The sequence below is a fragment of the Halobacteriovorax sp. HFRX-2_2 genome, from assembly GCF_043196705.1.
In the GTDB taxonomy this organism is placed as follows: Bacteria; Bdellovibrionota; Bacteriovoracia; order Bacteriovoracales; family Bacteriovoracaceae; genus Halobacteriovorax_A.
Genome location: NZ_JBEBMT010000001.1, coordinates 224125 through 339467, shown reverse-complemented (window position 1 = coordinate 339467; position 115343 = coordinate 224125). Strand labels below are relative to the sequence as shown.

Annotated in this window: 114 protein-coding genes and 1 riboswitch (1 of these 115 running past the window's edge); of the genes, 41 read left to right on the top strand and 73 right to left on the bottom strand. The window is 37.9% G+C overall.

Translation table 11 applies throughout. The features are described 5' to 3' along the window. The 4 genes in view from ABMA79_RS01590 to ABMA79_RS01575 are tightly spaced (at most 51 nt apart) and all read right to left on the bottom strand, a layout consistent with a single transcriptional unit that may run on beyond the window. Positions 1 to 314: the 5' end (the start) of a pyridoxal phosphate-dependent aminotransferase gene (locus tag ABMA79_RS01590; RefSeq protein WP_393089679.1), read on the bottom strand. Its footprint begins 913 nt before the window's first position; 314 of the gene's 1227 nt are visible here — the first part of the coding sequence; its start codon is at positions 312 to 314; the stop codon falls past the left edge of the window. Next, the gene (gene coaD / locus ABMA79_RS01585) at positions 314 to 793 is read right to left on the bottom strand and encodes a pantetheine-phosphate adenylyltransferase (RefSeq protein WP_103216480.1); all 480 of its coding nucleotides are present in this window, start codon (positions 791 to 793) and stop codon (positions 314 to 316) included. Before coaD ends, ABMA79_RS01590 begins: the two co-directional genes overlap by 1 nt. Before the next feature lie 51 nt (positions 794 to 844). Next, a complete protein-coding gene (locus ABMA79_RS01580) occupies positions 845 to 1426 on the bottom strand; it encodes an RsmD family RNA methyltransferase (protein ID WP_392911326.1) in 582 nt (193 codons plus the stop codon). 28 nt (positions 1427 to 1454) lie between these two features. Continuing rightward, positions 1455 to 2345 (bottom strand): hypothetical protein, encoded by an 891-nt coding sequence (locus ABMA79_RS01575; protein ID WP_393089676.1) that lies wholly within the window; start codon positions 2343 to 2345, stop codon positions 1455 to 1457. A gap of 266 nt (positions 2346 to 2611) precedes the next feature. Between ABMA79_RS01575 and ABMA79_RS01570 the strand changes: the two genes are divergently transcribed. Together ABMA79_RS01570 and ABMA79_RS01565 are read left to right on the top strand one after the other, a co-directional pair. Further along, positions 2612 to 5440, top strand: coding sequence for a hypothetical protein (locus ABMA79_RS01570; RefSeq protein WP_393089673.1), 2829 nt, complete (start codon positions 2612 to 2614; stop codon positions 5438 to 5440). Between the two features lie 15 nt (positions 5441 to 5455). Further along, entirely contained in the window at positions 5456 to 7084 is a 1629-nt protein-coding gene (locus ABMA79_RS01565) for a ChaN family lipoprotein (protein WP_393089670.1), read from the top strand. Here the strand turns inward: ABMA79_RS01565 and ABMA79_RS01560 are convergent, their stop codons facing one another. Next, positions 7085 to 8536 carry a hypothetical protein gene (locus tag ABMA79_RS01560; RefSeq protein WP_392857006.1) on the bottom strand — a complete coding sequence of 484 codons (1452 nt, stop codon included), beginning with the start codon at positions 8534 to 8536 and terminating at the stop codon, positions 7085 to 7087. Positions 8537 to 8715: 179 nt separating this feature from the next. Here ABMA79_RS01560 and ABMA79_RS01555 point away from each other — a divergent pair, with 179 nt between their 5' ends. Beyond that, positions 8716 to 9513: a hypothetical protein gene (locus tag ABMA79_RS01555; protein ID WP_393089668.1), complete on the top strand. Its 798-nt coding sequence runs from the start codon at positions 8716 to 8718 to the stop codon at positions 9511 to 9513. On the opposite strand, the gene ABMA79_RS01550 is transcribed toward ABMA79_RS01555, so the two are convergent. Beyond that, entirely contained in the window at positions 9493 to 9891 is a 399-nt protein-coding gene (locus tag ABMA79_RS01550) for a hypothetical protein (RefSeq protein WP_393089665.1), read from the bottom strand. The two genes, ABMA79_RS01555 and ABMA79_RS01550, sit on opposite strands and share 21 nt — an antisense overlap. Continuing rightward, the gene (locus ABMA79_RS01545; protein ID WP_393089662.1) at positions 9872 to 10294 is read right to left on the bottom strand and encodes a hypothetical protein; all 423 of its coding nucleotides are present in this window, start codon (positions 10292 to 10294) and stop codon (positions 9872 to 9874) included. The genes ABMA79_RS01550 and ABMA79_RS01545 overlap by 20 nt, the downstream gene beginning before the upstream one ends. Positions 10295 to 10415: 121 nt before the next feature. Here ABMA79_RS01545 and ABMA79_RS01540 point away from each other — a divergent pair, with 121 nt between their 5' ends. Next, positions 10416 to 11237: a hypothetical protein gene (locus ABMA79_RS01540; RefSeq protein WP_393089660.1), complete on the top strand. Its 822-nt coding sequence runs from the start codon at positions 10416 to 10418 to the stop codon at positions 11235 to 11237. On the opposite strand, the gene ABMA79_RS01535 is transcribed toward ABMA79_RS01540, so the two are convergent. From ABMA79_RS01535 to clpS, 7 genes are all read right to left on the bottom strand, one after another. After that, positions 11238 to 12188, bottom strand: a complete 951-nt coding sequence (locus tag ABMA79_RS01535) for a hypothetical protein (protein ID WP_393056490.1) — start codon at positions 12186 to 12188, stop codon at positions 11238 to 11240. A 16-nt stretch (positions 12189 to 12204) separates the two neighbouring features. Further along, positions 12205 to 13248 (bottom strand): aminopeptidase, encoded by a 1044-nt coding sequence (locus tag ABMA79_RS01530; protein WP_393089657.1) that lies wholly within the window; start codon positions 13246 to 13248, stop codon positions 12205 to 12207. Then, positions 13236 to 13862: a hypothetical protein gene (locus ABMA79_RS01525; protein ID WP_392857018.1), complete on the bottom strand. Its 627-nt coding sequence runs from the start codon at positions 13860 to 13862 to the stop codon at positions 13236 to 13238. The genes ABMA79_RS01530 and ABMA79_RS01525 overlap by 13 nt, the downstream gene beginning before the upstream one ends. A 94-nt stretch (positions 13863 to 13956) precedes the next feature. Then, positions 13957 to 15432: a tRNA (N6-isopentenyl adenosine(37)-C2)-methylthiotransferase MiaB gene (gene miaB / locus ABMA79_RS01520; protein ID WP_392857021.1), complete on the bottom strand. Its 1476-nt coding sequence runs from the start codon at positions 15430 to 15432 to the stop codon at positions 13957 to 13959. A gap of 293 nt (positions 15433 to 15725) precedes the next feature. Continuing rightward, a complete protein-coding gene (locus ABMA79_RS01515; protein WP_393090832.1) occupies positions 15726 to 16289 on the bottom strand; it encodes a hypothetical protein in 564 nt (187 codons plus the stop codon). Between the two features lie 334 nt (positions 16290 to 16623). Next, a complete protein-coding gene (gene clpA / locus ABMA79_RS01510) occupies positions 16624 to 18957 on the bottom strand; it encodes an ATP-dependent Clp protease ATP-binding subunit ClpA (RefSeq protein WP_392857022.1) in 2334 nt (777 codons plus the stop codon). 18 nt (positions 18958 to 18975) lie between these two features. Next, complete coding sequence (gene clpS, locus ABMA79_RS01505) at positions 18976 to 19332, bottom strand: ATP-dependent Clp protease adapter ClpS (protein WP_392857024.1); 357 nt, start codon at positions 19330 to 19332, stop codon at positions 18976 to 18978. Between the two features lie 108 nt (positions 19333 to 19440). Here clpS and ABMA79_RS01500 point away from each other — a divergent pair, with 108 nt between their 5' ends. The 6 genes from ABMA79_RS01500 to ABMA79_RS01475 all read left to right on the top strand — a co-directional run bounded on the left by ABMA79_RS01500 (position 19441) and on the right by ABMA79_RS01475 (position 24128). Continuing rightward, positions 19441 to 19956, top strand: coding sequence for a TerB family tellurite resistance protein (locus tag ABMA79_RS01500; RefSeq protein WP_392857026.1), 516 nt, complete (start codon positions 19441 to 19443; stop codon positions 19954 to 19956). Positions 19957 to 20007: 51 nt separating this feature from the next. Then, positions 20008 to 20763, top strand: a complete 756-nt coding sequence (locus tag ABMA79_RS01495) for an SH3 domain-containing protein (RefSeq protein ID WP_393089655.1) — start codon at positions 20008 to 20010, stop codon at positions 20761 to 20763. Positions 20764 to 20866: 103 nt separating this feature from the next. After that, positions 20867 to 21385, top strand: a complete 519-nt coding sequence (locus ABMA79_RS01490) for an FxsA family protein (protein ID WP_392857028.1) — start codon at positions 20867 to 20869, stop codon at positions 21383 to 21385. A 9-nt stretch (positions 21386 to 21394) separates the two neighbouring features. Next, on the top strand, positions 21395 to 22615 hold the full coding sequence (ilvA, locus tag ABMA79_RS01485; RefSeq protein ID WP_393089652.1) for a threonine ammonia-lyase: 1221 nt from the start codon (positions 21395 to 21397) through the stop codon (positions 22613 to 22615). Between the two features lie 9 nt (positions 22616 to 22624). Continuing rightward, a complete protein-coding gene (locus ABMA79_RS01480) occupies positions 22625 to 23608 on the top strand; it encodes a succinylglutamate desuccinylase (RefSeq protein ID WP_393089650.1) in 984 nt (327 codons plus the stop codon). Between the two features lie 16 nt (positions 23609 to 23624). Continuing rightward, complete coding sequence (locus ABMA79_RS01475) at positions 23625 to 24128, top strand: NADPH-dependent FMN reductase (RefSeq protein ID WP_392857035.1); 504 nt, start codon at positions 23625 to 23627, stop codon at positions 24126 to 24128. Between the two features lie 37 nt (positions 24129 to 24165). Here the strand turns inward: ABMA79_RS01475 and ABMA79_RS01470 are convergent, their stop codons facing one another. Continuing rightward, positions 24166 to 24636, bottom strand: coding sequence for a hypothetical protein (locus tag ABMA79_RS01470; protein WP_393089648.1), 471 nt, complete (start codon positions 24634 to 24636; stop codon positions 24166 to 24168). Further along, complete coding sequence (locus tag ABMA79_RS01465) at positions 24629 to 25918, bottom strand: hypothetical protein (RefSeq protein WP_393089645.1); 1290 nt, start codon at positions 25916 to 25918, stop codon at positions 24629 to 24631. Before ABMA79_RS01465 ends, ABMA79_RS01470 begins: the two co-directional genes overlap by 8 nt. Positions 25919 to 26108: 190 nt before the next feature. Here ABMA79_RS01465 and ABMA79_RS01460 point away from each other — a divergent pair, with 190 nt between their 5' ends. Beyond that, positions 26109 to 26990, top strand: coding sequence for a trypsin-like serine peptidase (locus tag ABMA79_RS01460; protein ID WP_393056506.1), 882 nt, complete (start codon positions 26109 to 26111; stop codon positions 26988 to 26990). 5 nt (positions 26991 to 26995) lie between these two features. Here ABMA79_RS01460 and ABMA79_RS01455 read toward each other — a convergent pair whose 3' ends face one another. Next, positions 26996 to 27469 carry a CarD family transcriptional regulator gene (locus ABMA79_RS01455; protein WP_392857043.1) on the bottom strand — a complete coding sequence of 158 codons (474 nt, stop codon included), beginning with the start codon at positions 27467 to 27469 and terminating at the stop codon, positions 26996 to 26998. A 163-nt stretch (positions 27470 to 27632) separates the two neighbouring features. Between ABMA79_RS01455 and ABMA79_RS01450 the strand changes: the two genes are divergently transcribed. Beyond that, positions 27633 to 29636 (top strand): urocanate hydratase, encoded by a 2004-nt coding sequence (locus ABMA79_RS01450; RefSeq protein ID WP_393089642.1) that lies wholly within the window; start codon positions 27633 to 27635, stop codon positions 29634 to 29636. Between the two features lie 32 nt (positions 29637 to 29668). Here the strand turns inward: ABMA79_RS01450 and ABMA79_RS01445 are convergent, their stop codons facing one another. Further along, positions 29669 to 29923, bottom strand: a complete 255-nt coding sequence (locus ABMA79_RS01445) for a hypothetical protein (RefSeq protein ID WP_392857047.1) — start codon at positions 29921 to 29923, stop codon at positions 29669 to 29671. A gap of 254 nt (positions 29924 to 30177) precedes the next feature. Between ABMA79_RS01445 and ABMA79_RS01440 the strand changes: the two genes are divergently transcribed. Further along, positions 30178 to 31134, top strand: a complete 957-nt coding sequence (locus tag ABMA79_RS01440) for a DMT family transporter (RefSeq protein ID WP_393089639.1) — start codon at positions 30178 to 30180, stop codon at positions 31132 to 31134. Between the two features lie 13 nt (positions 31135 to 31147). Here the strand turns inward: ABMA79_RS01440 and ABMA79_RS01435 are convergent, their stop codons facing one another. Then, positions 31148 to 31402 (bottom strand): hypothetical protein, encoded by a 255-nt coding sequence (locus ABMA79_RS01435; RefSeq protein WP_393089636.1) that lies wholly within the window; start codon positions 31400 to 31402, stop codon positions 31148 to 31150. Positions 31403 to 31639: 237 nt separating this feature from the next. Further along, positions 31640 to 32119: a peptide-methionine (S)-S-oxide reductase MsrA gene (msrA, locus tag ABMA79_RS01430; RefSeq protein ID WP_393089633.1), complete on the bottom strand. Its 480-nt coding sequence runs from the start codon at positions 32117 to 32119 to the stop codon at positions 31640 to 31642. Between the two features lie 37 nt (positions 32120 to 32156). Here msrA and ABMA79_RS01425 point away from each other — a divergent pair, with 37 nt between their 5' ends. The 4 genes from ABMA79_RS01425 to ABMA79_RS01410 are packed head-to-tail and all read left to right on the top strand — an operon-like array spanning position 32157 to position 35277. After that, a complete protein-coding gene (locus ABMA79_RS01425; protein ID WP_393089630.1) occupies positions 32157 to 32678 on the top strand; it encodes a TrmH family RNA methyltransferase in 522 nt (173 codons plus the stop codon). A 7-nt stretch (positions 32679 to 32685) separates the two neighbouring features. After that, entirely contained in the window at positions 32686 to 33678 is a 993-nt protein-coding gene (locus ABMA79_RS01420; RefSeq protein WP_393089627.1) for an ATP-binding cassette domain-containing protein, read from the top strand. Continuing rightward, positions 33671 to 34468 carry an ABC transporter permease gene (locus ABMA79_RS01415; protein ID WP_392857063.1) on the top strand — a complete coding sequence of 266 codons (798 nt, stop codon included), beginning with the start codon at positions 33671 to 33673 and terminating at the stop codon, positions 34466 to 34468. The genes ABMA79_RS01420 and ABMA79_RS01415 overlap by 8 nt, the downstream gene beginning before the upstream one ends. Then, positions 34468 to 35277 (top strand): ABC transporter permease, encoded by an 810-nt coding sequence (locus tag ABMA79_RS01410; protein WP_393089624.1) that lies wholly within the window; start codon positions 34468 to 34470, stop codon positions 35275 to 35277. Before ABMA79_RS01415 ends, ABMA79_RS01410 begins: the two co-directional genes overlap by 1 nt. An 18-nt stretch (positions 35278 to 35295) precedes the next feature. Here ABMA79_RS01410 and ABMA79_RS01405 read toward each other — a convergent pair whose 3' ends face one another. The 3 genes from ABMA79_RS01405 to ABMA79_RS01395 form a co-directional block, all read right to left on the bottom strand. Continuing rightward, entirely contained in the window at positions 35296 to 36885 is a 1590-nt protein-coding gene (locus ABMA79_RS01405; protein ID WP_393089621.1) for a methyl-accepting chemotaxis protein, read from the bottom strand. 167 nt (positions 36886 to 37052) lie between these two features. Continuing rightward, positions 37053 to 37430, bottom strand: coding sequence for a Kazal-type serine protease inhibitor (locus ABMA79_RS01400; RefSeq protein ID WP_392857068.1), 378 nt, complete (start codon positions 37428 to 37430; stop codon positions 37053 to 37055). A 6-nt stretch (positions 37431 to 37436) separates the two neighbouring features. Further along, positions 37437 to 38309 (bottom strand): RsmB/NOP family class I SAM-dependent RNA methyltransferase, encoded by an 873-nt coding sequence (locus ABMA79_RS01395; protein WP_393089618.1) that lies wholly within the window; start codon positions 38307 to 38309, stop codon positions 37437 to 37439. Positions 38310 to 38361: 52 nt separating this feature from the next. Between ABMA79_RS01395 and ABMA79_RS01390 the strand changes: the two genes are divergently transcribed. Both ABMA79_RS01390 and rlmN (ABMA79_RS01385) read left to right on the top strand, forming a co-directional pair. Beyond that, a complete protein-coding gene (locus tag ABMA79_RS01390) occupies positions 38362 to 38721 on the top strand; it encodes a hypothetical protein (RefSeq protein WP_392857072.1) in 360 nt (119 codons plus the stop codon). Continuing rightward, the gene (gene rlmN, locus ABMA79_RS01385; RefSeq protein WP_393090823.1) at positions 38721 to 39758 is read left to right on the top strand and encodes a 23S rRNA (adenine(2503)-C(2))-methyltransferase RlmN; all 1038 of its coding nucleotides are present in this window, start codon (positions 38721 to 38723) and stop codon (positions 39756 to 39758) included. The genes ABMA79_RS01390 and rlmN (ABMA79_RS01385) overlap by 1 nt, the downstream gene beginning before the upstream one ends. On the opposite strand, the gene ABMA79_RS01380 is transcribed toward rlmN (ABMA79_RS01385), so the two are convergent. Next, positions 39753 to 40130 carry a thiol-disulfide oxidoreductase DCC family protein gene (locus tag ABMA79_RS01380; protein WP_393062056.1) on the bottom strand — a complete coding sequence of 126 codons (378 nt, stop codon included), beginning with the start codon at positions 40128 to 40130 and terminating at the stop codon, positions 39753 to 39755. The genes rlmN (ABMA79_RS01385) and ABMA79_RS01380 overlap by 6 nt on opposite strands. Before the next feature lie 122 nt (positions 40131 to 40252). On the opposite strand from ABMA79_RS01380, the gene ABMA79_RS01375 reads away from it, so the two are divergent. Beyond that, positions 40253 to 41506 (top strand): hypothetical protein, encoded by a 1254-nt coding sequence (locus ABMA79_RS01375; RefSeq protein ID WP_393089616.1) that lies wholly within the window; start codon positions 40253 to 40255, stop codon positions 41504 to 41506. Positions 41507 to 41555: 49 nt separating this feature from the next. Here ABMA79_RS01375 and ABMA79_RS01370 read toward each other — a convergent pair whose 3' ends face one another. Next, positions 41556 to 42329: a dienelactone hydrolase family protein gene (locus ABMA79_RS01370; protein WP_393089614.1), complete on the bottom strand. Its 774-nt coding sequence runs from the start codon at positions 42327 to 42329 to the stop codon at positions 41556 to 41558. A gap of 51 nt (positions 42330 to 42380) precedes the next feature. Between ABMA79_RS01370 and rlmN (ABMA79_RS01365) the strand changes: the two genes are divergently transcribed. Further along, complete coding sequence (gene rlmN, locus ABMA79_RS01365; protein WP_392911245.1) at positions 42381 to 43427, top strand: 23S rRNA (adenine(2503)-C(2))-methyltransferase RlmN; 1047 nt, start codon at positions 42381 to 42383, stop codon at positions 43425 to 43427. Here rlmN (ABMA79_RS01365) and ABMA79_RS01360 read toward each other — a convergent pair. The 8 genes from ABMA79_RS01360 to ABMA79_RS01325 form a co-directional block, all read right to left on the bottom strand. Beyond that, positions 43405 to 44805, bottom strand: coding sequence for an efflux transporter outer membrane subunit (locus ABMA79_RS01360; RefSeq protein ID WP_393089611.1), 1401 nt, complete (start codon positions 44803 to 44805; stop codon positions 43405 to 43407). The genes rlmN (ABMA79_RS01365) and ABMA79_RS01360 overlap by 23 nt on opposite strands. Further along, positions 44798 to 47953: an efflux RND transporter permease subunit gene (locus ABMA79_RS01355; protein ID WP_393089609.1), complete on the bottom strand. Its 3156-nt coding sequence runs from the start codon at positions 47951 to 47953 to the stop codon at positions 44798 to 44800. The genes ABMA79_RS01360 and ABMA79_RS01355 overlap by 8 nt, the downstream gene beginning before the upstream one ends. A 10-nt stretch (positions 47954 to 47963) precedes the next feature. After that, positions 47964 to 49025, bottom strand: coding sequence for an efflux RND transporter periplasmic adaptor subunit (locus ABMA79_RS01350; RefSeq protein ID WP_393089606.1), 1062 nt, complete (start codon positions 49023 to 49025; stop codon positions 47964 to 47966). A 154-nt stretch (positions 49026 to 49179) separates the two neighbouring features. Next, positions 49180 to 50022, bottom strand: coding sequence for a LysR family transcriptional regulator (locus ABMA79_RS01345; protein WP_392857088.1), 843 nt, complete (start codon positions 50020 to 50022; stop codon positions 49180 to 49182). A gap of 7 nt (positions 50023 to 50029) precedes the next feature. Then, complete coding sequence (locus tag ABMA79_RS01340) at positions 50030 to 51064, bottom strand: ATP-grasp domain-containing protein (RefSeq protein WP_393089603.1); 1035 nt, start codon at positions 51062 to 51064, stop codon at positions 50030 to 50032. Next, positions 51061 to 52068, bottom strand: a complete 1008-nt coding sequence (locus tag ABMA79_RS01335) for a putative zinc-binding metallopeptidase (protein WP_393089601.1) — start codon at positions 52066 to 52068, stop codon at positions 51061 to 51063. The genes ABMA79_RS01340 and ABMA79_RS01335 overlap by 4 nt, the downstream gene beginning before the upstream one ends. Positions 52069 to 52153: 85 nt before the next feature. Further along, the gene (locus tag ABMA79_RS01330; protein WP_392857095.1) at positions 52154 to 52465 is read right to left on the bottom strand and encodes a winged helix-turn-helix domain-containing protein; all 312 of its coding nucleotides are present in this window, start codon (positions 52463 to 52465) and stop codon (positions 52154 to 52156) included. A 149-nt stretch (positions 52466 to 52614) separates the two neighbouring features. Then, positions 52615 to 52941 carry a winged helix-turn-helix domain-containing protein gene (locus ABMA79_RS01325; protein WP_393089598.1) on the bottom strand — a complete coding sequence of 109 codons (327 nt, stop codon included), beginning with the start codon at positions 52939 to 52941 and terminating at the stop codon, positions 52615 to 52617. Positions 52942 to 53073: 132 nt separating this feature from the next. On the opposite strand from ABMA79_RS01325, the gene ABMA79_RS01320 reads away from it, so the two are divergent. The 3 genes from ABMA79_RS01320 to ABMA79_RS01310 all read left to right on the top strand — a co-directional run bounded on the left by ABMA79_RS01320 (position 53074) and on the right by ABMA79_RS01310 (position 56194). Continuing rightward, positions 53074 to 53658, top strand: a complete 585-nt coding sequence (locus ABMA79_RS01320) for a hypothetical protein (protein ID WP_393089596.1) — start codon at positions 53074 to 53076, stop codon at positions 53656 to 53658. Between the two features lie 102 nt (positions 53659 to 53760). Then, a complete protein-coding gene (locus ABMA79_RS01315; protein WP_393089593.1) occupies positions 53761 to 54267 on the top strand; it encodes a hypothetical protein in 507 nt (168 codons plus the stop codon). A 25-nt stretch (positions 54268 to 54292) separates the two neighbouring features. Beyond that, positions 54293 to 54428: riboswitch (cobalamin riboswitch) on the top strand. Further along, positions 54419 to 56194 (top strand): TonB-dependent receptor plug domain-containing protein, encoded by a 1776-nt coding sequence (locus tag ABMA79_RS01310; protein ID WP_393089591.1) that lies wholly within the window; start codon positions 54419 to 54421, stop codon positions 56192 to 56194. Its footprint overlaps the riboswitch before it by 10 nt. Here the strand turns inward: ABMA79_RS01310 and ABMA79_RS01305 are convergent. Both ABMA79_RS01305 and ABMA79_RS01300 read right to left on the bottom strand, forming a co-directional pair. After that, on the bottom strand, positions 56176 to 57330 hold the full coding sequence (locus ABMA79_RS01305; protein WP_393089588.1) for an MFS transporter: 1155 nt from the start codon (positions 57328 to 57330) through the stop codon (positions 56176 to 56178). The two genes, ABMA79_RS01310 and ABMA79_RS01305, sit on opposite strands and share 19 nt — an antisense overlap. Positions 57331 to 57352: 22 nt before the next feature. Further along, positions 57353 to 59506, bottom strand: a complete 2154-nt coding sequence (locus tag ABMA79_RS01300; RefSeq protein WP_393089586.1) for a UvrD-helicase domain-containing protein — start codon at positions 59504 to 59506, stop codon at positions 57353 to 57355. Between the two features lie 83 nt (positions 59507 to 59589). On the opposite strand from ABMA79_RS01300, the gene ABMA79_RS01295 reads away from it, so the two are divergent. Both ABMA79_RS01295 and ABMA79_RS01290 read left to right on the top strand, forming a co-directional pair. Continuing rightward, a complete protein-coding gene (locus ABMA79_RS01295; protein ID WP_392857108.1) occupies positions 59590 to 60060 on the top strand; it encodes a peptidylprolyl isomerase in 471 nt (156 codons plus the stop codon). An 85-nt stretch (positions 60061 to 60145) separates the two neighbouring features. Next, positions 60146 to 61246 carry a porin gene (locus ABMA79_RS01290; RefSeq protein ID WP_393089584.1) on the top strand — a complete coding sequence of 367 codons (1101 nt, stop codon included), beginning with the start codon at positions 60146 to 60148 and terminating at the stop codon, positions 61244 to 61246. Here ABMA79_RS01290 and ABMA79_RS01285 read toward each other — a convergent pair. Both ABMA79_RS01285 and ABMA79_RS01280 read right to left on the bottom strand, forming a co-directional pair. Beyond that, positions 61243 to 62385: a cation:proton antiporter gene (locus ABMA79_RS01285; protein WP_392857120.1), complete on the bottom strand. Its 1143-nt coding sequence runs from the start codon at positions 62383 to 62385 to the stop codon at positions 61243 to 61245. The genes ABMA79_RS01290 and ABMA79_RS01285 overlap by 4 nt on opposite strands. After that, complete coding sequence (locus ABMA79_RS01280; protein WP_393056538.1) at positions 62385 to 64001, bottom strand: ABC-F family ATP-binding cassette domain-containing protein; 1617 nt, start codon at positions 63999 to 64001, stop codon at positions 62385 to 62387. Before ABMA79_RS01280 ends, ABMA79_RS01285 begins: the two co-directional genes overlap by 1 nt. 163 nt (positions 64002 to 64164) lie before the next feature. On the opposite strand from ABMA79_RS01280, the gene ABMA79_RS01275 reads away from it, so the two are divergent. After that, positions 64165 to 64992, top strand: a complete 828-nt coding sequence (locus ABMA79_RS01275; protein ID WP_393089581.1) for a mechanosensitive ion channel domain-containing protein — start codon at positions 64165 to 64167, stop codon at positions 64990 to 64992. 80 nt (positions 64993 to 65072) lie between these two features. Further along, positions 65073 to 65630, top strand: coding sequence for a hypothetical protein (locus ABMA79_RS01270; RefSeq protein WP_393089579.1), 558 nt, complete (start codon positions 65073 to 65075; stop codon positions 65628 to 65630). Positions 65631 to 65665: 35 nt separating this feature from the next. On the opposite strand, the gene ABMA79_RS01265 is transcribed toward ABMA79_RS01270, so the two are convergent. The 5 genes from ABMA79_RS01265 to ABMA79_RS01245 form a co-directional block, all read right to left on the bottom strand. Continuing rightward, positions 65666 to 66466: a DUF2608 domain-containing protein gene (locus ABMA79_RS01265; RefSeq protein ID WP_392857126.1), complete on the bottom strand. Its 801-nt coding sequence runs from the start codon at positions 66464 to 66466 to the stop codon at positions 65666 to 65668. Between the two features lie 115 nt (positions 66467 to 66581). Further along, positions 66582 to 66947 carry a ribosome hibernation-promoting factor, HPF/YfiA family gene (gene hpf / locus ABMA79_RS01260; RefSeq protein ID WP_021266419.1) on the bottom strand — a complete coding sequence of 122 codons (366 nt, stop codon included), beginning with the start codon at positions 66945 to 66947 and terminating at the stop codon, positions 66582 to 66584. 69 nt (positions 66948 to 67016) lie between these two features. Further along, positions 67017 to 68468, bottom strand: coding sequence for an RNA polymerase factor sigma-54 (rpoN, locus tag ABMA79_RS01255; protein WP_393089576.1), 1452 nt, complete (start codon positions 68466 to 68468; stop codon positions 67017 to 67019). Positions 68469 to 68519: 51 nt separating this feature from the next. Continuing rightward, positions 68520 to 69254, bottom strand: coding sequence for an LPS export ABC transporter ATP-binding protein (gene lptB, locus ABMA79_RS01250; RefSeq protein WP_392857130.1), 735 nt, complete (start codon positions 69252 to 69254; stop codon positions 68520 to 68522). Positions 69255 to 69261: 7 nt separating this feature from the next. Continuing rightward, positions 69262 to 70248, bottom strand: a complete 987-nt coding sequence (locus ABMA79_RS01245; protein WP_392857132.1) for an LptA/OstA family protein — start codon at positions 70246 to 70248, stop codon at positions 69262 to 69264. A gap of 115 nt (positions 70249 to 70363) precedes the next feature. On the opposite strand from ABMA79_RS01245, the gene mutS reads away from it, so the two are divergent. Both mutS and ABMA79_RS01235 read left to right on the top strand, forming a co-directional pair. Next, positions 70364 to 73057, top strand: a complete 2694-nt coding sequence (mutS, locus tag ABMA79_RS01240) for a DNA mismatch repair protein MutS (protein WP_393089573.1) — start codon at positions 70364 to 70366, stop codon at positions 73055 to 73057. Positions 73058 to 73128: 71 nt separating this feature from the next. Beyond that, positions 73129 to 73722 (top strand): RDD family protein, encoded by a 594-nt coding sequence (locus tag ABMA79_RS01235; protein ID WP_392857135.1) that lies wholly within the window; start codon positions 73129 to 73131, stop codon positions 73720 to 73722. Positions 73723 to 73740: 18 nt separating this feature from the next. Here ABMA79_RS01235 and ABMA79_RS01230 read toward each other — a convergent pair whose 3' ends face one another. The 4 genes from ABMA79_RS01230 to aspS form a co-directional block, all read right to left on the bottom strand. Beyond that, complete coding sequence (locus tag ABMA79_RS01230) at positions 73741 to 74115, bottom strand: hypothetical protein (RefSeq protein WP_393089570.1); 375 nt, start codon at positions 74113 to 74115, stop codon at positions 73741 to 73743. Positions 74116 to 74160: 45 nt separating this feature from the next. After that, the gene (locus tag ABMA79_RS01225; RefSeq protein ID WP_393089567.1) at positions 74161 to 75651 is read right to left on the bottom strand and encodes a hypothetical protein; all 1491 of its coding nucleotides are present in this window, start codon (positions 75649 to 75651) and stop codon (positions 74161 to 74163) included. Positions 75652 to 75729: 78 nt separating this feature from the next. Further along, the gene (locus ABMA79_RS01220; protein WP_393089564.1) at positions 75730 to 77190 is read right to left on the bottom strand and encodes an SLC13 family permease; all 1461 of its coding nucleotides are present in this window, start codon (positions 77188 to 77190) and stop codon (positions 75730 to 75732) included. 50 nt (positions 77191 to 77240) lie between these two features. Continuing rightward, complete coding sequence (gene aspS / locus ABMA79_RS01215) at positions 77241 to 79031, bottom strand: aspartate--tRNA ligase (protein WP_393089561.1); 1791 nt, start codon at positions 79029 to 79031, stop codon at positions 77241 to 77243. A gap of 30 nt (positions 79032 to 79061) precedes the next feature. Here aspS and ABMA79_RS01210 point away from each other — a divergent pair, with 30 nt between their 5' ends. Continuing rightward, complete coding sequence (locus ABMA79_RS01210; protein WP_393089557.1) at positions 79062 to 79586, top strand: DUF192 domain-containing protein; 525 nt, start codon at positions 79062 to 79064, stop codon at positions 79584 to 79586. Here the strand turns inward: ABMA79_RS01210 and ABMA79_RS01205 are convergent. From ABMA79_RS01205 to ABMA79_RS01185, 5 genes are all read right to left on the bottom strand, one after another. Beyond that, entirely contained in the window at positions 79531 to 80400 is an 870-nt protein-coding gene (locus ABMA79_RS01205; protein ID WP_393089554.1) for a septum formation initiator family protein, read from the bottom strand. The genes ABMA79_RS01210 and ABMA79_RS01205 overlap by 56 nt on opposite strands. Before the next feature lie 155 nt (positions 80401 to 80555). After that, positions 80556 to 81392: a hypothetical protein gene (locus ABMA79_RS01200; RefSeq protein WP_393089551.1), complete on the bottom strand. Its 837-nt coding sequence runs from the start codon at positions 81390 to 81392 to the stop codon at positions 80556 to 80558. Positions 81393 to 81474: 82 nt separating this feature from the next. Next, a complete protein-coding gene (locus ABMA79_RS01195) occupies positions 81475 to 81699 on the bottom strand; it encodes a YggT family protein (RefSeq protein WP_392857147.1) in 225 nt (74 codons plus the stop codon). 81 nt (positions 81700 to 81780) lie between these two features. Continuing rightward, complete coding sequence (locus ABMA79_RS01190) at positions 81781 to 82077, bottom strand: hypothetical protein (RefSeq protein ID WP_393089549.1); 297 nt, start codon at positions 82075 to 82077, stop codon at positions 81781 to 81783. Then, positions 82074 to 84413: a DNA polymerase II gene (locus ABMA79_RS01185; protein ID WP_393089547.1), complete on the bottom strand. Its 2340-nt coding sequence runs from the start codon at positions 84411 to 84413 to the stop codon at positions 82074 to 82076. The genes ABMA79_RS01190 and ABMA79_RS01185 overlap by 4 nt, the downstream gene beginning before the upstream one ends. Positions 84414 to 84515: 102 nt before the next feature. On the opposite strand from ABMA79_RS01185, the gene ABMA79_RS01180 reads away from it, so the two are divergent. The 6 genes from ABMA79_RS01180 to pheA all read left to right on the top strand — a co-directional run bounded on the left by ABMA79_RS01180 (position 84516) and on the right by pheA (position 89554). After that, positions 84516 to 85004: a hypothetical protein gene (locus ABMA79_RS01180; RefSeq protein WP_392857152.1), complete on the top strand. Its 489-nt coding sequence runs from the start codon at positions 84516 to 84518 to the stop codon at positions 85002 to 85004. Between the two features lie 76 nt (positions 85005 to 85080). Further along, positions 85081 to 85518 carry a 6-carboxytetrahydropterin synthase gene (locus ABMA79_RS01175; protein WP_392857154.1) on the top strand — a complete coding sequence of 146 codons (438 nt, stop codon included), beginning with the start codon at positions 85081 to 85083 and terminating at the stop codon, positions 85516 to 85518. Between the two features lie 206 nt (positions 85519 to 85724). After that, positions 85725 to 86816, top strand: a complete 1092-nt coding sequence (locus ABMA79_RS01170) for a chorismate mutase (RefSeq protein WP_393061585.1) — start codon at positions 85725 to 85727, stop codon at positions 86814 to 86816. Between the two features lie 19 nt (positions 86817 to 86835). Further along, positions 86836 to 87993, top strand: coding sequence for a pyridoxal phosphate-dependent aminotransferase (locus ABMA79_RS01165; protein ID WP_392857158.1), 1158 nt, complete (start codon positions 86836 to 86838; stop codon positions 87991 to 87993). Next, the gene (locus ABMA79_RS01160) at positions 87993 to 88724 is read left to right on the top strand and encodes a prephenate dehydrogenase/arogenate dehydrogenase family protein (protein WP_393089545.1); all 732 of its coding nucleotides are present in this window, start codon (positions 87993 to 87995) and stop codon (positions 88722 to 88724) included. Before ABMA79_RS01165 ends, ABMA79_RS01160 begins: the two co-directional genes overlap by 1 nt. Before the next feature lie 8 nt (positions 88725 to 88732). Further along, a complete protein-coding gene (pheA, locus tag ABMA79_RS01155; protein WP_392857161.1) occupies positions 88733 to 89554 on the top strand; it encodes a prephenate dehydratase in 822 nt (273 codons plus the stop codon). A 54-nt stretch (positions 89555 to 89608) separates the two neighbouring features. Here pheA and ABMA79_RS01150 read toward each other — a convergent pair whose 3' ends face one another. From ABMA79_RS01150 to ABMA79_RS01135, 4 genes are read right to left on the bottom strand one after another with little or no spacing between them, the layout of a single operon-like run. Next, positions 89609 to 90382 (bottom strand): PP2C family protein-serine/threonine phosphatase, encoded by a 774-nt coding sequence (locus tag ABMA79_RS01150; protein ID WP_392857163.1) that lies wholly within the window; start codon positions 90380 to 90382, stop codon positions 89609 to 89611. Next, entirely contained in the window at positions 90372 to 91118 is a 747-nt protein-coding gene (locus tag ABMA79_RS01145; RefSeq protein ID WP_021266293.1) for a protein kinase, read from the bottom strand. The genes ABMA79_RS01150 and ABMA79_RS01145 overlap by 11 nt, the downstream gene beginning before the upstream one ends. Next, positions 91111 to 91722, bottom strand: a complete 612-nt coding sequence (locus ABMA79_RS01140) for a septation protein IspZ (RefSeq protein WP_392857166.1) — start codon at positions 91720 to 91722, stop codon at positions 91111 to 91113. Before ABMA79_RS01140 ends, ABMA79_RS01145 begins: the two co-directional genes overlap by 8 nt. 11 nt (positions 91723 to 91733) lie before the next feature. Then, complete coding sequence (locus tag ABMA79_RS01135) at positions 91734 to 92519, bottom strand: WYL domain-containing protein (protein ID WP_392857169.1); 786 nt, start codon at positions 92517 to 92519, stop codon at positions 91734 to 91736. A 90-nt stretch (positions 92520 to 92609) separates the two neighbouring features. Between ABMA79_RS01135 and ABMA79_RS01130 the strand changes: the two genes are divergently transcribed. Continuing rightward, positions 92610 to 93107 (top strand): hypothetical protein, encoded by a 498-nt coding sequence (locus ABMA79_RS01130; protein ID WP_392857171.1) that lies wholly within the window; start codon positions 92610 to 92612, stop codon positions 93105 to 93107. Here the strand turns inward: ABMA79_RS01130 and ABMA79_RS01125 are convergent. The 13 genes from ABMA79_RS01125 to ABMA79_RS01065 form a co-directional block, all read right to left on the bottom strand. Further along, complete coding sequence (locus ABMA79_RS01125) at positions 93057 to 93971, bottom strand: pseudouridine synthase (protein ID WP_393089543.1); 915 nt, start codon at positions 93969 to 93971, stop codon at positions 93057 to 93059. The two genes, ABMA79_RS01130 and ABMA79_RS01125, sit on opposite strands and share 51 nt — an antisense overlap. Beyond that, positions 93946 to 94791 carry a flagellar motor protein MotB gene (locus tag ABMA79_RS01120; protein WP_392857174.1) on the bottom strand — a complete coding sequence of 282 codons (846 nt, stop codon included), beginning with the start codon at positions 94789 to 94791 and terminating at the stop codon, positions 93946 to 93948. The genes ABMA79_RS01125 and ABMA79_RS01120 overlap by 26 nt, the downstream gene beginning before the upstream one ends. A gap of 70 nt (positions 94792 to 94861) precedes the next feature. Continuing rightward, the gene (locus ABMA79_RS01115) at positions 94862 to 95629 is read right to left on the bottom strand and encodes a motility protein A (protein WP_103216391.1); all 768 of its coding nucleotides are present in this window, start codon (positions 95627 to 95629) and stop codon (positions 94862 to 94864) included. A 235-nt stretch (positions 95630 to 95864) separates the two neighbouring features. Then, complete coding sequence (locus ABMA79_RS01110; RefSeq protein WP_392857177.1) at positions 95865 to 96098, bottom strand: hypothetical protein; 234 nt, start codon at positions 96096 to 96098, stop codon at positions 95865 to 95867. A 132-nt stretch (positions 96099 to 96230) separates the two neighbouring features. Beyond that, the gene (locus ABMA79_RS01105) at positions 96231 to 97391 is read right to left on the bottom strand and encodes a chorismate-binding protein (protein ID WP_393089540.1); all 1161 of its coding nucleotides are present in this window, start codon (positions 97389 to 97391) and stop codon (positions 96231 to 96233) included. Then, complete coding sequence (gene dnaB, locus ABMA79_RS01100) at positions 97366 to 98727, bottom strand: replicative DNA helicase (protein WP_392857180.1); 1362 nt, start codon at positions 98725 to 98727, stop codon at positions 97366 to 97368. The genes ABMA79_RS01105 and dnaB overlap by 26 nt, the downstream gene beginning before the upstream one ends. Before the next feature lie 72 nt (positions 98728 to 98799). After that, positions 98800 to 99414 (bottom strand): 50S ribosomal protein L9, encoded by a 615-nt coding sequence (gene rplI / locus ABMA79_RS01095; RefSeq protein ID WP_021265893.1) that lies wholly within the window; start codon positions 99412 to 99414, stop codon positions 98800 to 98802. 1 nt (position 99415) lies between these two features. Continuing rightward, positions 99416 to 100426, bottom strand: coding sequence for a DUF2232 domain-containing protein (locus tag ABMA79_RS01090; RefSeq protein ID WP_393089538.1), 1011 nt, complete (start codon positions 100424 to 100426; stop codon positions 99416 to 99418). Positions 100427 to 100467: 41 nt separating this feature from the next. Then, complete coding sequence (gene rpsR, locus ABMA79_RS01085; RefSeq protein ID WP_021265803.1) at positions 100468 to 101085, bottom strand: 30S ribosomal protein S18; 618 nt, start codon at positions 101083 to 101085, stop codon at positions 100468 to 100470. A 321-nt stretch (positions 101086 to 101406) separates the two neighbouring features. Then, complete coding sequence (locus ABMA79_RS01080) at positions 101407 to 102018, bottom strand: LON peptidase substrate-binding domain-containing protein (RefSeq protein WP_393089536.1); 612 nt, start codon at positions 102016 to 102018, stop codon at positions 101407 to 101409. Positions 102019 to 102067: 49 nt separating this feature from the next. Further along, complete coding sequence (locus ABMA79_RS01075; protein ID WP_392857187.1) at positions 102068 to 103639, bottom strand: ribonuclease E/G; 1572 nt, start codon at positions 103637 to 103639, stop codon at positions 102068 to 102070. Positions 103640 to 103821: 182 nt separating this feature from the next. Continuing rightward, on the bottom strand, positions 103822 to 105036 hold the full coding sequence (locus ABMA79_RS01070; RefSeq protein ID WP_392857188.1) for a NupC/NupG family nucleoside CNT transporter: 1215 nt from the start codon (positions 105034 to 105036) through the stop codon (positions 103822 to 103824). 86 nt (positions 105037 to 105122) lie between these two features. Further along, entirely contained in the window at positions 105123 to 105518 is a 396-nt protein-coding gene (locus tag ABMA79_RS01065; RefSeq protein ID WP_392857190.1) for a hypothetical protein, read from the bottom strand. A gap of 161 nt (positions 105519 to 105679) precedes the next feature. Here ABMA79_RS01065 and ABMA79_RS01060 point away from each other — a divergent pair, with 161 nt between their 5' ends. From ABMA79_RS01060 to ABMA79_RS01050, 3 genes are all read left to right on the top strand, one after another. After that, the gene (locus ABMA79_RS01060) at positions 105680 to 106999 is read left to right on the top strand and encodes a thymidine phosphorylase (RefSeq protein WP_392912260.1); all 1320 of its coding nucleotides are present in this window, start codon (positions 105680 to 105682) and stop codon (positions 106997 to 106999) included. An 8-nt stretch (positions 107000 to 107007) separates the two neighbouring features. Beyond that, on the top strand, positions 107008 to 107832 hold the full coding sequence (locus ABMA79_RS01055) for a purine-nucleoside phosphorylase (RefSeq protein ID WP_392857194.1): 825 nt from the start codon (positions 107008 to 107010) through the stop codon (positions 107830 to 107832). Between the two features lie 97 nt (positions 107833 to 107929). Continuing rightward, complete coding sequence (locus tag ABMA79_RS01050) at positions 107930 to 109258, top strand: PolC-type DNA polymerase III (protein ID WP_393089534.1); 1329 nt, start codon at positions 107930 to 107932, stop codon at positions 109256 to 109258. Here the strand turns inward: ABMA79_RS01050 and ABMA79_RS01045 are convergent, their stop codons facing one another. From ABMA79_RS01045 to ABMA79_RS01025, 5 genes are all read right to left on the bottom strand, one after another. After that, on the bottom strand, positions 109259 to 110695 hold the full coding sequence (locus ABMA79_RS01045) for a histidine kinase dimerization/phospho-acceptor domain-containing protein (protein ID WP_393089532.1): 1437 nt from the start codon (positions 110693 to 110695) through the stop codon (positions 109259 to 109261). Continuing rightward, positions 110692 to 111993 carry an exodeoxyribonuclease VII large subunit gene (gene xseA / locus ABMA79_RS01040; RefSeq protein ID WP_393089529.1) on the bottom strand — a complete coding sequence of 434 codons (1302 nt, stop codon included), beginning with the start codon at positions 111991 to 111993 and terminating at the stop codon, positions 110692 to 110694. The genes ABMA79_RS01045 and xseA overlap by 4 nt, the downstream gene beginning before the upstream one ends. A gap of 75 nt (positions 111994 to 112068) precedes the next feature. Then, positions 112069 to 113406 carry a S41 family peptidase gene (locus ABMA79_RS01035; RefSeq protein ID WP_392857207.1) on the bottom strand — a complete coding sequence of 446 codons (1338 nt, stop codon included), beginning with the start codon at positions 113404 to 113406 and terminating at the stop codon, positions 112069 to 112071. Between the two features lie 14 nt (positions 113407 to 113420). Further along, positions 113421 to 114476 (bottom strand): murein hydrolase activator EnvC family protein, encoded by a 1056-nt coding sequence (locus ABMA79_RS01030; protein ID WP_393089526.1) that lies wholly within the window; start codon positions 114474 to 114476, stop codon positions 113421 to 113423. Further along, on the bottom strand, positions 114461 to 115258 hold the full coding sequence (locus ABMA79_RS01025) for a hypothetical protein (RefSeq protein WP_393089523.1): 798 nt from the start codon (positions 115256 to 115258) through the stop codon (positions 114461 to 114463). Before ABMA79_RS01025 ends, ABMA79_RS01030 begins: the two co-directional genes overlap by 16 nt. Positions 115259 to 115343 lie beyond the last annotated feature (85 nt).

Here is a 115343-nt window from a genome sequence, read left to right as displayed (position 1 = left end):
TTTCCACCATTACCAACGACTGCTTTAAAACTATGATCAAACTCATCAAAACTAATTCCACGAGAAGTTTCAACGTAATCAATGATTTTTTCTAATAACTCGCTATCACCTGCGACTGGGCTGTACTGAAAGCTTTTAAGAAAGTCTAACTCTCCCCTAATTGACTCCACTAGCTCTCTTGGCGGGCGATAAGGAAGCTGACCTGCTGTTAGGTTGTAAACTTTCTTCCCTTCTTGTGCCATGGCAACGGCCTTGGCATTAAGTTTCAAAGTAATACTTTCATTAATTTCTTGAGAACGTTTAGAAACATTCATTAGATCTTCCCTTTTTTAGCAATCCAGTTATAAATTGTGTCTGGAACGAATTCCTTGATAACTTTTCCGTGTTTGTGAATCTCTTTTACTAGTGAGCTTGAAACATAGTAATTGTCTCTTTCTGTAATAAAGAAAACAGTTTCGATTTCTGGGTATAGTCTCTTATTCATCGAGGCCATTTGAAACTCGGCCTCAAAGTCACCAGTTGGTCTTAATCCTCTAATAATCGAGCCAATATCATTTGCTTTGGCATAATCGACGATTAGACCTTCCCACTTATCTGCTTTAATACGAGGCTCGTCTTTAAATGTTTCATTCAACATTTCAACACGTTCCTCAGCAGTGAAAAGAGGTTTCTTATTGCGATTGTGGGCAACAAGAATAATGACTTCATCAAAGACAGTTAATGACCTCATTAAAATATCTTTGTGACCATTTGTGAAAGGATCAAACGTTCCTGGATAAATTGCTCTTTTCATTGAGTACCTAATTCCTCTTATAAATTTAAATCAATTTTATACGACACCGGATTACAATGCAATTCTTGCAATATAACTCGTGCCTTGCTTGTAGACTTTTGAGAATGTAAGAGAATGTTTTTTTAAATCAGCTTCAAGAATTCCCTTTTGGCGATCAGACTCGATCCAAACCTCTCCAGAAAATGAAGATTCTTTAAGTAATTTGAGACATTCTAAGTAGACATCTTTTAATTCGTATGGCGGATCGATAAAAATATAGCTTTCATCGAATTCATCTGAAGTTGACTCTAAGTAAGACAAACTTGTTTTTAAGTATGCTTGTGCCTTTTGCTTAATTATCGACAACTCAACGGTATCTACTTTCTTTGAAATTTGTGCCTTATTCTTTTTTAAGACATTAAGAACTTTTGGATGGTCATCAACTAAGACGACTTTCTTTGCACCTCTTGATAAGGCCTCAAACCCCATTGCTCCACTCCCCGCAAAAAGATCCACAAAGAGACAATTTGTTAAGTCTTGATGAGCATCAAAGAATTTACGACGAAGCATTACACTCGTTGGACGAGTAATTGATTCAGGGGGAACAAAAAGGGCATGCCCTCTAGCATGCCCACCAAGTATATTTATGGCCATTTAAAACCTTTTAATTTTTATAACAATGTTAAGCGACTTTCTTCGCTTCATCGGCCGACGGAAGTGGAATATTAAAATTCGCTCCACCTTCGATACAGGCCTTAAAGCCTTCTTCAGTGATTGAGACGTCTACACCATTCATTGTTAGTGTAAAGCGGCCATCAACCACACTTAATGTTGCTTGTGATCCAGCGATCGTCAAGTTTACATTAAAATTCATATTACCAGCTGCACTAAAAGCAACTTCCCCACTGTCAGCACTTGTTGGTGCAACATGAGTAAAAGTTGGCGCAGGAGTTTCTTTAGGCGCTTGATTTATCACAAGTACGTTTTCATTGTCTTCATCTTTTATCATTGTTGTTTCAGGAGTTTCCTCCATCTCAAGAGTCGTCTCAGGCGATGCTGCGTCAATTTCTTCAAGATCCTTCATAATGGCATCCATTTCCTCTTCATCAAAGCCTTCCGAGAAAGCTTCTTCAAGAGTTGGAGCTGAATCCCCAGCAACAACTTCTTCGATATCTTCTTGAGCAACGATTTGCGCTGGCCCTTCATCTTCAGCAACAGGGTCAGCCTCTGCAACCATCTCATCTAAAGGATTAACCTCTACAACCATCTCGTCTAACGGATTTGCCTCGGCCACCATCTCATCTAAAGGATTTGTTTCAGCTACCATAGCATCAAGAGGGTTTACTTCTGCAGCAATTTCTTCAACTGGTGCCGCTTCTTCGACAGCTTCCATCACAGGTGTTTCCGCTACCGGTGCTTCTTCTTCAGTTTCAGCAACTGGCGCTTGGCCAAGCTCTCCCGATAATTCTTTATCGAGGCTTGCGAATTCTGCCATGATGTCATCTAATTCATTTTCAGAAAATCCAGTTTCTACACTTTTTGCTGCCGCATCTTGTGGTTTATTTCCAACCATATAAACTCCGTCTATTGATCCAATATCACTTGTGCTTTTCGACACAGATGACAGAAACTTTAAGAAATAAACAACTCATAAAAATCAAGTACTTAGATAGCCTAAGTCGAGAATTTCTATTTTTAAGCATGACAATATGAATGCCCATCGTTATATTTTACTACCAATTTAAAGACGCAACACACGACTTTCCTTACATAGTTTAGATTGTTAACCATCTTAAAGTTTTGAGGATTGTCTGATTATTATATGGAACAACAGGCGAAGTGAAAGATTCATCGTTTTCAGCTAAGAACTGGCTGATTAACAATATTCCTGAACCTAGTGCCGAGGCAGAAAGCCTTGAGGTACAAGCGCGTGCAGCATCTGCAGGCGGACCTACTCCTGTTCCATCAATCCAAAGCGGAGAATTCCTTGTTAGTGATCACATCATTCCTAAATGGCGTGGTGAAAGTTTATTAACTAAGGGAAGTATGAAGTTCAAAAAGATCGTATTTGAACTTTTTACTGAAGCAAAGACACAGGTTAAGTCTTTCAAGAACCGCAACCGCAGTCTTAAGCAATCACTTTTTCAAGAATTTATTGAATATACGACTCACAACGGGATTCACCCTGAGGGAGTTAGCGACTTTAATCAATTTTGGGCACAACTTGATGACAAGAACGGCCCAAGTTACGAGTGCATCCAGGACTTTTTAAAAGTTTACTGCCTTCGTTCTATTAGCGTCTATATCTTAAAGGTTCGCTTTCTAACTCAGTTGAGCTCTTTCTACTCAAAGACTCTTACTAAGAATGAGATTTTAAATCCAAACTCAACACTAAGTAAGATCTTTAAAGTATCAAGCTCTCGTGAATTATCGAGCCGTGCTCTTGGAACTAATGAATACAGCTGGTTTAGGCCAAATGAGAATTTTGGTGACAGTATTCTAGAGCTTAGCTCTATCCTTAAAGACCTTAACCCAATTGAGTTCTTTAAAGTTTTAAATCATGAAATTCCAAACGAGCTATCAGTTGTTCTATTTCACAATGAAACTGATAAGTACTCTCATGCTTTCAGTAATCGTAACTCTGGTTTAATGATTAATAATCTCTTAATTAATTTTCCAAAGTGGATTGAAAATCATGGTGGATACTTCAACTTTAATGCACAACCACAGTGTTTAAGTACTCTGTTTACAGGAAACTTCCTTAATTCTCTGACAATCTCTCACTGGATTGCTCAGGAGAATAACTCGACGGAGGCCTGGCAAGAAATTATCTGTCCAGAGTTTAGAGGCGATAACTATGTTAACGGGCAATACTTAAAGATATTCCAAGAAATTCAGTTCATGACTTTCTTAGTTTACCTTGCTCCAAGACAGAATAAAGATCCAATTTCTTTAATCGTTTCGCTTTTTAAACAGAAGTCGAATAAATCGAGAATCACAGCAAGTGGACAATTTGCACTACTAGATGCAACAGAGGTTCAACAAAGTATCTACGATAGAATACTTGTTAACTTAGTTAATATCCCTAAGAAGAACCCACACCACTACCTCATTACAAATATTATGCAAAATGGGGAGCATCTTTCTAATAGTGGTTATATGTACGTCTTCTCTAACCAGAAGCTCTTCGTTCCTTCTCATGCAGCAAAGAACGAAGCACTATTTAAGCAGTACAAGCTACTAATGCGTTTTAACCTAGAAGGTCTTAAAGGTAAGGGTGAAATCCCTCGCTACTTCTATATCTTCTCAAAGCGCGTTGTTGAAAATAAATTAGATATCTTTGGTAATCCTGATGTAAACTCGACTCTTCTTAAAGAGTCATGCCTATCTGTGAATATGAATGGTGACCTAACTCACTTCTCTAAATTTGATTTCTTCGTTGAAGAAATTGATAAATTATTTGCAAATAAGAAGGCCATTGATGCTCCACTTTTCTCAAATGAGACAAAGTGTGGACTATCATTTGAATTCCACCAGGATGCTATCCTAAATGGAAAGCTTCTAAGTAATAATAGCGAAAGTGATAAGATCACTCACCCACAATACTTTAAGAACCTAACAAAGAGCTGTATTCCTTTTGATCAGTTTTTCAGTGTAGAGTCCCTTTCAAATTATCGTGAAGATGAGAATTATGATCTCTTAGGTTTCAACTTAAACCCACAAGAGCGCTACCCATATCTTCTAATCGTCGATTTCACGAATGAGAATGATATCAAACTTGAGCTAACGACAATTGATTCACTGAAGGCGAAGATTGAGGAGTATGGTAATGCTTACTTCCAATACTTTGGACTTCTTCCTAAGATCTCAAACCTAAATATCAATTTATTTAGAGAGTTCTTTAAGACAACAATTGGTAAACAAATTACTCAACTTACTTTTAATGGTGGACTGAAGAAAACTAAGGCAAAGCTAAATGCCATGTTGATTCCAAAATTCCTAGAGAAGACGGAATTCTTACCAAACCACCATATCGAGTCTCTTCAAGATATCACTCTTTCAAAAGAAGATATTCTAAAGACTGACTTCTCAGTATATACACAGAGGCTTGCATCTAAGGTCGATACAATCAACCTACTTGCTAAGCGCTGGCCATGGCACACAAGCTGTATCCTTTCTCACCTGAAAATCCTTATTGGTAATTACCGTGACCAGGTAAATAGTGGAAAGGTTCAGATGAAGTACGATTACTCTTCTAGTGCCCTTATTGGAAAGATTGTCGCTCTACCTAAGACACCAATCTATCCAAATAATCAGGATATTTATCTTGAAACTCTAATTAGTGAAAGAAGTGATATTCACCTTCCACTAACAAGTGCAATTTTTGAAAAATCTGAACACACTACAAAGCTTAGACTAATCTCTAATGATACTGAAGTTCTGAACCTACACGGTGAACTTCAACTTCTACAATTTATCCAGTTTATTCTTTCAAGTGCTGTTGGAACTCCAATTTCAACAATTATTCAATCACTTGAAGTACCTGCTGCAAAAGAATTAAACTCACTTCTTGCTGAGCAAGATCAAGTTGCTCAAAACGTAAATGAGACTTTTGCTCTTATTAATAACACCCTAAACAATATCATTATTGGTCAAATAAATAATTAGTGATATCATAGACTTATGCAATTGAAAGTCGATGAGACTCACAGGAGTATCTACCGCTATTTTAAAAATAAGGCCAACTCTCTTGAAGGAGAGCCCACGCCTCTACTAAAGAAATACCGACAAGATCAACAGCGCTATGCTCGCCGCGAGTTTCAAAAATCAAGCGTGAGTCAATTATATGATTCAATTGATACCTCAGATATCATCTATCTTGGAGACTTTCATACTTTTGATCAAAGCACGAGAAATCTCGAGCGCATCATTCGCATCCTAGCAAAGAGTGATTATCAATTTGCCATTGGTGTGGAGTTCATTCATATCAATCATCAATTCTATATTGATTCTTACCTTAAAGGGGCAATCACCGAGCTTGAGTTCCTGGAGTCTATTAACTACAAAAACTCTTGGCGCTTTCCTTGGACCTTCTACAAGATCTTCTTCGACCTTGCTAAGGAACACAATATTTCAATTCTTGCTCTTAATACTAAAGGCAATCTTGAAACCAGAGATAAGAAGGCCGCAAAGAAAATTGCAACTTATCACAAGGAAAACCCAGAACATAAGCTACTCATTCTCTTTGGTGAGCTTCACATCGTTCCCAATAAGTTGCCGCAAAAAGTTTTTGACCTGGCCAATAAAGATGTCGTTCAAACGATAATTCATCAAAACACAGATGAAGTTTATTGGAAGCTTGTTGAAACGAATAAGCTTAGATCTGACCAAATTGTTAAGTATAATATGCGAGAATTCGTTCTTGTAAACTCTCCACCGTGGCTTAAGTATGAATCCCAAATTTATTGGTATGAGCACTTGGCCGATGATCCTGAGTTTGATATTCACGAGTATATTATTGAAACAGGAACACTTAAGTTCTCAGATAATATCTTTGATAACTTTGCTTACTTTTGCCACGAGATCAATAACACCCTTAATCTTGATATTCCAATTGGCGAGATAGAAGACTTTAGAATCTTTGATCAACAAAGCATAAAGAGAGTTAAGAACACAATTGGTAAGCTTAAGTCAAAGAAGGCCATTGGCTTTTATAATAAGCTACTTGAACATGGTAAGACGTTTAAGCTTCCATGTAAGAAGGCCTACTACTGCTCAAGTTATTCCATAAATCGAATCTCTTACTTAGCAGGAATTCATATTCACCAATCAAAGCTAAAAATTCCAGAAAAGGAAATTGTGGGCTTCTTTAACAAAAGAGATCGAACAAATTTATTCGTCTACCTTGTCCATAATTATATTAGCGCGTATTTTTGCTCAAAACTCTTTAATCCGTATCGAAAGTGCAATATGTATAAGGACTTTCAATACATGGCCCGCCACAATAAACAAGTTAAGAAGACTGACAAGATGGTCTTTAAGGCATGTTTAAAACTTTGTAATAAAAGGGTCAATGTGAATGAAGAGCTTAAGGGACTAAACCTCTACCAGCTTCACAAGGCCTCCCGAAAAGTATCCCACATGCTGGCCGACATTATCTTCGACTATTATTTTGCAGCCAATAGAGTTGAGTATAAAGATGTATACAGGCTTGTAGCATCCGATGATTACTCAAACGAAAACTATCAAGGCCTGTTAAATGAAATTGGAAATTTAGTAGAAATTAAAAAACTTAAAAAACGCGAATTCTAATTACATTAGTCTTTGCATAATCTCGCGCTTAGTACCCTTTTCAATACGAGTAACTTTCTTAGAAGTATCTTCCTTGGCTTCTTCAGTCACCTTTTCAACACTTTCTACTTCAACAGCAGGAGCGGCAACAACAACATCTTTTGTCTTAAAGATTAACTTGTACTTACGCCCAACTGGTTGTAGATCGTCGTTATAAAGATTTGCAAGCTCTAGACGTCCTGAAATATCTTTAAGTAGTTCTCTTACAATTTGTACCGATGTTTCAAGCTCAGTTGAGTTTTTACTCTCTCCGTATGATGAGATACTTAGGTAGTAAATTGCTCCAAGAGTCTTACCTTGAACTTCAATTGTTCTCTTATCTTCATCAGCATTGATTGAGTTCTTAGCTGCATCTAAAAGAATATTATATTGAATCTGCTCAATTGTTTCTCTCTCACCAATGATTTCTTTTTCATTAGTATCAATTTTAAATTCGATTCCCTGCTCTTTGTACTGATCTTGTACTTTACAAGCGATGAAACGATTTACCGATGAGATTTCACAACTTTGCACCATTGGTACATTTGTTTCATTCTCACCACTTTCATTTGATTCACTCATTGACCAAATTTGATCTGCAACTTGCTTTGCATCTTGATCATCGTCAGAAAGAACCATCCCAAAAGTTTTATTTTCGTTAGAAGAGATCGTTGCCTTTCTCTTCTCTCTTTTGAAATTTTGTTTTTGTGCAGAATAAAGCTTCGAGCAATGCTTCATCTCATTAAGTTCTAGTGCATTAATAATAACACTTTCAATCTCGTCAAAATTATCTTCTTGATTAAGCATAAGTAAACTTAAAGCTTCATCTTCAAGTTCCTTTCTTCTTTGCATAACAATTTTCTTAAAGATTAATTCCCATGCAAAAGTAAATAGGAAAACTCCTGCTACAAGAGCAAGTGAGATTTTAATATTTGAAAGTGAATTAGAAATTGTTTCAAAGTGATTCTCAATAAGAATTGAGCCCGCATCAGCTGCATCTTCAAATTGAGAGAATTTTTCATCAACATTACTAGAGAAATTCTTATCAGTAACAGAGAATCCCTTCCCTGTACTTCTTAAGCTCTCATGAAACCAGTGTACGTTTGAGCTAACTGTATTAAATTTTTTAACGATAGCTGATGAGAATTTTCCATACTCAGTCATTAGGTCTGAAACTTGTGCGAAACATTCTCCAGTTTGCGCCGTAAAGTTGCTATCAAGATATGTTGAATTCATATCCCCTGCTACTGCGGCCGTGTAGGTCTGCTGAACTCTCGTGCTACAAATTTGAATTCCATTTTGAATTGTTGAAACCAGTTTATAACTATTTGATACACCACTTAGCATATAAGCAATGACTAAAATTGAGACAGAAGATAGACCTAATATTCCTAATCTCACCTTTGAAAATTTGTATTGAACTGGTTTACTCATCCATAAGTCCTTAAAATTACGTAATTCATTTACTATTGCGCCACCTAGCACACTTTAATTCTACCTATTCATTGCGCTAGAATAAAGAGTAGACAAATTTTACCAGTTTAAAGGAGATTCCTTTGTCCCTAACCAAGTAAAATGGTACAATTTTTATAGGATAATCCGGCCGGAGAAAAATGATCAACTATATAACAATCCTATTTTCCCTCGTTTTGCATGCTTTAGTACTAAGTCTAGTATTCGATGCTGGCGAGTCTAAAAAACTGGCCCAAGAAGAAGCAATAAAGCTTAAATTTAAACAAGTTGAAGTTAGAAAGATTGGGCTTGATAAGGCCCAGGATAATCAAAACCTATTTGGTCAACTGGCCTATGGTAAACCAACATATAGTGAAAAAGAAATTAAGCGCGTTGATCAAGAAGTTAAAAGTCGCTCTTCTGCCCTATCAAAGAAAGAAGAACAAAGAATTATCAAAGTGGCCAAGAAGGAATCTGTACAAAAGAATCAGATTCTTCAAAAGAGAATTTCCAAGGAAAGCTTTAAGGACGCAAATTGGACTAACGAGTTATCTCATGTTCAAGAGGCCACTGTTAGCTTCCTTCCTCCTAAGGGGATTAGCCCCGATAAGCTAAATGAATTTGAAAAAGTATTCTATGCTTTCTATAAGCGTGTGGCCGTTCAATATATCAACTCCGTTCAAATCTCAGTGAGAAACCGAGTAACTGAAAGGCCATATGTTCAAGAAAGTCTGCGTTCTGCTTCAGCTCAAGAGTTAAAGGCCGTTGTTCGCTACGACGAAAAAGGAAATGCGGAAATTGTTAAGATTCTAAAATCGTCTGAAGATGATGATATTCATAAGATCTTTGAAACAGCTCTCGGGAAGATGAATAAGATCCCTAATATTGTCAAAGACCTAAAAGACGAAGATGGCAAGTACTATGCGATCTTCACTCTCTCAGTAAATACACGCCGCTAAGATTAGCGCGGCCACAATGATCAATTGTAATTTTCGTGGAATTCCAAAAGTAATAAAGACAAAGAAATCCTTAAAGGCCAGGTTGTACTGACGCTTTCTTATAATAGGACTCCCCTTTATCTGATCTTCTTCTTGCTCTGGGATTAACTCATCAAGCTCACGCAAAAGAATCTCTTCGACTTCGGTGTTGGCCTGATACGAATTAAAGTCATTTATGAGCTGCTGCTTTTTAAGCTCATATTCCAGTAGTTTTTGGCGACAATCTAGGCATTGAGAAATATGTTGTTCATTTTTAACAAAGTCACGACTTTCTAAATAGGTCATCTGCTTTGAAAAAAAACATTTATTCAGATTACTATTAATTAATTGTTCTTCCATCGAAGCTCTCATTTAGATTAATACTCTTATGCGGTAGTTGATCAATATATGATAGGACTTGCTGTTGTGAAATCTTTAGACTCTCTGAGATATGATCAACTGACTCACCCTTAAATTCAAAAAGGTAAATACACGCCCTTTGCTCAACAGTATTTAAGCTACTACTTCTATTGCTTAGGATTTGTTCACTTCTTTGTTTGGCCAGGGATACTAATTTTAATAAGAATTGGCGCTCGAAGTATTCATTATCAATCTTATAGAGAGTCTGACTATCTTGGGCAACGAAGCCTGTTGCCACATCAATAATAAGTTGCATCGCCTGCAACTGATCCTGAATCAAGTAATTGGCAACTTGATAAAATTCATCCACTAATTTTCGAATAAGTTCTTTTTTAACTATCACAAGATAATTTTAGCAAGCTTTGGAAAAAATGCTACTGAGATTTTAAACACTTAAGTGAAGATTAAAGTATATTCAATAGATTACCGATAAAATAGTGAGGAAATGTAAGAACGAGGATTACATGAGAAAAATTTTATTATTGGGAACTTTAGTACTCATGACATTAACGAGCTGTACTCAGCCGACTAATTCTAGAGCGAATTACAATAGCTCTAATGGGAATGGTTGGGACAACAACGGTAACACAGGAACAGGCAATGGTGGCTGGGACTGGGGTGACGGAAGTGGTGACAGCGGTGATGATAGCGATAATGAGCAAACTGATCCAGGTGATGGCTACGGTGATGGTAACGAAGAGGGTGATGCCGATGGTGGCCAAACTCAAAACTTCTATACTGTCGGAAGCATTATCCTACACGGAAATTCACGTGCCTCTTCAGGCTCCAATGTAAGATGGTCCTCAACATCTCTAGGAACAGGTCAGGCAATGCTCTATACTGACTCTCGTTTTAATATTCGCGTTCGTCCAAGAACAGCTCCTTCTCAAGGAACTTATGACGACAACGGCGTTAAATGTCATTACAATCCACAACAGTATAAGAAACTACAAATTAAGCTTTGTATTCGAGCGGAAGGACAAGCTTGTAACTTAACAAGAACTGTAACTTTTGGTGATATTGCAAACGGAGAAGTTTCAAAAGTTAAGGAATTTTCTGGCTCAACACTACCGTCAACATATGGGCCAATGATTGTTGATATTCTTGATGTTCAATGGGATTGGTCATGCCAATACTACCTTAATCAAGGCTATAGCCAAAGTGATGCCGTGACAAATGGCTACTGTCCTATGGCCGCAGTTTGGCCTAACGACTGTGTTGCCTTTGACATTCAGTTTTCAACTGACTCGACAAAGGACTTCCCTGCTTCGGCCCCAAGAATGTAATTACTTAAATAATTCGAGTGCGAGGTTTCTTTTCATAGCAGAAGAAACCTCCACCATGAGTCCTGGACACGTCACATTTACTTCAGAAATTCTTCCACCCAAAATATCAAAAGCAATTAAATCAACCCCATCCGCCATTAGCTTTTCGCAGATATGCTGACATTCTGCTTTTACCTGAGCATCTAATTCTACTGCCGAATACTTTGCACCTTGAGCAATATTGGCAAGGAACTCTCCTTCTTTAGGAACCTTAAGAATTGTTCCCAACTCCTTGGCGCGGTAGAAGATCGTACGAATTTCACCTTCAACAACTGAGTTATCAAATTCCTGTACAACAACAGGTCCTTTAAACTCATCGCATTTGGCCTTAAAATGCCCCTCAAATTCGTTCAAGCTCACTTTTTGAACACCAATGCCCTGATAAAGATCTAAAGGCTTTAAAATCAATTCTTGAACGCCACGGGCCTCAAGGATAGAAATAAATTTCTTTGCACCCGATAAAGAAGTTCCAACATAACTGTCGAGACTTAACTCTCTTGTGTAGGCCGCAAGCTTTTCATTGTGCTTCATAATCCCCAGTGGATTATTTAAAACTTGAACACCATACATATCAGTAAGGAAGTTAAGCATCCAAAGATAGCGCTGGTAGCGAGAGTCATATGGCGGGTCGATTCTCATGTGAATCGCCGTATTTGAATCAATCGAAACAACTTCTGGAGAATCCTCTACTTTGAAGTCCTCAACATAGAAGCTTTCATTAATCTTTCCACTAATTCGGTAACAGTCAAACTGAATACCGTTAGCATTTTGAACAAAGAAGTCCTTTTCAAAAAGAACGTAAACATCCTCACCTCTTTCTTGCATTGTTAAGGCAATTAAGATTGTCGAATCTTTCTTTGTGACAAGTTTTTCAATTGGATCGATAAAGAATAAGTGTTTCTTGTTTTTCATAACAAGAAAGATATCACTAATTTAGCGATTTGGAATTAAAAAGATAGTCCTCAAAACTCCCTTCGATATCTTCGTTGAGGTACTTTTCATAACGCTGTTCTATATTGGCAAAAAGAGCTTTAAGATCACCACGAAATTGTTTTGCGTACTCAGAGATATGAGATTGGCTTTTCTCGTAAGTCATAAACGCAGCTAAAGATGCCGTGTTCCACTCCATTTTTGATGGCCAACAATTTGTCACCTCAAGTTTAGAACAAAGTTTGGCAAGCTCCTCGGGCATCGTCTTAGAGAGATACTCTTTCTTGGCACTCACCCAATCATCTTGCTTAAGAATATCCTTAAGCTTTTGAGCATGATCTGTGACGGCCTTTTTAAGCTTAGAATTTAGCTCTAGATTTTTGAAGTAGCCATCCAACTCTTTATCATCCTTGTAATATTCGATGAGCATTTGTTCGCCAAAGTAGTTGGCAAGATTTTCATTGAGGTCAACCTCACTCTTAGCAAAGAAGATAGTGTGAAATAGTTCATGAAAGACAGTTTCAGTTAAACTATATTTTCCGTATTCAAAGAAAGAAGAAAGAATGGGGTCATCAAAATTTCCCAGCGTCGAGTAAGCGAGAACATCTCTTGTATAGGTCTCATACCCTTCTCTTTCAAGCTCCTTAGCAAATTCTGTTGCAGACTCTTCTTTAAAAAAACCAAGGTAAGGAAAACAGCCATAGAATGTGAAACACTCTTTACGGGCCTTAATTTCATTTGGTCTTGAAGCAATAACGAGATAAGTAACGGCACGAGACTTCAAGAGAGTCGTCTTTGAATAAATATCTGTCGATGGCCTTTGCCAATAATTATAGAAGTAAGTCTTATAAGTTTCGATTTGTTTAATTTTCGTCTTATACTCTTCACTGACTTTTGGGTCCTCTAAAACTTCATGATTCATTCTAGCGCTCCAAAGAATATCCACTTGGCCAATACCTTGTTCTGTTAGATAGCTAATCTTGGCACATGATAGACAACTTAATAAAAGAGAGAATTGAAAGATTCTTTTTAGAATAACCATGAGATCCCAGCGCTGTAACTTAGCTGATCCCTCGCCTCTTCAAATTTGAATGCGCGAAAGACCGTTCTTACTGAGCCCTTAATTGAGAAAGTTCTCGTTAGCATCATTTTCAGTGCAAAGGCACCAAACATGGCATCGTAACTCGACTTCTCTTTTCCGGACTTAATGAGATATTCGGTTGAAGTATCCAAGTCCTTAACTAAAGTTGTTGAATAAAGAGTATATTGTTGTCTACTCCATCCCAATGAGATGAGCGGTTGAAGAAATGATTTACGGCCAGAAAGCGCCTGTCTAATACCAATCCCAAAGCTTTGGGTTTTAATATTAGTATATTCATTTTCAATTACTAGGCCTGTCGAAAGATCAGAGTTGTCATACTTTCCAATAATTTCATTTTCAGATTGAGAAATATTAAACTCGATACCTGTTTTGGAAAGAAAGTAGAATGTAACTGATCCAGCATATGTTCTCTTTGTTTCATACGACTGGCGATCAAGCCCAAAGATATTCTTATTGTAATTAAAATCCAGATCCAGTTCTGTAAGGGCCATTGAATTCAACGATAAAAAGCCTAAGAACATAATTTTACAAAGTAAGGGTAAGCGTAATTTCATAATATCCTCAAAATATACTCAAGGATATTTTACAACTTACGAACTCATCAATGCCTATTTAGGCAAAGAACTCCATTTTACTTTGTCATTACAACTACTTATTTAAGCGGCGTCCATGATCTTGAAGTAGTTCACCCTGACAAGAAAGAGCAGTTGTCGAAATACACTTAACGTCAACCCAATGCCATTTAAGATTAAGATCTTCGTTTTCTGCTGGTCCCTTAAAGTGAATAAGGCGATTACAATTTGTTCTCCCCTTCCACTTCGTTTCACCTTTCATTGTGTTCGAACCTTCGACTAGCACGCGGTACTCATTGCCAACCATCTTAGCGCGAATCTTTTCTTGGATTGCAAGTTGAAAGGCCTGTACTTCATGAAGACGTGACTTTCTAATTTCCTGAGTTAGGAAATCTTCCATTTTTGCGGCACGAGTTTTACTTCTTTGTGAGTAAACATATGAATAAATGAAATCAAATTGAGCTTTTTCAAGTAGATCAAGTGTTTCTTTGTGTTCTTCGTCAGTCTCATTAACGAAACCACAGATAATATCAGTTGAAAGAACGATATCAGGTCTGGCAGCACGAAGTTTTTCTAGGAGTCCTAGATAGTGTTCTTTCGTGTACTCACGATTCATTCTTTGAAGAACTGTATTTGAACCAGATTGAACTGGTAGGTGTAAGTGTTTTGATAATTTTTTCGCTGCTCCGTGAGCTGCAATTAGGTCGTCCGACACATCATACGGATGTGAAGTTGTATATCTTAGAATTTCTAGGCCGTTAATTTGGTCAAGATCCATGATTAGATCACTTAATCTTTCTCCATTTTCTTTCCCAAATGAGTTTACGTTTTGGCCAAGTAGCATAACTTCTTGAACACCTTGGTATTCAACTAGTCTTCTTACATCCTCAACAATCTCGGCCTGTTTTCTTGAACGTTCACGGCCACGAGTGTAAGGAACGATACAGTAAGTACAATATTTATCACAACCTTTGATAATATTAACGAATGCCTGAGGTGTTCCGTGATTGATTTTTGTTTCAATCGAAAAATTACTTGAGCGATCCCAAGTATTAACAGAGAATTTATCATCCCCTGCATATGTGCGGTAAACCATATCGTTTATTGTATCAATTGTATCTGGTCCGAAGGCAAAGTTTAGATGCTTGAATTTTTTAACAAGATCCTTTCCTTCTGTTTGGGCCACACATCCGCCGACACCGATGACAAGATCATCACCTTTTTCTTGCTTTAAGTGCTTTAACTCACCTAATTGTGAATAAAATTTATTATTGGCAAGTTCCCTAACAGCACATGTATTGAAAAGAACAAGACTGGCCTCTTCCAAATCTTCAGTATGAGAGAAATTCAAATTCTTTAGGTGTGAAAGAATTCGTTCAGTATCATGATAATTCATCTGACAACCGTAAGTTTTCATCCAAACTTTTCTTGGTGGAAATGTCACATCACCTAGTTGAACGATGCGATCACCAGACTTTTCATCAATAAATGATGAAGCTACGTGATTTTGCTTACTTACACCTAGACCTGTTGGAGAAATATCTGTTGTCATGAACTTTTCCTTCTAACGCCTTTCTTTTCATTTCCCCTGACCAACCTACGGGCAGAATTAAGAGATGAAAATCTAATAAGTAACTGAAATGACGAGAAAACCAAGGAGATAACTACAGTTTAAAGCACTGTAACGTGTTGAAATCATTGAATTATTCTTATCGTATCAGCTATAAAATCTGGCGATAATATGGTCTTTTTTTAGATGTTTTTGGGTGGAATGTAAATAGATTTGAAAATAAGAAGGCCCGCTAATAGCGGGCCGACTCATTATTGAATTAAGAATTGTGCTTCTTATTTCTTTTTAGCAACTTTTTTCGTAGCTTTTTTAGCTGTTTTCTTAGCTGCTACTTTTTTTGTAGCTTTTTTTGCTACTTTCTTAGTTGCTTTCTTTGCAGTTGCTTTCTTAGCTACTTTTTTAGTAGCTTTCTTTGCAACTTTTTTCTTAGTAGCTTTCTTAGCTACTTTTTTTGTAGCTTTTTTAGCAACTTTTTTCTTTGTTGCTTTCTTTGCTACTTTCTTAGTTGCTTTTTTTGCTACTTTTTTCTTTGTAGCTTTCTTTGCAACTTTTTTCTTTGTTGCTTTCTTTGCTACTTTTTTCTTAGTTGCCTTCTTTGCAACTTTCTTAGTTGCTTTCTTTGCTACTTTTTTCTTTGTAGCTTTCTTTGCAACTTTCTTAGTAGCTTTTTTAGCTACTTTTTTCTTTGTAGCTTTTTTTGCAGTTTTCTTTGCTGCTTTCTTAGCTACTTTTTTTGTAGCTTTTTTAGCTACTTTTTTCTTAGTTGTCTTTTTAGTAGTTTTCTTAACTGCCATTGACATCCTCCTGGTTTTTTCAATACTTATGTTTATGGTAAACATAATTTTATTTGTGTGCAAATAAAAAATTACTTTTTGATAAGCATAAGCATCTTTTTTATTTCCCTATGTTCCTTTTTAACTTCGGATTAATTTTGAAATTACTTTACATTATTTTTAAAGAAAACCTCGAAACGAGCCGACAGCAAGGCTTCTCCATAAAACATAAAACTTTCTAATCTTCCTGATAGACGTTAGTTTCGGACTTACTCTTATAAAAAAATTAAGCGAAATTTTTTTTCATTTTTTTTCAAAAGAATAAGCAAAAACTGCCCTTTCAGGGCAGTTTCAGCATTTAAAAAATGTAAGTTTGATTGTAATTTGTCTTAGAAAAATTTTAAAAATTCAATTTTAGATCATCGTTTTCAACGACAACTTCTATTTTTCCACCGTGAGTTAAACTTCCAAATAGAACTTCAGTAGAAATTGGCTTCTTAAGCTTCTGATCGATGATTCGAGCGATTGGTCTTGCTCCCATTTTTTCATCAAATCCATTTTCGGCAAGCCAAATTTTAGCTTCTTCACTTAAAACGATCTCAATATTTTTAGCAGCTAACTTAATTTCAAGTTGTGAAACGAATTTTTCAACAATTTTAACAATGTACTCAGTAGAAAGTTTCTCAAAGTGTACAATTCCATCTAAACGGTTACGGAATTCAGGGCTAAAAAAGTTCTTAATGGTCTGATCTCTCTTACCAGTATTCTTTGAAGATGACTTTGCAAGGCCAATAGATCCACTATCCATTTCCTTAGCTCCAGCGTTCGTCGTCATGATTATCACTGTGTTTGTGAAGTCTGTTGTTCTTCCTTGAGAGTCTGTTAGAGACCCATGATCCATCACCTGGAGAAGAATATTATAGATATCCACATGTGCTTTCTCGATTTCATCAAGAAGTAGAACAGAATGTGGGTTTTTCTTAACAGCATCTGTTAATAAACCACCTTGGTCATGGCCAACATAACCAGGAGGCGAACCAATTAGCTTACTGACTGAATGTTTTTCCATGTATTCAGACATATCAAAGCGCTCAAGGTGACAACCTAGTTGGATGGAAAGTTGTTTAGCTAATTCTGTCTTCCCTACTCCGGTTGGGCCTGCAAATAGGAAGCTTGCAATAGGTTTTCCTTCATCGCCAAGGCCAGATTTTGACATATAAATGGCCTGAGACACTTCATCTACAGCGTGGTCTTGTCCAAAAATGAGCATTTTAAGATTTTTATTTAGATCCTTAAGCTTATCTTTTTCAGTCGTCTCAACTGTAATCTTTGGAATATTGGCCATTTTGGCCACAACATCTTCAATATCTTTCTTTGTAATCGAAGATTTCTTCTTACTTTCAGGTCGAATTTGATTTAAAGCACCTGCTTCATCAATGGCATCAATTGATTTGTCTGGATTTTTACGATCCATTAGGTAGCGAGATGTTAGAGCAACGGCTTCCTTGATGACATTGTCAGAGATCTTAACACCATGGTAAGACTCAAACTTAGGTCGAAGTCCTTTTAAGATGGCAATTGTATCTTCATTTGAAGGTTCATCCACATCAATTTTTTGGAATCGACGGTTAAATGCCGGATCTTTTTCAATAAACTTTCTATGTTCAGCATATGTTGTTGAACCAATGATACGAACAACTCCACGGCTTAGCGCAGGCTTTAATAAGTTAGAGGCATCCATACTTCCACCAGAAGTTGCCCCCGCCCCCATTACGGTATGCATTTCATCGATAAATAGAATGGCCTTCTTACCATCTTTATCGAGCTTTTCCAGATCTTTAATGACTCCCTTAACTCTTTGCTCGAAGTCACCTCTAAACTTTGCTCCTGCAACAAGAGCGGCCATATCAAGATTGAAAATCGTCGTACCTTTTAAGATGTCAGGTACTTTTTCTTCAACAATACGCTGTGCTAGTCCTTCGACGATCGCAGTCTTTCCAACTCCGGCTTCTCCAACAAGGAGAGGGTTATTCTTACGACGACGACAAAGAATTTGAACAATACGTAGCGCCTCTTCTTCTCGGCCAACAAGAGGATCAATACGATTCTCCCTGGCCAGTTCATTTAAGTTCACAGTGAACTTAGCTAAGAATGAATCTCCCTTCTTTGAACGAGACTGAGGTTCTTCACCTTCCACATATTCAATGCGAGGAACTTCCTCTTCATCTTCGGGGCCAAGTCCATGAGAGATGGCCTTAACAATATCGAATCTTTCGATCCCTTGCTTTTGCAGAGAATAAAGAGCAAAGCTTTCTTTCTCTTGAAATAGAGAAACGAGTAGGTTGATCCCTAGAATCTGACTTTTTCCACTTGATTGCACATGAATCGCGGCCCTTTGAATGACTCTTTGTAGAGACATCGAAATTTCAGGCTGGTAAACAATCCCATTTTCTCGTGCCAATTCCCTTAACTCATCGTTAACGAATTGTTGTTTAGAAAGAGACTCGATTTGGTCATCTGATAGAATGCTAAAGTTAGATTCATCGTGGATAAACTCGTTAAGCTCACTTTCGATTTCTTCAAGATCACCACCACAATATTCAATTATCTCTCTTACATTTTCATCTGCAAGTAGAGACAAAAGGACATTTTCAAGAGTCAGATATTCGTGCTTCAAAGTATTTGCTCTTTGAATTGACTCATTAATGATGGTTTCTAATTTTTTTGACATCATTTTATAATTCTCCTGTGCCTATTCAGGCTCAACAGTACAAAGTAGTGGGTGCCCTTCTTTCTTTGCTTCAGACATAACCTTATTCATCTTTGTTTCTGCAACTTCATATGAATAGGTTCCACATACCCCTCGTCCATTATTGTGGACATCGAGCATAATCTTCATGGCCTCTTCTTGACCTCTATTAAAGATATGCATCAACACCCAAATGACAAACTCCATTGTCGTATAGTCATCATTGTGTAGGATGACATGATATTTAGAAGGCTTCTTAACCCTTACTTTATCTTCTAGTGCTACATCACCATCCTCTTCTGTACTAAAGATGGTATTCATTTTTCTAATGTCAATATCGCCAACTTCAAACTTATCCAATTTACTTCCTCGACTTTGCTAAATTTTTTTTCTTTTTTTCCATTATCGCCCATCTGTGTTACTCTTTTCAAGGTATATACGACTGAAAATCTCTAAAAAAGGTCCATAATGAACTTCTTCGAATTTTTCAAATCACTGAAGGCCGATCATCAATCAAATTCAATAAATCAGATACACGCATACTTAAATAAGAAATTTCCAAATATGAACGATGAAAGAAAAGTAATCATCTCATGTATCTGTGGACTCCTTGCCCGTATCGCCTACTCGGACTTTCACGTCAGTCAAAATGAAAAATCAAAGATGCAAAAGATTATCACAGGTATGACACAATTAAATGCCGAGGAAGCCGAGTTAATAACTGAATACTCTATCGAGAAAATGAAAGAGCTTTCTGGACTTGATACCAGAAGTTACTGCAAGCCACTTGTTGAGATCATGTCACAACACGAGCGCTATCAAGTTTTAAAGGCGCTCTTTGCAATTGCCGCTGCCGACGGCGAAGTCGACAATGTTGAATCCAATGAGATTAGCTACATTGCCAATGCTCTTGTACTTGAGAAGAAGTACTTCTTGAGTGCACAAGCAGATGTGAAAGAGTATTTAAAAACTTTTCAAGTCTAAAACTATTTTCTACACTCTTTAAGTAATTAAAATTTATGACAAGGAAGTTTAATGAAAGAGAGTGTTGATTCTAACAAAAATCTAGAGAACTCATTAAAGAAAGCCGCGCAATTTATGAATGACGATTTTCAAGGTAATTTTAACTTTTCAAACCTACTTGAAAAGAATGAGAAAAAGATCTCAAAAAGCCCTATATCAAATCTCCTTCAATCAACAACTCAAACAGTAGTCCCTTCAGAAGATGTTGAGACACATGTGGCCAATATAGAACGAGAAGAGAAGAAGGATAATCTCTATAAGAAGATCGAAGATCTTGAAAGAAGATTTGAAACTAAAGAAGTTAATGAGAAATTTGAAAGACTCGAATCACTTCTACAATCAATAATCATTAATCAAAAGAATGTTCGAGAGCAGATCGAACTTAAGTCTGCCCCAGAATCTTCTCCATCACTTAAAGAGTCAAAAGACCAAAAGCCTCTTTATATTGCTGCCTCTATTATTGCACTTTCACTTATAGCAAGTGCGATGATTTTCAAGTCTGAACCAAAGACTCAGGTTGTAACGAAAGAAATCGTTAAGCCTGCTGTCGTAGCAGTCCAAAAATCATTTCACACACCAGTTAAGTACCTTAACTTAAGAGCGATCCCAAGTACAAAGGGTGAAAAACTTGAAGTTGTCGCACCAAATACTCGTGTTGAAATCTTAAAAACAGATGGTGACTGGGTTCAAATTAAGTATAAGAATTATCTAAAAGGATCAACTCACGAAGGTTGGGTTTACGATTCTAAGAACTTAAAATCTATTTAATATCAATAACATACAATGGGAATTTCGACTCTTCGAAATTCCCTACCTTGACATCACTAAATCTCATCCCATCTTATAGGTACACAAAAATAAATGAGGTACCATGTTTCCAATATTAGTTATGTTATTCACAGTTATTCCTGCAATTGAGATCTACCTACTCTTTTCAATTGGTGGCCAAATCGGTGGAGGAAATACTTTTCTACTCGTTCTAATTACTGGTGTAATCGGAGCGGCCCTAGCAAAATCGCAAGGAGCAGCACTACTGGCTAAGATTCAAGGAGAACTTGCCCAAGGACGTGTTCCGGCCAATAGTTTTATCCATGGACTTCTTGTCTTTGGTGGAGGTCTTCTCCTCTTAACTCCAGGCTTTCTGACAGATGTCCTGGGACTATCAATGGTTCTTCCACTAACTCGTCACATCTGGCTTATTTATATGAAGAAATTCTTTATGAGCTCAATTGAAAGTGGCAATATGCAATTTTATTCATTTAAAAATGGTGGTGGGTTTTCTTCTTATTCAGGAAATGCCTATAATTCTCAGGCCCGTCACGAAGGCACTCAAAATGGCCCGATCCAAGTGGATGAGAACACATTTGAAGTTGATTACGAAAAGAAGTAAGATCTCATTATGACAACAACGAACGTAACGCTAAGTGATATTCAAGATGCAAGGCTTGCTATTGAAAATCGTATTATTAAAACACCATTAACTTACTCGACAACATTGAGTGAGAAGTTTGACTGCCAAGTTTACTTAAAACTTGAAAATTTACAGTTAACGGGAGCCTATAAAATAAGAGGGGCCCTTAATCGTCTTTCTAAACTAACAAAAGAAGAAAAAGATAAGGGTGTTATTGCATCCTCAGCTGGAAATCATGCTCAAGGTGTTGCTCTTGCAGCAAAACAACTTGGAATTCAGGCAACAATTGTTATGCCTGAATCAACTCCCCTAGCAAAAATTCAAGGAACAAAGAAATTTGGTGCAGAAGTTATCCTTCACGGAAACTTCTATGATGATGCCTACCAAAAGGCCCTTGAGATTCAAAGAGAGTCGGGACAAGTTTTTATTCATCCTTTTAACGATAAAGATATTATTGCTGGCCAAGGAACAATTGGTTTAGAAATTATAGATGAGCTACCTGATGTCGATCTTGTTGCTATTCCTATTGGAGGTGGTGGCCTCATCTCAGGTATTTCAACGGCCATCAAAGAAAGCGGAAGCAGAGCGAAGATCGTTGGAGTCGAAGCAGTCGAAATGCCTGCAATGAAGACATCCATCGAGCAAGATAGAATTGTTACCGTGGATAAGAAAAAGACAATTGCTGACGGTATTGCTGTCACAACAGTTCTTGAAAATACATTTAATACTGTAAAAAAATATGTGGATGAGATTGTAACAGTTAAAGAAACTGAAATCTCACACGCTATAGTGACTCTACTTGAGTATGAGAAGGTCCTTTGTGAAGGTGCTGGAGCAACTTCTGTTGCTGCCCTCTTATATGATCAGTTCAAGGATATAAAAGGAAAGACTGTTGTCCTAGTTGTCAGCGGTGGAAATATTGACTTAAATATCCTCGATCGTATTATCGAAAGAGGTCTCATTACTTCTGGGCGCTCTTGCTCAATTATTGTTAATGTTCCTGATACACCTGGAACAATTGCAAGAATTTCAAATATCATCGGCTCTAAACAGGCCAATATTTTAGAGATTCACCACAACAGGGCCTTCACAACAAGTGTCCTCGGTGAAACAGAAGTTGAATTCTCTCTTGAAACAAGAGGCCATCTTCATATTAAAGAAATTGTTGATGAGCTCAATTCAATGGGCCTTAGTGCCAAAAGAGTCTAGGATTTTCTAATGAGTGAATTAAACTTCCTAAAGACAACAAGAAGTAACGAAGTTGGCCTAGCGCCAAGCAGTTTTGACGGTGAGAATTGTCACTTTCAAATTCATGATACAGGTATTATTGAAGTCACGCCAAAATCCGTGACAACAGATGATATCTACATTATCTCTTGTGGAATTCACGGCAATGAAACTGCACCTATAGAATTTACAAATGAGACACTCGAGAAGATTTATCGTGATGAACTTATCATTAACTCTCCTACTCTCTTTATCTTTGGTAATCCAAAGGCCATGAATATTGGCAAACGTTTTAGTGAATACAATTTAAATCGTTGCTTTAATGGGGCCTATAAAGATTTAGCTGAGAACTATGAAGTAAAAAGAGCAAGTGTACTTGAAAAACAATGCTATGACTTTGTTGCTAAGTACGATGGGAAACAACTCTTCCACTTTGACCTTCATTGTGCCTTAAAGAAAAGTGAAATGGAGCGCTTTGCACTTGTACCAAAGTCAGATGATCGACAACGAGATCATCACTTTAACTTGGCACTCGCAAATATGGGCGTTCAAGCTTCTTTATTTTCTCATAAAGAATCAACAGTATTTAGTTCATTTAGTTTTGAAAAGCTAAATGCCTATAGTGCCACCGTTGAACTTGGCAAGGTCTATCCCTTTGGTGAAAACCCACAAGGAAAATTCAAAGCAGCACAAGAGACAATAGAAACCCTTTTAAGCTCTAAACAATTAAAGAAAGAGGACCTTCCAAAAGCATTTACAATCTATGCTTCAATCAATAAAGAATATGATGACTTTAGTTTTACTTTTGAAGAGGAAGAAAGCGCAAACTTTACTCTCTTTAAAAAAGGTGATCATATTTTTACGCAAAATAACGAAAAGTACCTCGCTCCGGAAGATAACTTACGTATGATTTTTCCAAACTCTAAAGTTATTTTAGGGCAAAGAGCATTACTACTTATTAAAGAATTAGAATAACAAATCAGGAGAGAAAATGAGTGATTTTTTAATCGTTACTTCAAGTGACGGAATGAATCTAAAGATGGCAGACAAGATTCTTGAACTAGCACAAGAAACTGGTAAGTCTTTTGAAATCGTAAAACTTAGTGATTATAAGCTTCCACTATATACAGCTGAAGAAGAAAAGAATGGAATTCCAGAAGATGGAGTTAAACTAACTGAGAAGTTTATCGCGGCCAAAGGTTTTGTTTTCTTAACACCAGAATACAATGGCTCTGTTACACCATCATTTATCAATGCTATTGCATGGGTATCTCGTTCAGGTGGAGAATCTTGGCGTGAAGCATTTGTTGATAAGCCAGCTGTTCTAGGAACACACTCTGGTGGTGGCGGACAATACGTTATCCAAGCAATGCAAAATCAACTTTCTTTCATTGGACTTCATATTGTTGGCCGTAAACTTCTAACGAATTACAGCAAGCAATTAAATGAAGATGGTGCAAGAGGTGCGCTAGCTAGTTTAGTAAAACTTGCATAAGTTTCAGATAAAGAAAAAGCTCCGAAAGGAGCTTTTTTTATTTCTTACACGTCTTTAATAAGACTAATTTCTTTGGCGGCTCAATAACAGAAGCACAGCCATCCCCTTGCTGGGCCCTTTTTGAGACATTGATATAGAAGCGAAGGCTATCTTTTACAACACTCTTCTTTCCTTTTAAATCTTCTACATTTACTGTGTACTTTGCTTCGTATGTATGGACATCTTTATCAATAAGCTTCACTTCTGAAATCTTAATCGATTTCTCTGAAGCTGCAATATATTGCAACGACTTTGGAGCATCATAATCAGGATCTTTATTGAAACGATAATACTTTTGATATTTTTCTTTTAAGCATTCATCCTTTGCACCGCTAATGAGTCTAATGCCACTCATTTCAATTTCGGCCAATTGAGCAGCTACTTTTTTAACATCTTTATTGAAAGGACAAATTTCTTTAGCGTAGCTAAATTGAGAAAATATAATAGTAGCAATTAATAGTTTATACATTCTTTGCTCCTCTTACTTCTTCTTGAAGACATTGATTGATACAACTCTCGCCCTTAAGCTTTGCTGGCTCTTCATACCAACACTTAGAGTTTGAAGAATCATGTCTTAAAATACTGAATCGTCCCGACATCATTTCACTTGAATGCTCTTGCTTAGCAATGATTGCTTTACACGAAGCAACTGCTTTTGCTCTTAAAGTAGAAAACATCGTTGAACGATTCTTTGCGTGAGTTTTTGCATCAACTCTGGCAGGGCCATAATTCTTAAGAGCACCACTATGAATATAAGTAAAATTAAAATCACTAATTGTAATATCATCACAACGGCCAAGTTCAGAAAATCTTCTAATCGCTAGAGGATCTTCTCCAATAGTATCAACCATCACAACATGGCTTCCTTTTACATTAATGATATCACCTGAATGAAGTGAATAAGGTAAATTAAACTTCACTGGCTTAATACATGAGTTCTTACTTTTTACAGTATCGTGAAGCGAAGTCGTCGTTAGTGAACGATAGTCTCGATCATTAGTTGTAAATTTTAATCCCTCTGCTGCATAGGCGGCAGAAATAAACTCAGAACAATCAATACCCGCTGCTCTTGCACCTTCTTTTGAAACACCTTGCCCACGAGTAAATAGATTGATCTCCTTACTACGAAGTCCTTTACGTGAGCCATAACCATAAACAGGTGGAACCTTGGTTGCATCCATACATCCCTCACCAGGATAATCAGGATCTTGATCAAGCTTTCGTAAAACCTCATGAGATCTCACCATTGCAACACGATCATGCACAACTCTTTGCTTAAAGTCTGTACCATTACTGAATGTTGCTTCTTGAGTTGAGACTCCACTTAAACTTGGAGTATCTGAATTAATGATTGTATTAATTGGCCGACACGACTGATAAATCGTGGCCAAAACCTTACGAGCACCAAAAGAGCCAGTACCTACATTTTTAACAAATGACCATTCACGCTCTTGATCGGTCATCGCACACTGTGTCCCCATCGCCGCGACATTACCATTTATATAATCTGTAATATCGTATGATGTTGGGAAGTTTGAATAGTTGTCAGTTAGGTCACGCAGGTCTTCATTGACACCTTGGCCCTCTTCTTCACGCACAACATCATCAACCACATCGAGAATATCGCTTTCACGTGAAACTCTCTTTGCTTGACTCTGGGCCTTTCCACTTAAAAAGTCGCCACTGGTTAGCTGACAAGACGTATTTAACGCGGCCAAGAATATAAAAGTTAAAATTGTATTTTTCTTCATAAGTCTCTCATCTTAAGGACTTATCGGATTTGGCCACAGATAACTTTAGATGTGATTATCAACACTTATAACTCAACGTAAATATTTTACATAGGATGTAAGGATTTGTAATTTTTTATTGAAGGCCCTTTTCTGTACTTTTCAACGCCTCATTGTTTTAATGCGCCACTCACAAAATAAGGATAAATAAATGAACTTTTCTCTTGCCCTGCTAGCTGTTGTTTTTACTGTTAACCTTTCATCGATGGCCATTGATAAAGTTGTTTATGGTGAAGATAATCGTCTGGACCAATTCGAAGTAACTGATCAAAATAAATTAGATGCACAAAGATCTACTTTAGCAATGATCCCAAAATCAAAACTTAAAAAGAACACTAAAAATACTTACCTTGCAGCAGATTCAAAAATTGAATTATGTCAGGGAGAGAGATTTAATAAGCAAGTTGATGTTGCTGACTGTTCAGGATTTCTAGTTGAAAAAGATAATAGACAATATGTTATAACGGCTGGTCACTGTATGACTTCAAAGTCTGACTGTTACGATAACTACTGGGTATTTGACTACGCTAAGAAGTCACCAAAGGATGATGCTAGAACAATTCATGAAAAGAATGTTTATAGCTGTCGTCGAATTGTTGCTCAACGTCTAGAGCGTGTAAAGCCAGACGGTGAAGACTTTGCAATCATCGAACTTAATCGTGAAGTAACTGATCGCAAGCCACTTGAGTATCGTAAAGAAGGTGATGTTCATGGTGGAGATATTAAAAAAGGTGAAAAGATCTTTGTTATCGGACACCCATCAGGGCTTCCATCGAAAGTAGCAACAGATGCATATGTACGTAAAAAAGACTGGAACAGCTTTTCAACAAATCTAGATACTTTCTCAGGAAACTCTGGTTCAGCTGTTTTCAACGAAGAAACAGGACTAGTTGAAGGTATCCTTGTTCGTGGTGACCAAGACTACAGATACAATCCAAGAAAAGATTGCTACGAAGCAAATCACTGTAACATGAATGGTTGCGGTGGCGAAGATGTGTTTAGAATTACAAGAATTCTATTCCTTAAAGACTAAAAAATCTAAAAACTAAACTTACCATCCAAGCAAGAGTTCACACGTTCTTTTGCTTGGTTGATATCTTCATTAAAGACTGCACCAACTTCCACAGATAAATTTTCTAATAGCATTTCTAAGTACTTTGACTCGGCCGAACCTTTGTCCGTAATTTGAAGTAACTGCTGAATATTATCAACGAACGTATCGATATCTTGTTTTTGAATATTTGATTTAAAGAAATTAATACGATCTTTTTTAGAATCGAATTGCCTAATCTCACTATTTTGAGAAAGTTTATCAAGAGTTTCTTCTAATTCAGTAGGACTACTTAAAGGTCTAAACGCGTCTTCCTTCACTGTTGGAATCATCGTTGTTGAGCGTCCTTGGGAAGATTCAATAATGTAGAACTCCGCTCCACTCATATCTTTTATTTCAGTAATTACGCCAACTCCAAAGTTAATCGATACTACCTCTTGTCCTATTTCTAATTTTGGCATAAATCCCCTTTCGTTAGATAAGTATTATAACACAAGTGAATTAGAATTTCTCGAAGGCAATCTATTCGTTAATAGGTAGCGTCAATTGACGCTCAATCCTTTTTACTTCATCCCAAAAGTGATATATGTCTTCTAATATACTTTATTTTAAGGGGATTTAAGAATGAGTACGGATAGTTTTAAAGAAGCTATATTAGAGGGTATTCCTAAGACTTTACCAAATTATAAGAAATATGAAGAGGATATTAACCACGCTCCAAAACGTAAACAAATTCTATCTCAAGAAGAAGAAAAGCTAGCACTAAGAAATGCACTTCGCTACTTCCCAAGTGAACAGCATGCTGAATTACTTGCGGAATTTAAAGAGGAATTAGAAAAGTACGGACGCATCTATATGTACCGCTACCGCCCTGATTATAAAATTCATGCTCGCTCAATTGAAGAGTATCCACATAAGTCCAAGCAAGCTGCTGCAATCATGCTCATGCTTTCAAATAACCTAGACTACGCTGTTGCACAACACCCTCATGAGTTAATTACTTATGGTGGAAATGGTGCCGTTTTTCAAAACTGGGCACAATACCTTTTAACAATGCAATACCTTGCGACGATGACTGATGAGCAAACACTAGTTCTCTACTCTGGTCACCCTGCGGGATTATTTCCATCTCATAAAGATGCCCCAAGAGTTGTTGTCACAAATGGAATGATGATTCCAAATTATTCGAAACCAGATGACTGGGAAAAATTCAATGCCCTTGGAGTGACTCAATACGGACAAATGACTGCAGGTTCATTTATGTATATTGGGCCACAAGGAATTGTTCACGGAACAACAATTACAGTTCTAAATGCTCTAAGAAAAATTTCAACAGAAGCGGTTACGGAAACTGCTGGAAAAGTTTTTGTGACAGCTGGACTTGGTGGAATGTCTGGAGCACAACCAAAGGCCGCAGTTATTGCAGGTTGTATTGGTGTTGTTGCAGAAGTAAATCCAAAAGCTGTTAAGACTAGACATGAGCAAGGATGGGTTGATGAAGTTTTCACTGACCTTGATGAGCTGATGGCAAGAATTAAGAAAGCACAAGATAATAAAGAAGCTGTTTCACTTGCCTACCAAGGAAATATAATTAACCTTTGGGAAAAGATCGCTGAAAGCGATATTTATATTGATATTGGTTCTGACCAAACATCTCTTCACAACCCATGGGCCGGAGGCTACTACCCTGCGGGCCTATCATTTGAAGAATCAAATGAGATGATGGCAAATAACCCAGAACAATTTAAAGTTGAAGTTCAAAAGAGTTTAGTAAGACACGTGAATGCGGTTAATAAACTTGCCGACAAAGGGATGTACTTCTTTGATTATGGAAATGCGTTCTTATTAGAAGCATCTCGCGCTGGTGCCGATATCATGAAGGAAGGATCGACTGAAGACTTCAAGTATCCTTCATATGTTCAAGATATTATGGGCCCAATGTGCTTTGATTATGGATTTGGACCTTTTAGATGGGTTTGTACTTCAAGCACACAAGAGGATCTTGATCTAACTGACAAACTAGCAACTGAAGTTTTAGAGAAGCTAATGCAAGAGTCTCCAAGTGAGATCACGCAGCAAATGCAAGATAATATCACTTGGATTAAGGGTGCTAAAGAAAATGATCTCGTCGTTGGATCAAAGGCCCGCATCCTTTATGCAGATAGTGATGGAAGAATTGAAATCGCTCTCGCATTTAACAAGGCCCTTCGCGAAGGAAAGCTTAAAGCACCAGTTGTTCTAGGACGTGACCACCACGATGTATCAGGAACAGACTCTCCATTTAGAGAGACTTCAAATATTTATGACGGCTCACGCTTTACTGCAGATATGGCCGTCCAAAACTTTGTTGGCGACTCATTTAGAGGAGCAACTTGGATTTCACTTCACAACGGCGGTGGTGTCGGATGGGGTGAAGTTATGAACGGTGGTTTCGGAATGGTTCTCGATGGAAGTGAAGACTGTGATCGTCGTATCAAGTCGATGCTTTTTTGGGATGTAAATAATGGAATTAATCGTCGAAGTTGGGCCCGTAATGAAGGTGCAACTTTTGCAATTAAGAGAGCGATGGAAAAAGAGCCTCTTTTAAAAGTAACGCTTCCAAATTTAGTTGATGACTCTTTACTATAAGAAAAAAAAGCTCCCACTATGGGAGCTTTATTTTATGCCGCAGCTTTGTAATTTAAACTAAAGGGGTAGTAAATTTCCTGGGCATCTTTATTAATAATATCCTCGACCAAGGATATAAATTCAAATTCGTCTAGGCCATTTAATGAAGCCGCTGTCCAAATTGGCGTTAGTTTTTCAGAAAAAAGGTCTGAATTAAAATCTCCGTCAGTTGTTGTTTCTAAGTAAATTCCCTGAACCTCATTTCTTGTTTCATTTAAAAAAGTTTGTTTAAAATTATCTTTTTGCATTCGAACGTCCCCCGTAAAATAAGTACGTGTACTTTATTTCTACTCATTCATTTTGCAGCAATTTTGAAATTTTAAGAATTAATTCATGCAATTCAATAAATTCAATGACTTGTTTTTATTCATCTGAATAAAAATACATGAGGATATGGTTATTTTTTGTCAGCTTTCCTTGGCAATAAATAAAAACTAATGAACTTGTCCATTTGTCTAAACTCTTCGTTGTTTTCTTTTTAAAAGCGAATTATATTGTCGCCATGAAAGGTATCATCTTATTAAGTATTGCTTGTGCAATCTGGGGGCTCGGCTTTGCCGGAACTCGATTTACACTTACAGACTATTCTCCAGTGTGGTCAAACTCGCTACGCTATATCTTCGCTGGTTCATTCGCTTTTCTAATTCTTTTTTTTAGAAATGACTTTAAGAAACTTGCCGGAAAAAAGAATGAAGTTCTAGGTGGGCTAATTTGCTCAGCACTTCTAATGATGGCCCTGCAGCTTCAAACTGTCGGTATCGCCATGACAACAATGGCCAAGGCCGGCTTCTTCACTGTCTTCTACGCTATTATTACTCCAATAATCTCTGTGATATTTCTAGGACAAAGAGTTCGCAAAACATTCTGGTTTCTGCTTTCAACATCAATGCTTGGAATCATGATGATGAATGGGATGGATTTCAGTAATTTTAATATGGGAGATATCTTTGTTATTGCTTCAGCAGTCTTCTTCTCTCTCCATATCATTGCAACTGATCGTTATGCCAATGATGTCGAAGCCGTTCGCTTTAACTTTCTCCAATGTATTTTTATGGGAATCATGGGACTAGTTTTTGCACTACTCTATGAAGGGCCAACGAGCTTAGCGGTTCTCTATACGAACTCACCCCTAAACTTCCCTTCTCCACTGTGGGGATTTTTAATACTATCAATTTTCTCATCACTAATTGCCTTCTCTCTTCAGATTACGGCACAAAGAAGTATTCCGGCCCATATTGTAGGACTAGTCTTCTTAAGTGAATCAATCTTTGCTGCATTATTTGGCTATATCTTATTTGGAGAGACGCTAGACCCGACAGCAATTGCTGGTTCAGTCGTCATTGTTATTTCAGTAGCACTTGTTCCAAGATTTACTAATATCAAAAAAGATGAAAGCGAAGATGGTGAATTAATAGAAAATACCGGGGCATCGTCTGTTGTCAACGATACCCGAGCATAATTTATAAACAGCGCTAGGCCGCTAGTGGTATATCGTTTGTGAATGGAAAGATAACATTATCGATTTGAGTTGGGATAACTTCTTCAACAATAGTTGCGAACTCATCTTCGGTAAGGCCATTGATTTGAGCTTCTGACCAAATGATTGGTAATTTCTCATTAAAGACACTGCAGTCAAACTCACCTTTAATTTTTGATTGAGAAACGATTGATTTAATCTCATCTCTTGCATGGGCAATAAAAGTCTCTCTAAAGTTCTCAATATTCATTTATGTTCTCCTCGTCATTTAACCAATTGGCAACCCTCTGGAACCGCTTTGGCTATTTAGCTATTATGCTAAGGTTTTGTTCAAATCTGACGAGAAAATTAATTTAATCTAATTACAAATAGTTAAACTGTGAACAATGAGATAAGTCATAGCTATTTTATTGATTAGAGTAATTTCAAAGTGCCATCTTCCTATGTCACTCTCAATAAAAACATGGAGTTATAAATTCATGTGAATTTATAGCGAGCAACTCGTAAGTCCCTTCTTTTTCAAGTACTTCTGATGATACTCTTCGGCCTTGATGTAATTATTCAACAATTCGAGTTTAGTCACGATAGGATTTTTAAAGCAACCACTTTCTTCAAGCTCTTCTATGGCCTTTGCTCCAGCTTCCTTTTGCACTTCGTTACTATAGAAGATCACACTTCTGTATTGAGAACCGACATCAACTCCCTGACGATTAAGGGTAGTCGGATTGTGGTTATTAAAGAAGATATCCAATAGGTTTTCAAATTTAATTATTGATGGGTCGTAAGTAATTTTAACTACTTCAGCGTGACCAGTCGTATCAGTACAGACCTCTTCGTAAGTCGTATGATCACTATTTCCACCAGCATAGCCAACCTCGGTTTCAACAACTCCCGCAAGCTTTCTAAAGGTTTCTTCAACACCCCAAAAACACCCTGCTCCAAATACTGCGACTTCAATATTGTTCATTGCAAACCTCCGATTTATTTCGTAATTTAACCGACATATGAGCAAGAAAACAAGAAAATTCTTAGAAAAGAAATTTGAAAAAGAGCTAGAAATAGCTAAAGAAAAAGCCGTTCATGGGCAACATGAAATCATCATTATTTTAGATCATCTTAAGGGTGGCTTTAATATTGGGAAGATCTTGAGGTCATGTGAAATCTACAGTGTTCACGAAGTCCATATTGTTGGGACGAAGTTCTTTGATGTCACAATTGCAAAAGGAGCTCTTAAAAGAGTTAAGACTTTCTTCTACGATAATATCGAAGAGTCGATTGAGCGAATAAGTGAACTTGGCTACACTCCCCTAACTCTGGACTCTAATGCACAAACTTATCTGAATAAGAGTGAGCTTCCTAAGAAGTCGGCCTTTATTTTTGGCCATGAAGAATTTGGTCCCCTTAAAGAAATGCCAGGGATCGAAAGACTTAAGATTAAGCAATACGGAATGACAGAATCGTTAAACGTTTCTATTGCGGCAAGTATTGTCATGTACGAGTACACTAACCAACACGCTAGCGAGTAAGATCAAAATGATTGAAACAAATAACCTCACAAAGAAATTTACAAGTTATAAGAAAGAAGAAGGATTCAAAGGAAGTATCAAGTCTTTCTTTAATCGCAATCCCATTACGAAGTATGCCGTAAACGACTTTAGCTTTAAGGTCGAAAAAGGTGAAATCAAAGGTTTACTAGGTCCAAACGGAGCAGGAAAAACGACACTCATGAAGATGCTGACAGGAATTATTGTTCCTTCAAGTGGAGAGGTCACAATTGCAGGATACAAGCCTTGGCAACGTGACAAAGAGTTTAGAAAGAAGATCGCTCTTGTTATGGGACAAAAGTCACAGCTGTGGTGGGACATCCCAGCAATGGACTCATTTCAGCTACTCCAAAAATATTATGAAATTCCAGATGACCAATTCAAGAAGAAACTTGGTTATATGGGAGAGCTTCTCGATGTCACAGAGCTATTTCATATCCATGTTAGAAAACTTTCTCTTGGTGAAAGAATGAAGCTAGAACTTATGGCCTCACTCTTACACGAACCAGAAGTTCTCTTCTTAGATGAGCCTACAATCGGACTTGATCTAGTGGCACAAGAGAATATGAGAAACTTCCTAAAAGAGTATCACGCTAAAAATGACCTCTCGATCATCCTTACATCTCACTATATGGCCGACGTTCAGGCCCTTTGTAAGGACCTTGTTCTAGTTTCAAAAGGACAAAAAGCATATGATGGGCCACTTCAAAATCTCGAGAAAATCCTTGGAGATAAGAAGTCAGTCTACTTCAGTTTTGATAAAGCAATTGATACCAAAGAAGATTTTTGGTCAAAACTTGATTGTGATTTTCTAGATAATGGATCAAGTGTTGAGCTAAGAGTTGATAAAGAAGAACTCTCTGAAATCTCTGCGGCCATCTTGTCAAAGTACCCAGTTATTGATTTTCATACAGAAAAACTTCCAATAGAGAAAGTGATGAAGAAGATTATGGAGAACCCGGAGATTCTAAGTAATGTCTAATCTTATCAAATGGTGGCAAACCATTAAGATCTCCATTGTAAAGTACACGGCCTACCGTTTAAACTTCTTCCTTCAAATTATTGGACCAGCGCTAGTCTTTCTTTTTATTAAGTACAACTTGTGGACGGCCATTTTTGAAAGTACAGGAAGTGGTACAATTAAAGGCTATACACTTAAGGCGATGCTTACATACCATGTTTGGGCCTTTGTCGTGTCACAACTTGCCCAAGGTCACACTGCACTTAACTTGGCCCTTGATATTAGGATGGGAAGAATTTCAACTTATCTCATCTATCCGTTTAACTTTTGGGAATTTCACACGGCCTCATTTATTGGCTTCCAAGTTATTCAACTCTTTGTAACAGGCTTTGCGATATTCTTTTTTTCAGTAATTGGTATTTTACCAAGTGTCGACTTCCCTACGTTACTAAACGGTGTTGGTGTTTGTCTCTTTGTTAGCCTCTTCTGGTTTTCTCTACAATACTTAACGGGTGTTATGGCCTTTTGGTTAGAAGAGACTTGGATCTTACGAGTAATGCTTCAGATGATTACAGTATTTCTTTCGGGTGCAATTATTCCCCTAGAACTATATCCGGACTTCTTTAGGGAAATCCTAATGTATACACCATTTCCTTATTTAACTTACTATCCAATTAAAGTCTTTATGGGAGAGGCCGTAAGTTATGCAACATTCTTTAGTGTCTTATCTCCATGGCTAATTCTTGTTAGTCTCATTAGCGCACTAACGTGGAAACGTGGGATAAAACTTTATACAGCGGCGGGGATGTAATGAGATTTGGTTCTTTTAGTTCAGAAGTTAAACACTACCTATCAGTATATAAGAAATTTATTTCAACAAGTACGGCCGTGGCCATGAGCTTTCGCACAAGTTTTGTCCTCATGGTTATGATGGATCTAATGTTCTTTGGTTCAGCTTACTTTACTGTTGATTTTATCTTTGATCACGTGGATATGGTTATGGGCTGGAATCGAAACCAATTCATGCTATTTCTATCTTATGTCTTACTTGTTGATGGTTTTCACATGATCATCTTAAGTCAAAATTTTTGGCGCTTCAGTGATGATCTCAAGTCTGGGCAATTAGACTACACAATTCTAAGGCCTCTTAGCTCAATCTTTAGTGTCTTCTTTCGCAATATTAGACCATCATCAATTCCAACACTAATTCCAGCAATAGCGGTATTTAGTTACTACGCAAATCTTAATGGATTTAACATATTACAATGGGCCCTCATTCCTCTGCTTCTAACACTTTCACTAGCACTACTTGCTGTCGTGGAGTTTGTTATTAGCTGTGCTATGTTTTGGTTAGTTGAAGGTGTCGGGATTAACTTCTTTAGAATGCAGATGCAGCAACTTTCGCGCTGGCCTGATCTTATTTATGGGGCAGCGACAAAGAGAGTGTTTTCGACGCTCGTTCCAATACTACTAGTAGGTTCGGCACCGATTCATTTCTTATTAGATATGAACAAGTGGCACTACCTTCTTCTCATGGTAGTTGCCACTGGTGTATTCTGGGTTATTTTATTAAAACTTTGGGAGCGAGGACTACAAGTCTATGACTCGGCGTCTTCGTAGCCTCTTCGTAGCCTCAACTTAAGCTGCTTGTTTTCTTTCTTCTTCACCTAAGAAAACAAGCTCGATCTCACCAATTGAGCGATTGACGAAGCTAACTTCATTCAATAATTGATCTGCAATATTTGATGCTCCCTTGGCAATTCCTGTATTGGACTTTGAAGATACATCAATGCTTGAAATTGAGCCTTGAAGTTCGGTAATCCCCTTTGATTGCTCAAAAGTTGCAGATGAAATTTCAGTAATTGAGTTAGTCACATTCTCCACACTAACAACGATCTCTTCAAGTATTTGCCCACATTCATTTGCCACTTCAGATCCAGATGTCACACTATCTCTAACCTTTTGAACGAGGTCTGATAGCTTCATATTTGACTCTTCTACAATTGAGTTAACCTCATTAACACTTGTACTAACCATATCTGAAATTTCGACAGAAGCATTACCACTCATCTGTGCTAGTTTTCCAACTTCTTCGGCAACAACAGCAAAGCCCTTACCTGCTTCACCGGCCCTTGCTGCCTCAACTGATGCATTAAATGAAAGCAGCTTTGTTTGGAAAACAATATCGTTAATAACTTGAGTCCTCTCCTCAATACGATTGATTAGCTCTACGATGTGAAGCATCTTCTTGTTATTATCAGAGAACTCCCCCACCATAACATCAATATCGCTGTCGATTCCATTCATTGAATGAATCATTTTCTTTACAATCTTCTTCCCAACGGCGGCCTTACCTAAACTCTCTTGCGCAAGGTTATTAGATTTTTGTGCATTATCAGCTGTCATTCTTACCATTGAACTAATTTCTTCAAGTGAACTTGATGACTCTTGCAGTGATGAATCTTGTCTCTCACTTGAAAGAGAGAGTTCGTTAGAAGTCGAAGCAATACTTTTTGCACTCTTCGTTAGTGAACGAGATGTATTAGTAAGAGCAGAAACTGTAGCTTTAATTTTTTGTGAAATATTTGATGCGTACGCCACTCCAATAGAGAAGCCTAGGATAATTCCTATAAATGAAACAACCACGAGAGTAATTTGTAAACTACGTGCTGTTGCACTAACGACTGATGCCGAAGAAATAACTTCTTTTGATAAGCGAGTATTGTATTTATCTAAAACTCTTTGGTAATTTTCAGCGGCCTCTGGACAATGAACCAAGAAAATTTCTAGGAGTTCAGCTCTCGCTGTAGGATTATTAATTTTTGCAAGTTCAAGTGCTCTAGCACCAACTTTTTTAAAGTCACTCCACTGTACTTGAAGCTCATTAAATATTTTTTGTTCTTCAGCATCAGTGATTATATTACGTAACTTATTTGCAGCTAACTCATAATTATCAATCATCTTTATCGTATTAGAAATCGCATTATTTCGATTCTTACTATCTAAGTCCTCAAGCCCTAGGGTTCTCACTTGAATTCGCGTTTTCTGATAGCTAACATCCATCTCGCTAAGTAGAGAACTACGTGGGATAATATTTTCGCTAAAGAAATTTGATTGCTCGCTTAAGTCACTTACACCAAAGTAAGAAACAGTACTGATAACAATACTGACGACCGACAAAAAGAAACATAATAAAATCAATTTAACTTTAAAATTCTTATTTTTCATTAATCCTCCAGAACACACTGAAGTATCGTACAAAGACATTTTCAATTAAAGTTCAGTCTTTAAACTAAACCTATACAAAGTGAAAATAAATAGAATTGGACCTGTTGAAAATTCACAGCTTACATTGAAAAAAAGTTGAAAAAAATTTAAAAAACTAAAAAGTAAAATTAGTGTGTTTCAATCTTCTCGCATGCACCCTGGTGCTTTATTTGCACTTTTTCACAGTTTGCATTACAAGCGCTACCATAGGTCTTCCCATCCACTCCACACACAGGCATCCAAATCATGGGACAAATACACGGAGCTTTTACCTGCGGACGATGAGGCTTCATCGGAGAAGTTCCTTGTGGCCTTAAGTGTTTTTTATTTGCAGACGTATTCTTATCATTAGAACAAGGGCCATCCTTAATGTCAGTGGCATCTACCACTTGGGCCATGCAACGATTTGAATAGGTTTTTCCGTTAGCACAAACTGGACGATATTCTTTTGTACATTTAAATGCATAACTATTTATAGTTAGAATTAAAGCCAAAAGAAATTTCATACCGACCTACTTTTTTCGAAGTTTACACATATAGAGAGGACCAACTGATCCCTCTTTATCAGGTAGAAATATTGTACCATATTCAGTTTTTTCCCCAAAACCGAAAGTATCGAGGTCATGAACAAGCTCAACTTGATCGCCTTTCTTTTTCAGGACCTTAGCGATCACTTCATCATTTTCAAGACTAGAAATAGAACATGTTGAGTAGAGAACTTCGCCGCCACTTTTCAGTGTTAGAAGGGCCGAACAAAGTAGAGAGTATTGAAGGCCAGCAAGATTTCGCGTTCTCTTCTTTGACCACATATTAAGATATTTTTGATCGTTTAGCGTATGGCGCTCTCCAGAGCAAGGAGCATCGAGAAGAACGAAGTCAAACTCATCTTTTAAGTTAAGCCCGTATTTACTCCCATCAAAACCGCGGATATCAATGATATCTCTCATCTCTTGTGGGACATACTCTGATACCACTCGACGTAGACGCTCTTTACGATTACGTGAGAGCTCATTTAGAACAAGGTGCCCCTTACCCTCCATCTCCTCAAATAGCACTAAGCTCTTACCGCCAGGTGCCGCACACATGTCGAGAACCTTGGCCCCAGGGGTTGGTTTGAGATTACGAGCAACGATAACACTGGCAGCATCCATCACATAGTGAGACTTTAGATCTTTAGATTCCGTTACCTCTCCCTTGGCATACACCCCAGGAATTAGCTCATCAGAATCAATAAATTCTCCTGAAAACCACTTATTTCGACGATAGGCCTTCTCTTCTTTTTTAGTAAAAGAATCTTTTAGGGAATTCCATCGGGCCCCCCACATTTGTGAGTAAAAATATTCAAAGCCCTCAGGGCCTTTCGTTGCTGCAGCTTGGTTTTTCATGCGCATCATGTTACTAAATATGACCTAATCGAGCAAAGAAAAGGATGTTGAAATGGAAAAATTTATTGATCAAATTATCAAGAATTTAAGTGCCAATGGCTTCCCAGAAAAGAAAGTATCTCTTCCTACTGAAAAGATGTATGAAGTTGCAGATAATAAAGGCCTAAGCCTTAATAAAGTTCTCGAAGAATTAAGAGAAAAGAAAATGATCGACAGTGAAATTGGTCCAGAAAAGATCGTTTTTACAATGCAAAAATTTGAAAACCAGCAAGATATGTATGCTAAGGCACAAGAGATGATGTCTCAAATGTCTCCAGAGGAGCTACAGAAGATGCAAGAGATGGTACAGAATATGTCTCCAGAGCAGCGTGACCAAATGATGGAGCAAGCAAAGAAAATGGGGATGATCTAATAGAATCATTCTTTTCTACCCCACTTTCAAGTCTTGAAGACTTTATCACTGGGCATGGATTTACAAGAGTCCATGCTCAGACAATCTATACCCAAGTTTATAAGCATGGGGCAGTATCCTTTAAGGAAATTACTGGCCTACCTCAAAAGCTCTACTCTCTCTTAGAAGAAAAGTACTGTTTTGATTTTCTTGAAATTGCCAAGATCCAAGAATCAGTTGATGACAAGACTGTTAAGCTTTTATTCAAACTAAGCGATGGACGAACAGTGGAAACAGTATGTGTTCCCTTTCAAAAGAAATATACCCTATGCCTATCCTCTCAAGTTGGATGTGCCATGAAGTGCTCATTCTGTTTTACAGGAACGCAGGGGTTAACACGTTCGCTAGAGAAGAAAGAAATTATTCTGCAGTATATGCAAGCCTATGCCTATATCAAAGAGAAGTTTGAAGGCCATCAGGCGGCTCCTAATATTGTCTTCATGGGACAAGGTGAGCCACTACATAATATTGATAATGTAGCGGATGCCATTGAAGTTCTAAAAACAAAAGAAGGCATGGGATTAGGCCCAAGACAGATCACACTATCAACGGCCGGATATTTACCAGGTATCAAAAGATTCAGTGAACTAGGGAATGTAAACTTTGCCCTCAGCTTTCACTCTCCATTTAATGAAGAAAGAAATGAGCTCATTCCACTCAACAAAGCCTACCCTATTGCAGAGTTAATTGATGAGCTTAAGACGATCAAATTAATGAAGCGCCAGTTTCTAACTTTTGAATACTTAATTATTCGCGACTTAAATCATACAAGAAAACATGTGGAAGAGATTGGTCGACTATTAAAAGGAATGCCCGTTATTTTTAATCTCATTCCTTTTAATGAATTTCCAGGCGCTCCTTATAAGAGACCAGAGATGGCGGCCGTCGAAGAGTTTAAGAAGGGCCTCATCGAACTTGGCTTTCACGCCATGATTCGCACAACCAAGGGCGATGATATTCTAGCGGCCTGTGGCCAGTTAACATCACAAGATTCATAGAAAGCGACTTGCTAAATCCTTATCAGGTATCGGACAAGTCTCTAACTCCTTACCAAGTCGGTAACGATTTTCTGCAACGACTTCATAGAGCCAATTTCTTAGTGGCCTAGGTATTATTTTAAAGACTTTAAAATAGCAATGACCTAACTCCACCATCACCGCAATGGCCGCATCTGACTTCGTTGAAATCTCACCATTTTGATAGAAAACCACTGTTGAGAGATTCTTAACAAAATCTTGTTGAAGATAATCCAGCGCTTTTGGGTCCTGTAGATGACAGAATTTAACCTTCTTCTTGCGATCGATTCGATAAATAATCTTGACGAGGCCATTACATATTAAGCACTTACCGTCGATAAAGATAATATTCATACTCTCCATTCTACACCATCTGGGAAATTGTAAAAATTATATTTGCTGAGTTAGAACTACATTGTTCATATTTATTATGCTAGATTTTGCCAACTTTTACCCTATTATCGAGAGAGCAATCTATGAAGAAAATTCTACTTCTTGGTGTTAGTGCCATTACCCTTTTAAACCTAACTTCATGTGGGAACCGTTCAAGTATTTATGAGGACAAGGGACCAACTATTAATAGCCAAGGGCTAAAAGGTGACGCTGTTGCATCAGAAGTTGCAGGAGCTAATTTCGTATGTGACCGCTTCTCAAAAGATGGTTGTATCGACCAAGTGTTAATGATGGGTAAACTTAATCGTGGAAAGCTTCAAACATGTGCGGCCTTCTTTGTTGGCGATAACCTAATTGCAACAGCTAAGAAATGTCTTCCAAGTAGACAAAAAGATCAATCATACTCAGATTGGTTAGATTCAGCTTGTTCAGAAATTGCTTTCAAAGACCTTAAAGGCTTTACATATACTTGTTCTTCAATTGAAAACCAAAAATATTCAGAAATCGTTCTTGTTTCGACAAAGCAGAAATCAAAAGTTGGATTCCTTGAAACAACTAACCAAGGTATCAACTTCGGTGGCGAAAATAAGATTTTTGAACTCACAAGTTTCAAAAGAGGATTTGAAGTTAACTACGCTGTTTCTGAAGGTAAGTACACAAGAGCAAAGAAGAAGTGTAACGGTCTAAAAGATTCACTACTAACAACAATTAACGGATCAAAAGATTCAAAGAACTTTGTTCTTTCAAACTGTGCTATCGACTGGAACTCAACAGGTTCTCCTGTCCTAGTTGATGGAAAAGTAGCAGGTATGCTTCACGGTAAAATTGAAGGTGATGCAGACTTTGGAACAAAAGTAAGTGACAGAGATGGAGTTGCACTTGCAGAAAATTTTGCATGTCAGACTAAGTTCTATGCAGAAACTCCAGCGGCATGTGATCTACATAAACTTGGGGATAAAATTAGCAGCTTAAAAAATACTCTAAAAAGTACCCTTGTTAATAATGGGACTGCTTTTGATACTGTTACTCAAGATATTACAATCTTTAGAAAAGATTCAAATCTAATGGTTCTAGCAACTGAAAAAGCAACGACTTGTGCTACAGAAGGAGAAAAAGGAAGTTTCCAAGCTTGTAAGGTAAACTTACCACTTAAGAACAAATTTCTTTCAACTCTTGATCTTGCAAATGTCGCTCTTGATTGTGACAACGCTGTGACAACAAATTGGAAAACAATCAAAGTTGATGAGAAGCTTACAAGACAGTTTAGCTTTGAAGATTATACGCTAGATGGATACCATGCAGATAGATTTTGGGTAGAAGTTCCAGCTTGTGAATAAGTAGTAAAAAAAAATATATAAAGGCCGCTCAATGAGCGGCCTTTTTTATTTAAAGTGTATTCTGTAGAAACTCTCTCATTAAATCCCAAGACTCTTTATCTGCCTTTTCATTATAGGCCAATGGAAGATTGAATTTCTTTCCATTCTCAGTCGCCTTTGGATTTGTGAAGGCATGAGTTGCACCAGGTAGATTCACAAATCTCATTGGTAGTTGTGATCTTCTAATGACCTTCTTAAAATTAGTAATATCATCTTTTGTTACAAGTGGATCATCGGCACCATTAATGACTAAAAGCTTTGCTTTTGAGTTCTTCGTCACTTGTTTTATACCTGATAAAGACCCGTGAAATGAAACCACTCCTTTTAGGTCAGCTCCTTGAGTTGCATTAAAAAGAACAACGGCCCCTCCAAAGCAATATCCAATAGCACCAATGCGTTCAGCATCAACACTTGGCTGTTCTTTTAAAAGCTCCACGGCCTTATTGAATTTTGCTTTAAGAAGTGTTGGGTTCTTAAAGGCCTCAGATGAAAATTTCATAGCATCTTTTGGGTGGTTTGCCGTCTTTCCATCTCCATACATATCAAGGGCAATAGCATTGTAGCCAAGAGCTGCAAGCTGGTCTGCACGCTTTCTCGCATAATCATTATGTCCCCACCATTCGTGAACAACGACAACGCCTGGCTTCTTATTATCCTCGTCGCCAGTAAGGGCCATATAGCCTCGATAACTCTTATCCCCTACTTTGTAGTCAACATCCTTCGTTGTCACAGATGAACAGCTTGCAAAGCCCATCACCATCAAAATTGGCAGTAAAATTCTCATTTTTCCTCCTAAAATATTGACTGCCACAACGCAATCAGATAATTATGCATTATGACAAAAACAAGCCTATATAATTTAACTTTAGAAAGTTTCCCATATGATGAAGCAAAAATCATGGGAAAGTGGGTCTATAAAAAGTTAAATTTTAATCCTGACACTTGGGAGAATGCCCCACGTGTTGTCAGAGAAAAGGCAAAGGAATATGACTTATCGCTACTTAAGATTCTTTGGCAGGGACTTTCCAAAGATGGTACGCGAAAATTTCTCCTTGGTTTAGATGATAAGAACTCAATTGAGGCGGTACTTATTGAAAGTGAGAATGATAAGCGCCTAAGATCGACTCTGTGTATTTCCTCACAAGTCGGCTGTGCCATTGGTTGTACTTTTTGTCATACGGCCACACAGGGACTAACAAGACACCTACAAACATCAGAAATCGTCGGACAGTACCTAACTGTCTCTAAGTGGATGCAAGAGAATGTCGATCCGAAGTATCAGATTTCAAATATCGTCTTTATGGGTCAAGGTGAACCCCTTCATAACTTTGAAAATGTTAAGAAGGCCTGCTACCTTTTAACAGACCCACTTGGAATCGCTCTTAGTAAGCACAAGGTTACGATTTCCACTTCAGGACTTGTCCCAAAGATCAAGCAATGGGAAGAGTTACCTGACGTCAATGTGGCCATCTCTCTTCATGCTATTAGAAATAATCTACGCTCGGAGCTGATGCCAATTAATAAGCGCTACCAAGTTGATGACCTTCTTGAGGCCCTAAGATCAATTCCAGTTAAGAATTCTCGACGAATTATGTATGAGTATCTCTTAATAAAAGACCTTAATGATACTCAAGAAGATATTGATGGGCTTATTGAAAACCTTCCTAAGAAGGAATCAAAGATTAATATTATTCCTTTTAATGAATATCCTGAAAGTAAGTTTAAGCGCCCAAGCGATGAACATATTGAATGGTTTCAAAGATCTCTACAAGCAGCAGGACTTACTTGTACCGTTAGAGAGACAAAAGGTGATGATATCTTAGCTGCTTGTGGCCAATTAAAAACACAATACGAAAAACTTAATTTGCCTTCTCAGAAGTAGTTTCTTCTTTAAGCTCCCAGCCTCCCCCGAGTGCCTTATAGAGATTTACGTAAGCGATGAGGTTATCTTGCTTAATACTTATATAATTAAGTTCACTTTCAAAAAGTGCCCTTTCACTATCAAGTACCTCTAAGAAGCTAGTCACACCATTATTATAACGATTTAAAGAAATCTTCTTAGCTTCCCTAAGGGCCAACACTTGCTCTCTAAAGTTAATGGATTCTCGATTAATCGTATTAACTGCAACGAGAGAATCTTCGACATCTCGAAATGCTCCAAGAACTATTTGTTTATAAGAATAGAGTAATTGTTTGTACTGTGCCTTTTCCACATCAATCAAATCAAGATTTCGTCCCCACTGAAACAGAGGCCCAACTAAATTCGCTCCTAGGTTCCATATAAATTCACCACTAAAAGGATTAAAGCTACTATCTGAATTTCCAGCAACACCTGTTAAGCTAATGGTTGGAAAGAGATTGGCCTCGGCCACTCCTACCTCTGCATTTTGGGACCTAAGACTTGCTTCGGCCTGGGCAACATCTGGCCTTCTTCTAAGAACATCAGAAGGTATTCCGATAGGAATATCAGGAACCATCATCGCCTGTGTTATGTCTTCGGTTACTTTTATCTTAAGCTTACCTGGATTATGGCCTAGTAGAATACGAATAAGATTTTCACTGGCAAAAATCGCCCTTTCAAATCGAGGGACTGATGCTTTTGCAAAAGATAATTGTGCCTGGGCCTGATTTAAGTCAAATTTAGAAACAGTTCCATTGGAGAATCGTGCCTTAACAATTCGATAGGACTCCTCCCTTGTTTCGACTGTTGCCTTAGCAATTTTTAAAGAAACCTTATTCTTTAATAATTGAAAGTATGCTGTAGCAATTGCAGCACTTACTTGTAGTCGAACTGAGTCATAAGCATACGTAGTGGAAAGTAGCTGGCCACGGGCCGCTTCGTTAGCATTTCTAAGCTTTCCCCAAAAATCGATTTCCCACTGAACGGAAGCAGTAAGAAATGATGACTCAACAGAGTCTGGAAATACTGCACCTTGAGAATAATTGCCCTTTTGGAAATTGCCTTGATAATTGAATAAAGGATATAAATCCTTCTTTTTAAATCCATAAAAAGCTGCCGCTTCTTCTATTCTGGCCAATGCAATCTTAATATCTAAATTTTGCTTTAATCCAATAGCGACTAATTTTGACAATTGTTTATCATTAAAGACCTCCCACCACTGTTCATTCATTTGAATATCTTTCTTGTTATTGTCATAGCGATACTTAGAGGGAGCAGGCATATCAGGACGTTTATACTCAGGGCCAACAGCGCAACCAAATAAAACTAGTAAGAATAAAGAAAGAGATATTCTATTCACTATCCTTCTCCTTCTTCTCATAACCAAATAACTTGCCAATAAAGACGAAGAGCATGGGATAGAGGAAGATTCCAATAACAGTAGCAATAGTCATACCTCCTAACAGAGACATTCCCATTACTTTTCGAGATTCCGAACCTGTCCCGGTAGCAAAGACCAGAGGTAGAACCCCTAAGATGAAAGAGACGGCCGTCATAAGAATTGGCCTTAAACGCTGTTTGGCCGAATCCATTGCTGAATCAAATAAGCTCATCCCTTCTTCTCTAAAATTGATATTAGCAAATTCAACAATGAGAATTGCATTCTTTGCGGCCATTGCTATAAGCATAACGAGGGATACTTGCATAAAGACATTATTTTCGTAGGTATTGCTAAAAAGACGGGCCAGATAAACAAAGAGCATTGCTCCAAAAATCGCAAAAGGTGTGCCTAGTAGAATACTAAGAGGTAGAGACCAGCTTTCATATTGGGCAGACAAAATGAGGTAGACAAAAATCAGAGCAAAAACAAATACAATTGCACCTGAGCCTTGTGATCTCTTTTCTTGAAAGGACATATTTGACCACTCATAGCCCATCCCTTCATCTAGTGTTTGGCGTGCAACTTCCTCCATAACCTTAAGAGCTTGGGCCGAAGAGTAACCAGCAGCAGGACTACCAGTGATTTCGATCGAGCGGTATAAATTGTAGCGAGTGATATAATCTGGGCCACTGCTTTCTTTAACTGTCACGATTGAAGAGAGAGGGATTTTGTCTCCACTCCTATTGACGACATAGAAAGTTGAAAGTTTTGATCCATCGAGACGATATTGTGGCTCGGCCTGGATATAGGCCTTATACAATTTACCAAATCGATTGAAGTCATTAACATAAGAGCCACCTAGAAAGGCCGAAAGAGTCACATAGATATCATTTAAGCGAATCCCCATTTTCAGTGCCTTTTCACGATTAATTTCAATTAATTTCTGTGGAACAGATGCCTTAAATGTCGTAAAGACCTGTGATAATTCTGGTCTCTTATTAGCGGCGGCAATAAGCTTTTGGGCATTTGAATATAACTTTTCAACAGATGTCCCTAAGCGGTCTTGAAGCATGAAGGTGAAACCCGAACCATTACCAAGGCCAGGAATAGCAGGAGGACTAAGGGCAAAGATTTGAGCTTGTGGAAACTTTGTAAAGAAGACTCCATTTGCTTTTCTAACGGCCATATTAAGATCCACGCTTCGCTCACTCCAGTCTTTTAGTTGGGCAATAACAAAAGCTGAATTAGTTGACTTTGCACCAGATAAAATAGAGAAACCCACAACAGAGGTCACAAATTGGATTTCTTCAAATTTCATCAAAGTGTCTTCAACTTTTGAAACCACTGCATCGGTTCTTTGCAGCGAGGACGCCTCTGGAAGTTGGACATTAATAAAGTAGTAGCCCATATCTTCAACTGGAATAAAGCCCGCCGGTAGGTACTTCCCAATAACTGCGATACAGCCAGTAAGAATCAAGATAGATAAGAATCCCCTCTTTGTTCTTCGTGCAAAGACTTCAGTTAAGTTCATATAACTTTTTGAAGAGCGATCAAATGCCTTATTAAAAAGATGAAAGAAACCACCCAGAATACCTGAGTACTCCTTTTTCTCTTTTAATAAAAGAACACAAAGAGCAGGTGACAAAGTCAAGGCATTAACAGAGGAAATACAAACAGAGACAGCGATTGTGATTGCAAATTGCTGATATAATAATCCAGTAATACCGGCCATTCCAGCAACAGGAACAAAGACGGCCACAAGAACAAGGGTTGTGGCAATAACCGCACCAGTTACTTTTCTTATGGCCTCAGTCGTTGCCGTCTTAACGTCCATTCCATTTTCAATATTTACTTGTACAGCTTCAACCACAACAATAGCGTCATCGACAACAATTCCAATGGCCAAAACCAGGCCCAATAGTGACAAAGTATTTATTGAAAACCCTAAAAAAGGGAAGAAGATAAAGGCCCCTATAAGAGATATCGGTATCGCAATCGTCGGGATCAAGGATGCACGCCAGTCTTGAATAAAAATAAAGACGACAAAGATAACAAGAAGAAGAGCGACAACTAAAGTAATAACAATTTCTTTAATACCCGCCGTAATTGGTAGAGTTGAATCATATGAAACTTGATAAGACATCCCTGGAGGAAACTTCTTACTTAATTCATGAATCGTCTTTTTCACGTCGTTAGCTAATTCAACACCATTGGCGCCAGGGGCCTGATAAATTGCCACAAGAGCAGATGGGTCAGCATTGACACGAGCGAATGCTTCATAATTTTCGACCCCCAATTCAATACGGGCCACATCACTTAAAAAAACCTGTGATCCATTCTCATTTGTGCGAACAACAATTTCTCCAAACTCTTCTGGGGTCTGTAATCGATCTTGCATCTTTACACTATAGGTAAAGTCGGTTCCTTTCGGAGCTGGCTCAGCACCAAATTTTCCTCCGGGAACAATCACATTTTGCTCTCTAACAGCATTTAAAATCTCTGGAACAGTAAGGCCGTACTTTGCAAGTAATTCAGGTCTTATCCAAAATCGCATTGAATAATCACTGGAGCCGAGCATATCAACTCTACCGATTCCCTTAAGCCTTGCTAAGACATCTTTGATGTTGAGAATTCCATAATTTGAAAGAAACTCTCGGGAATAACGATTATTCTCACTTGTAAGCGTGATAAACATGAGCATCGTTGGTAGAGACTTTCTAGTATTCACCCCTAGCCTCTTTACTTCTTCAGGAAGTTTGGCCGTAGCAGAAGCAACCCGATTTTGGGTAAAGACTGTATTCATATCTGGATCAGATCCAACTTCAAATGATGTTGAAATATTAATCGTTCCATCATTTGCATTAGTGGATTTCATATAAAGCATATTATCAACACCGTTAATTTCCTGTTCTAATGGCGAAGCAACAGAACTTTCCATATTCATTGCATTTGCACCAGTGTAGGCCGTCGTGACAGAGACCACAGGAGGTGTGATATTGGGATATTGTTCAGTGGCCAAGTCAAGAATAGAGATTCCACCAAGAATGAGGGTAAAGAGAGAGATGACAAATGCAAAAATTGGTCGCCTAACAAAGAAGATATGCTTTTTATCATCATTATGATTCATAAGGTCTGTCCTAATTTTGCTTAAATTTAACGGATGCTTGCATAGGAGCAACAAGCATTCCGTCTCTTACCTTTTGGAGTCCTTCATAAACAATGGTATCCCCCTCATCGAGCCCATTTACGATGATCCAAAAACCATTTATTTTTCGTCCAACGGTTACATTTTTAATTTGAACTTTATTTTTCTTATCCACGACAGCAACTTGATAGATTCCCTGTAACTCCGTTACACACCTTTGTGGAACAAGAATTGCTTCATCTGACGTTGCTACTTTTGCACGTACGGTAGCAAATAGACCTGGCCTTAAGATTCCCTCAGGGTTTGGAAATGTTGATTGAATAAGAATTGTTCCAGTTGAAGGGTCCACATTACGATCAAGAAAATCGATTTTACCTTTATGAGGATACTCAACACCATTTGCTAAGATAAGTGTTAATTCAATATTTCTCGTACTCTGTGCACTGGCCTTATCTCGTCTAAGATGAATTACATCCAGATAAGTATTTTCAGAAATAAAAAATTCAACACGTACATTTTCAAGAGATGAAACAGTATTTAGGTCACTATTATTTGAGTTACTTCCAACTAAGTCTCCGACCTTAAAACGGGTCTTACCAATAACACCTTTAATTGGAGAATAAACTTTTGTGTAACCAAGACGAACCTTAACTGATTCAAGATTTGCTTCTTCGGCCTTTAGTGCCGATTTCGCAGCATTATAACTTGCAATGGCAGCGTCGAGATCGGATCTTGCAACGGCATTCTGCTGGGCAAGTGGACGAATTCTTCTTAGGTCATTTCTTGTTTTAACAACCTGGCTCTGTGCCTTTGCAACTCGTCCCATTTGCTCCTGAACAGCGGCCTGATAGCTATCGGACTCAATTTCATAAAGAAGCTGATCCTTTTCCACAAACATACCTTCACGAAACCTTAAGGATCTTATATACCCCTCAATACGAGCGCGAATAATAATATCCTTCTCACCATAGACTTGTCCGACAAAATTATTATAGAGAGATACTGTTTCAGGTTTAACAAGATAAACTTCAACCGTTGGAGGAGAAAAGCTCACCCTATCCTTCTGACATGAAGTCAGAATACTCAAGATGAAAAGAATTAATAATAATGTAAATGAATTGCTCACTTGATACCTCTTTTGGTTTCAAGTGAGCCTATCGATTATCTATGACTTTTTTTAAAGAGAGATTCGGATAAGAAATTCTTAATTAGATTAAAGAGTCTTTTACAATCTCTAAGATATCCTTAACTAATAAAGAATTCTTCTTCTCGACACGATAAACCAACGAGATTTGATCTTTAACAATTGGAGAATCATTTATAGGAACAAGGTTCTTATAATTAGAGGCCACTCGGCTTGGAAGAAGACCTATGCCTACTCCTTCGTGTGTAAGTTTTGCGATAACTTCCAAATTATCACTTTCAATATGACCATCAATAAAGATTGAGTCATCTTTTAACTTTCTAAGTAAGTCCTGACTTTGTGCCAGTTGAGGATTATATATTAACTTATTATTCTTTCTCTTTGGACGAGCTGATTCAAATAACTTAACTTCATCAACTCCCATTTCATTAATAATTAAATCTGGATGCTTAATTGGATTAACGACAATCCCAAAATCAACTTCAAAATTGATTACCTTACCAGCAATGACACGAGAAGAGTCATGAATGAGATTGAAATTTAAACGTGGAAATTTCTCATAAATTAAAGGTAGTACATTTGGGAGAGAGTAAATTGCAACAGAAGGGTGAATTCCAACTTTAAACTCACCAACAATATCTCCTCCCTCTTGATTAAAGATATTCTTAGCATCTTGCCAGTCTTGTAAAAGCTTATTGGCACGATGATGAAACTCTTCTCCAAACTTTGTATGTTCAATACCACTTTTTAGACGAATAAAAACAGGTGCCCCCAATTCTTCCTCTAGGCGCTTTATTGAATAACTTAGGGCCGGCTGAGTTAAGCCTAGCTGCTCAGAAGCTCGCGTTACATTCTTTAACTCTGAAACCACAATAAAATTTCTCAAATCATCTAATTTTAATGACATCTCACACCTACTTTATAATTTCATTAATGAGTTTCTGATAATCCATTCCAGCAAGCTTTGCGGCCATAGCAAATTCATCTTTACTGGCCACATTAGGATTCGGATTGGCCTCAATAATATAAGGCTCTCCCTCCGGACAAACTCTTAAGTCAAGACGAGCATATCCCGTCAGTTCCAAAACTTTATAAGTTCTCTTACATATTTTTATAATTTTATCTTCTAACTCTTTCGTAATTTTCGCCAGGCCAGTTTCGATCCCTTTTTCTTGACGATATTTTATGCTCCACTTTGCTTTTTCAGAGTAGAGCTGGGCCAGTGGATTTTCGATATTATTAAAAGAGAGTTCCAAAACCGGCAGGACTTTCAACCTCTTTGTTCCCATAACTCCAACAAAGAATTCACGTCCTTCAATAAATTCCTCAACGATCACATCTTCATCGTACTTATCCATGAGATAAATAATTCTTTCAATTGCCTTCTCCGGTGTTTTAACGATTGAAGCAGAACTAATTCCCAGTGAAGCATCCTGATAAAGACATTTTACAATAAGTGGAAATTTCAACTTCTTGGATATCTTCGTCACCTTGGCCTTAGATCGACTTGTAAAAACCTGAAAGCCTGGAGTTTTAATTCGGTGATAAGAGAGAAGTTTCTTTGCTAGGGCCTTATCTCTAGCAATCATCAATCCTCGTGGATTGGCCCCTGTGTACTTAACTTTTAGTAATTCTAGATATGAAACGACATTTTGATCTAATAGGACCTTGCCATCAAACTCTTCTAAAAGATTGAAAACAATATGTGGCCTGAATTCATCAATGGCCTCTCTTAATGGCAAAAGGTCTGAATAGACACCGACAACTTTAACCTCATGACCAAGCTCATTAAGTGTTGATATAACATTGTATTCCGTTATCCACGGCTTAAATTCAAATTCTTCTTTTTGCTTATCTTCTTTAGAAATATTCGCAGGCGGGATGAGGTCCGAATGAACAAGAACTAAGACCTTTTTCTTTCTTTTATTGCTTCTTACTTTTTGGCTCACATGACTATCCTGTCACGCCCCTCTTTAAAATATTTATCAGCATGTGATAGAACAATTTCCTGTACAGTTTGAGGGCCGCACTTTTCTGGAATCATAAGTTTCTTCTTATTTGAGATATCTTCCAGATCATTTACAACAGATTCTATTTTATATTGATATTCTTTTGTCAGCAAGGAGATATCCCTCACTAGATCCTTTCTCAAGCTACCTATGAGCTTATCGAGTTCAACACCGGTAGTCTCATTCCGGCTAAGATATTGTTGAATATGTTGGATACTTCGTCGTGCCTGCGAACTCTTACGAAGTTTTCTTCTTTTTTGGAGTAGATACTCTCTTACAGTTAATTCACTTTCATCGATGCTATCGATTTCTTTATAACAAATAACATTAGGTTTCTTATTGCTTAATGATTTCATCAACTGATCAATATATTTTAATTTTCTAAGTGCTGGCCAATTTTCATAAACACGCTTCCAGTTTGAACGCGGTGTAAGCCATACTGAGAATGTCTCAGCAAAGTCTTCTTCTGGGTGCGCTTGCGCGTAATTGTCCTCTAGATGATAGACATACTTTTTAGAGAACTTCTTTGGCCCATATGAAGAAGGATAAGATTTATCGTGATCACCAAATATGGTTTTACGTTTCTTTTCATCTTTTAGAAAATAGGCATTATCCATAACGTGGCCACACTCATGTCTCATGAGCTTCATAAACCAGTCATGACCTTCACCTTCGCAAATTCCAGTGAATTCTTTTTCTAGCTCGATTAGTTTTGGATGCATTAATGAGAAAGGAATAGCAATTCCAGAAATTGCTTCAGGACAGAACCACTCATCACTTAGCCAAACCTTTGGCCTTACAAGTAGCTTCTTAGCGTCTAACTCACGTACTAGCTGATCAAGGCAAGGAGCAAACTTACTTTTTTCAAAGCAAATATCCAGCTCCCACAATTGAGCATTGAGAATGTCTTCACGACACGCATGTTCCAAATTCAATTTAATCATATCAATCTCTTCAAAGTAGAGGCGATTATAGCTCTAACTGGAAGAAATTAAAGAGATAATGAGGACCTATGAATTATTTATCGACTCATAAGTCGTTAATGCAAACCTGGCCATTGCGATTGATCTTAATCTTAAAATCAACACCTTTAATTTTTGCACGGATATGGGATAAGTGAGTATTGATTGTCTTATTTGTAACGACAACTGGGCCCCACGTCCCTAGTACCAACTCCTCAAGAGTGTAGATACGTCTTTGGCTAGAAATTAAAAAGTTTAGAACTTTAAATTCCGTCTTTGTTAATGAGATTTCCTCTTCATTGACAAAGACCGCCTGCGTGTTGGTGTTGATTCGCAAATTACGAAATCCAATCCACTCATTTTGAAAAATAAATGACATTTTTTTCTCTCCTCCCCCCTTAATTAACTAGATTAAGTGGAAGTAAGATATTTCTCAAGTAGTAAAATCAATAAGTTACGAATCTTATCGCCGCTAACAAAAATAAGTTTATTTAGGCTAACAATTACGGTTATTTGACGCATTTTTCTTTAGAGGTCGTGCAAACAAATCTGATTATTGCGATTAATACGTATTCTAAAGTCAACGCCTTTTGTTTTATGTCTTAAGTGAGTCAGGTGAGTATTGACAGTTTTATTTGCCACTTCTACATCTCCCCAAATATATTCAACTAGTTGCTCCCGTGGGTAGATCCTTTTTCCACCATTTAGCAGAAAGTAGAGAATTTTATACTCTGTCTTAGTTAATTCGACCTTGCGCTCATCAACAAATGCGATTCGCTTTTCTGGATCGAGAGATAAGTTTCGAAAGCTTAGCTGCTTTTCTACTTGGGCCTTGTCATTGTCAAAAGCGTGCATAATTATTCTCCTCTAAAGCTATACTTGAGAGAAGTTTATTCCATTGAACAAGTCCATGCTTTTGAGGTAAAAAAAGACACGTAAAGAATATTCAGTTATTAATTATTATTAATCAAAAGATAAGAGTTATTCATGAAAAATAAGAAGGCACTCTTTTGGAGTGGAGGCTTAAGCTCTCTAAGTTGCTTAAAACATTTAATAAAAGATGGTTATCCTAAGAGTGAAATCGTTCTCATTACTCTACTTTCAAAAGAGGGTAACGAAGTTGGTCATACCGGAATCCCTGAGGAGATCATTTCCCTTCAGGCCAGATATATGGGAATGAAGCTCGTTAGATTGTATAACGATGAAATGAGTAACAAGGTCATAAAGAAACTAAGTGAACAAGGTTATGAGTTCTATAGTGGCCAAAGAAATGAAGAATTCACAAAACAATCGATTTTAGCAGATATCAATATTAATACTCCTTTTATGGGCCTTGCTTATACAAAATTCCTCGAAGACCAAAACAATCGTACCATACTTACAAGTGTCGATCGTGAAGACCATCAACGCTTCCTAGGAAAAGAGCTTAAGGATATTGATATAGACTTTAATGAGATGGATATTGATACATTTGTTATCTTTGATCCCCTTATGCGAATTCGAATTCCATTTTCAAAAAATATCATTGTGGAAAGGGATAATCATTTTATCTGTAAAATAAGAAATGTCTGATGCCATAGCATCAACGTGAACCTTGAGGTTTCTTTAACATTAACTCCATACTTGCTTGCCCCTTCGACAATATAATCATTAGTGATCATATTTGGAGGTTGTATGAAGAATAAAAAGAAATTCTTATTTGTAGGTGCGCGAATTCTCATGGGTGCGACCTTACTCTTGGCCGGTGTCACCCCAGGACTTGGCCTACTCACGGAATCTCAATTTACACCAGAAGCTTTGGCCTTTATCAATTCCCTTCAGGATACAGGTTATCTTTACTACATGATTAAAGCTCTTGAAATTGTCCTAGGAACGATGTTCTTACTTAATCTCTTCGTTCCACTAACGGCCGTAATAACCGCTCCCCTAGTTATTAATATTCTGTTCTTTGAGCTCTTTCTTTGTAACTCGTATCTGATTGCACCAATTATCCTTATTGCGTGCGAGTTTATGGTTTACCGAGAGCACCGTAAGTTATTTAATTGGCTCTTTAAGTATCAAGTCCACACCCATACAAATGATCTCGATGCACCTGATATGATCATTCTCTCAGACTTAAAGGAGAAGGATCCTAAAATGTATAAGAGTGTCGTCGATTCGCAGTACTATCACAATATTTAAGACTTAATTCGATTGGGCCTATTATCTGTTTATTGACAGATAATGGGCTTCTTGTAACTATCTTTGCTAGTAAATACAGCATAAAAGGTGAACTCTGTGAAATTCAGAGACTGTCCCGCAACGGTTAGAGTCCGAGCCCTTCAATATTTCTATGTCTCGGAGGAAGATCATAAAAACACTATTTTATTACGCCACTGCATTTTTACCATTAACATCAATTGCTCAAATTACCATTAAGGCCACAAAGCTTGAAACGAGTTCAGAACGAGTAACGAGTGCCGTCACTGTTATCACTCGTGAAGAAATTGAAAATACTGATGCCACAACATTACAACAGCTACTACAAAGTAAGGCGAGCATCTTTATTGGTCAGACAGGCCAAATCGGAGCGGCTTCAAGTTTACGACTTCGCGGTTTACCGACAGGTTTTTCAAAGGTTCTCGTTGATAATATCGAGCTTACAGATCCAACTGATATCAATAACTCGTACCAAATAAACCACATCAACTTGGATAATATTGAAAGTATAGAGATCCTAAAAGGTAGTCAGTCAATTCTATACGGCTCAAATGCAATTGGTGGTGTTTTAAAAATCAATACAAAAAAAGGTATTAAGAGCTCAAGAGTTAGTGCAGAGTATGGGAGTTATAATACGGCAAAGGTTGCGGCCCAGACGAGCGGACACATGGAAAGATTAAGTTACGGATTTAATTTTTCGTACTTACAATCTGACGGATACTCTTCAGTTAATGAAGATAGACTAACAAATGCAGAAGCTGACTCTTATAAGAATCTTAGCTTCTCTTTGAATACAAGCTACCTCATTAACAACCAACTTGAGTTAAACTACCAAGCTCAATTTATCGACTCAGAAATTGAAATTGATGGATTCAACTTTGCACCTCCATTTAATCCAATTGATGTCGCAGACAATGATTTAAATAAGTACAATCAGTACAATAACTTCCTTAGTCTTAACTATAATAGTGCAGATGAAAGGTTTACTCTTACTCCTAGTATTAGGTACTCAACAATTAGAAGAGAAGATCCTCAGGGCTTCACTCCTCTATTTCGTGGGGAAGAAACAGATTTAAAACTTGATGCTACTTATGAGTTTTCAAAGAATTTAAATTCTTTCTATGGTGTTCAATACCTTAAGCAAGATGACCTGACTCTTGGTAACTATAGTGAATTATTCTCACTCTATACAACATTCAATTATGCATATAAAGATTGGTTTTCAGATATAGGGCTGCGTTTCGACAAATTCTCAACATTTAACTTAAATACTATTGCAAGCTTTGGTCTTGGTTATAACTTCACAAGAGAGCTCTCTCTTAAAGGTCATTTATCAAGTGGATACAAACTTCCAACGCTTTATCAAATCGCTAATCAACTTGAAATGCTTGACCCGACTGATAGTATTAATAGTGAACTAACTCTTTCGTATAAGAAAATTACTTATCAAGCAGAACTTACGATATTCAACTACGACCTAAAAAATCAAATCGACTACGATACGATTAACATGGGGTACTTAAATATTGCAAAGTCACAAATTCAAGGAATCGAGTTTAACTTCAACAAAGAATTTCAAAACTCATTTAGCATTGCAACCTCAGTAACAATTCAGAAGGCCACAAATAAAATTACTGACTCTGATCTTGCAAGAACACCAGAAGCACTGGCAAGCCTAGAGCTTGGCTATCAAATTAATGATAACCAGAGAATTTCAAATTGGTGGCAATACGTAGGAAAACGAGAGGACTTTGGAAGCATGCCTTCTTATGTGATTGGTAATATCAACTACGAATATCAAAATTTTAATTTCAAAATAATAAATATTCTCGATAAGGATTATGAGAATATTCGCTACTACGGGACAATGGCCCGTAGTTACTTCCTAGGCTACAAGCTCGACTTCTGATGATATTTCTTTACCATTGCAATTGCGATGGTAAAGAAAATTATTGATCCAATATTTAAGAAATAAAAGAAGTTAATCGCATTCTTTGCACCGTAGTTGTCTGCAATGGCACCAAATATAAAGTGCATAATCGCGATACTGACACCGATATAACTCATCGTTTGAGCAAGAACGACATGGTTCTTCTTTGGAAAGCTATTTGAAACCCAATCAACGATGACAGGAAAACAAAAGGACATAAATAAAGCGGTCATCGGATAGAATATATGATGAAATTGTCCTAAGCTAAAACAAATGAGACTTGTTACCAGTGAAATATAAATCAACCGATTCGACGATAACTTGATATTTAAGAAGGCAAACCCTAATCTCCCCAACATTAAGAATAGAAAGAAATAAGATAAGTAATTATTAGCGAAAATATCTGAATACTCATGGGCCTCCACCAAATAGAATTTTAATCGCGATGAAAGCATAATTTCAGAAGCAACATAGAACCCCGCAAATAGGCCAATCATAAGATTCATAAAGAAAGCATTAGGCATTGATCCATGATTTTCTTTTATTTCTTCATGGTGCGTATCATCCACAAAGAAAGAATAGATAAAAACTAAAGCACATGGAATGAGTAAGAACTTAAAGAAGTGAATCCAATCTGAATTTAAAAAGTAAAAGAGAGAAAGAATTTGAGGGGCCATTAATGAGGCCACTCCGTAGACACCATGGAGTCCTGATAAGTAGCGCCTCTTATGCTCGGCCGGCGCTCCATTATCAACCATGAAATTCATTGTAATTCCAGTAATCCCAAAACCAAATCCGGCCCAGGCACCGAAGAATAAACTCAAGTCAAAGTTGAGAAAGTCTCCACCAAGTCCAATTCCAAACGTCCCTATTCCCATCATGACCATGGCCATGCGAGTTGCCTTAACCGGGCCAAAACTTGGCAGCCAAAAAGATGTTGTCAGGTAAGCAATGAAAGAAGTGATCGACATCAAGGAAAAGATTAACGATCCCTTATCTGGTCTGATTTGAAAATATTGTAAAAGCTCAGGATAGACACTTCCGCGTCCATTATCAATAAGACTTAACGCCACAAGTGACAGATACCCTAGCGAGACATAACCAAAATTTTTCAAATCAACTTCCTTCTAATTCAAATTAAGCAATAAGTGTCTTATCTTTGAATAGAATCCAAAGTTGGTGAATTGCTCTTGTCGCAGCAAGGTGAAGCCTCTTTCTTGCAGTATTATTTGCAGGATAAAGGTCCTTATCGCAGTCTGGAATAATAACATAATCAAATTCAAGACCTCTAATTTGCTCAACAGTTGTCACATCAACACCTGGCCTTAGAGAGAAATTTTCATCAAGAACCAGTCGAATACTTCCAACTTCTTCAATTTCAGAATATAGCTCTCTTGCAATGCTTTCTTTTGAACAAATGATCGCAATTGATGCTTTCGGCTCACGATTCATTAGCTCAACTAGCGCGCTACTAATTAGCATCGAAGCATGCTCAAGATGTTGAACCGATGTTTCAATAATTGGTCCACCGTCTCTCTTCGACTCTGGAAGCTCTTTTGGCGCCAGAGGTCCAAGAACCTTGTGAGCGAAAGAAACAATTTCTTTTGGAGAACGATATGAAACATTAAGTTCTTCAACTTGCATATCATCCACATCAAGCTCAAGCGTATGACAAACGTCGTGCCATGAAGTGAACTCAAATGTGCTATCAATTTGTTGAACACTATCCCCTGCAATTGTGAAGTTTCCATCTTGATGTTTAATTTGACCAAGCATAACAAGCTCAGACTTAGATAGCTCTTGTGCCTCGTCTAAGAAAATATGACGATAAGACTTAAACTCACGGCCAAAGTATTTAAGGTGTCCAAATTGTTTTACAATAAGATAGTTAAATAATGGCAGGTCGTATTTATCAACAAATCCTGAAAGGTCTTGGCCCTGATTGGCATAATCAGAATCTTTATCTAGGCCTTGAATTTGTTTTGCCGTATAGAACTTTAAGTCATTTAACATGTGAGTCGTTACCATACGATTTGTCATCTCTGGTAGCTTCTCCATAAGCTTCGCATCAGAGAAAACATTTAAAAGCTCTTCTCTTACATTCTTGAAGCCATTTAAGATCTTCTTCACTTCAACTTTTAAAAGAGGATCACGTGTATTCTCATAAAGATTCTTAACACGTACATATAATGGACGAGTGCGATTCTTTGTAAAGAACTCAAGGTCTGTTCCCTTAAGTTTCTTTTCAATATTCAATTCTTTTACTGCCAAGTACTCATCAATCAATTCAAGAAGCTTAGGGTTTCTCTTAATTGTGGCAATTGAATCAAGTGGGTTGTCCTCAATCTTCTTAGGAACTGAGCGCATATTTTGGAAGACGATCTTTTTAATTAGATCATCAAGTGTTGAAACTCGAACTTTCTCAAGCTGTGATTCAACCAAGAGCTTCTTAGATAATTTAACAAGGCCGTTATTTGGAACGATAACCATAACCTCTTCTTGGCGAATTCCATCTTCACGACAAAGCTTTGCAATACGATAAAGAGCAACTGTCGTCTTACCAGAACCGGCCCCACCAGTGATAAGAAGCGGCTTCTTTGCACTTTGGTTAACAAGATCATACTGAGTCTTATCAAGTAGAGAAATAACTTCAGGGCCATCAAATCCAGTACGGCCACTACCAAGACTTTGGTTAGCGCTTCCTTCTCCACCAGCAAGCTTTTGTGCTGATTCATTTAGAGAGATCCACTCACTTTCTCTTAGGACGTTAGTATTACCTTCTCGGTCAATTCTTACCAGTTGTTTCTCTCTAACTGTTAGAATTGATTTCTCTAGAATATGACCTTCAATAATTCGATCATCTAAGTCGAAATCAAAGTCATCACCTTCGCCGTACTGGTAAAAGATACGTGCCATAGGAGATTTCTTCCAGTCGATGATTTTAAACTTTAATTCCTTATGTGAAAAAGGAGTGTGGCCAATGAGAAAATCCTTAAGTTTTCCATTTTGTTTAATTTTAAAATGGCCAAAGAATGGAGATTCAATATTAGGTAAACTTTGGTGTTGTTCATAGCGATCAGCGAGTTGATTTAGAAGGTTCATCTGCTGAATAATTCCAGGCAGATCATCTTCTTTACAGTTAAGAGATTCGTCTCTTAAGGCCCTAATATTGGCCGCAATATCGGCCAATGCCGCAGCATTTAAATCTGGAACTCTATCAATTAAATCAACGGTTTGCGCAAGAAAATCATTAATTTTTTGGATATATTTTTGATTTACTAATTCACTCATTCTTTATTTGCCTTTAATCATCTAGCTTGTTAGTGTTGAACTTTATTTACTATATTAATAATCAACAATTAGAGGGCCCTATTATGCCAAAAGTTATCGGATTTCACTACACATTAACGAACTCAAAGAACGAAGTTTTAGACAATTCTGCTGAACATGGTCCACTAGTTTTCTTAGAAGGTGTTGGTCAAATCATTCCAGGTCTAGAAAAAGAGATCGTCGCAATGAATATTGGTGATAAGAAAGTTATCAATGTACCAGCTGCTGACGCATACGGTAACAAAAATGATGAATTAGTAATCACTGTTCAACGCTCACAATTTCCAGAAGATGCACAATTAAATATCGGTGACGTATTTCAAGTTAACCAAGATCAAGGTCTTCCTCCATTTGCAGTTATTGCAATTGAAGGCGATGAAGTTACTTTAGATGGTAACCACCCTCTTGCAGGTGAAGATCTAAACTTTGATATCGAAATCACTGAAGTAAGAGAAGCGACTGAAACAGAAGTTGCCCATGGTCACGCTCATGGACAAGGTGGATGTGGTCACTAATCAATCTTTACCTTTCTTAAGTTAAAAGATCGCATAGATCCTTACTAAAATTAATTTATCGATTATTGATTTGAGTGAGGATTCTATGTGGGGTTTAAATTTAAGAAAGTCTCTCGCGTTTTCTCTATGTGCGAGTTCATTTCTTTATTCTAATTCAATTTCAGCAAAGAACCTCGGTGACAATTTTGAGCTATACGGAAAAATTTCAATGGCGGCCATTGGCCAAGCCGGAGCTCAATCATTAAATAATAACTCTTCTCGATTTGGGTTTAAATATAAGAGAGATGACCTACTCGAGAAGTTCACCACTGGTCTTCGTGCTGAGTTTGGAATCAATACCAGCAATACGAGCCAAAATATACAGAGTATCCCGAACACAACGGGACGATTTCAAGTAGACAATACTAGCGACCGGCCCTTCTCAACGAGGCTTGCTTATCTTTGGATAGAGAGAGGAGATTTTAATGCAACTCTTGGGAAGAACTGGTCTGTCTGGTATGACGTTACAGAAATGACTGACATTTTTATGGTTACGGGAGCCTTCGCCTCCTCTACCTACACGGCCAACAGTGAAGTCATTGGGACATCACGCGGTGTCGATCTTTTAGAGGCCCGCTACAAACTTGGTGACTTTCACTTTGGTGCACAGACAAAATTTACCGGTGATGAAACCGCTGACTACGACTCTGATGGAGATGGTATTGACGATGCTGTCCTTACCCTTGAGCACTCGATTGCTGCTTCTCTTCGCTATATCAAAAAGAATTTTAAAATTGGTCTCGCTGCCATAAACCTCAATTCAAATAATAATGGAATTGAACATGCTAAGCTGTCGGTAACTGCTGGTGCTCAATACTATTTTGATCATCTCTTTCTTGCGGCAATTTACGGTGATACTAAAGATCTTGAACTCATTGATGGAAGATTTGTTACTTCTGAAAATATCGAGGCCATTCTTGGTTGGCGCTTTAATCTATATCACCAAGTTATGCTTGGTTATAATTGGCAAATTTCGGATGAAAAAGGACTCGATGATTATGAGATGTCTAAGATACTTGGTTCTTATATTTTCACTAACGGTCTTTATCAATTAGGAATGGAATTTGTTTTGGATGATAGCGTGGAAGCAAACGGAATGCGCCCAAAGAACCATCAGTTCATTTTAGGCGCGACCATGTATTTCTAATAATTTTCAGGTGGTACTTTTTTAAACATAAAGGCCGGTATTACACTTGAAACAAGAGTGTAGATAACAAGACCTGAAATAATCTCTAAAGGAACTTCAAAGCGCTCCCTAGCAATTTGGGCCATAACTAAACCAAAGATTAAAGTTGGTAGTAAAGAAACTGTAATCTCTTTGCGGTCTGGCCAGAAATCCTGCATGAAGAATTTCATATTTGAGTATGTGTTAAAAATTCTTAAAGGAATGAAAATTCCTAAGAAAGCTAGTCCAATATAAAGTCCGTCTAGTGTAAATAGATCTTGCGTAAAGCCAATACCGGCCTTAAAGAAATAAAATGGAATGAAGAAAGAGAAGAACATTTGTAAGTTCTTTAAAATTTCTTCTGACTTTTCTGACTTACCAAAGTGCTTAAATTCTGAAGCAATAAATCCAACAAGGAAAGCACCAACAAGATAGTAAGTTCCGATTTTCTTTGTGATCACTCCGCAGATAAGGGCCGTAAGAATTAAGAAACCAACTTCTGAATCCTTGGCATATGGAGCGATATATTTGAAAAATAATTTATAAGATAGAGGTAAGAAAATACTGAGGGCAACTAAAATAAGGGTAGAACTACCAAGGTTTACTAAACTCTCCGACTGAAGAGTAATAAATAGCAGTAAGATGGCAGAGATCTCCTTAGAAATTGCTTTTGAACGAATCCAATACTCTTGCCCTTCACTAAATCCATAATTCTTTAGAGAGTTTAAAATAAAACCAGTTGAAGGAGTCATAATCCCTAGAGCAATTAAAGTTGCTGCACGAAAGCCAATTGAGAAGAATAAGTGAATGATGAATGCCACAACGAGTGTTATCGACATTGTCTGTGCCACTCCTCCTAAAAGCTCCTTCCAATTTTGCTTAAGTTCTTCGAACTCAACTTCAAAACCTGCGAATAAGAATAAAGAAGTGATCCCTAGACGAGAAAGCATAAGAAGAAGGTCATCACCTTGAAACCAGCCAAGACCAAGCCCTGCTCCAATTCCTAAAAAGATTGATGAAATACCAATCGGAATTTGAAAGCGAAGTAAAAGTTTTGGAAGAATGAGAAGAATTGTGAACAGTAGTAAGTACTGCACTTCCGTATTCTGCAAGTTAATCATTATTGTCTCTCCATGTATTCAACGTATGAACCCGGGAAGATGCGAACTTCCCCCTTATCCACTTCATAAACATTTTCTGCTAATTCGCTCAGAAAGTGTCTATCGTGGGATACAAACATCACTGTTCCCTCATAACGTTTTAGTGCATCCAGTAGAACCTCTCTTGATTTAATATCAAGGTGGTTTGTCGGCTCATCTAGAACTAAGAAATTATTATTTTGTGAAAGGAGTACGGCCATCACAAGGCGAGACTTCTCCCCTCCAGATAGGTACTTAACCTTCTTATCAACGTCTTGGCCTCTGAATAAGAAGGCCGCAAGTAGGTTTCTAATATAGCCATCACTTGCTGTAGGAAGATCCTTTCTCACTTCATCAAAAACACTTGCTTCAGGGTTTAAAACCTCAAGTGAATACTGAGAGAAGTAACCGATCTTAATACTTGGGCCAATAGCAACGCTACCAGCAGTTGGCTCCGTATGAGCAGTAATACATTTTAAAAGTGTCGACTTACCGGCACCGTTAACTCCAACAACTGCAATTTTATTTGTTCTTTTAACTGTTGTTGATAGGCCATGAAAGACTTCATGTGCACTACCGTCAGATAGTGGCCATGATTTTGAAAGGTCTTTGATAATAACAACATCATCCCCACCTCTTGGAGGCGTTGGGAATTGAAAATTAATTGTTTCTTCTTCGGCCGGAACTTCAATACGATCAATCTTTTCTAGCTTCTTAACACGAGATTGAACTTGGGCCGCGTGTGAAGCACGTGCCTTAAATTTTGCAATAAACTCTTCTTCTTTTGCTAGCATATCAGCTTGGCGAGAAGCTTGAGCAATTAATTGTTCACGACGTAGGTCTCTTTCCTTCTCATAGAAGTCATAGTTTCCTGTATAAGTCGTGATCCTTTTATGAGCGATTTCAACAATCTTATTACAAACATTATTCATGAAATCACGATCGTGGGTTGTCATAAAGATCCCACCTTTGAAATTCTTTAACCACTCCTCAAGCCATAGGATAGATTCCATATCAAGATAGTTGGTTGGCTCATCCATTAAGATTAGTTCTGGATTGATAACGAGAACACGGGCAAGAGCAATACGCATCTTCCATCCACCAGAGAAGTCTTCGATCATCTTATTATGATCAACTGGCATAATCCCTAGACCAGTTAGCACTTCTTCTGCGCGTGTTTCGAGATCGTATCCACCACGCTTTTCAAACTCCGATTGAACATCACCCATTTTCATTAGGACATCATTCATTTCATCGTCGCTCATATTAGCGCAGTCTACTAGCTTTTCTTCATACTCTTTAAGCTTAACCCCAAGTTCAGAAATCTTTACGTCACCAGACATAACAACTTCTTTGGCCGTCTGACCTGCCATCTCCCCAACTTTTTGAGAGAAGTAGGCCCAGCGAAGCTTATCAGGAAAAGAGACTTGTCCCTCATCAGGCTTCTCTTCACCAATAATCATACGAAATAGAGTTGTTTTTCCTGCACCGTTTGGACCAACAAGCCCAACTTTTTCACCAGGATTTATTTGAAAGGTTCCGCCACTATATAGGGTTTCACTACTTTGAATTTTAGAAATATTGGAAACATTTAACATATGTGATAAATCCCACTCAACGTTTTGTATTTATTTAGCTATTTAATCTGAATATACGAATTAGTTCAGTCTAGCATGCCACTTCTAAATCTGTCTTTAATATTCGACACTTTTAACGCATTTAATCGTTTGGAAATCAGCTATTTGGCCTTATAATTTCGCTATGACTTTAGATAATATATTCGTCGACACACAGGGTGATATTAAGAAATCAGTATATGTAATACTTGTGCTGATTTTGTTTTATTTAACAAATCATATTTTCTCTTTCATCTTAAAGAAAACAAGCTCAATTAATATTGAAACCAAAAGACGATATGTTGTTAATACGAATATTTCTTTAACGATTATCTTCGTTTTTATAACGCTCTATATCTATTCAACTGAGCTAAAGAACCTCGCCTTCTCTCTTGCGGCCCTAATGGTAGCCATCGTCCTTATAACAAAGGAATTATCTCTAAATATCATGGGTGGTATTTATAAGACTTTCTCTGGTGGCTTTATTATCGGTGACACAATTGAAATCGAAGGAAAGCGTGGAAGTGTTATTGATCGCGACCTCTTTACAACAACGCTCTTAGAAGTTGGGCCAAATAAGACGTCTCACAATTATACGGGACGCTCAATAATTGTTCCCAATTCTATTTTTTTAACGAATCGAGTAACAAACGAGTCATTCCTAAAAAGTTTCGTTCTCCATACTTTTAAAGTGATCCTCTCTCCTGATTGTGACTGGGAAAAGGCGGAGAAAATTCTTCTTGAGAGATCCGAGTTCTACTGTTCCGAGTACTTTGAGCAGGCCCAAGTTGTGCTAAATAAGCTATTTACAAAGTCTCACTTAGAAACGCCGATCTTAAAGCCTCGTGTTCAAATCAACTTCACAAGCAAAGATGAAATTGAGCTAAATGTGCGAATTACGGCACCAGCAAGGACGAAAGGATCTGTTGAGCAGAAAATTCTTAAAGATTTCTTACGTGAGTTTTATAAGTAAGCATCTGGTGCCAAACTGTCTCTAGACGGTCTATTTCAATATAAGATATTTATCTTCTACAATTTCAGTAGGGAGAAATTATGACGAAGAATATCTTAAGATTGTTACTATTTGTGACTATTTCAATTACATGTATCCAGGCAAGTGGAGCTCCAACAGAGCTGGCCCCATTTGATCAAGCGGGCTCATACTTTGATGAAGACCAAGGTCTTATTATCGGCAGTGATGGACTAAAGTACTGGCACCAAACTAATAATACAATGAAGAATGAAAATGGTGTTATTTTCAAGTTCAGACTCTTCTCAATTAAGGCATCTGATGGAAAAAGATATAAGAAGGCCTCAAGATCTCATATCAAAGAGAACTGGGAACTCAAGCGCTATCCAGTAAAACTTAGTCAACGCATGCTTACAATCAGAGAAGATGCAGGAGTTGATTTTAAAGAGCTATCTAATGCTATTGAAAATGGTGATAGCATTTACCTTTCAAAGCAAGAAAGAGATTCTCTATCGGCTTACTTAAGGGTTAGACAACATGAGCAAGACAGCTGGGATGGAAGCTTTAGAACAAATCGTACAGGTCAAACAACTTGTACAACTGTTGGTATGAATACTGTTTGTACGACGACATCATATTAAAAAAATAGCCTTCGTAAGAAGGCCTTTTTTTATTTTTAATTTAAATCTTTATTTAACTTTTTGAATTCTTCACCAATTCGTATCTCAAGTTTCTTATCTGATTCATTGAACTCTTTTACGATTGCATCAGTCGTTGTTAAACGAAATGCAAAAACTGGAAGCTTATTGGCCTTATTATTCTTATACTCTTTATCCATTGTCTTCATATGCTTTAGACGATCATCAAGGAAGAATACTGCTTTATACTTCTTTTCAAGTCCTGGGCGGTTAATTAAGTGAGTCAGCATTTGTCCTTTATTAAGGCCAGAAGTCATAAAAACGCCATCAGCATAGCGTACTTCTCTTCCGTAAAGCTTCGTAATAAATGGAAGCCTTGGAGCATTGGCCTTCTTTAGATCAATTCCACTCTTATTAAGTTCACGAATTGTTGCAGGATAATTAACAGGTCCTCTTGAAGTAATTGAAGCGACGCCGTAGCCAGACTCTTGTAGTTTTTCAATTAGACTTGGAATTTCTTTTTCAACAAGAATCATATCAGAAATAAATGTTGCCTTATAAGAATAATCCAAAAGCCCACGAACAGACTTAGCAATACAGTGAACAGGACAACCCTTCTTTATTTGATCATTCTGCCAACCATACCATTGGTCACTTCCAAAACTCGTTTTAAATCTTAGAAGAGTGTTATCAATATCGTAAACAACAAGGACATCGCTTGTTTTAAGTTTATTCTTCTTCGTGTACTCAACGATCTTCTTGTAGAAATTCGTGTGGGAAGAGATCTCTTGATATGAAAGTGCGCTGAATGTGATCAGAATTGAAATAATTAACTTCATCTTGTCTCCTTTTCTTGACCAGCAAGCATACCAGTATCGGAGGCAAAATAAAAGCCTTCCATTACGGAAGGCTTTACGTGACTTTATATACAGAAAGTATGTTTATATTAAGTGATTAAGACGCCATATCGTCGTAGTCCATCCACGCATCATTTGGATCGAGGATTTCCATATCTTTATGTGGCATCTTCTTCTTATTAAGCATCTTCTCTTTCTTCTTCTGTACCTGCTTTTCAATCTTAGCAACAACAAGATCAATGGTCTTATATAGGCTATCAGAGTGAGCTTTTGCATGATAGTCAAACTTAGGTCCAATTACTTCGACCTCAGCGTAATGCTCGCGACCATCCCTTACTTCGCAACTCCATTTCAGATGAAGATTTCCATCAAGGTACTTGGCAATTTTAGCTGATTTCTCTTGGATTCTCTCATCAAGTGCTGGCGTGTGCTCAAGGTGTCTAAAACTTACTGTTACTTTCATAAAATACGTTCTCCTCTATGTGTATAGTATCTTGGGTAAACCTATCGGCAGTTTCTCCAAAATATCGAGCTATTTTACTTTTCTTTTTGATGACGACAAAATCCCAAGCATTTCTCTATACTTAGCGACTGTACGTCTCGCAACCTTCACATCTTCTTGGCTCAAAAGGTCGGCAATCTTTTGATCCGATAAAGGCTTCTTCTCATTTTCGTTATCGATAAGTTCCTTAATTTTTAGTTTAAGAACTTCACCTGCAACGTCGATTCCACCCTTGTCTCCACCAATTCCTGCATTGAAAAAATACTTTAATTCAAATAGGCCAATTGGTGTGTGCATATACTTATTTGAAGTAGCACGAGAAACTGTCGACTCGTGAACTCCCAGCTCATTAGCAACATCTTTAAGAACCATTGGTTTTAAAAACTTCGGTCCCTTTTTAAAAAACTGCTGCTGCTTTTTCACAATTGACTTTGCCACAAGATCAATTGTTCGCTGTCTCTTATTTATAGACTTTATTAGCCATAAAGCCGACTTAAGTTTTTCTTCTACAAATTCTTTAGCTTCTTTATTTTTCAGGGATTCTGCTTGATTAAGCATATCCTGATACATTTTAGAAATTCTTAATCTTGGTACACCATCGTCGTTAACCTGAACAACGAACTCTCCACCAACTTCAACAACAAAAACATCAGGAGTTACATAGTGAGTATCTCCACCACCAACAAGGCGACCAGGCTTTGGGTGAAAATTATGAAGCAGTTTAGCTGTTTCAATAATCTGCTCTTCCGACACTCCAGTGTCTGCAGTAATTTTTTTATAATCTCTATTTTTTAGATTTGTTAAATGGAAACGAATAATCTTTTCAAGTAGTGGTGAACGCTCTTCTGCAATTCTTGCTTGCGCAAGAAGACAGTCAACTAAGTCTTGAGCACCACAACCAACTGGATCGAGACGTTGAACAACTTCTAAAATATGAAGAGAGTGTTCACGATCAAGATTCCCTTTTTCAATAAGCTCATCAAATGCACATGAAAGGTAGCCATCATCATTGATATTTCCAATGATCTCAATAGCAAAATCAATCTCTTGATCATCAAGATTTTCCATACGAAGTTGCCACTCGAGGTGTTCTGCAAGAGATTCACTCTTAGAAACCATATTCTCGTAATTAGGCATATCATCAGGACTTAGAGAAGGTGCGGCCATATTTGGCTCATAAGTTGTCGAGTTATAACTATCGACATACTTTTGCCAATCCATATCGTCGCCACTACTCATCATGGCCTCTTCTTTAAAATCGTCGGCCTTGGCTTCTTTTGTTTGATTTTCTAATTTATCAAGTTTGTAATCACTTTCACCAGGTGAGAACTCTTCCAGCATTGGGTTTTCAACCATCTCCTTAGCGATAACATCTGTCATTTCTAAATGGCTTAATGTCAGTAGTTTAATCGCCTGCTGAAGCTGCGGCGTCATCACGAGCTGTTGAGTTTGACTGAGATTCTGCGAAAGTTTTGTGGCCATATTGGTTCCTTATTTCTTAGTAACCAGACCAGCTTATTTGCTTAGGTCTAGCTACATTCTAAATTCTTCACCAAGATAGAACTTCCTTGCTCTTTCGTTGTTTACAATTTCATCCGGTGTCCCACTTACAAGTAATTCTCCACTACTCATAATAAACGCTCGATCAACTACTCCTAATGTTTCCCTTACGTTGTGGTCGGTGATCAAGACACCGATATTCCTTCTCTTTAGGCTGTTAATAACACTTTGAATGTCATTAACTGCTAATGGGTCAACTCCAGCAAAAGGCTCATCGAGAAGAACAAACTTAGGCTCAAGTGCCAGTGTTCGTGCAATCTCAACTCTTCTTCTTTCACCACCGGAAAGAGCTGAACCAAGAGATTTTCTAATATGTCCAAGTCCAAAATCTGCTATCAAGTTATCAAGAAGTGTCTTCTTCTTGGCCCTTGGTAAGTCTCGGTTTTCTAGAACCGAAAAGATATTGGCCTCAACCGTTAAATCTCTAAAGATGCTGGCCTCTTGTGGAAGATAGCCGACACCCTTTAATGCCCTAATATGAATTGGTTGTTCAGTTAAGTCTTCGCCAGATAAATCAATTTTTCCTTCATCTGCCTTAACCAGCCCTACCATCATATAAAACGATGTTGTTTTACCTGCACCGTTTGGGCCGAGTAGTCCTACAACTTCTCCTTGCTTAACATCGATGCTTACGCCTTTAACGACTTCTCTGCCGCCATAGACTTTCTTTAAACCATGAGCTGATAATTGTGCGATTTCTTCAACCATGCTGCTATTACCTTATTTTAAAGTTCGTATTAGCATCATCAACTTCTATGGTCTCGATGTCACGCCTAAGAACAATTGTGTTTCCTTTTAAAACGTCTTTCTTTTGATAAACCCTTGGAAGGCCAAGCAGAACGATTTTATCCTCTGCCATATACCCTTCAAGCCTCTCACTGAAAGCCTTTCTTTTAAAAGGAATTTGTCCCTTAGGAGAAACAGTTTCCTCAATGACCACATCGTCATAAAGTGCATAATACTTGAGTTTTTTATTGTAGTTATCTAGATAGATTTCGCCATTTCGGGCACTTGCAAGTAGTTGAGATTTCTGAAATTTTACATTTCCACTCATGTTGGCATTGCGATTGCTCTTATCAACAACAATTGAGTCAGCAAAAAACTTAACTGAGTCCTCATAGGCCCTCACTCTCTGCACTCTTCCCTCAACATTTCCATCGTAGGTTCCAACCTCAGATACAAGGTTGTAGCTTAGCTCGTCTGCATTAACTGCAACTTCATAAGCAGAGTCAAAGTCTTTTGAAATTGACTGGGCCTTACCACGAAAATTTACGATTTGAGAATTGTCCGAGTAATTCATGCTTTCAGACTTGATGCTCATATTGCGATTTCTAAGAACCACCTTCCCTCTTAGCGAAAGGTATTTTTCTTTTGCATTTAAAACACCAGTGTAAGCATCGTAGTACATTGGATCAGCTTGGTGGTCATTAATAAGGACACCATTCGGCTCTGTAAGGATGAGCACGTCTGTTGTTAAGTTTTGTGAAACCTCTGCGGCCTCTAAATGGTAGCGCGCATCTTTGTCTGTCATCTTAAAATACTTCACATTCTTAAAATACGAGTAGATATCTTGGTTCAAAAGATCCGTCATCGACTGGTCGAATTCATTTTCTTCGTAACGACTAAAGAGACCAAAAAATGTAGATGAGACGATGCCAATGAGAAATAACCAAATTGACAGATGTTGTCCAACGCTTAGCAAAAAGAGCTTCCTTCAGTTTATGTAAATAATCAGCTATTTACGTCCTTCTATTTTACGACAAATAAGTGCGTCATGCCAATTGTAAGTATTGAAGTCTTTTCCATCGGTGGCGCATTTGGTAGAGTTAATCGCTCAAGAATACACAACACTTAAGGGAATCAATAACATGACTTTAGAGATTGAAAAAATCGTTGCCGAAGGCGTTAAGCTTACACCAATGATGACCCAATATCACGAGATAAAAGTTCAGTATCGTCACCACATGCTGATGTTTCGCATGGGCGACTTTTACGAAGTTTTCTTTGAAGATGCCATTAATGCTTCAAAGATTTTAAATATTGCCCTCACTCACAGAGGAAAGCTTGGTGATCACAAAATCCCAATGGCCGGAATTCCACACCATGCTGCTGCAACTTATATCGATCGCTTCTCAAGTGAAGGCCTCAAAGTTGCTATCTGTGAACAAGTTGAAAATCCTAAAGAAGCAAAAGGAATCGTAAAGAGAGCGGTAACTCAAGTTGTCTCTCCAGGAATGCCATACGATCTTGATAAGACCGATTCAAAAGAAGACCAATTCATTATCGCGTGTAATGAAGTAAACGGCCATTTTGAAATCGTTGCCATTGATTTCACAACAGGATTTTTCAAAGGCTTCATTCTTGATAGCTTTGAAGACTTCATTGAAAAGATTCGTGTTCTTCACCCTAAAGAGTTCATTACTTACTTAGGCCAGTGGGACAAGTATGAAAGTGTTGCAACTCTTAATGAGCACAATGGAACACTTGTAACTCACCTTTCTGAAGAGTATTTTGATGAGAAGTATTCAAGTGTTTATCTTGAAAAGCTAATTCCAACTTATAAGCGTGATCAACTCTTAAAAGAGAATGAAACAGTTCTTAGTCCAATTGGTGCGCTTTCATATTATATTTGTTCAACTCAAAATCACGAAGAGTTCACTCACCTTCATGCTTTCAGTCTCTCTGATCGCACAGGTGCGATGAAAGTTACAATCCCAACTCTTACTGGACTTGAAATTCTTCCAAAGTCACGTGAGACATATAAAGATTCACTTCTTGGTTTCATGGACAAGACAAAGACATCAATGGGTTCTCGAAAACTTAAAACAGTTTTTACGAGTCCATTAACAGATAAGAAAGAGATCACAAATCGTCTTGATACAATTGAATTCTTTTTAAAGAATGATGATCTTTTACAAGACACTCGTGAAGCACTTAATAATGTTCGTGACCTTGAAAGAATTCTAGCAAAGGCCGCAACAAATCGTGCTAATGCAGGAGACCTTCTTAATATTGCAAGTGCCGTTGATGTTTTTGAAGAGTTAGTAAACTCTCTTCATAAACTTCCAACAAATGTATTCACAGACCTAGAAGAAAACGCAAAGAAAGAGCTCTTCTCTCTACGTGATGAAATTAAGAAAACAATTAATGACGAAATCGGTGCCAACCTTGATAAAGGAAACTTAATCAAAGAAGGTGCAAATGAAACTCGTGACCATCTTGCTAAGATGTCACAAAATACGGCACAGGCCCTAGTTGAACTGGAAAATCGCTACCGCGAAGAAACGGGGATTCAAAAGCTTCGTATTAAATCAAATAACGTAGCTGGCTACTTTATTGAAGTTTCAAAAACTCATACTGATAAGGTTCCTGAAAACTTTATCCGCAGACAAACTCTTGTAAACTCTGAAAGATACGCGACAGAAGAGCTAACTCAATTTGAAAAAGAAGTTGTTGTTGCTCGTGAAAAGCTTGAAAAACTGGAAAGAGAAATCTTTAAAAGTCTTATCAAGCAAATCACAAATCTTAGCCTGGCCATTCAAACACTGGCCAATATCTTATCGGCAACAGATACTCTACAGTCTCTAGCTTGGATTGCTCGTAACGAAGAGTTCTCAAGACCTACAATTTCAGATAAGTCTCGTGACATGGATATTCGAGGTGCATGGCACCCACTAATTAAAGCGGCCATTAAGGATCAGTTTATTCCACACGACTTAAAACTTAATGATGAAACATACTTTGGTCTTATCACAGGTCCCAACATGGCCGGTAAGACAACAGTTATGCGCGAGATTGCCATTATCCAACTTTTAACTCAGATTGGTTCATACGTTCCTGCGGATAATGCTAAAGTTAGCATTTGCGACTTCCTCTTTAGTCGTCTTGGTGCAAGTGATGATATCTTAAAAGGTCAATCGACTTTCATGGTTGAGATGGCCGAGACAGCAGAGATCTTAAGACACGCGACTGATAAGTCTCTTATCATTCTTGATGAGGTTGGACGTGGGACATCAACTTATGATGGCCTTTCAATCGCATGGGCACTCGTTGAGCACTTCATTGAAAATACAAAAGCACTTTGTCTCTTTGCAACTCACTACCATGAGTTAATTGATTTAGCGGATCGCTACCCTCAAGCAAAGAACCTGACGGTAGAAACACAGAACCATAGAGGTAATGTTAAATTCCTATACCGTCTTGTTGAGCAAGCGGCATCACAATCATTTGGTATCTACGTTGCCAAACTTGCAGGACTTCCTCCAACAGTTCTTAAGCGTTCACAATCAATTCTTAAGAGCATGGAAAAGGAATCAAGTGTGTCTCAAGCGTTACTTGATAGTGACCATAGTGAACAATTAGATTTCTTCAGTGTACAAACACCAGCAGAAATACCTGAGTACTTAAAACAAGTTGAAGATCACTTATCAAAAGTTGATATCAACAACTTAACTCCGATTCAGGCGCTAAATAAGCTCAATGAATTAGTTGACCAAATTACTTTAAACTAGAAATAATTTCCAAGGGCGCTTTCTTAAGCGCCTTTTTTTTACTCTCCTGCGTTCATACCGATAAATACTGTATGAGCACGAATAATAAGCTATCTGAAATTTACGATTACTATAAAAAGAGCAAAGCAGCTAAGAAGGTTCGACAAGACCGACTTAGAAAGAGATTCTATGCTTTCATTCTAGATATCTACATCGTCGTTTTCGCAAATAAGGCCCTAACTTTTATTTGGCTATCATTTGTAAATAATTTCATTTCAAATATTTCAACTTCACCAAAAGTTTCATCGATGGCCTTCCAAAGCCAAACGACGCAGCTATCACTTGCAATCATGTTCTTTAGCTACTTCTTCTTTTCTTACTATCTAGGAAATGGACAGACCCTAGGGAAAGCATTTTTCAAGTTAAAGGTTGTGAAGTCACACGATGTAACAGAGCCTCTAAGTGCTCTTGATTGCTTTGGCCGCTCTATTGGTTATGTTTTCGCTAACCTACTTTTCTTTCTACCACTTGTGATCAATTTCTTAAGACACGATCAGAAGGGTGTTCAAGACTTCATTTCACAAACTCATGTGATCAGCACAGAAGAGTTCGCTTATGCACTTGCTGAAATCCAAGCTGAAAGTGAGCCTGTCGAAGAAGTCGAACAAATCAGCCTATTCGGTTAGGGGCGTGCCCCTAAAGATCTAAAGATCAAGGTTGGCGAAGATTTCGCTGGCACGGCCCACAACTCGTGACTTTAGCTTTTCGTCACAGCTTGCAGGCTTACTTGAACGACTCCCCTCATTCTCTTTTTGATATGGCTTCATGACCGTTTTATTTGCGACCTTAGACTTGTTATAACCTTCACTACTTCCATTAAAGAGATCTCGCTGAGAACTATCATTTGAGTCCCATGGTCTTTTCACACAGGCCTTATGCTCACCTTTTTGGGTACGACGAGAACGCTCCTCTTTATGATCGAGAATAATCTCAAGCAAAGATTCATCAGAGTTTTCAATACGATTTTTAATCTTATTCTTTGTCGTTTTAATAAAAGTTTTTTCTAAACTAAGGGCCATAATATTCTATTTTATCTGCCCCTATGATTTCGTGCAACAAAGAACTTACTGGTCTCCGTAAAGGCTATTAATACTGGCCTTTAGCTTTTCCATACTCTTGGTTCTTAAAATTACTTCATCACTATTTAAGAGAACTTCAACTTCACGATCAACAGTCTTCCCACCTTTTCTCACAATATTATCAAGAACAGAAATACTACAACCATTTCTCCCCTCATTATAATTGTGTTTAACATTTGAGTTTTCTGTGCGCTCAGACATTTGAAGATTTCGATTGGTCTGTCTTTCAAGAATATATGCAATAGAAGCAGCATCACATAACTTCGCTAAATCAAGGCGAGAAACATCTTTGTAGCAATCATCCTGTACAAGCCCAAGAGAGATAAGCTCCTCTTTAGCAAAATTAGCAAGAAGCCCTTCTCTATGGGCAACTTCGAGATAATCCCTTGGATACATTCCATCTGCACAAACCGTATCAATACTTCCGCCTAGGGCCTGGTAATGAAGAAGGCTATTCATATTATTAAAAATGGTAGAACTTTTGAGCTCTTCCATCATCGCCTGCTGCTCATAAGAGCCAAACATATTACCTGAACTGGCGATTGCTGGATATGTCGAACTTATCGTTTCTTTCATATGATCAGTGTTGAGATAAACCCCTTTAGCAAATTCACATGCCAAATTATCTCCTAACCCATTTCGATAAGACTCTGCCACATCAATATGCTTTGATATTAAATCAGAAATTGGTGATGGCTTCCCTCCAAGTGATCTTGATAGAATCTCTTGTCTAATTAATTGCATGACCTTTGTATCATCAAGTCCCCCAGATTCGAGAGAAAGCTTTAATAATTTATAATAGTCGTCTGAAAGGTTCCCATTGTCATCCATACCGACATAACGAGGATATTGATTTGCTGCCTTTGCTAGCTTGGCCCCTTTGTAATTTTTTTTAAGATAACTAATTAGCCCATTCACATCACCTTCATAAGTAATGTAGGCTTTTGCTAACTCTAGGTCTTTATATGACTCATCATCAACAATATAGCCAGAAGCTTGGCTCGATCGAATTAGACGTTCGATAGCGGGATTAACTTTATAGAAACCAGTATTTGTTTCTACGTTATATTCATAATATGGAGCTGTGGAATTACTTATAATTTCAGTGACAATTTTCTCACGCTCACTACGACTTAACTCATTCTTTGGATCAACACTTGCAAAATAACTTTCTAAGTCCACTGTATCATTAGCCGGCTGAGATATATGATGCTGTAATTGATTTTTTGCAAATGCTGATGCAATCGCTTTTTCATCCGGCATCTCCAAATTAACACCATAATTCGTAAAGCTGCCCCCCATGCCTATTCCCATACCAGGATAGCCACCTCCAGAAGAGCTCATATTCTGATTCTGTTCTTGAACCATGACACATTCAATACATGCATCCATCTCGGCAATGTCTTCGAACTTGTCATCAATGGCAAAAGTAAAAAGAGAACAAAGTGATAATGTGGCGATTTTTAGTGCTTTCATGCTCTCCTATTCGGAAAGAGCAATTAGTACGCTTAAATAATTAATGAACTAAATAAAATTAGGAAGAAACTGTCAGAGCTAAGATAGCATCACAATTAAGGCCAAGCTAATAAAGGCCACAATATTGAGAATAACGCCAAAGCTAATCATACGGTTCATCGGAACGAGACCTGTTCCATAGACAATTGCATTTGGTGGTGTGGCAACTGGTAACATAAAGGCCATATTACAACTAAAGGCCACAACGAAGGCGGCAGTAATACTTGAGAAATTTGCTTGAGTTGCTGCTGCAATCAGAATTGGGACCAGAACATTGGCCGCGGCCGTATTGCTCACAAGCTCAGTAAGTAATATTGAAATTCCAACAACAAGAACAAGAAGAGCTGCAAAGCTCCAGTTACTAAAAATACTGATCAGGTTATTTGCCACAAAATCAGCAATTCCTGTTTTAAAAAGTGTCGTTCCTAGAGAGAGACCAGAAGCGAAGAGTAAAAGTGTTCCCCAATCAATCGTCTTAATATCGTCTTGATCCAATAATTTTGTACGACTATAAATTGGTGCCATAAAGAGTGTACAAGCAGCAATGATTGCAACCATTCCAGCTGTTAAATACTTTTGTACATAAATTGAAACGATATGCCCCTTACCTAATATGAGAGAGCATAAACTTGGAGCAAACCAAAAGAAAATCGTAATCGCAAAAATAACCATTAAGCGAATTTCGTTATTTGTAATTTTATTATTCTTTCCTAAGCTCATCATGAGATCATTCTTATCAACTTTCTTAATATCTTCAGTAATTTTTCTCTTTGCATAGAAGAATAAAATAATTGAAAAGAAGATTGTCAGGGGAAACCCAAACTTACACCAATCCCAAAAAGTTAAAACTTGATCTGTATGCTGCTCAAGTAGTCCCATTGTAATAAGGTTTGGAGGTGAACCAATTGGAGTGGCCATTCCACCAACCGATGCGGCATAAGCAACAATTAATAGAAAATACTGCTTTGTTGTTTCTTCTTTCACTTTAAAAGACTTAAGTAGCCCAAAACCGATTGGTAACATCATTGCAGTTGTAGCGGAGTTTGAAACCCACATCGAAAATAGACAAGTGACACCAATAACGACGGCCAGTGTGCGATTGAAGTCCCCGTCGATGAAGCGAGAGTTTAGAATCGTCACTGATAACTTTCGATCAAGGCCAAGCTTCTCCATGGCACGCGCTAAAAGAAAGCCTCCCATGAAGAGAAAAATGATCTGTGAACTGAAGCTACTAAAAGCTTCTTCAAAAGTAACCACACCAAAGAGAACAGTAAGTGCTACTCCCATCATGCCAGAGATAAAAAGTGGAGTACTTGAAAGGAGCCACTGAATAACCACGTAAGAGAATATCGCTAAAAACGTTTTAGCATTACTGTCGAGATTTAAATTCGAAGTATAGACAAAAAAGAAAGCGATGATGCCAAGAAATTGAAAGATTACTGACATTGTCGAGCTATGTTTCCACTCATGTAAGAATTCACGGTATAAGCTTTTAAACATAGATCAATATTCCAAAAAAAAGGCCCTCCTAACAAGAGGGCCTTCTGCAATTATTTTAAGAAACCAAAGTGTAATTCGTCAGTCTGCTCTTTTGCAGGTACTGATGGTGCATTCGACATCATATCACTTGCTGTCGTTGTTTTTGGGAAAGCGATAACGTCACGGATATTATCAGTTCCGGCCTTAACCATAGTGATACGGTCTAGACCTAGAGCAATCCCTCCGTGTGGAGGAGTTCCGTACTTAAGTGCATTTACGAAGAATCCAAATTGACTAGAAACTTCTTCTTCACTCATTCCAAGAACTTCAAACATTCTCTCTTGAACTGCACCGTTGTGAATTCTAATTGATCCACCACCTAGCTCGTATCCGTTACAAACAAGGTCGTAAGCTTGAGCAGGTAGGTCACGAAGAGTTTTATTATTTACATTAACTTCTTCATTCATGAATTTATCCATTTCACTGATCTTAGGAGAAGTGAATGGGTGGTGTTTTGCATAGAATCTTTCTTCATCTGTTTCAAAACATGGGAAGTCATTTACCCATAGGAATGCATAACCATCTTTAATAAGACCAAGTTCGCGTCCTAGGTGACGACGAAGAGCATCTGCACTATCGTGCACAATTCCCTCTTGGTCAGCGAAGAATAGCCATGTTCCGTTTGCAGCATCACCATCTAAGTCTGAAAGATTAGAAAGTGAAGCAAGAACATCATCAGTGATGAATTTTGAAATACCACCAGATGCTTTCCCCTCTTCAACTTTAAAGAAGGCCACACCTTTTCCACCATGTGGCTTAACCACATCAACAAATCCATCAAGGATCTTACGTGAGAAAGTTCCCATTGAAGCTGGTACGAACATCGTCTTAACCATGCCACCACTTTCAATAGCTGATTTGAAAACACCAAATTCAGTATCTTTGAAAAGCTCTGAAACAATATGTTGTTTTAGGCCAAAGCGAACATCTGGCTTATCTGAACCATAATCTCTCATGGCATCGTTATAGTGCATAACTGGAATTTCAAAGTCAGCACCAAGCTCAAAAATATTTCTCATAAGATCTGTTGCAAGGTTTTTCATATACTCTTCAGTAGCGAATGAAACCTCAATATCGATCTGAGTAAATTCTGGCTGACGATCAGCTCTTAAGTCCTCGTCACGGAAACACTTACAGATTTGGAAGTACTTATCAGTTCCACCAATCATAAGTAGCTGCTTAAGAGTTTGTGGCGACTGTGGAAGTGCGTAAACGTGACCTGGATGAACACGAGATGGAACAACATAGTCACGAGCACCTTCTGGTGTCGACTTATAAAGAATTGGCGTCTCAACTTCGATGAAGTCATTTGCGCTCATTGTATTTCTTACGTCTAGAGTGATTTTAGAGCGAAGCTTTAGAATATCTTGAAGCTTCTTTGTTCTAAGATCTAGGTAACGATACTTAAGTTTATTATCTTCTGTTGCTTCAGTAGCACCATATGGAAGAAATGGAATATTATTAATATCACACTCAGATAGAACTTCTAGCTCAGTTACATGAATTTCAACTTCACCAGTTGCCATATTCTTATTAAGTGCTTCTTCTGGACGTCCAGCAACAGTACCTACAACTTTGATTACTGATTCAAGATGGCATTTTTTAAGAAGATCAGCGTCGCCCTTGAAATTTGTGAAGTTAAGTTGAGTTACACCAAACTTATCTCGTAAATCGATAAAAGTTAGACCTCCAAGGTCACGGTTCTTATTTACCCAACCGCATAGTGTTACAACATTACCGATGTGCTCGGCCCTTAATTCTCCTAAATTGTGAGTTCTCATCAAACCCTTAATCTGTGACATGCTAATCCTCTTGATATATAGTTTTTTGGTATGAAATTTATAACAAATTCTTCACATATTCTCAGTACATTTTTTGTATTTCTATTCATAACGCTAGGCATACACACTCATGCTCAATTCATAAATCCAAAGTGGGCCGAGAAAATCATGATCACGCCAAAAATGAATGAGGTTAAAGTCTCTTGGGCGGTATCAGAAGAAGAAAAACAACAGGGCCTAAGTGGACTCAAGGCCAATAAAATGAAACAGAATGAAGGGCTCGTCTTTGTCTATCCGAAAGAGATGCCCCTAAAGTTTTGGATGCCTGATACTCACTTTGATCTCGATATTATTTTTTTAGATAAAAACTTTAAAGTAGTAGCGATTGAAACACTACCCCACTATCCAAGTCGCAATGAACCACAAAAGATTCCAACGACAAAGGTTTATCAGGGTCAATTTGTATTAGAACTGCATGCCGGAATGGCAAAGAAGTATGGAATTACCAAGGGCTCCCAACTTAAATGGAAGAAAGCCCTCGATCAGAAGTTTCAGAAGTCTCTGGGAATAAAATAAGATACTCATCACGAGCGATATACCCAAGGTGATCACGCACAAGCTTCTTCTTGTAGCGGTGATTATTTCTGATTAGATCCAGCTCTTTCATTAGGCCATCATTCTCTGCTTTAAGTAAAGTTACTTCATGGTAGGCCTGATCAAGTGTCGACTTCTTATCAAAGTACTCAATGACTCCACCCTGAGAAAAAACTAAACGCCCAAGTAGAAATAAGCAAAATCCCCAGCAAAGCTTCACACCCCAGTGTGTAAGCTCACCTTTCTTTTTAGACTTTGACTTTACTTTTCTCTTTGCGCTAACAGCTGTCTTTGCTTTAGCAATTGCTTTTGCAGGTGTTTGATCTGCATAATTAACAGTTGCCGGTGCAGTCGCCTTCTTTCTTAGAGGCGAAGACATTTCAATATTATCAGCTTGAGTAATTGGTTTTCTTGTTGGAGTCCCACTTGCAGAAGCAGAAGGAGTCGGAGTTGGTCTTGGCGCAGCTGCCGGCTTTGGAGCGGCACTTGCCTCTCGTTGAGCGCGTTGAGCACGAAGTTTTGCTAAAACAGAAGAGCCCGATTCACTAGATTCTCCCTCATCACGTGATGGAGCAGACATCGGTCTTGGTCTTGGACGAGCAGTTGCTGATGCACCAGGAGTTGGAGGTGGAGTTCCCATCGGTCTAGAAGTACTTCTAGAGGCCATCTTTGCACGATTTCTCTCAATCGCCTTTTGCATTGCTGCACTTCTTGAATTTTGCTCTGAACTACTATTAGTCTTCGATGCAGACCCTGACGCAGAAGGTCCACGATTTCTTCCTAGTGAAAACTGCAAACTTACATCCTGTTTTTTGCGAAGCATTCCTCATGAATACTTTTTTTCCCAATATCAATATTTTAATGCGTTTCAAAATTTCGCACAAGTAGTTTTCTCACGGAAAACTTATCGTGACAAAACGCACAAAGGCATTTCGGCCGTTTTAATGACGACTAAGACAGAAGATTCTGAGTTGTTGAATAATCGAAATTTGTATTTAAAGCTTCGACATGAAGCCAAAACTTTCTGATTGTTGCCAACTCAATTAGATATAATTTTAAAGTATCGTCTAGTCCCTTAAGAATTTGAGCATCGTTATCAAGCTCTCCTTCTTCAAAAACAAGTGACAATTCTTCAAAAACTCGGTGAAAGCGATCTTTTGGTTTTATAATAAAATGCTTTTCGGAGATGCTGAATTCTAAAAGATTCATCTTCTCTTCAATGGCCTTTTCCAGACGTGTAAATAGGATACTTGCAATACAAACATCACCAATTGGTCCTAATTTCAGTCTTTCTCCACTGCCCTCAAGCTTATGGCTTTTGAAGTTAATTCTAATCGCATCATCACTTCTTTGATACCACCAGCTAAAGCCAGGGTCAGAGATATTGCAAATGAGGTCTTCCTCTAAAGGAAAGCGCTTATTAAAAATTTGATCGTAAATAACTTGAGCAAGATCTAGGTTTGATATTTCATAGTAAAGAGTTGCGGCCACTTCACTCTCATCGATTCTAAGTGACTTTAGCGTTGTCAGATCACCAGAATTGGCCAACTCGAATGTTTCGCTAATATTATCCGAGATTACACCGCGAATAGAGAATGTTGAGCTACTCTTAACGATATTGTAAACGAAGCCAGAAGTTTGTGGATATTTTGCAATCGACTCTGATTCAGACTCTAAACTATCTGAGCCAAAAAGAAATTCATTTCGAAAATCTTCATCGGCCAAAAAAGTATCTTGTGTATTTAGGTTAAAAGTCTCTTGTGTAAGAAAATCAAACTCGTTGTGCACCAACCCCTCCATAGGCAATACATATGATTATAGTTTAATAACTTTTGATACGTATTGGCAAGAATTTGAAATTACAAAGAAACTAAAAAACTGCGACAAAAATCTTTAAAAATAAAATGACAATCATTGGAGAGATATCAAATGGAATATCCATTTCAGGTAACATGCGACGAACTGGCCCGCATGTGTAGTCTGAGAGTTGCTTAATTCTGATACAAATTGGATGTGACTTATATTGAGGAATATAAGAAATAATCACATCAATGATGAGAATAAAAATATAAATATCAATTAATGTTCGAATCAAAATAGAACCCCTTTGAACTGCTCAATAGGATATATAAGAAGCGAAAAAAGTTCAAGCGATGGTAAGGAAATAAAAGTGATACTATTTCACGATAGTGGCCGGAAGTACCTTCCCTAGCTTATTACAAGCGATTTCATATTTATTCTGACAAGATAGCTCAAGATACTTTTGCGCCTTTGCATGCTCCCCGTCATCCTGATAAATATCAGATAATAAGAAACAGGCCGGGGCATTATTCTCTTGTTCACAGACATATAAATAGAGGTCGCGTTTAAAGAAAACGTAGATGATGGCCATAACAAAGAACACAGAACCCATAAAGGCCCAATTCTTTTTGTAGCTTCTTCTAGAATGTATTACTTCTTGTTGCTCGCTCATTCAAATAAACTCATTTGTGAACCCATGACAATATCGTCAAAGGAGATACCCATAAATTTTAGCACATCAGTTGCCACTGGAGACAGTTGTTTGTCAATATAGTGCTGATAATCGATATCTTTTGGCGCAAAGTCCAGTGGAACTGGCCCATGCATTGTTATTAAGTAGTCGATTTTCCTGATATTCTTATCAGGCTCCTTTTCTTGTAACAACCTTGCGGCCTTCACATGAGGAGGGTTAGACTTTGTGTACTCACTAATATCTTTAGATAACCTCTTTGAATAAATCAATTCTTTATCAAATAGGCCATTTTTAAGATCATTTACATAATTCTTAATATATTCGTTTAAAGATTCTGCATTAAAAAAGCGCTTGTAGATTTCGTATTGAAAGCTCTTTGCGGCCTTAGTCCAATCAGAACGAACAAATTCCATGCCCGAAAAATATAATTCACCATTATCAAAAATTCCGGCATAGCGCTTCTTTGCCCCCATTTCAGAACTTCGTGATTCAGGAATAAAAAGCTTCTTAAAACATTTTTCATATTCCATCTCAAGGTGTGACTCGAGATCATAATCTCTTTCAATTAATTCTGTTAAATGAGTTGTTATTTTACGTGCTAGATCTGTACCCGCCTTATCCTTTTGAGAAGTCTCTAAGAATTTTAGCTTGATAAAGACAGAGTCAGTGTCACCATAAACAACTTCATAACCAAGTGAGCGGGCATAATTCATGGACTCATTTAAAAGCCACTGACCTGTTGAAGTTATCGAGGTTGCAAGGTCCGCATGATAGAAGCGACAGCCACCAGAGCCCATCACTCCGTAAAATGAATTCATTAGAATTTTTACGGCCTGTGATAAGTTCTTATCTTGTCTCGTTTTTGCAATTTCACGTTGCTTTAAAAGAAAGTCGATTTGTTCCGGAAGAATATGCTCCGTCTTAGAAAAGGCAACACCGTTTTTAAGAACTGTTGAATTCACATCACCTTTTAAACGAGAAAGAGGATCTATTTTAAAAGTTTTAATAATCGTTGGGTAGAGAGACTTAAAATCTAGAACCACAACGTTTTCATGTAACCCTTTAGTTCCCTCAATAACGAGCCCACCAAGAGATGCACTTTCTTTATCGATATCTAAAGTATTTCCAGCAATAAACCCTTTACGGTGAAGACGCGGTAAATAGATATGATCAAAGGCGCGTGTTGAGCCAGAGAGACGATCAATTAACATCCCACTAAGTTGTACGCGGCGATAAAGGTGATCAATAATTTCTAGCTTCTTATAAATATCAAGAACGAGAGTACAGTCGAGAATATTATATTTTGCAAGAGCATGCTTCTCTTCTAAAAAGCGTCTTGTGATCTCTTCAACCTTATCCATCCCTGTTTCAGTAATATCTTTATTCGCACCAAGGACAGCAGTAGCGACAGTATCGAGTTTAAAATTTTCAAATTGATAAAAAGCCGCCCTTAAAGTTGGTGGCCCATCGATGACTTGGCGACCAGCAATTGTTGAAAACCAACCGGCCCCCTTTCTTTCTCTCAAACGAACTTGAGAGCCATCGCGCCCAAGATTAAATTTAATACCAAATTGTTGGCACTTTCGTTCTAAGAATTTTAAGTCAAAACCAATAACGTGCCAGCCGACGATAAAGTCTGGATCATAATTAGGGAAATCGTTAATGAATGAAATCATTAATTCTTTTTCACTACGATAGAAAGTTGTTAACTCATCATTTGAGTACTGGCCACTTTCATCAACCATATAAACTTTTTTAATATCGCGATCACCTATTTGATGGATTGCAATGGAGTAGAGATCATTTCCCATACTCGTTTCAATATCTAAGGACATAATATTAAAATTAGGCGTTGGTTTTTGGGCGGACTCATGAATTCCCAAGGCCTTCATTTGTGGGTTATGAAAAACACGCATCTTGCCCATCACTTGAGCTTGCCCTTGAATAAGAACTTCACCATTAATGAATCTCTCCATCAAGAATCGTTCATTTGGCCTAACATCACTTTCATAGGTACGGATTCCATTTTTATGAAAGTGCTCTCTTGTATCCATGAGATCTTTATGACGATTAAAATAAATACCATCTAAGCTTCTGCCATTGAAAGCTTTTAGGTTTAACTTCTTTCTCTCACCTTGAAAGCTAAGATTTAAGTTAGCATCACTTTCAATAAAAAAGAGAGGACGCTCGTTTGAAATAATCACTTTAACAACATCTTCTGGCGTTTTAATCCAAAAGATAAGTTCCATATGATTGGCCTGATCAACAACTTGATCGTGAATGATAAAACCCTGTGTGCTTATGATATTCGTCATGGACAGAGCGTAGCTTATTTAGAGCAATTTGTTAAAGAGGATTTAGCCTTTTTTAGTATTTTCTTAAGTTTAGACATTGGCAAAAGCCCCGATATGCAGGGCATGACAATAACAATCGTATTCACAGTATTCAATTTAGTTTTTTTAGTGGATTTCTTTTCGGAAAAGGATGACAAGGGCAAGAAGTATCGCTTACTGAGCTATATGTTCTTTGGTGTCTTGGCACTCTTATCCATTCAAGTTTTCCAAAACCCTGTAATGACCGTGGTATTTACAGCACTTTCACTACTGTCCTTAGGATTCGCTCTATTAAATGAGTTCTTAAATCCCCCTAAGAATTCAAAAGAAAGAGTCTACAATGGCCTAGTGAATATGCTCTTACCAGTTGCGATTTACTTTATTGCCCTAAGATGGTTTCCCTCAGCTGGAAACTTCGTGGCAGCAGAAGGAGGACAGGATATTAATCGCAATATCTTCATTATCCAAACTCTTCTGGTTCTGGGTGTAGCTTTCAAGTATTCCCCTACCCTCATCTTTACCAAAAAAGCTACCAAAGAACTTAATGAAGATATCAAAACTATCAAGTTATAGTCCCTTCTGGGACTAGATCATGTGGCCATGATTACCCGATCTATGCTAGTGTGTAGGTACTTAAACGGAGATAATTATGGCCACTTTTAAATCAACAAAACACTTCTATGGTTTCCCATGTACACACCGTCAATGGAAAGCAGATTCACACTGTCGCTTCGTTCACGGATACTCTCGCTCATTTCATTTTGAATTTGAATGTTCTGAATTAACAAAAGAAATGTGGGTTATGGACTTCGGTGATCTTAAAGATGTAAAGGCCTGGCTTGATGATATGTTCGACCACACTTTTCTTGCATCACAAGATGATCCATTTATGGATGAATTTAAAAAACTTGATGAAGCAGGTGTCGTTCAACTTCGTGTTCTGCCAAATGCAGGAATGGAAGGAACGGCAGAATTCGTTTACGAAAAAATGTCTGAACTTATTAAGAAGAAAACTGACGGCCGTGTATGGATTTCTCGTCTTGAAGTAAAAGAGAACGAAAAGAACTCAGCAATTTATATTCCATAATTCTTATCGTGGGCCTGATATACTTAGCGATATTTAGGCCCATAACTTTCCCTAAGCAAATAATTCCATTTACATCAAATAAACACTGAATAAATTAAGAAAATTTAAGTCAATTTCGATGAGTTAAAGACTTGAATAGTATTGTATTGAGTAATATAAATTTATCTTAATACTTGACCAAAAAGAAAGTCTAAAAAGGATGTCACATGAAAATAGCGCCACTAAACTCTTGGATTAAAATTGATGAAAAGCCTCTTGTTATCGCTGGACCGTGTTCAGCAGAAAGTGAAGAGCAAGTTTATCAGATTGCAAAAGAGCTAGTTGAAAATGGTAAAGTGGACGCCTTTCGTGCAGGTATCTGGAAGCCAAGAACTCGCCCAAATACATTTGAAGGTGTAGGACTAGTTGGCCTTCCTTGGATGGAACAAGTTAGAAAAGATTTTAATATTCCTATTACAACAGAAGTTGCTAATGCTTCTCACGTTGAATTAGCTCTTAAGCACAATGTTGATATTCTTTGGATTGGAGCACGTACGACGGTTTCACCTTTTGCTGTTCAAGAAATCGCTGAGGCCCTTAAAGGTGTCGACATTCCAGTTATGGTAAAGAATCCTATCAACCTTGACCTTGCGCTTTGGATGGGTGCTATTGAAAGATTTTCAAATGTTGGCCTAGATAAACTTGCTGCAATTCACAGAGGTTTTTCAAGTGCAGAAAAGACAAAATACAGAAATAAACCATACTGGGCCATTCCAATCGAACTTAAAAGATTAATGCCAGATCTTCCAATTATCTGTGACCCTTCACACATTGCCGGTAACAGAAATCTTATTGGAGAGGTTTGTCAGAAGGCCATGGATATGAATATGGACGGTGTGATGGTTGAAACTCATATCACTCCAGATAAAGCTTTAAGTGATGCCGCTCAACAGGTAACACCGAAGATGCTTCATGAAATTATCACTCACCTACAAGTTAGAGATGCCGTTGGACACAATGACGGATTTGAAGATGAGTTAAATAAACTTAGAAATAAAATCGATCAAATTGATAATGATATCCTTGAATTTATGCATATGCGTATGAATATCGTTAAGCAAATTGGAGCACTAAAGAGTGCAAATAACGTCACTCCTCTTCAAGTTGGAAGAATGGATACTCTAATGAATGATCGTATTGCTAAGGGAGAAAAGCTTTCACTAGATCGTCGATTTGTGGAAGAGCTTTACCATGCAATTCACACTGAGTCAGTTAGAGAACAAACTCGTATGATGAATGATTTTAAGAAAGAATCATAAAAAGTGATATAATAAAGTTATGAAAGTATCTGAAAGAGTGGAAGGAATTGCTCCGTCTGGTAGTATCCAGATTTCGGCACAAATTACAAACCTTAGAAGTCAAGGAAAGGATATCATCGGCCTAAATGTCGGTGAACCAGATTTCCTGCCCAAAGAAAGTATTCTAGAGGCCATCTATGAGGCCCTTAAGAAAGGGAAAACCAAATACTCTTCTGTAAGTGGTGAGCCAGAACTAAGGCAGGCCATTGCAAGCTACTTTAATCATCGTTGTAAAACTCAAATTGAACCTCAAAATATCCTCGTTGGAAATGGTTCAAAACAAATTATCTTCAACTCATTTCAGTCAATTCTAGATGAAGGTGATGAAGTTATCGTCCCTATTCCATACTGGGTAACAATTCCAGAAAGTATCAAGCTTGCTGGAGGAAAGTCTGTCTTTGTTAACTCACAAGAAGATTTTCACCTCGATCTTGATGCCATTAAGAATGCAATTACATCAAAGACAAAAGCAATCTATATCAACACACCAAATAATCCGTCTGGTGCAGTTTATACAAGAGAAGAACTAACAAAACTTGGTGAAATGGCCATTGCACACGATTTAATTATCGTTAGTGATGAAGCCTATGAATCTCTTACTTATGATTGTGAATTCGTCTCACCTCTTATGCTTGGTAAAGAAATTGCAGATCGCTCGATTTCGATTCAAAGTTTCTCAAAATCATTTTGTATGACAGGCTTTCGCGTCGGTTACATGATTGCCAAGGAAGAGTTCATTAAGAAAGTAGACAGCTTCCAAGGCCATCTATGTGGAAATATTCCACCATTTACACAATATGGTGCCATCAATGCCATTGAGCATAGTGATGAAATCATTGGCGATATGTTAGAAACAATGACTGAGCGTAAAAAACGTGCTTATGAGTTATTCTCACAAATCTTCAAAGTAACTCAACCTCAAGGGGCCTTCTACCTCTTTCTTGATATCAAACCATTTATTGAAAGAGGAATTGTAAATGACTCGGTTGAGATGGTGCAAAAGCTAATTGAAGAAGCTGGCGTTGCCCTTGTTCCTGGTAAATTCTTTGGACAAGATGATTATATCCGCCTGGCATTTACAGATTCAGTAGAACGAATTGAACAAGCTTACGAAAATATAAAAAAGGTTCTTTGTTAATGAAAGTTGGAATTATTGGGTTCGGACGTTTAGGAAAATTAATTTCAAAATACCTAGAAGAAGATTTTACAGTTGAAATTTATGATATAAACGAAAGTGTAAAAGCAGAAGTTGAGGCCATGGGGTGTCACTTCAAACCTCTTGAAGAAGTTTGTAAAAATCCAATCGTCATTCCTTTTGTTCCAATGAATAAATTTGAATCTGTTATTGAAGAGATCGCTCCACTACTATCTAAAGATGCTCTCGTTGTTGACGTCTGTTCCGTTAAGGAGATGCCAGTTGCTGCAATGAAGAAGCATCTGCCAGAAACAGTCAGCATTCTTGCCACTCACCCAATGTTTGGGCCAGACTCAGCAGGTGAAACATTATTTGGAACTAAAATAGCTGTTTGCCCTGTTCGCATCGAAGATAAATACTATCAAAAGATTTGTGCCTTTATGCGCTTTCATGGAATCAAGGTAATAGAGACAACAGCGGCCGAGCACGATAAACAGATCTCCCACTCTCTTCTACTCACTCACATGATTGGAAGAACGCTAATGGATATGGATGCGAAAAAACTTCCGATCGACACAAAAGGTTACCGTAGACTTTTAAAAATTTTAAAGACTGTCGAAAATGACTCATGGGAATTATTCGCAGATATGAATGAGCATAATCAATATGCTAAACAAACTCGTGAAGACTTCCTAGAATCGTTTAATAAAGTTATCAAAAGGCTTGAAGATTGAATAAAGGAATGAAGGTAGCATTTCAAGGCACCAAAGGTTCTTACTCAGAAGAAGCACTCTATAAATATTTTGGCAAGGAAGTTGAGGCCGTGGGCATTGCCCTAAGTGAAGACGTATGTAGCGCCCTTGAAAATGAGGAAGTCGCTTGTGCCATCTTACCTATCGAAAATAGCATCGTCGGAAACGTCGATATCAATATGGATTTAATTTTTAAACATGACTTCTTTGCCATTGGCGAACTCTACCTAGAAATTAACCATTGCCTTATGGCCAATCAGGGTGTTGATGTAGCGGATATCAAGGCCGTCTACTCACACCCGATTGCCTTGGCCCAATGTCATGGCTTCTTTAAGAAAGAAAGCCTAAAACCAGTTGCCGAGTTTGATACTGCGGGCTCTGCCAAAATCATCTCTGAATCAAAATCTGAAAATGAAGCCTGCGTTGGTTCACGCCTTTGCGCTGACTACTACGGCCTCAATATCATTCAGGAAAAGATTCAAGATGAAGCAGACAACTTCACTCGCTTCCTTATTTTCGTTAAAGAAAAGAATATCCCAACGGGAATTGGAAAAGAGAAAACAAGTATCGCCTTCACAACAAAGCACCATCCTGGAGCACTTCTAGGCTGCCTACAAGTTTTCGCTGACTACAGCATCAACTTAACGAAGCTTGAGTCACGCCCAATCCCTCATCAACCATTTAAGTATATCTTCTACGTTGATTTCATGGGTGCCCTTCACAATGACAAGGTTCAAGAATGCCTTAAAGAGTTAAAGCGCGACGCCAATGACATTAAGATCCTTGGAAGTTATCCTGCTGGACAATTCTAAGTGCCATGCACCTTTGGTTACGCATTTGCGAAACCAAAGGTGCATGGCACCCGATTAAGCCTTTACCTTTCTGATAGCGATAAAAGAGATGTCATCGTACTTAAGCCAAGCCTCTTCGTTTTGAATCTTGCAAAACTCAGCGAGGTTTTCAAATGACTTATCAAAGATCCCCTGTCCAATAAGTTCAGTAAGGGAGTCGTGAGGAATATTATCAAAAAGCCCATCACTTCCAATAAGGATCGTGTGACCTTTTTTGATACTGGCCCCAGAGGTTGATTCAATTTTTATAACGTCGTCACCCATGAGGTTATTGACATAATTTCTTTCAGGGTGAGCAAGAGATTCTTCCTGACCTAGGACTCCTGCCTTAACCATATGGCCAACTCCAGAGTGTGGAGTAGAAGTATAGATTTCATTCCCATGGGCATTCCAGTAGAGAATTTCAGAATCACCAACATGGTAGAAGCGAACCATATCATCTTTAATCTGGGCAAAGGCAAGAGTTGATCTTGCACCGGCCTTAAGATCTGATACGTTCTGATTTGCGGTTTCAATGAGTTCCAAACAATTGCTACCGTCTTTATAATTTGCAATGGCCTCAACGATTGCAACAGCAGCATCGCGCCCGCGCGGATGACCACCGGCCCCGTCAGAAACTCCAACAACAAAAGACTTCTCCTCTCCGCTAATAAAGAGAGCATCTTCGTTATTATCGCCTGATTCTTTTAACTTATGTTTGGCAATGAAGTAGCCAATGCGATAATCACCAAAGTCAAAAATATCGTGTTCAAATTCCGCTACGTCGGAAACAATTTTTTTAAACGGCATCTGACCAATCCATGGTTTCTAGGTGGTAACGAAGCATACTGATATTTTTAAATCGTTTAAGAATGATCCCACGCTTAAGTCCACAAATGATGTACTTAATGGAAGGAGATAATTTCTTATAATGCTTCTGTCCTCCTAGGATATCATAGAAAATTCTGATGATTTTAATAATATCTTCGTCGCGATTATCTTTTTTCGAGTCACCCCAGTGGTGAAGGTCAATAATCTTCAAATCAAACTCTAATCCAAAGCGGCGAATGATAATATTTTCGGTATGAAGGTCTCCGTGATACTCACCTTCAAGGTGAATAGACTCGACCCCTACGACTATTGAATAAAGTAGATGAATAGCAGAGAAGATTTCAAGGCGCTTACCTTTTTGCTTTTGGATAAACTCTCCAAGCATCTCCCCTTCAATAAACTCAGAAGTTAGACATGCTACTTTTTGACCTTTTAAAGTTACCAATTCATGAGAGATACAATCCATCACAATTGGACTATGACTGAGCTTTTCAAGTTTAAGAGCATATCTTGTGCTCACTTTAAATTTCTTATTTCTTTGTGGGAAATAAATCTTAATGGCCCTTTCAATATTGGTGTGTTTCTCCCTTACGCGGTAAACCTCACCCTCATAGCCAGAACCTAGTTTTTCAAGAACCACATAGCGATTTGCAATTGTTCTTCCTGGAGAAATATCAAACTCTTCAATCTCAACAATATCGCTTGCCTTAGTCAATGTGGCCTCCGTGGTGTGTTTGAATCATATCGGCTTGGGCCTGCATTTGCTCAAGCATAATCTTCTTTACTTCACGTCTTATTAAAATAATTTCTAGAACCAAAAAGACCGCAAAAACAATATAGAATCCAATGGACTTAAAAAAGGCCCAACGAGAAGTTGTTTCATAGATGGCCAAGTAACCCATAAAAATACCATTGAATAGTAGGAAGTAGGCCAAGTGGTACTCAATCTTTGTCATTATCTCTTCTGGCACATTGGCCTTCTTTTCCATATCTTCCATCATCGTAAGCATAAGACTTTTGCCTTGCTTGAGATTGAAGATAAGAAATCCACTTAAGAAGAGCCCCGTAAAGAATGGCTGTAACTTAAACCAAACTCCATCATGGCCGATCAAGGAGATTGGTCCAAGAATTAGAATAATGATAAAATTTAATTTAGAGATTGAATGAATGTGCTTAAAGAATACCTTCTCAAAAATGATTTCTAAAATCGCCAGCGAAAGACCGCCAATGATGGCAATCTCCACTGTCTGTGTTTCTTCAAGATACCAGTACAGGAGTGCTGGAAGAAACGATATTAGAAATAAGTTATTCTTTTTCATCTCATGTCGGATTATGCAGCATTTCTTCTTTTCTGGCAAAACTCCTCGAATTCTTCTTTAATACAACTCGGTTCAAGAATTTCAATTTGGTCGCGCATTGAATATAGCCAGTCAAATAAATAAAGAGACTTTTCGACAGATGCAGCCCAAATGATTTCACCATATTGATTCGTTGTTGAGTATGGATGACCTAGAAAGATTAAATTACTAATTGGCGTTAATTCAAAACCATAGTTTAACTTTAAAACTAAACGCTGATCGCTGCCATCAATATGCCTTAGCGCATTGATATACTCTTCAATTTCAAATCTTGAATACATTGAAGCGTAGTCAAAATCTTGAAATTCAATATCATCGACTTCGTTCATATCAATTGTGATTAGCTTCTTTGTTACCACGTCTTCACTAATGACTTTATAAAGATTTTGAGAAAGTACCACTCGCCAAGGGCGAACCTTCTTCTTAGAGTGATCTAAGAATGTAAACTCACAGACTCGTCCATCTTTACAGGCGGCCTGAATATCCTTAATAAGTTCTCGGTGTGATGTATTCTCAAGTAAGATATCACCGTAGTCCCTACGCCATGATAGTGGCATTAATAAGAACTCATCATCTTTGGGACGAAGGTCAATCGATAGTCCGTAGAAGTGAGACTTCTCATAGAACATATAGAATTCATCGCGATTAATATGATTTTTTCTTAGGAATGAAACCAAACTTATTGGCTTTCTAATTTCTTCTAAATTAAATAAAATATTCCAAAAATTTTGATCTTCCATAGACGAAAATGACGTCATTACAGCTCCTTAAATAACCTACTATATTTATCGGATATGGCCATCATTTCCTTTAGTGATTTTTATATAATTTAGTGCGATAATATTGCTATGGTATTGAAATCACTACTTAGGAATCCAGTACTAGGGTTCGGAATATTAATATTTATTATCTTTATCTTTCAATTAAGAGAGAATGGCGCCTTCCAAAAGCGTGCAGATCGCATGTTAGCGACATCATGTCGTTCAGTAAAAGTGCGTCTTGATAAGTATATGCACCCTTCTTGGAAGATTGAGTGTAATAAAAATAACCTAGAAGTGACAATTCCTGTGGATGAAAAGATCGTACCAGAGGGAACGGACAAAGAGATTCTTCGTCGTGAGATGTATAAGGCACTGGCCAATTCTTATATCTCAATTTCTCGTTATGCTATGGAAGAAAGTCTTGAGCGAACGATGATGGTTGTTGTGAAACTTGTTCACCCAAAGATGATTCTCTCATCTCTTTCTGAAGGAAAGTATGTAGTGAAGCTAAAGACACTTAAGAATAAGAATAACCTAGCTCGCCACATCCATCAGACTATCCAAGTCCAAGAGGTCGCAGAATAAATCTGCCGTCTCGGCCTTAAAACAAGTCGTGTGTCCATTTACATCTAAGCAGTATTGAAAGGCGTGGAGATAAAGTCGCTGGTCTTCTTTCTCGTTATAGTCTTCATTATAAAGAGGGTCTCCTATAATTGGAAAACCTGCATGTGAAAGTTGAACACGTATTTGATGGCGATGGCCTTCATTTAAAGTAACCTTAACTAAAGATAGATTCTTCTTGTCCTGATAGAAAATGGGCTCAACTCTTAAAGTCGCTTCAACTCCAATCTCATTGACGATCATCTTCTCACCTTTGATGCCACTTGAAACAAGGCGATCAGTTAAATCCATCCCCTCTTCAACCTTTCCTTTAACAATAGCAAGATAGGTTTTCTCCTTAGCGATTTGAGAAAAAGAATTTCTAAGATTTTCGTGAATAAGCTCATCTTTGATATAGATAAGAACACCACTTGTTAATTGATCGAGGCGATAAAGAAGGCCTTTCTCATAATCAGAGCGAGAGTTTCCAAGGCTTGGGAGATTAAAGTGAGAGCGCATGAAATTTAGAACAGTATCAGTTTCACTATACTCCATTGGGTGGCCGTGAATCCCCTGAGGCTTATTTAAGACGATAAAAATATCGTCCTCATGAATTACTTCAATGGCCTTGCCAGTATAGATAGGATTGACGTGAAAGCGATTTAAAAGATCTCGAGGTAGGTATAACTCACTCTTTGGAGCGAGATGAGACTGCAGTGCAACCTTTGAAATATAAGAGGTCTTAATTGCTTTGTTAGAAAAATGGAGCTCCCCTTTAAGGAACTCCTTTAAACTATCTTTTTTAGTGAGATTACAAAAATTCTTATTGTGCTTCAACTTTGTGGCCATTATCTTCAAGATCACGTTTTCTAATCATAAATTCAACTTTACGATTTTCGTTATCAATCTCCATTTGAGATCGTCCCGGAAGGTCAGTTAAACGAGTATCACCATAGAATACCGTTGAAATTCTTTCTGGATTAATCCCTCTTCTAATAAGAGATTTAGTGGCCGCAGTGGCACGGGCGGATGATAACTCAAGAGCATCACTCTTTCCATCATTAGATACCTCACCGCGAGCGGCATAGCCCATAACAAAGACTTTCCAATTACGTTTTTTAAGAAGGTCAATCATTCGCTGGTATGATGAAACAGCTATCTTCGTTGATTCAATTTCAACTGAACCACGCTTAAAGTAAATTTTGTCCTTAACACGAACGACAATCCCCTCGGCCTGCTCATAAACTGTTACGTTCTCACTTAAGTTAAACTCTTTTAAGTCATGACGCATATTTTTAAGAACTTCTTCTGAACCACGGTTGATTTCGTGCTTATCAAGAATCCCTTCCATTGTTAAAAACTCAATTGGAAAAGGTTTGATTGGTGTTTGAGATTCCATCATCGTTGGAAAGTTATCAGGAGACTTACCCTTTTGAATAACTTCACCCTGTTGAAGAACGTTACCACCAAAGGCATTGCGAATTGAACCAAGGGCCGCTTCATATTTGGCCGTCTCAGTCTTTGCAAAAGAAAGAAGTAGTACGAAGAATGTAAGTAGAAGCGTTACAAGGTCAGAGAACGTCGCCATCCAACCGGGAAGGCCCGGGACACACTCAGGACACTTCGCGTTTCCACCGTCATCAACTACTGCAGCACTATCATCTGCCATTTCTTACTCCTTGATTACCCTTAGTATTTATTCCTCAAATACTCTTTTTAAATTTGTTTAAAACTTATTCTTATTCCTCACCTTCATCCGAAGCAGATCTTTCACTTGGTGGAAGGAATGAATTAAGTTTTTCAATAATCATACGTGGGTTCTCACCTGCTACAATTCCAAGTGTTCCCGCAACAACGATACTCATAGACATAAGCTCCATTTGAGATCGATATGAAATTTTATTCTTAACAGGCCCTGCAAAAACGTTGGCAATAATCGCACCATAGAACGTTGTTAGAAGGGCAACGGCCATGGCAGGACCAATCGCTGAAGGATCTGAAAGGTTCTGAAGCATCTGTACCAGACCAATCAGGGTCCCGATCATTCCCATCGCTGGGCCATCGGCTGCAACACCATCAAAAACATCAGCACCAGTTTTATGGCGTGACTCCATTGAATCAATATCCATTTGTAGAATTGAAGCAATAACTTCAGGAGGTCTGTTATCTGCTGCAAGAGTCATTGCCTTCTTCATAAACGGGTCATCAATTTCTGCTTTCTCTAATGCAAAAACTGACTCTCGTCTGGCAAGTTCTGCTAGCTCTTTAATCTTGTTAATTTTGTCTTTTGGATCAACTGGTGTGAAGAAGATTGATTTCATTGCAATTGCAACAAGACCTTTTACGACTTCCATTGGCCAACGATAAAGTGTTACTCCGATAAGACCTAGACCAACAACGAGTACAGAAGGCACATCAATGAAAATTGAGATCGCCCCTCCTGACATAATGGAACCCATGATTCCACCTACTGCTAATACTAATCCTATGACTGATGCTATATCCATACAACATTCCTATGAAAATTTTCCTATTTCATTCTAAGTATCGGAAATGAGACGGACTACCTTAACAAAAATTTAGTAAGCACTTTAAATTGCATAGTTGTGGAAATTTCTACCGATTGAAGATGTTCAGCAAGGGGAAAATAAAAATGCCCCTCTTACTAAACCTAAGCTTAATAAGAAGGGCATTAAGGAGATTATTGAGAAACAAGTCCTATGTTTCCAAAAGATTAACTGACTATTTTACTTTAGAAGTATCGACACCATGCTCTTGAAAAGTTGTGTCGAGAAATTTAAGCATTTTTGATCTCAATTCATCCATTGAAACAGTATCATCAAGCATTAACTCTTTCTTAATGAAATCAGTTGGTACACCTGAGATTTCAACTAAATCATTTAATTGCACCATAACGTCCTTGTTGTGAGTATCTTTGTTCTGTGTTGTCTGTGTTGTGTTGTTTGTCATATCCATTGACTTCCCTCTCCTGCGACAAATTTTCAACGATCCATGTTGGAGCAATCCTTTGCTTCACTTTGTCACAAAAAAATCATATCTAGCGAGAGATTTGAATGTCAAAACTATCAAATAACATGTAAGAATTTATTAGATTTTTACATCCTTAAAGAAAACCTTAAGAAAGCTATTAGCTTTGGCTTTTAGTTCTTGAAATTCACTCTGAGCGTCACTCAGTAGTGTGATTCCTCCTCCGGCCCCATATAGTGCGCGGTTAGAAGATGATGCGACATCTAAAGAACGGATGTTTATAGATGCTTTAGAAATTGTGTCGAAATTTAAAATGGTAGAACCTGTGTAAATTCCTCGGTCTTTATTTTCGATCTCTTTGATCAATTCAACGACTCTTTTCTTGGGTGCACCAGTAATGCTTCCACCTGGAAAAAGAGATGCGACAAGCGCCAATGTATTACACTCTTCTAGTTCAACGCTAATTTTGGAGTATTGATGAATAAGGCCTGGAACGCGGAAAAATTCACGTAGAGACTCTACTTTGGAGAAGTTCTTACCAATGGCCGATAGATCATGCCTTAAAAGATCGGTAATGATATTGAGCTCGCTTGTATTCTTAATATCATTAATGAGAAAGTCCTCACCTAGCTCTTGGGCAACTGTTCCTTTGATAGGCCTAGTTATTAATTTCTTCGTAGCTTGGTCGTATTCATAGAGACACTCTGGTGAGTTACTAATGACAAGGCGATCTTCAAAAGGAAAATTTAGAATATGAGCAAACTCGCTAAGCTTAGAGAAAAGCTCCTTACTTAGAAATGTATTAACGAGATCGTCTGAATTTGAAATCTTCACTTCGATAAGCGAAGTTAGATTTAGTTGATAACAATTTCCCGCCAGTAGGTTCTCAAAAGTCGTCTTAAAAAGTTTCTCATAATCTTCTTCAATTATAATCTTTTCAATTATCGCTGTTGGTTTTTTACACCGCTTTGAGGGGCCTATAAATTGATTCAATTCAAAGTTAATAAGAGTTGCAAGGCTAACCTCACCTTCAAAACGAGGGGCCTCTAATAAGAAATAGTGGCCTAATTCATAGTGAAGAGATTGCACATGCCAACTGTGCCCTAATAACTCTTTTAAAGCAGCAACAGAGAAGTCCTGTTCAGTCTCATTTAAACGATCGTAAATTTTCTTATTTGTTATATGAAGGTATTTTGAAGGCCTCTCAAGTTTTAAGAAGCCTTCTTTATGCTTAAAGATTGCGTAAGCAGATTGCTTAACTTCTTCCATCGTCTTGTGCATAAGCGATATTTTCGAAACTAGTGTGAGCACCAACGAATGTTAGCTTTGCTGTTCCAACTTCACCACCACGGTTTTTACCAACGATAACTTCTGCAATCCCTTGATCTTTTGTATCTGGGTTATAGTACTCATCACGGTATACGAACATGATAATATCCGCATCCTGCTCAATCGATCCAGATTCACGAAGGTCAGAAGTCATTGGACGCTTATTCGGACGAGATTCAACCCCACGGTTAAGCTGTGAAAGTGCAATTACCGGACACTCAAGTTCTTTGGCCATATTCTTAAGGCCCCTTGAAATCTCGGCGATCTGCTGTTCACGAGGAAGCATCTTATTGTGAGAACTCATTAGCTGAAGGTAGTCGATAACAACTAGTCCAAGACCTTCTGATGCCTTGATCTTACGACATGCAGATTGAATATCTAAAAGATTTGTCCCAGCATTGTCGTTGATATAAATAGGCATATCGGCAAGCTGCTGAATCCCCTGCCCAATTTTTCTTAAATCTGTTTCAAGAAACTCTTTTGTACGAATTCTTTTTGAGTCAATTTTCGCACGTTGAGTTAGGAGTCTCATTGAAAGTTCCTTTGCCATCATCTCCAGAGAGAAGAGAGCAACTGGAAGTTTTGAGAACTCACATGCGTTTTGTGCAACGTTAAGAGCAAGAGCAGTCTTACCCATGGCAGGACGGGCAGCAAGAATAATTAGCTGACCAGGTTGCATACCAAGTAATAATTTATCAAGGGCACCATAACCAGTTGGTACACCATGAATCTCACCAGCAATGCGAGATGTATCTTCAATTTCTTTAATATTTTCTTTAAGACACTCATTAAGTTTAATCATACTTCCTTGCTTGGCCTCGTTTGTAAGACCAAAGAAAATTGATTCTACTTCCTGAATGAAGTCTTGTGCATTTCCTGAGAAAGTTGCACCTTTGTCCGCTACTTTTCGAGCTTGGCGAACGAGGTCTCTAAGAGACGCCTTGTCCTTTACAGTCTTTGCGTAATGGCGAAGGTTGGCACTCGATACCTGATCTTCAGTAATATCGAGAATAAAGTTTTGACCACCGATTTCTTCCAGGCGATTGTGATCTGAAAGGTATGAGCAAATTGTTACGTAATCAACTGGGTTATTCGAGTGAACCATATCTTTAATGGCATCGAATACAATTCCATACTTCGGATTATAAAAGTCCTTCCCTTCTAACTTTAAGTCAGAAATTTCATCAAAAGACATACTATCTAGAATTAAACATGAAAGTAGAGATTTCTCAGAAAGAGTATCGTTTGGAAGTGTTCTTGCGTTGTTCGAGTTGTTTTGCTCAACCATATTCTGCCCCATAATATGATTAGAAATAAAAAGGGAGGCTCAAAGCCTCCCCTCTTTAATATAAGAAAAAAATTAGCTTCTTAGAATTCTATTGGCTTCCATTTTTAACTTTTCTTCTTCAGTCATTTCACCAGAAGTGTCACCTGAAGCAGCAGCTTCTGCTTGCTCTTTAGCAAGTAGTTCTTGAGCAGCTTTCATTGCAGCTAGCTCTTCTGCTTTTTTCTTGTTTTCTTCTTCTTGTGCAGGATCCATTTTTACAGTTACTGTAAAAGCAGCTTCAACACCATTGAAGATCTTAGCTTTAACATCGTAGCTACCAACCGCACGGATTGGGTTTTCAAGAAGAAGGTGTCTTCTTTCTACGTTGTGACCTAGTTTACCTAGTTCAAGAGAAAGCTCGTGAGTAGTAACAGAACCAAATAGTTTACCGTTAGTACCAACTCTTTTGATTAGTTCAATGTTTAGACCATTGATTGTACCAGCAACTTTTGTCGCTTCTGCTTTATCAGCAGCAACTTGCTTAGCAAGTAGTTTTTCAAAGTGCTTAACCTGAGCTGTGTTTGATTCATCAGCTAGAACTGCAGCACCATTTGGTATTAGGAAGTTTCTTGCATAACCAGCTGAAACGTTAACGATCTCACCAACGTTACCAAGAGACTTTACAGTTTCTTTAAGAATAACTTTCATTTTATATCTCCTTATTATTTTTAAAAAATCTTCTAAAGTTGACCCAATAGTCTAATAGGCCAACAATCGCAATAAAACGATGAGCAAAGAAAATAGTCATAATCGCAAGAATCGAGCGAACAAACCCAGTCACCTTAATATATTTTAAGAAGTCTAGGTAAACACCCATTCCTTGAAAGAAATAGAATATTCCTAAGCAAAGTAAGATATTAAGGCCAATAACCTCAATAATCTCACCACCGATATACTCTCCACCTAAGAAGAGAGCTAGCCCAACAACTACTATAAGGGCAAAGTACTCAGGCACTTGAAAGCGCACAAAGTGCTTTAGACCATATTTGTAGCCATGAAGCATTTTCCATAACTTTGCATTTCTTAAAAGCATGAAAACTGTTAGCCATAGAATAAAGAATGTACTTACAAAGATAACAGCGAATCCCCACTGATAGATTCTCTTAATGATATCATCAGGGTTCTCGAAAACACTTTGATAAGTTGCTGCGACTTCTCCACCGCGAGCAATCAGTTCTTTATAATCTGGCGAATTCTTTAATTGTGACAAACCTTCATTTACTGAAGTTGTAATCGTCGTTGAGATTGTTGAAGGAAAAATCACTTCAATAGTCCCCATAATACCGAAGATTACGAGTAGTAAGATAAATCCTCTTTTTAATAATCCTTTTACAGGATCTTCATTGCGCAAAATAGTCGCGGCACTTAGGTAACCAATGATAACAGCGTAGAATAAAACATACGCCGAGTTAGCAAGGATTAAGAAAGAGTCGCTAGATTGAGCAGCAATAAAACAGAGAACAATCGTTACACCGAAAGTCACAAGCGTCTTTAAGTTTCCATAGATCAAGAAAGCGAATGCCACTGGAAGCGGTGAAAATACACCTAGTGGATAAGCAACGCTTAAGATCAAACTCACAACACATAAGAAAAGTAACTTCCCAATTGTGAAGTTATCTTTTGAGATAAGTGTAAATGTGTTTGGTTTCTTATCGTTCATTATCTTTTTCTAATTCCCTTAAGACTAAGTTCTCAACACTCTTAGTGAGCGAAGTCACCTCTAACGTGAGAAACTAGACCAATATTTCTTGCTCTCTTAATTGCAGATTGTGCCCATCTGTGGTGCTTAGTTGAAACACCAGTAACTCTTGATGGTTGGATCTTACCAAACTCGTTGATTAGCCAGTTATAAGTCTTTGGATCTTTCCAGTCTGCAGTGATGCTGTTTGCTTTGAACCAACAGTTCTTTCTCTTAGCAAATCTTCTCTTATCTTTTTCTGCACCTTTTTCTAGTTCATCAGTTTGTGAACCTGGGTGAGCTTTTGAGAATGGAGTTTTGTAACCTTTAACAACTGCTTCAGCAGCTTCGTTGTTATCAGCTAATTTAATGATAAGGTACTTGTGAACGTCTTCGTTGATTTTGAAACGTCTTTGAAGTTCTGTGTTTAGGTCTTTGTTACCTGAAACGATGAAATAGATGTAGTTACCTGTTTTAGAACCGTTTTTGGCAGTTTGAGCAAATGTTCTCATTCCCCAATCATCAGTTAAAAGGACTTCACCTTCGTAATTTTTTGCAACTTCAGCTACTAGGTTCTTAAGAGCTGTTTGCTGATCTTCTGTTGCGCCCGCGTGAGCTACTAATGCTAACTCATAAATCATACTTTATCTCCTGGACAATAGTTATTATTGGCCTCCCCACCACAGGGAAGCGAGTAAATAAACGGTCAAATGTGGTGCTAATCTATCAGTAACTGCGCTTTGTGTAAAGCAAGTTCGGGTACGCGCCACCTTTACGTGATTACAAATAGTTGGCTAAGAACTGCTGAATGAATAAAACATAATTTCAATAGGTTACGTAGTGACTATGGGAATAATATCCCCCAACTCAAGGCAAAATAGCCTAAATACGCGAATATTTTTCAATTTTTTGTCGTACTAGATCTCTAAGTTGCTGAATTCTCGAAAAGGTGGCGCGTACCACTAGTCGAGCCACTCAAGAAGGACATCGATTTTGGCGTTGATGTCATCAATTTCGAGAATCCCCTGCTTGAGGTCGGGGGAAGTCACGACAAATTCAGTGATGGCGCCAACTAAAACCACGGGGTCTTGTGTTGCCTCCATCAGGGCATCGTACTCCACTTGATTCTTAAAAAATGACTTTGCCCAATGGCGAAAGAGCAGCCCAAGTCTTTGCAGTGAAATCATATGCTCCGGCATCACTGTTAAGAATTCAGTAATGGGATCAACTTCGATGGTGTTATACGGAAGCTCTTCATTATAGACATCCATAATGAGTCCCTTAAACATCGGCTCGAGGATAACAAGCATGGTGCCGTCTTTTGATTTTTGTAAAATTTGAACGCGGCCAAGTCCCACCATGCGCTTTACTGCATGGTACTTTTCGTGATCAATAGCAATAGTGTCAGCTTCATCATCAGCGTCTTGCAAGGTCGCATAGGCCAAAGCAACAGGCGTGTTGGTCTGTTCGGCTTCGTGAATCATGTGAATATAGCGTGGTTCAAAAATATTGAGGGGCTTCTTTAAGATCGCCTGATATGAAACTTTATGTAATGGGAATAGAAGTGCTCTCATATCAGTTAAACCCTAAAAGCAAGCATGGGTGCCTTAAGCACCCAAGCGGCTAAAAAATTTCGTATTGTTCAACGTGGTAAGAGTTCTCCGAGCGAATCTGAAGATTGACACTAAAGACTTCTTCCATCGTTTCGATGATATCAAGTTCTTCACCACATAATGATGCCGTCACCTCAGGGTGAGCATAAATTGATATCTTCTTCGATTCTGGATTGTTGCGAATTTTCTTTCCAAGTTCACGTACAATCTCATAGCAAATCGTATTAACTGTTTTTACAATTCCATTTCCTTCACAATACGGACAAGGCTCGCACATGATACGTGTTAGCGTGTCACGAGTTCTCTTACGAGTCATCTCAACAAGCCCAAGCTCAGAGATTGGAAGTACTTTTGTTTTCGAACGGTCTTTCTTAAGAGCGTCTACTAGTGAGTTATAAACAGCTTCGCGGTTTTCAACTTTTTCCATATCGATAAAATCGATAATGATAATCCCACCACAGTTTCTAAGTCTTAGCTGATAAGCGATCTCTTTAACTGCTTCAAGGTTTGTGCGAAGGATTGTTTCTTCTAATGTTTTTCGGCCAACAAATTTTCCCGTGTTAACGTCAATTGAAACGAGGGCCTCTGTTTGATCGATATTTAGAGAACCACCTGAACGAAGATAAACTTTGTTACTTAGTCCCCTTTCAATTTCGATATCAACATTAAATTTTTCAAAGATCGGATTTGTTTCATCAAAGAATTTTGCCTTCCCCTTAATTTGAGGAAGATACTTCGTTGCAAATTTCTCGACTTCTTTTACGCCGTCTTTATCGTCGATAATAATATTATCAACGTCTTCATCTGTAATATCTCTTAAAACTCGTTGAATAAAAGTTAAGTCTTCATAACAAAGGGCCGGTGCTTTTTCTTTTTCAGATTTCTTTTGCACCTCTTTCCAAATTTTTGTCAGCATATCGTAGTCAGACTTAAGAGTTTTGTATGAGCTTCCTTCTGCAACAGTACGAGCAATAACACCCTTACCTTCAGGACGAATTGTCTCAAGCATCTCTTTTAGACGATCACGTTCTTCTTCATTTTCGATACGACGAGAAACACCTGTATGCTCAATAAACGGCATGTATACAACATAGCGGCCAGGGATTGTTACATGACGAGTAACACGTGGCCCTTTTGTTGAGATTGGCTCTTTGGCAACTTGAACAATGATCTCATCCCCTTCTTTTAGAAATGATTCAATTGTTGCAGACTCTGGACGCATCTTCATATCCATTGACTCAGATAGAGTTGCTAATTCGTCTGGAATTACTAGGCCATTTTCTTTCTTTTCTTTCTTAATAACCTCGGCCTTTTTGGCCATCTCTCTTTGCTCATCAAGAGTTGGAAGATAAGCGTCATCAACGTATAGGAAAGCTGCTTTTGAGTAACCAATATCAACGAATGCAGACTGCATTCCTGGTAGTACTCTTAAAACTTTTCCGCGGTAGATATTTCCAAGGCGTGGGTGTGGCGTTGTTGTTGGTTTCGTTCTCTCCATAAGGAAATCGAGAATTTCACCATTCTCCATCAAAACAGCACGCCACTCGTTAACTGTTTTGTTAATAATCAAATCTTTAGACATATATATTCCTTTTAAACTTAAATCGAAATACGAAATAAAAGTGCGAGGCAAGTCGGCGAGCATTGCTCAAGCCAAAGACTTTAACCTACTAATAATTGTACGTCTGAGCAAGGTTTTGCGCTAGAAGATATAATATTCCGCGTTACCCTACTCAATTAATTTAGAATTAGACGAAGACGGTATTAAATAAATATACCCGCAATACAAGCTGTCATGAAACAAGCAAGTGTCCCGGCAATTAGAGAGCGAATCCCAAGCCTTGCAAGGTCATGTTTACGATTCTCAGCGATCCCACCGATTCCACCAATCTGAATCCCAATTGATGAGAAGTTAGCAAAACCACAAAGGGCATAAGTAGAGATAATGGCCGAGCGTTCTGATATATTACCCATATTTGCTCTTAGATCTAAGTAAGCAACGAACTCATTTAGTACTAACTTCTTACCAAGAAGTGTTCCTACGATTTGAGCATCTTTCCACTCAACACCTAATAACCAAGCAAAAGGAGCAAATAATTTCCCCATGATTAGCTCAAGAGTAATTCCCTCAAAACCAAACCAACCTGTAACTAAGGCAAGGCCACCATTAATCATGGCAACAAGTGCGATAATCGCGACAAGCATTGCACCAACATTAATAGCAAGTTTTACACCTTCACTAGCACCGTTGGCAGCGGCATCAATAAAGTTAACACTAGTATCATTTAATTCTAATTTTAAATCACCTTTAGTCAGAGACTCTTGTGTCTCTGGGATCATAAGCTTGGCACATACAAGTGCCGCCGGAGCTGACATAACCGATGCTGAAAGTAAGTGAGCAGCATCAATTCCGAAGCCAACATATGAAGCAAGGACTCCACCTGCAACTGTTGCCATCCCACCAGTCATCAGGGCCATAAGCTCTGACTCAGTCATTTTTGAAATAAGAGGCTTAACAACAAGAGGAGCTTCTGTTTGGCCTGCAAAGATATTGGCAGCGGCCGCAAGAGATTCAGCACCAGATGTTCCCATCACAACAGACATTACTTTCGCGAACGCTTTAATAACTAATTGCATAATACCGAGGTGGTATAGAACACTCATTAAAGAAGACATGAAAATAATTGTTGGAAGAACCATAACGAAGAAGATGAATCCAGTTTTTGGAACATTTGTCAGTGGACCAAATAGGAATTCAGAACCTTCATTTGTGAAATTTAGGATTGCAGTAAAGAAGCCACGAGCACCTTCGAAGAAGTTTTGTCCGGCATCTGTTTTAAGAATGATGAGACCAAAGAAGATCTGAAGAGTTAGACCAGATAGAATTAAGCGCCAATTAATTTTCTTACGGTTATTAGATAATGCAAAAGCAACACCAACCATAACGATTAAACCAAATGCCGAAATAACTCTTTCCATGGAATACCCTATAACTAAATTAAATTAATTCTAAAAACAGCCTTAGAGTATAGGTTTGAGCATAAATGGACAATAAAAAAGAATAATTAGAAGTTAAACGACCAACCAACTTTAGGATTTACAGCATTGAACTCTTTGATATCTTGTGCCGTATTTGACGCATGCCAATTTAAACGACTAGTCGTATCAAAGTCGCGGAATCCTGTTTGGCGAATTGTTGCCTGAGACTTTGCCGCTTGATTATAGGCCACAACACCAACACCAATAACGATCCCTACAGCTGCTCCCACAAGAATATTTTTAAGGTGGTCTTTAGGTTCCTCAACAAATGAAAGTGTTGAAAGTCCAAGAATAGCTCCACCTAGGCCAAGGCCTGCAACTGTTGTTAAGTCACGTAATCCCTCTTCTTTAAAATTTGTTTGTGCTACTGAAGAGAATGAAAATGTAAGAGCTAAACATATAATGATAATTTTTTTGAACATTTCTAAAACCTTAAAATCCCTGTGCTACGCATTAAGTTTCATCATTGCCACCTCTAATGGCCGTGTCTATAATGACCCTTTTACTATTCTATACGCATAAGTAATTTGATGCAATAAATGCACAGGAATTATTAGGGAATTAAATTTTTAAAAGGAATACTATGTCGGAAAATTTTAGCGCATATCAGATCATCTCAAAAAAAAGAGATGGTAAAAAATTAACAGATGAAGAGATTAAGTGGTTCATTAATGGAATTACAAATGGTGATGTTGCCGATTATCAAATGTCTGCACTACTTATGGCCATCTACTTAAATGGGATGAGCGTAAAAGAGACGGCAGCTCTAACAGATGCCATGCTCTACTCTGGAAAGACGCTAAAATTCAAAGGCGTGAACGTGATCGACAAACACTCAACTGGCGGTGTTGGAGATAAGGCATCGTTCATTCTTGGACCAATTGCTACGGCTTGTGGAGTAAAGGTTCCAATGATGGCCGGACGTGGTCTTGGTCACACTGGTGGAACAGTTGATAAAGTTGAATCGATTAAAGGGTTCAAAACTGAACTAACTCTCGAACAATTTAAGAAACAACTTAATAAAGAGAAGATCGTTCTTATCGGTCAAACAAAGGACATCGCTCCTGCTGACAAGATCATCTACGGTCTAAGAGATGTAACGGGAACAGTTGAATCAATCCCATTAATTACAGCTTCAATCATGAGTAAGAAATTAGCAGAGGGTGCTAATGGAATCGTTATGGATATTAAAGTTGGTGACGGTGCATTCATGGATAATATCAAGGATGCAAAAGCACTAGCGAAGAGTCTTCGTGATACTTCAAAACGTTTTGATAAGCGTATGATCACAATGATTACAGATATGAACCAACCACTTGGTCAGTATATTGGTAACTCACTTGAGATTATTGAATCAATTGAAACACTAAAAGGTAATGGCCCAAAAGACCTAACTGATATCAGTGTTAAGCTTGCTGGTGCCATGATCTATATTGCAGGAAAAGCAGACTCACTTAAAGAAGGTGAAAAGAAAGCTCAAGCAGTAATTGATAATGGAAAAGCACTTAAAGTTTTCAAAAACCTTATTAAGGTTCAAGGCGGAGATGAGAAAGTTTGTGACGACTACTCTCGCCTACCACTAGCAAAAGAGAAGACTGTATTTAGCGCAACTAAGAATGGTTATGTTTCAGCTATCGCTTGTAAGAATATGGGCCTTCACTGTGTAAGCCTTGGTGGTGGACGTGCAAAGGCAACTGATAAAATTGATTTTGGTGTTGGATTTGTTCTTAATAAGAAAGTTGGTGACAAGGTTTCTAAAGGTGAAGCTCTTGTTGAGATCTATCACAATAAAAACCAGAAGAAACAAGTTGAAGCTATCCTTGCTGACTTAAAGAAAGATATTAAAGTTACAACTGCTAAGCCTAAAGCAAGCAAGTTAATCTTTGAAGTGAAAGAAATCTAGAGGTACGTATGCACGCAATTTTTAAAAGATTAGAAGAATCAAAGAGCTATATTCAAAGCAAATATGACAAAGCACCTGATATTGGAGTAATCCTAGGTTCAGGACTTGGTGAATTTGCTAACCTTCTAGAAAACAAAGTTGAAATTCCATACGAAGAAATTCCAGGTTTTAAGAAGACAAAAGTTATTGGCCACAAAGGTCAGTTAGTTATGGGTGAACTTGGAGGAAAAGTTGTTGCAGTTATGCAAGGACGTATCCACCGCTATGAAGGCCACTCTCTTGATGAAGTTGTTTTTCCTGTTCGCGTTTTAAAAACTCTTGGAATCAAAAATCTAATCATCACAAATGCTGCTGGTGGGATTAATTTAGACTACAGCTCTGGCTCACTTGTTCTAATTAAGGATCACCTAAACCTAACAGGCGAAAATTGTCTTGTTGGTGAAAATATTGAAGAACTAGGAACTCGTTTTCCAGATATGACATATGCATGGTCACCTGCTCTTCAAGAGATCGCTTATGCTTCGGCAAAGAATATTTCATATGATCTTAAAGAAGGTGTTTACGTTGGTGTTATGGGGCCAACTTATGAAACACCTGCTGAAATTCGCATGTATCGTAACTTTGGTGGAGACCTTGTTGGAATGTCGACAGTACAAGAGTGTATTGCTGCAAACCACATGGGACTTGATGTTCTTGGTATCTCTTGCGTGACAAATATGGCCGCAGGAATTGAGAATACTAAACTAAATCACGATGATATTAAGCACGAGGCCGCACGTGTTATGAAGAAGTTCCTAGAGCTTCTTGAAGAAGTTATCTCAAATATCAAATAAAAAAATCATATTTTCTCCCTACCTCGGTGGGGAGAACTTTGCTATAATCTATTCAATACCTAACCACGAGTGAATACTCGGCTTTCATGGATTGTTGATGGAAACACATTCTTCAAAGAAAATGCTAGCAGACATGAGCTTCTGCGTCTTCGATTTAGAGACAACTGGTGGAAACCAGAAAAAAGATAAAATCATTGAAATTGGACTCGTCCAAATTGATAACCTGGAAGTAGGAGCGAAAAAAAGCTTTCTCATCAATCCAGAAAGAAAAATCCCAGACTTTATTCAAAAGCTAACTTCTATCACACAAGATGAAGTTGAAGGCGCACCAACAATTGATGCCGTTATTGATGAAGTTCTAGAGTTTATTAGTGACCGAGTTCTTATCGCTCACAACTCTTCATTTGATATTCCATTTTTAAATTCAGTATTAGAAAGGCTTGGAAGAAAGCAACTTGAGAATAAGGGCCTATGTACAAACCTTATGACAAAGTATCTTATTCCAACTCTTATGAACTCGAATCTAAATTATATGTCGCGTATTTTTAATATCTCTCACCAAAAGGCACACCGTGCCCTTGATGATGCTATCGCGACGGCGCAACTCTTCTTAAACTATCTCAATATCTTTATTGAAAAAGACATTAAGAAGATCAATCATCTTTACTACCCTAAGAATCGCTACGAGCTTGATCTTTGTAACTTTAAAAAAGATACAAGTGAGCACGATGAGATTGTGGCAAAGATGAAAAAGATTTTTGCTCCTTTTGTTATTACAGTAAAAGGACAAAACGGAATCATCCTCTTCTCTTTTCCGTGCACGAACAAAGAGAATGAAATTCAATTCATTAGCGAGCGTATTAAAGATCTCGAGTGGCAAACTATTTCCATTAAACTTAGTGGACCAATTCTTGAGGCCCTTATTCGCTTTAATCATTCATTTAATAAAATGGATGAAGCCGATCAAGAAGAGGCCATCACAATGCTTCGTCAAAATTTGATTGGAGACGGTACGAAAGAAGAACTAAAGGCCGAGTACAAAGAAGAGCTTCAAAAAATCAAGCAAGCTGACTTCGTTCTTATGAATCACCTTGTGCCAGAACAATTTACAATCTACCCTCTTGGTGCCCTAGGAATTAGACAAGGACTGATCTTTCGCTACCCTGGTCACGACAAGAAGCTAATTCAATATATCAATTCAAAGTCTAATCGCAAGAAAGCGCAGAAGCTTAAAGAGATTCACTTCCCTGAAATGCTGCAAGACCTTGTTAATCTTTATATGGCAAAGAACCTACGCCAAGAGCGCGAGCTTATGATCTTTAAAGATTCATTTGCCCTTAAGAATAAGGACTTCTTCTTTACTCAACTTGATAAGTTCATTGAGACGAATCCGAATAAGTATAATTATCCGGAAGCGTTTATTTAATCAGACCAAATTATAAATCACAATATCCTGCCCATGAATTTCAACCCGTGAATTTTCAAGTGCAAGTAAGTGGATGATTAAGCGGTTTAAGATCTTGCTCTTTTGTCCTTCAATATTGAGATTCTTTACCGTAAGAATGATGTCGTGTTCACTACGATAGAAGTTACAGTCAATAGAGTTAGAGCTAGCATCAATTAAGAGTTCGTGATTTTTAAGCGTCATCATCTCACTTAGGATTAAGTAGAGAATGATTGGAAGACTCGCACCACTAATCGCATGTTCTTTGAGATCATTTGAAATATTTGTTTGAATTGATATTCCCGATTCGATTTTTCGATTGCTCAGTAGCGAGATTGCCTGTTGGAGAATACTCTCAAACGTACTTTGACGACTTAGTTGATCATTGACCTTGGCAAAACCAAGGAAAGTATTGATTAGGCTCTTGCAACGATTTGCTGACGCCTTCATTTCATTTAGGATTGTTAAATCGTCTTCTTCCCACTCTTCAAGCTCAAGCATATTAATGGCCGCAAGAATTCCCGCAAGAGGATTATTGAGTTCGTGAGCAATGGAGCTTGTGATAATACCAAGTTCAGAGTGAGACTTTGTATAATTGAACTCCTGCTTCACAAGACAGATCGTTCTTAGATTTGAAATCGTACTTGAGAGGATCTTATATTTTTGATCATCAATATCAATCCAACCGGACTCAAAATTTTTGATGAGATTATTTGGTGTGATTCCAAGCTTTAGAAAGTGGTCATTGTGATAGTGAACGATACCATCATCACTAATGATAACAACTGGATAAGTTAGCTTGTTAATCAAGTCAGTCACACCAAGCTGTTCACTTGAGAGTTCTTCTTCATTTGCATTAATTAATTGGATCACATTAGCAATGGCCAGGGCGGCTTTTTGAGCTTCTTCCCACTCCCCCTTTACAGTAAGTAGATAATAAGAAGCTGTATCTTCAAAGCAGTAATCTTCTTTAACAGGGTAAAGATGTGAATCGGCTTTATCGATTACCTTGATATTGAATTCATTTTTTACTTCTGAAATTTTAAAAAGTTCTGGAATAAAATTGTCGTCGTTGTCTTGGTATACCTTCTCAAGATAAAGGCCCGCAACTTCCATCTCATCGAGATTAGCACTGGCCATACTAGAGTTTAATTTAAGAACTCTCGCAAGCTCTCTTTTAAAGTGCAGAAGCTCTTTAAGATTCTCAATCGTTTCAATCTCGATAATGTGGTCATCTAGTTTAACAATCAGAGGGATACTTGATTCAATTGAGAAGTCGAATTCATAGTCACTAGAGCTAAACCCAGAATAATTTAAATTGCGCTCTAACTCTTCATCAATTTCGATATTTGAGTGATAGTAAAAATTCTGCTTAGGTGAATTTACTTCACTATCTTGAAACCCAAGAGATGCACTCACGAGTTAGCTCCCTTGTGAAGAGTCACCTTACCGTCAGCGTAGTGAATATCCACATCGACATTTTCAAGCTTTGCCATGTCTTTGGCGGAGCTAATGACCTTGTCACCAATCTGCGTGTAGGCATAGCCTCGCGTAAGAACATTTTTTGGATTTAAGGCCCCTAGGATCTTCTCAAATTCTATATTCTTATTTTTATAATTCACAATTTTATTTTGAATAGCTTTCACAAGATCACGGCTTAGGCGATCTAGCTCAAAAGTATATTCATAAAGAGAAAGAATCTGTTCTTTTCTCTTAATTAGATTTAGCTTTTCAAGCTCATGCTTATAATCTGAAATTTTCGATTTAAGAGCAATGAGGAAACTCTTTGGTGACGTTTCAGAAAGGACATCATAGCGACGACGAAGTTCCATATTCATGGCACCTTTTAAATCCTTACGGATGCGATTCATGTCAGAATCTAACGCCATAAATTTTTGAGTTAGAACTTCAGCTGCTGCCGAAGGTGTTTCCATTCTAAGATCGGCCACATAATCAGAAATCGTGAAGTCCACTTGGTGTCCAACGGCACTAATGGTTGGAATTGGACAATTGTAGATATCCCAGGCCAGGGCCTCATCGTTGAATGCCCAAAGGTCTTCCATCGAGCCACCACCACGAGTGAGAACGATAACATCTAGCATATCTTTGATACGCCCCTCTTCTTTTGCCTTTAAATGATAAGCAATAAGTTTCTCAAGGGCCTTACGGATTGAAGCTGGAGCATTGACTCCTTGAACTAGCGCCGGAGAAAGAAGTACCTGATGATACTCAGATCGTCTTTGAGATACATTTAAAAAGTCTTGCAAGGCCGCGGCTCCCTTTGCCGTAATAACACCAATGCGTTTTGGCATCGTCGGTATCGGTTGCTTTGAACTCATATCAAAAAGACCTTCGGCCTGTAGCTTCTTCTTTAGTAATTCAAATTGTTCCTGAAGATCACCCTTACCTGCTGGAACGATTCGTTTCACAATTAATTGAAACGTTCCTCGAGTTGGGTAAACAGAAACGGAGCCAGAGACAATGACTTTGTCTCCTGCGCGAATAGTTTTAATAATCGGATTTCTCATGGCATCCATTTTAAAAAGCGCCATTTGCATAAGTGCATTACCATCACCAAGTGAGAAATACCAATGTCCAGCACCAGAGGAGCTAAGGTTTGAAACCTCTCCTGTTACACTAATATTTTGGTAATTAGACTCGAGATTTTTCTTTATGTGATTAACGAGTTGTGAGACTGATGGGACTTTATTATTCATCCCTTTATGATGTTAAAAAAGGGACAAAGTGGGAAGACGAAGAGCGTCATCCCACTGTGATTTCAAATAGATATTTTAAAATTTATTGACTGCGTTTAGGAATTTAATCGCTTGCAGAACTTGGTAGTCCTTGTCTGCTGCATACTTTCTGTGAACAGGTGATTCTTCTTTCTTTTTATTGATTTCCTTAGCTCTTTCAATTCTCTTTAAACGAGCTGCTTTTTCACGCTTAAGACGGGCCTGCTTTTCTTCTTCTGTTTCAACTGTTGCTGTTAAGTGGTTTCTAAGATCAACTTCTCTTACCCCACCATCATCATACATATGCTCTTCAACAAACTCCCCTTCAACCTGAGAAACTTGCACATCTGGCTTAATTCCAAGGGCCTGAATTTTTCGACCTTTTGGTGTCATATACTGAGCAATCGTAAGCTTGATACCCTGTTCTTCTGAAATTTGAGAAACAGTTTGTACACTACCCTTTCCAAATGAGTTTGTTCCCACAATAAGGGCACGTTTATGGTCTTGTAGGGCACCCGCCACAATTTCTGAAGCAGAAGCACTTGAGCCATTAATAAGAACAGCAAGCGGAATATCTAATTCTTTATGGCCACTCTTTTTTACGTAGCGAATTTCTTTATTCTTTGGATCGCGCCCTTCTGTTGACACCACGACACCATCATTTAGAAAGATTGAAGAAAGGTTTACGGCCTCATTTAAAAGACCACCTGGATTTGAGCGAAGGTCAAGAACGACACCTCTAAAATTCTTTCCAAGCTTCTTCTTTTCTTTCTTAAGAGCTTTAACAACGTAAGCTGCAGCATCCTTTTGGAATTGACTTAAACGAATAACAGCGTAGTTATTTACCGCAAACGACTTAACTGGTTTTGTTTTAATTTTTTGGCGCTTTACCTTGAAGTTGCGAATATCTTTTTCGCCAGCTCTTAGAATTCCTAGGTTAATAACTGTCCCAAGCTCCCCTTTCATACGATCAACAGCTTCATCAAGAGTAATACCAATTGTTGATTCATTATTGATCTCAACAATCTTATCCCCAGGAAGAAGTCCTGCTTTCTCTGCTGGTGAGTCTTCAATTGGAGTTGTGATCACAAGAACACCATCTTTTTGTGTTACTTCGATTCCAAGGCCACCGTACTCTCCACTTGTATCTTCTTGCATCTTCTTAAAGACTTCTTCATCTAAGAATGCAGAGTGAGGATCAAGTGTTTGAAACATCCCTTTCAAAGCTCCATCAATGAGCTTATCAATATCAACCTTACGGTAGTAATTTGTTTCAATGATATGAATAACTTTATTGAAGAGTTCGAGTTTTTCAAAACGCGACTTCGTCGTTTCTTTTGCTTGTACAGGTGCTACAAATGCCGTCAGCATTAGAGCAACAAATAGCTTTTTCATTATTATTCCTAATTTTAAATATTAATTTTAGTGTTAATTAATTGAGCTGTATTTTGTGCTGTATTTTTCTTTCTAATTTCAAAGTAAACCTTACTTAGATTCCCCTTCTTAATTGAGAACCTCGTTTTAGCAACAGAAGATCCAAGATCGACGGCCTGTCCCTTCTTTACACTTGAAGCAAAATCTCCAAGATAAATACTACGGATATCATTTCCATGATCAACCATAATAACATTACCAACGTTTGCTAAAGAGCCTACGTATTCGACCTTTCCGGCCTTTGTAGCAAAGATCTCTTGTCCACTCTTAACAGTATAAGTTATCCCCTTCTTACCATTTTCAGTAGAGATATACTTCTTAACTGGAACAGCGAAGTTTGCCACAAGCTTTGAAGAAGAAGAGTTCTTACTCTTTGCTTTTCTTGCTTTTAGTTTGGCCTGGGCCTTCTGCTTCGCTAAGCGCTGAGATTTTCTTAGCTTACTATATTCTGATTTTAGTTTTTCGTGATTTTCTTTTTCAGTTAAAAACTCTTGAACAGTTGAGCTCTTACGAGTCTCAAGTTCTTGTAGTAGAGTATAAAGTTCTCTTTCAACTTTAACTGTTTCAGTTAAACGAGTTCTAAGCTCAAAAGTCTTTTTCTTTAAATTTGTACAGTAATCGATCTTTGATTGAATTTCTTTCTTCTCATTCTTAAGTGATCTTAAGAGAAGCTGACTTTTGATAAGATCTTCATGAGTTGAGTTTTCCATATAGCTTAGAGCAACATGGCGAATTGTCTTCTTTACTCTCACCTTATCTGCTTCTAGATCAAAAAGTGATTGGTTAAGATTTTTTTCTAGTTCAAATATTTGGTAATCAAGGTCTTGCCTAGATTTCATGGCCTGAAGGTAGTCTTCATTCTTAGTTTGAAGCTTTGTTTCAATAGACTGGATTGATTTCTTATAATTATCAATCTTAGTACGTGAGTCTGTAACCTTCCCCTTAATCGCCTTAAGACTTGGAGCGGCCTGTGTCCTCATTGAAACAGAAGAGATTAAAAGTACTGTGAAAAGAACTAAGCTTTTTGCCATTCAAGTTTCCCGATCGTGTACCACGCAGAAGTTGTTAATAATGCTCCACTTACAATTAATGCAAATACTTCATTTGGTGAGAAGAATGCAAATGAGAGAGCGCAACCAACAAGAGTTGAAGCAACGATATTCACTGTATACATTTTGAAAGCAACATTCTTCTTTCTTTGAAACTTTTCAACAAGATAAGAAACCTGCTTTAGGTTGCGTCTTATTGTCATAAATGCAACAACCCAAAATAGTGCAAGAACTGTGATAAGAACCTGAAGTGGTCTCCTCTTTAGTTCTGTCATCACATTTTTCCACGATTGAGTATTTGAAATCTTCTTTCTAATGCTTCCAAGAACAACATTATCCTTACCAGTAAGACGTACTAAGTACTCTCTAATAAGATTTGTCGAACTCTCCGAAACTTTTTCATCTAAGATGATTTTTAGTCCCTTCATTGAAATAATTGAAGTGATTTCATCTTTACCAAGTTCAAGAACGTCTTTAAGCTCGTTTGTCACGGCCATGCTCTTTGTCGCACTAATGGCCTCAACACCCTTTACACCAGGTAATCCCTTAATCTTTCTTGAAATACTATTTGTATTTAAGTCCCCATCAACAAGTGCATTAAAGTAGTACTCATTTTGAATGGCCGGAAGAGCATTTGAAATCTTCTTCTTAAAACTGTCATAATTAGAAACAGAAATAACAAGAGAGATTGTTAAAAGAGAGAAAAGCGCTTGCCCAAAAAGATTATTTTTTGTGAAACGAGCTAATTCTTTTAAATAAAACATGCATGCCCCGAGTGAATTAGACGAGAGTTATCTAAGTGGATAATACGTCCCGTGAAACGTTGTACTAATTCGCGATTATGAGAGG

Bases quoted from the DNA above. Each gene is read 5' to 3' on its own strand.
- coaD (WP_103216480.1), bottom strand. From the start codon at position 793: ATGAAAAGAGCAATTTATCCAGGAACGTTTGATCCTTTCACAAATGGT.
- ABMA79_RS01580 (WP_392911326.1), bottom strand. From the start codon at position 1,426: ATGGCCATAAATATACTTGGTGGGCATGCTAGAGGGCATGCCCTTTTT.
- ABMA79_RS01575 (WP_393089676.1), bottom strand. From the start codon at position 2,345: ATGGTTGGAAATAAACCACAAGATGCGGCAGCAAAAAGTGTAGAAACT.
- ABMA79_RS01565 (WP_393089670.1), top strand. From the start codon at position 5,456: ATGCAATTGAAAGTCGATGAGACTCACAGGAGTATCTACCGCTATTTT.
- ABMA79_RS01560 (WP_392857006.1), bottom strand. From the start codon at position 8,536: ATGAGTAAACCAGTTCAATACAAATTTTCAAAGGTGAGATTAGGAATA.
- ABMA79_RS01555 (WP_393089668.1), top strand. From the start codon at position 8,716: ATGATCAACTATATAACAATCCTATTTTCCCTCGTTTTGCATGCTTTA.
- ABMA79_RS01550 (WP_393089665.1), bottom strand. From the start codon at position 9,891: ATGGAAGAACAATTAATTAATAGTAATCTGAATAAATGTTTTTTTTCA.
- ABMA79_RS01540 (WP_393089660.1), top strand. From the start codon at position 10,416: ATGAGAAAAATTTTATTATTGGGAACTTTAGTACTCATGACATTAACG.
- ABMA79_RS01535 (WP_393056490.1), bottom strand. From the start codon at position 12,188: ATGAAAAACAAGAAACACTTATTCTTTATCGATCCAATTGAAAAACTT.
- ABMA79_RS01530 (WP_393089657.1), bottom strand. From the start codon at position 13,248: ATGGTTATTCTAAAAAGAATCTTTCAATTCTCTCTTTTATTAAGTTGT.
- ABMA79_RS01525 (WP_392857018.1), bottom strand. From the start codon at position 13,862: ATGAAATTACGCTTACCCTTACTTTGTAAAATTATGTTCTTAGGCTTT.
- miaB (WP_392857021.1), bottom strand. From the start codon at position 15,432: ATGACAACAGATATTTCTCCAACAGGTCTAGGTGTAAGTAAGCAAAAT.
- ABMA79_RS01515 (WP_393090832.1), bottom strand. From the start codon at position 16,289: ATGTTTACCATAAACATAAGTATTGAAAAAACCAGGAGGATGTCAATG.
- clpA (WP_392857022.1), bottom strand. From the start codon at position 18,957: ATGATGTCAAAAAAATTAGAAACCATCATTAATGAGTCAATTCAAAGA.
- ABMA79_RS01500 (WP_392857026.1), top strand. From the start codon at position 19,441: ATGAACTTCTTCGAATTTTTCAAATCACTGAAGGCCGATCATCAATCA.
- ABMA79_RS01495 (WP_393089655.1), top strand. From the start codon at position 20,008: ATGAAAGAGAGTGTTGATTCTAACAAAAATCTAGAGAACTCATTAAAG.
- ABMA79_RS01490 (WP_392857028.1), top strand. From the start codon at position 20,867: ATGTTTCCAATATTAGTTATGTTATTCACAGTTATTCCTGCAATTGAG.
- ilvA (WP_393089652.1), top strand. From the start codon at position 21,395: ATGACAACAACGAACGTAACGCTAAGTGATATTCAAGATGCAAGGCTT.
- ABMA79_RS01480 (WP_393089650.1), top strand. From the start codon at position 22,625: ATGAGTGAATTAAACTTCCTAAAGACAACAAGAAGTAACGAAGTTGGC.
- ABMA79_RS01475 (WP_392857035.1), top strand. From the start codon at position 23,625: ATGAGTGATTTTTTAATCGTTACTTCAAGTGACGGAATGAATCTAAAG.
- ABMA79_RS01470 (WP_393089648.1), bottom strand. From the start codon at position 24,636: ATGTATAAACTATTAATTGCTACTATTATATTTTCTCAATTTAGCTAC.
- ABMA79_RS01465 (WP_393089645.1), bottom strand. From the start codon at position 25,918: ATGAAGAAAAATACAATTTTAACTTTTATATTCTTGGCCGCGTTAAAT.
- ABMA79_RS01460 (WP_393056506.1), top strand. From the start codon at position 26,109: ATGAACTTTTCTCTTGCCCTGCTAGCTGTTGTTTTTACTGTTAACCTT.
- ABMA79_RS01455 (WP_392857043.1), bottom strand. From the start codon at position 27,469: ATGCCAAAATTAGAAATAGGACAAGAGGTAGTATCGATTAACTTTGGA.
- ABMA79_RS01450 (WP_393089642.1), top strand. From the start codon at position 27,633: ATGAGTACGGATAGTTTTAAAGAAGCTATATTAGAGGGTATTCCTAAG.
- ABMA79_RS01445 (WP_392857047.1), bottom strand. From the start codon at position 29,923: ATGCAAAAAGATAATTTTAAACAAACTTTTTTAAATGAAACAAGAAAT.
- ABMA79_RS01440 (WP_393089639.1), top strand. From the start codon at position 30,178: ATGAAAGGTATCATCTTATTAAGTATTGCTTGTGCAATCTGGGGGCTC.
- ABMA79_RS01435 (WP_393089636.1), bottom strand. From the start codon at position 31,402: ATGAATATTGAGAACTTTAGAGAGACTTTTATTGCCCATGCAAGAGAT.
- msrA (WP_393089633.1), bottom strand. From the start codon at position 32,119: ATGAACAATATTGAAGTCGCAGTATTTGGAGCAGGGTGTTTTTGGGGT.
- ABMA79_RS01425 (WP_393089630.1), top strand. From the start codon at position 32,157: ATGAGCAAGAAAACAAGAAAATTCTTAGAAAAGAAATTTGAAAAAGAG.
- ABMA79_RS01420 (WP_393089627.1), top strand. From the start codon at position 32,686: ATGATTGAAACAAATAACCTCACAAAGAAATTTACAAGTTATAAGAAA.
- ABMA79_RS01415 (WP_392857063.1), top strand. From the start codon at position 33,671: ATGTCTAATCTTATCAAATGGTGGCAAACCATTAAGATCTCCATTGTA.
- ABMA79_RS01410 (WP_393089624.1), top strand. From the start codon at position 34,468: ATGAGATTTGGTTCTTTTAGTTCAGAAGTTAAACACTACCTATCAGTA.
- ABMA79_RS01405 (WP_393089621.1), bottom strand. From the start codon at position 36,885: ATGAAAAATAAGAATTTTAAAGTTAAATTGATTTTATTATGTTTCTTT.
- ABMA79_RS01400 (WP_392857068.1), bottom strand. From the start codon at position 37,430: ATGAAATTTCTTTTGGCTTTAATTCTAACTATAAATAGTTATGCATTT.
- ABMA79_RS01395 (WP_393089618.1), bottom strand. From the start codon at position 38,309: ATGAAAAACCAAGCTGCAGCAACGAAAGGCCCTGAGGGCTTTGAATAT.
- ABMA79_RS01390 (WP_392857072.1), top strand. From the start codon at position 38,362: ATGGAAAAATTTATTGATCAAATTATCAAGAATTTAAGTGCCAATGGC.
- ABMA79_RS01380 (WP_393062056.1), bottom strand. From the start codon at position 40,130: ATGAATATTATCTTTATCGACGGTAAGTGCTTAATATGTAATGGCCTC.
- ABMA79_RS01375 (WP_393089616.1), top strand. From the start codon at position 40,253: ATGAAGAAAATTCTACTTCTTGGTGTTAGTGCCATTACCCTTTTAAAC.
- ABMA79_RS01370 (WP_393089614.1), bottom strand. From the start codon at position 42,329: ATGAGAATTTTACTGCCAATTTTGATGGTGATGGGCTTTGCAAGCTGT.
- rlmN (WP_392911245.1), top strand. From the start codon at position 42,381: ATGACAAAAACAAGCCTATATAATTTAACTTTAGAAAGTTTCCCATAT.
- ABMA79_RS01355 (WP_393089609.1), bottom strand. From the start codon at position 47,953: ATGAATCATAATGATGATAAAAAGCATATCTTCTTTGTTAGGCGACCA.
- ABMA79_RS01345 (WP_392857088.1), bottom strand. From the start codon at position 50,022: ATGTCATTAAAATTAGATGATTTGAGAAATTTTATTGTGGTTTCAGAG.
- ABMA79_RS01335 (WP_393089601.1), bottom strand. From the start codon at position 52,068: ATGATTAAATTGAATTTGGAACATGCGTGTCGTGAAGACATTCTCAAT.
- ABMA79_RS01330 (WP_392857095.1), bottom strand. From the start codon at position 52,465: ATGTCATTTATTTTTCAAAATGAGTGGATTGGATTTCGTAATTTGCGA.
- ABMA79_RS01325 (WP_393089598.1), bottom strand. From the start codon at position 52,941: ATGCACGCTTTTGACAATGACAAGGCCCAAGTAGAAAAGCAGCTAAGC.
- ABMA79_RS01320 (WP_393089596.1), top strand. From the start codon at position 53,074: ATGAAAAATAAGAAGGCACTCTTTTGGAGTGGAGGCTTAAGCTCTCTA.
- ABMA79_RS01315 (WP_393089593.1), top strand. From the start codon at position 53,761: ATGAAGAATAAAAAGAAATTCTTATTTGTAGGTGCGCGAATTCTCATG.
- ABMA79_RS01310 (WP_393089591.1), top strand. From the start codon at position 54,419: ATGTCTCGGAGGAAGATCATAAAAACACTATTTTATTACGCCACTGCA.
- ABMA79_RS01300 (WP_393089586.1), bottom strand. From the start codon at position 59,506: ATGAGTGAATTAGTAAATCAAAAATATATCCAAAAAATTAATGATTTT.
- ABMA79_RS01295 (WP_392857108.1), top strand. From the start codon at position 59,590: ATGCCAAAAGTTATCGGATTTCACTACACATTAACGAACTCAAAGAAC.
- ABMA79_RS01290 (WP_393089584.1), top strand. From the start codon at position 60,146: ATGTGGGGTTTAAATTTAAGAAAGTCTCTCGCGTTTTCTCTATGTGCG.
- ABMA79_RS01285 (WP_392857120.1), bottom strand. From the start codon at position 62,385: ATGATTAACTTGCAGAATACGGAAGTGCAGTACTTACTACTGTTCACA.
- ABMA79_RS01280 (WP_393056538.1), bottom strand. From the start codon at position 64,001: ATGTTAAATGTTTCCAATATTTCTAAAATTCAAAGTAGTGAAACCCTA.
- ABMA79_RS01275 (WP_393089581.1), top strand. From the start codon at position 64,165: ATGACTTTAGATAATATATTCGTCGACACACAGGGTGATATTAAGAAA.
- ABMA79_RS01270 (WP_393089579.1), top strand. From the start codon at position 65,073: ATGACGAAGAATATCTTAAGATTGTTACTATTTGTGACTATTTCAATT.
- ABMA79_RS01265 (WP_392857126.1), bottom strand. From the start codon at position 66,466: ATGAAGTTAATTATTTCAATTCTGATCACATTCAGCGCACTTTCATAT.
- hpf (WP_021266419.1), bottom strand. From the start codon at position 66,947: ATGAAAGTAACAGTAAGTTTTAGACACCTTGAGCACACGCCAGCACTT.
- rpoN (WP_393089576.1), bottom strand. From the start codon at position 68,468: ATGGCCACAAAACTTTCGCAGAATCTCAGTCAAACTCAACAGCTCGTG.
- lptB (WP_392857130.1), bottom strand. From the start codon at position 69,254: ATGGTTGAAGAAATCGCACAATTATCAGCTCATGGTTTAAAGAAAGTC.
- ABMA79_RS01235 (WP_392857135.1), top strand. From the start codon at position 73,129: ATGAGCACGAATAATAAGCTATCTGAAATTTACGATTACTATAAAAAG.
- ABMA79_RS01230 (WP_393089570.1), bottom strand. From the start codon at position 74,115: ATGGCCCTTAGTTTAGAAAAAACTTTTATTAAAACGACAAAGAATAAG.
- ABMA79_RS01225 (WP_393089567.1), bottom strand. From the start codon at position 75,651: ATGAAAGCACTAAAAATCGCCACATTATCACTTTGTTCTCTTTTTACT.
- ABMA79_RS01220 (WP_393089564.1), bottom strand. From the start codon at position 77,190: ATGTTTAAAAGCTTATACCGTGAATTCTTACATGAGTGGAAACATAGC.
- aspS (WP_393089561.1), bottom strand. From the start codon at position 79,031: ATGTCACAGATTAAGGGTTTGATGAGAACTCACAATTTAGGAGAATTA.
- ABMA79_RS01210 (WP_393089557.1), top strand. From the start codon at position 79,062: ATGAAATTTATAACAAATTCTTCACATATTCTCAGTACATTTTTTGTA.
- ABMA79_RS01190 (WP_393089549.1), bottom strand. From the start codon at position 82,077: ATGAGCGAGCAACAAGAAGTAATACATTCTAGAAGAAGCTACAAAAAG.
- ABMA79_RS01185 (WP_393089547.1), bottom strand. From the start codon at position 84,413: ATGACGAATATCATAAGCACACAGGGTTTTATCATTCACGATCAAGTT.
- ABMA79_RS01180 (WP_392857152.1), top strand. From the start codon at position 84,516: ATGACAATAACAATCGTATTCACAGTATTCAATTTAGTTTTTTTAGTG.
- ABMA79_RS01175 (WP_392857154.1), top strand. From the start codon at position 85,081: ATGGCCACTTTTAAATCAACAAAACACTTCTATGGTTTCCCATGTACA.
- ABMA79_RS01170 (WP_393061585.1), top strand. From the start codon at position 85,725: ATGAAAATAGCGCCACTAAACTCTTGGATTAAAATTGATGAAAAGCCT.
- ABMA79_RS01165 (WP_392857158.1), top strand. From the start codon at position 86,836: ATGAAAGTATCTGAAAGAGTGGAAGGAATTGCTCCGTCTGGTAGTATC.
- ABMA79_RS01160 (WP_393089545.1), top strand. From the start codon at position 87,993: ATGAAAGTTGGAATTATTGGGTTCGGACGTTTAGGAAAATTAATTTCA.
- pheA (WP_392857161.1), top strand. From the start codon at position 88,733: ATGAAGGTAGCATTTCAAGGCACCAAAGGTTCTTACTCAGAAGAAGCA.
- ABMA79_RS01150 (WP_392857163.1), bottom strand. From the start codon at position 90,382: ATGCCGTTTAAAAAAATTGTTTCCGACGTAGCGGAATTTGAACACGAT.
- ABMA79_RS01140 (WP_392857166.1), bottom strand. From the start codon at position 91,722: ATGAAAAAGAATAACTTATTTCTAATATCGTTTCTTCCAGCACTCCTG.
- ABMA79_RS01135 (WP_392857169.1), bottom strand. From the start codon at position 92,519: ATGACGTCATTTTCGTCTATGGAAGATCAAAATTTTTGGAATATTTTA.
- ABMA79_RS01130 (WP_392857171.1), top strand. From the start codon at position 92,610: ATGGTATTGAAATCACTACTTAGGAATCCAGTACTAGGGTTCGGAATA.
- ABMA79_RS01125 (WP_393089543.1), bottom strand. From the start codon at position 93,971: ATGGCCACAAAGTTGAAGCACAATAAGAATTTTTGTAATCTCACTAAA.
- ABMA79_RS01120 (WP_392857174.1), bottom strand. From the start codon at position 94,791: ATGGCAGATGATAGTGCTGCAGTAGTTGATGACGGTGGAAACGCGAAG.
- ABMA79_RS01115 (WP_103216391.1), bottom strand. From the start codon at position 95,629: ATGGATATAGCATCAGTCATAGGATTAGTATTAGCAGTAGGTGGAATC.
- ABMA79_RS01110 (WP_392857177.1), bottom strand. From the start codon at position 96,098: ATGGATATGACAAACAACACAACACAGACAACACAGAACAAAGATACT.
- ABMA79_RS01105 (WP_393089540.1), bottom strand. From the start codon at position 97,391: ATGCACAAGACGATGGAAGAAGTTAAGCAATCTGCTTACGCAATCTTT.
- dnaB (WP_392857180.1), bottom strand. From the start codon at position 98,727: ATGGTTGAGCAAAACAACTCGAACAACGCAAGAACACTTCCAAACGAT.
- rplI (WP_021265893.1), bottom strand. From the start codon at position 99,414: ATGAAAGTTATTCTTAAAGAAACTGTAAAGTCTCTTGGTAACGTTGGT.
- ABMA79_RS01090 (WP_393089538.1), bottom strand. From the start codon at position 100,426: ATGAACGATAAGAAACCAAACACATTTACACTTATCTCAAAAGATAAC.
- rpsR (WP_021265803.1), bottom strand. From the start codon at position 101,085: ATGATTTATGAGTTAGCATTAGTAGCTCACGCGGGCGCAACAGAAGAT.
- ABMA79_RS01080 (WP_393089536.1), bottom strand. From the start codon at position 102,018: ATGAGAGCACTTCTATTCCCATTACATAAAGTTTCATATCAGGCGATC.
- ABMA79_RS01075 (WP_392857187.1), bottom strand. From the start codon at position 103,639: ATGTCTAAAGATTTGATTATTAACAAAACAGTTAACGAGTGGCGTGCT.
- ABMA79_RS01070 (WP_392857188.1), bottom strand. From the start codon at position 105,036: ATGGAAAGAGTTATTTCGGCATTTGGTTTAATCGTTATGGTTGGTGTT.
- ABMA79_RS01065 (WP_392857190.1), bottom strand. From the start codon at position 105,518: ATGTTCAAAAAAATTATCATTATATGTTTAGCTCTTACATTTTCATTC.
- ABMA79_RS01060 (WP_392912260.1), top strand. From the start codon at position 105,680: ATGTCGGAAAATTTTAGCGCATATCAGATCATCTCAAAAAAAAGAGAT.
- ABMA79_RS01055 (WP_392857194.1), top strand. From the start codon at position 107,008: ATGCACGCAATTTTTAAAAGATTAGAAGAATCAAAGAGCTATATTCAA.
- ABMA79_RS01050 (WP_393089534.1), top strand. From the start codon at position 107,930: ATGGAAACACATTCTTCAAAGAAAATGCTAGCAGACATGAGCTTCTGC.
- xseA (WP_393089529.1), bottom strand. From the start codon at position 111,993: ATGAATAATAAAGTCCCATCAGTCTCACAACTCGTTAATCACATAAAG.
- ABMA79_RS01035 (WP_392857207.1), bottom strand. From the start codon at position 113,406: ATGAAAAAGCTATTTGTTGCTCTAATGCTGACGGCATTTGTAGCACCT.
- ABMA79_RS01030 (WP_393089526.1), bottom strand. From the start codon at position 114,476: ATGGCAAAAAGCTTAGTTCTTTTCACAGTACTTTTAATCTCTTCTGTT.
- ABMA79_RS01025 (WP_393089523.1), bottom strand. From the start codon at position 115,258: ATGTTTTATTTAAAAGAATTAGCTCGTTTCACAAAAAATAATCTTTTT.